Here is a 115,343-nt window from a genome sequence, read left to right as displayed (position 1 = left end):
TGCAGGTCTATTCGGACTTCGGTTTCACCGATATCGCCATGAAGCTCTCGACTCGCCCGGCCAAGCGCGTGGGTTCCGACGAGTTGTGGGATCGTGCCGAGGGGGCGCTGGCTGAGGCGCTGAATGAATCAGGCCTGGCCTGGGAATATCAGCCGGGCGAGGGCGCCTTCTACGGTCCGAAGATCGAGTTCACCCTGCGCGATTGTCTGGGGCGTAACTGGCAGTGCGGTACGCTGCAGTACGATCCGAACCTGCCTGAGCGTCTGGATGCCAGCTATATAGCCGAAGACAACAACCGCAAGCGTCCGGTCATGTTGCACCGCGCGATCCTTGGTTCCTTCGAGCGTTTCATTGGCATGCTGATCGAGCACTACGCTGGATCTTTCCCGGCTTGGCTTGCTCCAACCCAGGCGGTGATCATGAATATCACCGACAAACAGGCCGATTTTGCCCGTGAAGTCGAGAAAACTCTCAATCAAAGCGGTTTTCGTGCCAAGGTTGACTTGAGAAACGAAAAGATCGGCTTTAAAATCCGCGAGCATACCTTGCTCAAGGTTCCCTATCTCTTGGTTATTGGAGATCGGGAGGTCGAGACTCGATCCGTTGCTGTCCGTACCCGTGAAGGCGTCGATTTGGGCTCTCTGCCCATCGAGCAGTTCGCCGCACAGTTGCAGCAAGCGGTTTCCCGGCGTGGTCGCCAAGATTTGGAGTAATAACTATTAAGCGTGAAATGAGACAGGACAAGCGGGCCGCCCCTAAGGCGCCGATCAACGAGAACATCACCGCTCGTGAAGTACGCCTAATCGGCGCAGATGGCGAGCAGGTTGGTATTGTTTCGATCGATGAGGCATTGCGCGTGGCTGAAGAAGCCAAGCTGGATCTGGTAGAGATCTCTGCTGATGCGCTGCCACCCGTTTGCCGCATCATGGACTACGGCAAGCACCTGTTCGAAAAGAAAAAGCAGGCTGCTATCGCCAAGAAGAATCAGCACCAGCAGCAGATTAAAGAAATCAAGTTTCGTCCAGGGACGGAGGAAGGGGATTACCAGGTAAAACTACGCAACCTGGTACGTTTCCTTGAAGATGGGGACAAGGCCAAGGTATCGCTTCGATTCCGCGGTCGTGAGATGGCTCACCAGGAGCTGGGTATGGAGCTGTTGAAGCGGGTCGAAGCTGACCTCGCCGAACTCGGCACCGTAGAACAGCATCCTAAGCTGGAAGGACGCCAGCTGATGATGGTCATCGCTCCCAAGAAGCGTAAATAACCTCCCGGGCACTGGCAGGCCTGATGGTTATCAGTTGTTAATGAATGCGGAGTACTAAACATGCCAAAAATGAAAACCAAGAGCGGTGCTGCAAAGCGCTTCCTGAAGACTGCTACAGGCTTCAAGCACAAGCACGCTTTCAAGAGCCACATCCTGACCAAAATGTCCACCAAGCGTAAGCGCCAGCTGCGTGGCAGCTCGCTGATCGGCCCGTCGGACAAAGCTAAAGTCGAGCGCATGCTGCGCGTTCGTTAATCGGTCAAGATATTTAGAGGTAATTACTCATGGCTCGTGTTAAGCGTGGCGTTATCGCTCGTGCTCGTCACAAAAAAATCCTGAAGCTCGCCAAGGGCTACTACGGTGCGCGTTCGCGCGTGTTCCGCGTCGCCAAGCAGGCGGTGATCAAGGCAGGCCAATACGCCTACCGTGACCGTCGTCAGCGCAAGCGTCAGTTCCGCGCTCTGTGGATCGCTCGTATCAACGCTGGTGCTCGCGTCAACGGTCTGTCCTACAGCCGTCTGATCGCTGGCCTGAAGAAAGCGTCGATCGAAATCGACCGTAAGGTTCTGGCTGATCTGGCAGTGAACGAAAAAGCGGCGTTTGCTGCGATTGTCGAGAAGGCCAAGGCCGTTCTGGCTTAAGTCCCCCGACAATCACCGGGCTCGCCCGGTGGCAACGTCAAAGATAGGGGAAGAGCCTTAACAGCTCTTCCCCTATTTCGTATCTGGAGTCTGTAAATGGAAAATCTGGATGCATTGGTCTCCCAAGCGCTCGAGGCCGTGCAACAAAGCGAAGATGTCAACGCCCTGGAACAGCTCCGGGTTCAATACCTTGGCAAGAAAGGCGAGCTGACCGCCCTGATGCAGACTCTGGGCAAGCTGTCGGCCGAAGAGCGTCCGCAGGCCGGCGCTCTGATCAATACTGCCAAGAATCAGGTACAAGACGCCCTGAACGCCCGCAAATCTGTGCTTGAGCAGGCTCTGCTCGCCGAGAAGCTGGCCTCCGAGCGTATCGACGTGACCCTGCCAGGCCGTGGCCAGGCCTCTGGTGGCCTGCACCCGGTTACTCGCACGCTGGAGCGTGTCGAGCAATTCTTCACCCATATTGGTTACAGCGTCGCCGAGGGCCCGGAAGTCGAAGACGACTACCACAACTTCGAAGCGCTCAATATCCCCGGCCACCACCCGGCACGGGCGATGCACGATACCTTCTATTTCAACGCGAACATGCTGCTGCGCACCCACACCTCGCCGGTACAGGTGCGCACCATGGAATCGCAGCAGCCGCCGATCCGCATCGTCTGCCCTGGCCGCGTCTATCGCTGCGACTCCGATATCACCCACTCGCCGATGTTCCATCAGGTCGAAGGCCTGCTGATCGACGAGGACATCAGCTTTGCTGACCTCAAGGGCACCATCGAGGAGTTCCTCCGTGTGTTCTTCGAGAAGCCATTGGGGGTGCGTTTCCGTCCTTCCTTCTTCCCATTCACCGAGCCGTCGGCTGAAGTCGACATGCAATGCGTGATGTGCTCTGGCAAGGGGTGCCGCGTGTGCAAGCAGACCGGCTGGTTGGAAGTGATGGGCTGCGGCATGGTTCATCCCAATGTGCTGCGTATGAGCGGCATCGATCCGGAGAAATACTCCGGCTTCGCCTTCGGCATGGGTGTCGAGCGCCTGGCCATGTTGCGTTATGGCGTCAATGACTTGCGCCTGTTCTTCGATAACGACCTGCGGTTCCTGGCGCAATTTCGCTAGCAACTGCCCCCTCGTGATCGAATTCGTTTAAGGAGAACAGACAACATGAAATTCAGTGAACAGTGGTTGCGCAGCTGGGTGAATCCCGACGTATCCCGTGAAGATCTGGTAGCGCGCCTGTCCATGGTCGGCCTCGAGGTTGACGCAGTGCAGCCTGTTGCCGGTGTCTTCAGTGGCGTGGTGGTCGGTGAGATCCTCAGCGCCGAACAACACCCGGACGCCGACAAGCTGCGGGTGTGCCAGGTGAGCAATGGCGCCGAGACCTTCCAGGTCGTCTGCGGTGCACCCAATGCTCGTGCCGGTATCAAAATTCCGTTCGCCATGATCGGTGCCGAGTTGCCGGGCGACTTCAAGATCAAGAAGGCTAAGCTGCGCGGTGTGGAGTCCCAGGGCATGCTGTGCTCGGCTTCCGAACTGCAGATCAGCGACGACAACAGTGGCCTGATGGAGTTGGCGGTCGATGCGCCGGTGGGTAGCGACATTCGCACCTACCTGCAACTGGACGACGCCAGTATCGAGTTGGGCCTGACCCCCAATCGCGGCGACTGCCTATCGCTCGCTGGCCTGGCTCGTGAAGTCGGTGCCATTTACGGCGCTGCGGTTTCGCCAGTGGCCATTGATGCCATCGCGCCTGCGCACGACGAAGTGCGTCCGGTTGAGGTGCTGGCACCCAAGGCCTGCCCGCGTTATCTCGGGCGTGTGGTGCGTAACGTAGACCTGTCTCGTCCGACTCCGCTGTGGATGGTTGAGCGCCTGCGTCGTTCCGACATCCGTAGCATTGATGCGGCAGTGGACATCACCAACTACGTGATGCTCGAACTGGGTCAGCCAATGCATGCCTTCGACCTCGCCGAGATCAATGGCGGCATTCGTGTGCGTATGGCGGAAGAGGGCGAGAAGCTGGTGCTGCTCGACGGTCAGGAAGTCAGCCTACGCGCTGACACACTGGTCATTGCTGATCACGACCGTGCTCTGGCCATCGCGGGTGTGATGGGTGGCGAGCACAGTGGTGTGAGCGAGAAGACTCGCGACCTGTTCCTCGAAAGCGCTTTCTTCGACAACATCGCTGTCGCTGGCAAGGCCCGCTCCTATGGTTTGCACACCGATGCATCGCACCGCTTCGAGCGCGGTGTGGACTCGCAACTGGCGCGCAATGCTATGGAGCGTGCTACTGCGCTGCTGCTGGAGATCGTCGGCGGCGAAGCCGGCCCGATCATCGAGGCGAGCAGTGAGGCTGACCTACCAAGTGTGGCGCCGATCATTTTGCGTGCCGAGCGCATCAGTCAGATGTTGGGTATGGAGATGGATGGCGCCGAAGTCGAGCGTCTGCTTACTGCGTTGGGCCTGAGTGTTGCCGTCCAAGGCGCAGGTCAATGGTTGGTGAAGGTGCCGAGCCATCGCTTCGACATCAGTCTGGAAGTGGATCTGATCGAAGAGCTGGGTCGTCTTTACGGCTACAACCGCCTGCCGGTGCGCTACCCGCAGGCTCGCTTGGCACCGCAGACCAAGGCCGAGGCACGTGCCGAGCTGCCGGCGCTGCGTCGCCTGCTGGTCGCCCGTGGCTACCAGGAGGCGATCACCTACAGTTTCATCGATCCCAAACTGTTCGAGCTGTTCACCCCAGGCGTCGAGCCTCTGCAACTGGCTAACCCTATCTCTGCCGATATGGCAGCCATGCGATCCTCACTGTGGCCGGGCCTGGTCAAGGCGCTGCAGCACAACCTCAACCGTCAGCAGTCGCGCGTACGCCTCTTCGAGAGCGGCCTGCGTTTCGTTGGCCAGCTGGCTGGCTTGCAGCAGGAGGCCATGCTTGCCGGCGTGATCACCGGCAGCCGCCTGCCCGAAGGCTGGGCCAATAGCCGCGAGAATGTCGACTTCTATGATCTCAAGGCTGATGTCGAGGCGCTGCTGGGTTATGCCGGCGCGGCCGATGCATTCAGCTTCGTGCCGGGCGAGCATCCTGCTTTGCACCCGGGCCAGACCGCTCGCATCGAGCGGGAAGGACGTCTGGTCGGCTTCATCGGTGCTCTGCATCCGGAGCTGATCAAGACCCTGGGGCTGGATCAGCCTGTGTTCCTCTTCGAGTTGGTGTTGGCGGAAGTCGCTGCCGGTCGTATGCCCGCTTTCAGCGAGCTATCGCGTTTCCCTGAAGTGCGTCGCGACCTGGCACTGCTGGTCGATCGCGAGCAGACGGCCGAGGTTGTGCTGGCGGCAATCCGTGAAACGGCGGGGGAGTGGCTGACAGACCTCAAGCTATTTGACGTCTATCACGGTAAAGGTATTGATCCGCTTAGAAAAAGCCTTGCCGTCGGCTTGACCTGGCAACATCCATCGCGCACTCTTAATGACGATGAGGTGAGTACTACTACGCAAAATATCCTCACCTGCCTCGAACAAAGGTTCAACGCCACGTTAAGGAAGTAGCGTATGGGGGCTCTGACGAAAGCTGAAATGGCGGAACGTCTGTATGAAGAGCTCGGCCTGAACAAACGAGAAGCCAAGGAACTGGTGGAGCTGTTTTTTGAAGAGATCCGCCAGGCTCTTGAGCTGAACGAACAGGTCAAGCTGTCCGGGTTCGGCAACTTCGACTTGCGCGACAAGCGCCAGCGACCCGGCCGTAACCCGAAAACAGGGGAAGAGATTCCAATCACGGCTCGCCGTGTGGTCACTTTTCGTCCAGGGCAAAAATTGAAAGCCAGGGTCGAGGCATATGCTGGAACCAAGTCATAACGACGAACTACCGGCAATTCCCGGCAAACGCTACTTCACCATTGGTGAGGTAAGCGAACTCTGTGCGGTCAAGCCCCATGTTCTACGTTACTGGGAACAGGAATTCCCGCAGCTGAATCCGGTAAAGCGGCGAGGTAACCGCCGCTACTACCAGCGCCAGGATGTGCTGATGATTCGGCAGATTCGTGCACTGCTGTACGATCAAGGCTTCACCATTGGTGGCGCGCGCCAGCGCCTCTCTGGTGATGAAGCCAAGGATGACACTACCCAGTATCGTCAACTGATCAAGCAGATGATTGCCGAGCTTGAGGATGTCTTGCACGTGCTGAAGAAGTAAGACTAAGAAAAAGTTGCCTTATTTCAAAAGCTTAATGTATAGTTCCTCCCGCTTTCGGTCACACGTAAGCATCGTCGGGGCGTAGCGCAGCCCGGTAGCGCACTTGCATGGGGTGCAAGGGGTCGAGTGTTCGAATCACTCCGTCCCGACCAAAAAACCCTAGAAAATCCAGCCACTTAGCGGTGGCTGGATTTTTTTATGCCTGATGGTTTTTGAGAGCGTCCGATTTTTGCGCCACTTTTTGCCCCACCGACGGCTTCTGTGTAAGGTCACGAGTTATTTGGCGAGCTTTTGCAAAATGTTTGACGCAGCAGGGAGCGGAAATTTTGCAGGATGTTTGTCGCCTGGGTCGCGACAATTAGTCTGATCGAAACCGGGAGCCTCGCATAGCTCTCCGAAGCGGCGTTACGTGGCCCTGTTTACGCAGATATGAGCCAGTAACATGCGACCTTACCAAGCACACCCGTTTAGGTCTGCAATCAGTGCGTCTAGCCTTTCCTTGTCATCATCCTCAAACCCAGCGAGCAGGTAGATTTGGCCAGGCTCTGGGATTAGCTCTGGCTTTGGATGACTCTGCCATGACCAAAAGCGGCTATACAGACCATCGCTATTCCGGCTAATGGCAATTTGTGCAATGGCAAAGGGATATTCGAACTCAGGGCTCGGGTGAGGCTCTCGTTGAGCGATTCCGCAGTGGGGGCAGCACATCCGGTACTTCTTACCAGAACGGAAAGTAATCAGCTTTACCCTGCACATCAGGCTTAGAGCTGAAGTCTTACGGTTGAATGCTGGCAGCATTTCTGGCATTTCTTGGAATAGCGATTCGATGTATTCAGACTCGATCACGCGGATCGTCTTTTCACATTGCCAGCAGGTGTCTTGGAGGACGTCAAAGTACTGGAGTCTGGAGCGATAGGTGTAGTCCATATACCGCAGTCTCCCCGTCAGTGCCCCTCGGATGAATTCAGGAAAGGGTACTTCCTTCATGTTTATCGAAACTACATAGTCACCAGGACTAAGCTGCTTGCATTCGAAGCGCGGCACCGCACGCGTTGGGTTGGTGATGTGCTTTCGGTATTTTTTGGCTGATACGTCGATCCAGATGCCACGGATACCATCGGTTTCATAGACGTTCTGTCTGGCTTCATAATCAACGTCCCGCTGGCTTGAGCGCTGTATCTCAATAGCTACCTTGGTTTTGCCGTTGGGGTGAAAGCACATCACATCTGCTCGATAGAGCTTATCGCCTGGGGCCGAACCTGCTATCTCTGGTTGTGCATCCCATCCGGCTTCCTTTGCGGCTAACAATGCCTGAACTTTCAGGGCAATATGATCTTCGCTCTCCAAACCAGTGGCTCCGTTTGGGCGCTCGCCAGGCTTGTGCGAAAAGAAACGATGCCCCAGTTTTGAAACCTTCGGGACTGCTCGCAGCGTGGTGCCGGGCATGAAGAGGTCACGTTGCTTATCTAGGGCTTCGGCTTTCCACTCATCGTCGCTCAAGTAGATAGATACGACTTTCGTTCCGTTAGCCCTGAAGGCAAGCAGTCCCAAGGCACTCTCCAAATAAATGGTATTGCTCAGGAGCACGGGGCTGCCCGTATGTGAAAGGTGCGGATGGTGGGGGGGGCTCCCGGTCCGGCCGAAGCCGGGAACCCCTCATCGCCATCCATAGCAAGCCGCGCCGTACGGCCGGGGAGTTTTACTGTGTCACATCCGCATACCGACTATATCAAACTATCTATTTGGGTAAAGGTACTGAGAGCAGCGGTCGCATGAGTTCGTAGACCACAGCATCTTGTTGGTTGACCTCCCAATCGTCCTTGCATCCTGAGCTGTTTCCTTTGCGAGCGGTGCCATAGCTCACCCAGCATATGGTGTGCTGGGCAATGGTGCGATGAGAGGATCAACTTGCCACTCATTGGATAGTAGTGCGCAGTTCATTATTCTCAAGGGCTAGGCCCTGATATGACCGATTTGCTCAGCGTATTAAGGAATGCATGTGCTAGATGAACTGACTGACGATCTTGCCTCCAAGGCTTGCTGTGCGTTTTTGGAGGCTCATGGTGCTTGTTCTAGAGGCGGCGGTTGATCTGTTTTAGCTTGTTGTTTGTGGTTGTGCTCATAGTGTAAGCCCCTTCTTCAGGTAGATAAAACAACACCGACTCGGGGCCGGTGTTGTTTTATGCGTGGGCTATGTACTCAGCCTTCCGAAGGTTGCCCTTTCCCGAACTCCTCCTCAAAGGCTTCAGAGATCAGCCTATCCATAGCCTCGCGCTCAGTGACTTCCCAGATTGTTGCCAACTCTTTGAGCTTCGAATGATTTTTGAGAAGGATGTCCAAGTTTTTGGGCTTCCTGCCGTTATCGACATTCTTCTGCTTGGACTGTTTAAGCTGCAAGCTCCGAATGAATTCCTTTTTAGAGATCCCTTCATCTGCAAGCTGGTCAAAGATCTCAAGAATATCTTGGTGAGTTTTAGGTGCATTATTTGCTTTGAACTTACTTCCATATTTTTTACAGAGTTCATACCACGCCAGGTCGCGTCGTTCTTTTGCAAAGGGTTTCTCTTCTAACCAGCGCAGCGCATGGTCAGATTTGATATTGGCCTCCCATCTCTTTCGAAGCTCACTGACAAAGTCCACTTTAAAAGAAGAACGTACGCCCCATTGATCAATGATTGCTTGGATAAGGGGCATTCCGTTAAGGTTGATGAACCGATGTATGTTATCTTGATCAATAGTGATGATCTTTTCTTTGAACCATTTGATAGCCCTAGTGGCGCTAGATATCCAGTTAAGAGTTTCCGTTGGAATGTACTGCCTGCGAAAGTCTTCGCGGATCATGCGCGCAAGGTCTTTTGCTTCCTGAGCGTTGCACTCTTCGTTAAGGAAGTTCCCAATATCAGCAAGGGTGGAGTCTGCAAAGCCAATATTCTCTTCGTCGAAGTTAGCGTGTTCATTGAAGAAGAGGTGGAGCCAGGCAAAGTTGTAGAAGCGTGTATTGATTTTTCTCTCTTTAAACAACTCTTCGACATTACTGCCATGGATGGTGACCATCGGCATGTCGTCCGAATCATTATCCCATGTGAATCCAGGCGTGCATGACTCTTTATTTCTTTCTGGAATATTAAAAAATTTTTTGATTTCGGAAGTGTCTATCTTTGGGTTGCTCATAAATGGTTCCTTGGCTTGATCTGCGTTCGTCCTAGGGATGCTCCTAGGCTGCTTCTAGCGCTTGGCTGGAAGATTTTCTTGACCTGAAGCCCACGTAAAACGCAGGAAAAAGGCCTAACGCAGCGAGTCATTGACCGAATCTGAGAGCTCTTACAGGGCTCTGCCTTCGGAATCGAATCGCACACGGCCAGTGCTGTACTCTTTCAGGAGAGCAATGCCGTGGATTGCCTAAGGTGTGGTGTTGGTCAGCTGGACTTTACTAAGTCACCTATGCAGCTCTGCTTTTGCAGAACTAAGGCTTGGCTGTCAAACCACTCTTTGAATGGAGGTGCCGCACGCTTAGGATCAGATGTGCGACGAGGGAGAATATAAGCCAGCCGGTGACAGCTGTCTAGCTGAGACTCGTGGGCTCGGGTGCCAGTACTTTTTTACAACGCTTGGTAATCCTCTGAACGTAATACAGGAGCTCGTTCATGAGGATCATCCGTCTTAAAGAAGTCACCCATTTGACTGGCCTTGCCCGGTCGACCATCTATAAGTATCTCGCAGAAGGTAGGTTTCCAATGTCGGTATCACTGGGCGATAGGTCAATTGGCTTTCTCGAGAGTGAAGTCCAAGAGTGGATCTTGGATCGTATCAAGGAGCGAGATCAGGCTAGTCAGTGACATAAAGACCACGACCTTAGTGGTCGTGGTCTTTATGTCGAGATGGGCAGTTGTTCTCAAATAACTCCCTTTATGCCTTGAGCGTCATTTCCACCGGCCTTTGGGAAATATTTCTTCTGGTTTTCTTGGCAGGTCGATACCGTGTTGAGCGACAGAATGCTTGTTCTAGTTATATATCTCATCAATCATACCCATACACCATGACCCGTAGTCATCAGCACTAGCTGCATACGGGAATAAGACGATGCTGTTGCTGGCCACACAGCAACAGCACCAGCAGGCTTCCAGCAGTAAAAAAATACAGACCTTGCACCTGATATGTACTCACAACCCAGGTGCAACACCATGAACCATCGTCACACATCCAAAACCCTCTCTCAGTCCGATATCGCACTCCAGATCGAGGATCTGGTTGAAGCGATAGAACACAGCGAAGGAGCCGTGCAGTCGGTGACTGCCAGCGGCACGGTCAAGCGTACCAAGCTCTCCCGGTACTTCGAAAACCTCGCTCAGATGCTGGAGTTGGTCAGCCATAACGATGACTACCACTACGGGCCGCATCTGCGACTGTTCCAACAGGCGTGCTACGACGTTGGTGTGGAATACAGTTCACTGGCAGGGATCATTTCTTTCGATGAAGAGACGTCCCAGTACCGTGACTGCAGCGACACGCTCAACCGCCTGGCTGAGCGTATCCGCCAACTGACTCGTGAGCGCAGCTACCGTCGTCGTAGGGATGACGCGGCGTATCAATGGCGTCAGCAGTCCCGTGAAGTGGCTGAATATGTTGACCGGGTGCTGGATCGCTACGCCACGACCCTGGTGGTCAGGGTCGATCTGTATTACCGCACTGCTGCTCAGGCGAGACTGCGGGTTGAGCATGTGTTTGCGGATCTGCAGCGACTGATCCGGTCACGTGAACGCAATCCGATCTTCGAGCATGAGACTGGCTACATCTTCCGTGTTGAGCAGGGAGAACGTCGCGGCTATCACATCCATGCGGCCTTCTTCTTCAATGGCGCGATGGTGCGGGGTGACATCTACATGGCGCAGCAGATCGGTGCTCTTTGGGAAGAGATCACCCGTGGCAGGGGTAGCTACAACAACTGCAACCAAGACAAAGATCAGTACGGTGATGAATGCGGTATTGGGATGATCTACCGTCGTGACGAGTTGGCTCGCGACAATGTGCATAGTGCGATGAGCTATCTGGTCAAGCGATCTCAGCGACTGAGCCTGCGTCCGAAGGGGGCTAAGTGCCTGCGTAAGGGGCAAGTAAAGACCGATTTTCAGGCTTGCTAAAGCGCTATCTGCAATGCGTTCAAGTTCATGCGATTTCACACTGTTTAGCCGGGATGATTTTTTAATCGTGGGCTGTTAAGTACTGAGAGACGCGGCTTGATCGCACGTATGGAAGAAGCTTGGTGTGGTGCTCTGGGGTTATCAATCGATCAGGTCGGTTGGGTGGTGTACATGCCTGGAAACGCCGAGTACAGGATAGGCCGACATGCATCCTCGGGCTGGCTTGATCTGCTTCCAGAGCTTGTCTTCAGAGCAAGTTACCTTTGCAACTGTTACACCAAATCACCCGGAGCTTCGGCTCAAGCAGATTATGAGTCGTAGCTCATTTGAGGTGGCAAAGCGCCACTTTTGTATGGACGGCATAATATTTTGCCGACAGACTGCTCAGCAGAACGCTGGCAGTCAGTGAAGGAGATGAGGTTTATGGATACCTATCACATCCCATTGGGTAGTCACCTCTACTCGCCTAGGTTTGGTTATGACCATCATGGAATCTACGTTGGGCTCGGGAAAGTAATTCATCACTCGGGTTGGAGTGAAGCATTCAAAAAAGGCCCTATTGAGTGCACGAGCATTGAAGATTTTTGTGCTGGGAATGGCTTCAAGATCAAGCTTTACGACTCAATAGTCTACTCACCACCTGAGATCGTCATGCGTGCACGCCGCAGGCTCAGAGCTGGTAATACCAAATACAATTTACTTTTTAGCAACTGTGAGCATTTCGCAACGTGGTGCGTGACAGGTATGGAATCTAGTGAGCAGGTGCAGGAAGCCGCCAAAAAAACTATTTCTGCTGGAGTAGCGACCTTTGCTGCGCGCAAGGCTACTCAGAAAACAACTGAGCATGTCATCGCACGGGCTGTTGGTAGGGCTGCCGTAGGTGGTTATGCCGGAGCCAAGGTGGGCACCCTGGCAGGAGGGGCTACTGTCGCTCTCACAGGCGCTGCAGGTGTGGCCATTGCACCAGCTTTGCCACTCGTCATAGCTGGTGCGGCGTTCGGTTCCTTACTTGGTTTTATCTTGGATGACTGAGTGCGCGAGCAATCCCTTCTACAAATATCGGCCGATACAGCTTTCAGTTTCTGAATCGCCTCGGATTTCCTGGGCACTCCAGGCTTTGGATATGGCGCTTTTCATGCTCCATTGGCGACCTATGAGGACGATACTGGCGAGGTGGACTTGATCTGCCATCTGGATGGCATTGAGCTGCTTTTGGAGATCAAATCAGCGTATATCCGTTTGACCAGTCCTGGCTCCATCGTGCGCAACACGTTGCGCAAGGTGGCCTGGCAGTTACAGCGCGGGTAATAGAAATTGATGAATGTGGAAGATGAAATGACGCGGCGTTTGATCCTGGTGGACTACGAGAACATCGGTAAAGTCGACCTGTCGCTGCTTGATAACTCTTATCGGGCCATTATCTTTGTGGGGGCCAAGCAGAACACGCCCAAAGCCTCGCGTAAGCCGTCTACTGTGCATCGCTTTTCACGGGTGGACTTCCAGAAAATTGAGGGGGTGGGTAAGAACGCGCTGGATTTTCATATCGCCTTTCAGTTAGGACGCACCTTTGAGACCGCGCCGGAAACGCAATGCATCGTCCTTTCCAAGGATAAAGGCTTCGACCCGCTGCTGGCCTACCTGAACAAGAAAGGTTTGGTGTGTCAGCGTATTGCTGCGCTTGAGGAGTTGCTGCTGGAGGAGCTACCTGAATCAGAAGCGCAAGCGCTGGAAAACGCCTGCAAGAGCTGCGGCAAGCTAAGCTGCGTGGAGCACCTGGGTGGTCAGTGGTGTAGCTACTGCGGCAATTTCTCCAGCCCGCCTGATCCACAACAGATGCCATCGCGCCAAGCGAAGTATCGCGAAAAGAAGAAGGACAGTTACGGCTATGAGCCGCTGATGGGTACGTGTGCCTGGTGTCACCAGCGTACCGACATGAGCGGCGGCATCTACGACGACGGTGAGTGGATGTGCTCGGGCTGTATCAGCGGATACGCTAGATAATTTGGATTTCGACCTTCGATTTTACGCAGTAAGGGATTAGCCGTCGATGAAGCTCACTACCAACTGGTTGAAACCACCCTATGCAAGTGGCGGTATTGATCACCTCGGTACTCAGGCGCCTTGCGTAATGATCTATGGGCAGCTACTGCCTGGCATTACCAATGTCACTGATCGGGCGCGATACTACTCGTTCTATCCCTGGTTGGTCTGGTCATATGACCAGCGTTATGCGAAGGATGATTATAACCACTTCGTGGAGCGGTTTCGGCGGGCAGACTGTCTGTTCACTCTGATTGCCGAGCGGCATGCGCAGGTGACAGACCACAGCAGCGAGCGACACGGCGTCGCGATGGTCGGTCGTACCAAGCTCGTTCCCTCACTTGCCAATCTGAAGGTCGGCAAACAATTACGGCTATCGCTCTACGCGACGACTGAGGAAACGCCCCAGCGCTACTTCATGAATCGGCTTGGGGGCCTTTCTCAGTACTACGCGGGTACTCTGGCCGAGCTACAACTGATGGAGGCTTCCGGTCGATCCTGGAGTTTCTATAGCAGCCAGTATGGGGCACCGCTTGCGCAGAGCGTTGAGTCGTCGGTGCCGAGTGAGCGGCTCTGGCAGATTGTCGAGAACGACTCGGTGACGCTAGATGATCTAGACGATCTGAGCGCCTTCTGTGCCTGCAATATCTCCGAAAGCTTGGGCGAGCATCGGCAGCTCATTGATATTTTTTTCGATACTAGCAACCGCTATTCAGAGGAAGGTACCCAGCGACGTCAAAGCCTGGGGCTGATACTGCAAATGGTGGAAGCCCTGAAGGGGCTGAGTCCGACCGAGGAGGCGTTCCGAGGTTGCGTCTATAGTGCCGCTCTGCCAAATGGCAAGGCGTGGGAAATTCCTGATGCCTTGCAGCTTACTCGTGCGCACTGGGCTGTCTATGTGCGCAATGACCTAATGTCGGTGGCTTTCCAGACGATCCTAGCGATCAGTCTGCAGGAACTGCAACCGCAATCGGCAGCGCAGCGGCGAGTATTTCACAGCGTCGAAGCGTTCGCTGACTGGTTTGGCGGTTCGGCAGCGGTTGCCGGAGTTCTGAGTGATCTGGGAGCAGATAGTTTCGGCGATCTGGTCGCTAGTAGCAGGGCGAATGGCCCAGCACTGACTAGCTGGACAAACGGTGCGCATGAGATCCAGCTGGCGCGGCAGTTAATTGATGGCTGGCATCCGGGCGTGGAAGTTGCCAGGCTGCTTTCAGGTAGTTTGAGCCTGCTGGCAATGCTTGTTGCTCGAGATGATCTTGGGCAACAGCCGTATTTAGGGTTGGCGATCACTCTTGAGGGACTCAGGGACTACCCGATCAACCTAGTCAGCTTCCGTAGCCGAAGTACCGACTGGCAGACGATGCCTCTCAAGCATGTAGTTGTCGATCTGGTCGTTTGGTGTCTAGACAGCCATCTTCGAGTGGCGTTGCGTAAGCTCCGGCAGTCCAACCGCTCGACTTTTCATTTGCGGCCATCCGAGAGAGGACTTGAGGTGGTGGGTGATCAGGTTCCACCACCATCCCAGACTACACCTCGTTTCCGTCAGGCATTGCAGATCTTGCGCGACCTTGGAATGCTTGCGCGTGATGACAACCACATGACCAGACTGACTGATTCTGGTCGGATGCAGATGGAGGCCGCCAGTGTCTGACGGCATTTCCCTTCTTGAAGTGATCAAACGGGGTGGTTACGAGGCCTCGCTGATCACCACCTTCAATGCGACGTTGCCTTTCTACGAAGAGGTTCTGCTGCGCAAGCTGGTCGCAGCCGGATGCCGTCATAACGTGGTGCTGATGGATCGGGGCCAATGTGCAGCTTCATGGGAAAGCCAGGTGGCCCGGCCTCGTTTGGCTGGTCATGCCTACACGCTGTTGCCGATTGGCGTGAGCGGTGCGTTTCATCCGAAGGTCTGTCTGTTGCTTGGGGCAAAGAAGGCATCGATTCTGATCGGCAGTCACAATCTCACGCTGTCGGGGCTCGGTTTCAACCGCGAAATCACCAACTGGATCGAAATTGGTGGTGCCAAGGATGGTGAGGGTACCGCCGTTCTCAAGGCGGTCTGGTTGATGCTCCGTGACTGGATCGAGCTGGAGCGCGGCAAGGCGCCTGAGCCTCTATTGGCGTCAGCGCTGGTAATAGGCCGCTTCATCAGCCCTTTGATTGCCTCAGCCGGAGACATGGGGTTGCCTGCTGTGCTGGCGCAAGATCCGAGAGGGCCGGCGCTAATTGATCAGCTTGCTGAGCGGATTACAGCCCCGGTCGCGAGAGTTGCGGTACTGGGGGCGTTCTTCGATCGGGAGCTGGCTCTGCTCAAGGAACTGAAGGCCCGCTGGCCCAGCGCAGATATCGTGGTGGGCATTGATCCCGACTCGGTCCATCATCCCGGCAGCTATGACGACGAAATCGTTCGGTATGTGGATGCGCGAGTGATTGCCGAGCGGGCCGGTTATCTGCATGCCAAGGTGCTCTATTTTGAAACACATGGTGCTAAGGCTGATGTGTTTGTCAGTGGTAGTGCAAACCCCAGTCGTCCTGCCTGGATGGACGCTGCGAATGGAAATGTTGAGGCCATAATACTTCAGGTAGGCAGTGCCGCCCGACGTGCTGCTGAGGCCACTTCGATGCTAAGCCTATTCGAGTTGCCTGAGTTGCCGCCGGAGGCGTTCGCCACTATCCAGGTGCGCAGTGAAGCTATCGAGATTGAACAGCCAGCATCGTTGCCACTGCTTTCGGGCTATTCAGATGCGGATCGCGGCCTGATACGTATCTGCTATCGGAGCAAGCAGATGTCAGTGACTGCAGCCGAACTGCTTGGGCCGAACCAGGAGATGCTGGAGACGCTTGCACCACTGGAACTAAATGAAGACGAGATTGTGTTCAGGACCAAGGTTGAGGCGACAGACATCCGCTCCTGCCTGTTGGTGCAGGGCGACAGGCCGATTGCTAGGGCAATGATCCTACATCCATCTGTCATTGAGTCGAACTCCCGATCTTCCAGGCAGTACCAGATTCGTTTGGCGCTAAGTGAGCTGGGCTCGACTGAGGCAGATATATCGAGGGTCATCGCCAGCGTTGAGCGTGTGATTTTCGCGGAGCAGTCCGATCACGAAATTCAGATGGCGATCCGTGAATGCCGGAATAAAAAGAATGGGCTTCCAGTTGAGGACGGGCCGACATCGCTGGTGATCAGCGTGAGCGACATGGCTTGGATGAAGCGCAAGCAGCGTGTATTGAAATCCGGTGATCTGGCGTACCTGATCGATGTGCTCATGCGACGCCTCAACGATGCTATCGAGGTGCGGAGTGTCGAGGTAGATCGGGCAGGGCGGAGCGAAGAGGAACAGGTTGGCCAGGAGGACGATGGTGGCGAAGAGACAAGCGATACTGTCGAGAAGCCCCAGTTCACCGACGCTGAAATTGCCCAGGCCGTTGCCAGGAAGGCGAGGGCGTTGAGTAGAAAAATGGTTGAGCAATTGAAGCTGGCCAGTCAAGACGAGACAAGGAAAGTCAGTGCGTCGATCCAGCTGATTGCGGTGCTGGCTTTGATTCGTGAGCTGCGCCATCTCGATAAGCAGAAGCGCTGGCGAGCAACCGGGCAGGATCTGGTGGAAGAGGGGGATCGTCGCTATCTGTTTGATGAAAGCATCAGGTATTTGCTCGGTTCGGAGTCGCGTCTGCTCGAAGTGATCGACAATACGATTGACGACGATGCTGATGAGACGATGCAGCTTCGTACCTTACTGGTGTGGCTCGCTTGGGATCTGGGTGATGAGTTGACGGCTAAGGTTAGCTTAATGTGGGATGCCGACGAAAAACGCCAAAGATTGCAGACGAATGCGGTGTTCCTGAGGCTGATGCCGTCGATTGCGGCAGACCAGGATGCCAGTGCAGAGCTGCGCGATAGCATTCGGCGAACTCTCAAGCCAACTCCGAAAGCCTCAGTTCAGGCTGAGCATTGGCTAGGCTTGCATCTGGCCTATGGTTCCTCTTGGTTGCAGAGGCAGGAGGAGGCCAGCGAGTTTGAGCTTGGTGGATACTGCAATATTCCTGGCTTGGATGATGAGCCTAGGGTCATCGTAGAACTTGATCAGAATTATGTTGGCTTTTGGGATTTTGATGACGTACGGAAGTTTAAGCGTGACAGGGTTGTCGCGCTGATGCCGGCACAGTCAACAAGTTACGCCCTGAATTGAGGAGGGCTCCCGTTGGTTTGCGACGATACAAGTATTGGGCTGAAAGTCCGTCTCCAAAAAGCCTAGATACCGCGCTGACTCGGCTGGCTAGGATGCGACTTCCTAACCACCCCGCAGGAGACAGTCATGTCCAAGCAACCCAGCTCCACCAATCAGCAGCGCCAGCAGCAGAACCACAGATCGGATGCACTGAACAATAATCGTGGCACGTCGGGCACCAATCCGACTAATGCCCACGTTCATGGCAATCGCGGCAAACAGCTCAACCCTAACCAGCGCTAGGAGTGCGCTCCCCCGGTCGTCACTGGCCGGGGGTATCAAGGATTTCAGATGAGTAGAGATACTTGCTTTGCCGCCCAGGGCGAGCTGGTCAAGCTGGCCTACGATGCATTCGGAGTGCTTCCCCGCAAGGAAGCCAGCCATGACGACATCGATGAGACGCAGAAGAAGACTATTCAAAAGCAATTGGCGAGACTAGCCAAAGAAGAAGGCGGGCTGCTGTCGAATTTCGGACAGGTGATTCAAACGCTCAGTAGCATCCTGACTGCGTACTTGCCCAGCATCCAGGTCATGAGTGCCATAGGCGATCCGCTTGATGATCTGCTTGATGTCTACAGCCGGCTGGTTCGCGAAGAGGGTACCTACCTGAGCAAGGCAGAAACTCTACGGTACTTCATCTCGATCAGGGCAATCCCTTTGCTTGTCGTGTCGTTGAATCGGAGCCTGCTCGAACACAGACTTGCAGACCTGGCGCTCGAAACGCCGGAGGACGCATTCTGGTACCTGCCGACAGTCGCTGAAGATGGCTGCCTGGTAATGCCTCTGGAAAAGGTCATGCGCTGGGTATATGCGCGCTGTGATCTCTCGCAGACACAGTTCCACTACCCAGGCAAGAATCCGCGTAGCGACAACAATATGCTTCAGCAGAACCTCGATAACGCCATCAAGTGGACGCGAGGCGCAAGACTTCCGGCTTTACCTGCCCTTTTTAAAAATTTCGAAGAATCCTTCGCCGCGCTGGCGCAAAGTGGGCGAGAGATGCCCAAAGATCTTCAGGCCAGCACCCTCGTGGCATTGATGGTTGCCCGGGTTTCGAGCTATCTCGCGAGGGAAATTACTGACGCCTACGATCATGAGTATCTTGCCGAAGTCTGTAACCAATTCCGTGATTACGCCCTGTGGATCAACGATGACGTAAACGAGTTCAAGGCCGAGATGGCTCCGGTGATGCAGCGTCAAAAATCATTAGAGTCGGCCCCGTTTGTGTGGCTTAACGCCTGCAGTGATTACTGGGCATTCTTCGATAGCAAATTGGCTGCTGTCACAGACACTGTGCAGCGGCTCAAGGACGCTCGCCCGGGAGTGCCACTTCGAGACGATGTGCTCGCTGCGCTCAAGAGTAAGTACGGCCTTTTTGCCGTGTGCTCTCTTTTAGATCTCACTCAGCGGCAGTCAGCATTTCTTCCGCCCCACGGTTTTGTCGAGCTGCTGTATCAGGGTTTTGAGCTCAAGAGTGACCCGGCAACCCAGGTGGGCCACATTGACGCGTATGCCGATCAGGTAGCTGCTTACGGCCTGGAGGAGCAACTGTGCTGGATGGTGCCCTGGTTGCGTGGGGTCTATCACTATCGTAAAGAGGAGTTCAAGACCGCCATGCCACACTTTCAGGCGGCCTTTGAAAATGCCAAGTACCGGGCAGGAAAAAACCAATACAAACTGGTGAACCAGTACGTCGAGGTTGCGGCAAAAAATGATGATCGCCGTGGCTTCAAGAAGGGCATTGAGTGGGCGCAGTACCTGGACATTAAGATCCGCTGGCTGCGTGATGATGAGCCGACCGAAGAAAAGCTGGACTACGTCTGCTACATGCTGAAAATCTCCCGGTACGACCACCAAATGTAGCTAGGGTAGACGCGTTGCCTCCTCTCTGCTTAGCCGTTTCTCGTACGGCAGGGGCGGCGAGCAGACGGAGGTGTCTTCAGGGAATCGAACCTGTCTTCGACTCCCTCCAGCAGTCAAGGCCTGTTTATGGTTCATTCCCAGTTATTCTGCGTCTGGCAAGATCTTGCTGATCTTCATTTATACGCCCTGCAGAGCGCTTTATAAGCGCTCAGGGAGGGTGTTGGTTGTGTCTAGATAGGGCTCGCTGCTGAGTAGTTTGTCGTGCCAGCTGGGGAGATCACCATCATCTACGTCCAGACGTTTGAGCCACTGATCTGCCGACCAGCCCACCAATCGAAGTTCACCATCATGTGAGCCCCCATGTAGTGAACCAACGCTTTCGTAACGGATACTTTTGAGCGCATGGTTCAGTAGGACATAAGCCGCTGGTTTCGGATCCTCGCCGTCCCCGCCTGATGGGTGAGCCCCGGACTGAATCACCACGCCGGCACCATAGTCGTAGAAAGCAAAATGGCTGGACGGCAGTTTCGTGCGCAGCGCGTCTGGCCCGCCCACTTGCTCCAGGCGCTCATGATCGAGCAATGTCAGCCAACTAACCGTCTTGATCTTGGTAGGCTTGAATTGTGGGCGATATGCCAGCAAAGCCGCAGTGCCGACATCGAGGCCTGGCATACGACCAGCCATAAAGGCCTCAGTGGGTTCGTTGCTGCTTCGACTGGTCGGCGATAGGTTGAAGGCGTGTCCTGCATAGCCTTGCTCCGGGGCTAGTCGGCGCGCAAAGTCGAGGAACAAGTGCAGGAAGCGCAGTGGATTTTGTTCTTGGAAAAGCAGTGGTACGGAGAACTCCAGAACGCTAAGGTCATCCCCCATCTTCGCTTCCCAGCCACGAGAGCCAAATACATCAAAGAGCCAAGCGCTGGCGTCACGTGCTTGCTTGCCGCTGGTGTAGCAAAAGCTGAGATTGTCGTCCTCATCCATTGCCGCAATCATCTCGCGAAGTGGCTTGGCCTCTCCGTATGCGGTTAATGGCTTGCCCTGTGGTGGCTCTTCACGCCATAGCCAGGTTAGATGAGGTTCTGCTTCTTGCTTGAATGCATCGAAGCATTGGCAGATCGCCTCGCGAACCAAGGGTGTATGCGCACCCTTGAAATACAGCGTGCCTCGTATACAGAGTACCGCACCTATGTAGTCTTCCGGGCCTCCCTTCATCAGCAGATTACCCGGCATCTCTAGGAGGTGTGGCTGCTTGCTCAGTTCCTCGGCCAGATCGAATGGTTGTGCCATGGTTCTTCCTCGAAATCAGTAAGCAGGTGCTGGTAACGGCGGACGTGGGGATTTGCCACGTGTCAGGAGATACATTAGAGCGCTTGCTGCGGCGGCAGCCCAGCCCATCTGCTCGACAGGTACCTTGGACTGCTGATTTTCCTGACTACAGTCACAGTCAGTCGATTGCATCTCGACCACTTTGTTTTCATCGCCTGCAATCTTTCCGTAGGCTTTTGCCTGGTTCTCATTGCGTTGATCTGGTGGGAACTTCATTTCCACCACCTGCTTGATATTGTCCTGGGTCGGCGGCTTGTTCGGATCTTTGACGATCACTACGTCAGGTCGGCGAATCATCCCTTTGCCCGGTTTGAAGGGCGGATGTTCAGGGTCATCATTCCAGTACTTGCTGATCCACCCCGGTATCCAGCCGTGAGCGCTGCTGCCCGTCTGGCTGTCGAGAATGGGCTGCGGCGGGTTCTTGGTCATGTCGTAGCTGACTTCCGGCCGGTAGGGGCTGCGCCCTTGAAGTACCTCATTGAGCTCATCGAGTCGTTGGGCGACACAGGACTGTTTGAGATTTTTGCCGTCCTGGCTGACGTTGGGTGTGCTGCTGCAGTAACAGATTGCTGAGCACAGCACGTTCTTGTCTTGCGGACCGAGCTTGGGCTCCAGCACACCGACTGGATTGACCTTGCCAGTGGGGCTCATACCGCCTCGTGACAGGCCGGGTTGATCACTCATTGCCCATCTCCCTGAACTAGGTCGATATGCAGGCTTTCAGAAGCGTCGTGCTTGACCCAAGAGGTCATGCCATCTGCGTCTGTGGTCTCCAGGGTGCTCCATCCGCCACTCGACCAGACCTTGACCTTGCGGCCGGCTGCGGGCTTGCCCGTTTCTTGGTCGATCAATTGGAAACGTCCGGAGAAGGGGGATGCAATATTGTTCAGTGGCACCGGTGGCGTAAAAGCTGCCACGACCGAGGCATCGCCGATCAACACAGTTCCTGAGCCGCCGATGATCACATTGCCGTGATCACCAACGCTGCCCAGCGTGGCTGCTGGCAAGCCATTGATGAATACAGTGGAGGCTACTGCAGAAGCGATTGGGCTCCCGCAGGCGGAGATATCGCTTTGCCTAGCTGCAGGCAAACCGTCGAACAGGACGTTGGGCGAGCCGGCAGCGAGGGGTTGGTGCCATGGCCTGGCAGTGGGCAGACCGTTGGGTCAGTAACGCGAGCTGCTGGTTTTCCACTCATTTTGCAGATCCTTGCATGAGCGTGGGGCTGGGCTACGGAGAGCTTTAAGCTCCGAGGGTGTGGCCGTCAGTCAGATTTCGCGCGGGACAATAGCAAGAAAGAATTGCGCAATTTTTTGCGCGAATGCTCGCTAGCCTTTGCCCTGTTTGACGTTGCAGTGATTGTGACTATTTGTTTCGTGCGGCAGGTGTGCCGAGTATGCTGAGGCTTTAGGGGGGGTCATGCAGTGCATGCGGTACGGACTTTTCCTACGGAATAGCCTCGGCAACCTAGTGATGTGAACATGATTTGATAAAGTCGCTCCTTTCACAGAAGGAGTGCTTTACATGGGATTTTTTATCGACTGCATTCGTGGGGCTGAGATTTCGCATGACGGGATTAAGTCAAAGATCAGCCAGACTGAGATTCAACAGCTCCCAGATGAAACGGAGATGGTTTCCAGTCCTAGTTTCAAGGGGGATGATGAAGAATGGAGAGCTTCGTTTACCGCGCAAACCGAGCAAGGTTCGCTCACTTGGCATGTTCTGTTTACCATGGGGGACGCGGATCCTAGCTTGGGGGAGGTCTCTCTTGCCAGTGCGCCGGCAGGCGTAATTGTGGAATCGGATCCTGAGTTCGCTATCACGTACGCGGATCACTGACTCCTCCAGATATTTCACAAAAAATAAAGAATGTCCCTCACCGCCAGATGCGGGACATTCGTTGCTACGGAAGTCGGTCACCGTGTCGGCAGGCGCTCTCGCTGATCATGACGCTTGATCTCTGCCATCAGCAGAATGCGCTCAGTTGGGGCGTTGGCCTCTGGAGGCGCTGTGCAGCAGAAGCTTGCGGATATTGTGTTGGGCTAAGGGCGTAACCCTTAGGGGACTGAATTTTACAGAAATGCCTGTGACTGGATACAGTACCGTAGGTAAATGTGCCATTTACGCACACATGAACTGTTCAAGGATTTTTTCGTGGCCGCACCCAGCAAAAGCGATCTACTTTCTCGCCTGGATACACTTACAGCACAAGAATTGAAACGCTACCTCGTTCAAGAGTTGACCCGCAAAAAGCTCGGCCTGGTGTGGGAGGCAGACTTGATCGAGCGCGATTCGGCGCTGAACGCCAACATGGTGCTCCCACAGGTTGACGAGAGCCTTTCACTGTTCACCGATGGCAGCACCAGCAGCGGCAACCTGATCATCGAAGGCGATAACTTCGACTCGCTGCGCCTACTCAAAGCCACTCACGCTGGCAAGATTCGCGTCATCCTGATAGACCCGCCCTACAACACCGGCAACAAGGATTGGGTCTACAACGACGATTACGTCAACAAGGACGATCGTTGGCGCCATTCCAAGTGGCTTGAATTCATGTGCCAGCGCATGACGCTAGCGCGTGATCTGCTCACCCCTGATGGTGTGATCCTGATCTGCATAAACGATGAAAACCGCTCGCGGCTTGAGTTGATGATGGACGAGGTGATGCCAGGGCGTAGATTGGGCTCTATCGTGTGGCGCACTCGTCAGGGGTCAAACGCTGATCAGCAGTGCTTCATGTCGGTGGATCATGAACATATTCTTGTCTATGGAAATGATGCGTTTTCCTTTAATGGCTTCGAAAAAAGCTATGACATGTATGGAAATCCAGATGGCGACTCACGCGGTGATTGGCGTGCAAGCGACTTGACTCTTGGCTTTTCTTACAAAGATCGCCCCAATCTTTATTACCCGCTCATGGATCCTGAAACAGGGATCTACTACCCCGCTAACCCTGATCGCGTCTGGGTGTATGCCAGCGAGGCACGCTTAAAACCTGGGCAAACTCTGCAAGCAAAAAGCATGGACGAGTTTATTAGGCTTCGCCAAATAATATTTCCGCAAGAGCAGAGGGTTGTCGTCTGGGAAACTCTCGATGACCTACTTGATGCCATTGATAAGGGGGATGTGCCGAAGAGTAATAAAACCCCAATTCTAAGGCGTGAATTACCTGATATTGAAAGCTGGGTAGGTATACCTGTCGGCTTTGGGAGGCCTCAATTCAAGAGATTTAAGTCCGACTTGCGTAACCCAACACAGCCTTTATCAAGCTGGATTGTCCCTACCTTTGAAGAGGGGACTTACGAAGCAGAGAGCTGTCTGGTTTCCGCAACTAACAAAGAAGGTGCTAGCCTGCTTGCGCAAATTTTTGGCAGTCGGATTTTCAACTACGCCAAACCAGCATCTCTTATACAAGGGCTTCTGGCGCAGGCATCTTCACCGGGTGACACCATTCTGGATTTCTTCGCCGGCTCAGGCACCACAGGCCATGCCGTGCTGGCACTGAACGCAGAGGATGGTGGCAACCGCAAATTTATTCTGTGCTCCAGCACAGAGGCAACTCCAAAAGAGCCGGCCAAAAACCTGTGCCGTGACGTATGCTCAGAGCGCATTCGCCGCGTAATGACCGGCTATGGCAAAGCCGAAGGCCTGGGGGGTGACTTCGTCTACCTCACGCTGGCAAAGGTCGAAGAAGCCGACCTGATGTTTGATGCCACGGCAGAGCACGCCTACAACCTGCTCTGCTTGCGTGAAACGGGCCATGCCCGTCTACCGGGAGACTCAGCTGCCTGGATCGTCAGCACCAGCGACAACGCAGCCACCGTGGTATGCCCGAGCGGCAACCAAGATGCGGTGGCGGCGATCAAGGCCATGGGGGTTGACCGAGTTGTGGTTTACACCGACCGCCCAGACACCATGAGCCAGCTGCTTGATGACGCAGGGATCAGTGCGGAAACTCACTCGCTGAATTCAGCGCTGCGCTTTGGCCAGCTGGCACGCAGCTTTAGCTCTGTCATCAAGGAGGATGTGTAATGGCAACGCTGCCTTTGGATGTATCGACGCCACAAGGGCATTGCCTGGTACCAGAAGCCTTCCAGGCTGACCTGACCTGCAACATCACGTGCAAGCTACTGCAGACCAATCCACCGCCTTGCCTGCTGCGAGCCCCTACGGGCTCAGGCAAGACCTATGTGATCTGCCGGGTACTGGCCAACGTGAGCGCTGAGCGCCCTGTCGTCTGGTTCTGGTTTGTACCATTTGTGAACCTGGTAAACCAGACGCTTGATGCGCTGATCACTAACGCAGGTGACCTGTCGCCGGTTCTGTTCAATGACGGTATCAATCAGGAACCCCGCGCCGGCCAGGTACTCATATCGACCACGCAGGGCGTATCGCGGGCAGCATGGCGCAAGCTCAACTATGACGCAGGGGGTGGCGAGCTGGCCCGCACGCCGGCTGAATTCGTCGCATTGGCAAAGGCCACCGGGCTTGAGGTGGGCGTCATTGTGGACGAGGCGCACATCGCCCTGGATCAGGCCACAGAATTTGGCCATTTCGTTAAATGGTTGGAGCCGGCCTACCTGTGCATGGCAACGGCAACGCCCAAGAACGACCGTATCAACCAGTTCCTGACCAGCGCTGATATGGGCAGCTATGAATCGTTCAACGTTAGCCGGGATGATGTGGTACGTGCTCGCCTGAACAAGGCCTTCGTGGAGGCGGTGATCTACCAGCTCAGGGAAACGACCGCGACGGTGGCCGACCTCAAGCGAACCGTGCTCAAGCAGGCCTGGTTGCGCAATCAGGCGCTGAAAGCCCTGCTGCGAGAAGCCGGGATAGACCTGATGCCTTTGCTGCTGGTGCAGGTGGAGAACGGTAAGACCTCCATTGATGAAGCTGAGCGGGACCTGATCGAGCTATGCCGCGTGCCGCCGCAGGCTATCGGCAAGCACTCATCTGACACCCCAGACCCCGCATTGATGGATGCCATCGCCAATGACACCAGCAAAGAAGTGCTGATCTTCAAGCAATCGGCAGGTACTGGCTTTGATGCACCACGGGCATTCGTGCTCGCGTCCACCAAGGCCGTGAATGACGCTGACTTTGCAATGCAGTTCATTGGCAGGGTCATGCGTGTGGCCAGGCAGATACGCGCTGCCTACGCGAGCTTTGATGCTATACCCGATGACTTCAATACCGCATTCATTTACCTGGCCAATGCTGAAGCCCAACAGGGATTCCAGCAGGCGATTCAAACCACTGATGCTGTTCAGTCTCAACTCGAAGGGCAGGTTGAGAAAATGGCGCGACGGATGACTCGTTCTGGTGCAGCTGTAATTACCAACCGAACAACTCGGCAGCCAATGTTGTGTCATCATTTCCCAGTTCCGCAGAGCTCGGATCTGCAGCAAACCGAAGGTTTTAATGAAGCGTCTTCAATGGCGCTTAAAGATGCAGCTCGGATTGAGAACGGATCAAATGTCATTCAAGAAGGGCAATCATCACTTTTCGATCTTGATGAGTTGGATGAGCTTGTCCCAAGCACGTTGCCATCCAAGCCATCGCCGCAGGCGGCCAGGTCGAAAGCAGATTGGATCGAAGCGCTAAAAGCACACGGCATCACTGCTTATCCGCTGCGCCGCAACCTTCGCTCAGTACCGCCTTGTTTCAAGCGAGAGTCGCGCCCTGACTCGCTGAATATGGCGGAGATAGTAAGGCGTGCGGCTACTCGCTTGCAGTTGCAAGATAGACACGTTCGTGATGCTCTCTTGGCTGTGCGCGGTAGATTGCAAGAAATCGAAAGGCATACGGAACTTACGAAGCGTGCAGTCACTGATAACAAAGTGGCCATCGTGATTGATCGTAACCGCATTGCATCTGAGGCGAAGGCTGCTATGAATCGTCTTCCTCAAATCGAGGAGGCTGATCAGCGCATTCTGATCGAAGTGCTGGCCAATCGTGTTACGCCGCGCCTGCAGGAGGCTCTAGATGATGCCGGAACGTTGGCAACGCCTGAGGATATTAGGCGGATGGCACGCACCGCAGCTTGCTGGTTGATCCGCGTGCATGTTACCGAAGTCGAAGAGGCGTTATATGAAGAGATCGCTGCGCAGGCGGTGACAGAAGATGCGGGTCCTATTCCAGACGCTATGCTTTTCGCCACAAGTATTGCTCTACCCACGTCTAGTAAAAATCTTTATGGCATCCTTCCGCCTAGCCGTGACGAGCTTGTGGCGCTGGATCAGAGCATGATGTGTGAAGACCGCAATGTGATGCAGGACAAGGCTTGGCAGTTCCCTGGTGAGCAGGGGCCATTCATCACAGGGCGTTTCGATAGCACATTTTCGCTGAACACCGACGAAAAGCGCTTTGCAGATGCTCTTGATCGCGCGCCCTTTGTGGCTTGGTGGTTCCGTAACCCTGATAAGAAACCCTACTCTGTTCGGATCGTGCGTGGCGAGCACCGCAATTTCTTCTATCCGGACTTTGTGGTCTGCCTTTCACATGTCGATGGTAGTGACCCGCTTCCTAGGCTCATAGAGACTAAGCATGACCTGAAAGATGCCCGGCGCAAGTCAAAGCATGTGCCTGAGCACTACGGCAAGGTTTTGTTCTTGACCAAGGACGGTGATCGTTTTTTTGTTGTGACGGATGACGGTGGTGTAGGTGAACCACTAGATCTAGGGGATCTGGAGACACTCAGGGAAACGCTGCAGCGCTCTGCGCCCTGAAATACGCTTTCAGCATATTCATAGCGTCAGGGACGCACCTGGCGCCCGCTACAGATGACGTTAGAAGCTGGAAAACAGCTGTCCCACATGCCAGGACAGCCTGCTGAGACTAGTCAAAAAATAAAGAGATCCTGCACCTAGGCAGGATCTCTGACTAGCGGTCTACGCTTCATTCCTCCAAAGGCAAACCACACTCGGCCCGCATCTCATTCATCATGTCGAAGCTGATCGGGAAATTTGGATTTTCCTCTTGGATTTCCGCGATCATGGCATCAAAGCAAGCCTCGGTGCCATAGCCTGAAGCATGGTTGGAACTGCTCTTTGTGTAGAGAGCATGACCTTGCTGAGGGCCTACATCGCTGCGGTAAGCCGTGGTTTTTCCGCTACTGTCGAAATCCAGGTACCAACCTGAATCCATTAGGTACCTTCCGTAGACGCCTTGCCCGACCAGCGTCCCTTGCTTGAAGCCATCCCAGTTGTTGATGACAGCGCAGCCATACTGCCCACAATTCACAGGGAAGTAGGCATGGACTGTTTTCAGGAAGCGTTCACCGGTTTCATTGTCAATAAACGGTAACTGTTTGAACCGTGGGGTGCGTTCGCCAGCCACGCGGCAGTCGAAGAAGCGATTCTTGTCGAGTACCGTCGGGCAGACATAGACGTTTTCTCCTTCTACATAGGGGCTTTGGCCGTCTTGGGCCATAGCAAAGTAGCCAACAGCAACGGTAGTAGAAAGCGCAGCGGCAGCGCCGAGATACAGGGCGGTCTTTCCGGTCATGATCATGATCGAAGTCCTTTCGTGTGGTAGGAGTTGCCCTGGTATGGGCATGAGTTGATTTGCCGTACTGGCGTTACTTCTTCTTTTTCTTGTAGCGAACGACGATCCGGTTGTAGGTCGGATACTTCTCGATCACGTAGTCGGGACTGAGTGTCAGCAGGTTGTGCATGGCAATGCCGGTGGCCGTGAGCAATCCCAAGGCACCCGTAACACCCCCTGCGAAACTACCTGCTGCCAGGCCAATTCGACCGGCTGTATAAACGCGGCAGGTCAGCCCGGTGACCTCAATCTTGCTTTCGACCAGGCGAACGGCTTCGAGGAACTTGCCGCCGAGGCCTACGACCTCGAAGGACTCCTTGCTGCTGATGAGTTGAGGAAGTTTGGCGGTGGCCAGGTCGTCGAACGTCAGCTTTGTCATTGCTTCGATACTCTGCATGCGTGTGGCTGCTGAAGTAGGAACCACTTTATTGGATGGATTTCTACCTTTAAGGGTGAATGACAACCTTTGAAGACCTTCATGTCAAGAGGATGGCACTCGACCATTCAGGTTGACCTGGAGGATTCATGCCCATATCTGAACAAACGAACCTGACTCAACTGGTGGGTAAGGCGATTGCCAAGCAGCGAGTACGTGCTGGGCTGAGCCAGGAGCAAGTCGCTGAGCAGTTGGGGATTGGTAGCGAGGCGGTGTCACGCATCGAACGTGGTGTGGTGATGCCCAATATCGAGCGACTGATGCAGTTCGCGGAGATTTTTGGCTGTGAAGCAGCGGACTTGCTGACGCAGTCCAGCCCGCGCTCCGAAGATCAGGCCGTGCGTATCAGTCAGATGCTCAATCAGCTGAGTGCTGATGATCGCCAGCTCGTCCTTGAACTGGTCGAGCGGTTGAGCCAGCGGCTCGGCAAGGGCTGAGCGCGCTGGTTTCAGGCCTCGGCGTTTTCATCGAACAGTGCACCGCAACGGAGGCACAAGCAGTCGTACTGCATGAACTGAAAGTGTTGCACGTCCTTCAGAAAGGACTGGTTTTCAGTCCATTTCTGTTCCGATGCTTTCACGCCATTGGCGAGCAGGGTGAGTACGTTTTCCATGCTGGTTGCATCGCCTGAAGAGACATCTGCAGGTTGAAGTTGGCGTGCGGCTCGCAGAAAACCGTGCAGCGTGCTGATGAGCAAGACAACTGCCTTGACCGCATCAGCCGACACGACGGCGGACGAATCACAGATCAAGCAACGTGTGGACATAGGTCGCTCCTGAGACGGCAAGCCGTCCCGTTATCAGGATGGGATAGGGTGAGAAGGGCGCAGTGGTGCGTCGCTACAGATGGCCTAGCTCTGCGAGCGAAGTGATTCCCTCGTGGCCGACGATGAAATGATCCAGCGTTGTGGTGCCGACCATGGCCAAGGCGTTCTTCAGTGTCTGCGTTAGACGCAGATCTGCCTGACTGGGAGAGGGATCACCGGAAGGGTGGTTGTGCACCAAGATCACCGCTGCGGCGTTGTGAGCGAGCACGCTCTTGACCACTTCGCGCGGATACACGCTGGCCGCATCAAGGGTGCCGCGAAACAGCTCCTCGAAACTGATCACGCGGTGTTTGCTGTCGAGCAACAACACCGCAAAGACTTCATGCGGCAGATCTTGCAGCAGTACCTGCAGGTGCTCCCTGACCTTGTGTGGATCAGTTAGCGTCCGTCCCCTACTCAGTCGATGGGTGGCCAACTGCTGAGCCATGCGCAAGATGTCGGTTTCGGTAACTGGTGAATCAACCAGGAAACTGCCGGCGACTTCACCGGCCTTGAGCTTGTGAAATTTCATGGTGTGTCTCCGGTGGGCGAGCCGAGCCGGCCCGCCAGTGGTTAGGTAGAGGGTTCGAGCTGTTTGGATTGGGCTTCTAGTTTCTCGGCGAGTGACTGCGTGTGAACGGTGCTGTCGGGCCTCGACGTGGCAGGTTGACCGTCTGGGAAGAACTCTTCAGCAATGGCGCTGCTGTCCTCGCCGTCGTCCTCGAAGATGCCGTTGCCCAGACCGACACGCGCAGTGGCATCCAGCGCGGCTTGATCAAACCCAGCCGCCTGACGTGTCTCATCCAGCTCCCGCGCAGTGAGTAATGCTTGCTCCACGGTCATGCCGCCGCGCAGCGTCAGGTCGACGTAGAAAATCGGCGTGCCATGGCTCTGCCGGGTGGATTTGCCGCGTAGACGCAGCTCCAGCGGCAGGCAGGCCAGACGATCACCTGAGATAGCTCGGAAGTACTGCAATCGGGCAATCAGCGTGCGGATGCTGTTGAAGCCCGTGGTGCGAAATACAAAGCTGCCCAGGGCATCCTCATCGCCGATCACCACATTCATTCGTCCGTAGGGCTTGCAGGCATTGCCCTTGGCCAGGGGGCAGGCATCGGGCGACGGGCAGGGCAGCGATTGAACGCCGTCCTTTCCGATACGCTTGCAGGTTTCACCGTTGCCGACACAAACCGGTCGCCCGGTTTGCCGATCAAACAGGGTGTAATCAGCGCGGAAGTTCAGCTCAGGTTCGTTGAACAGCAAGCGCACCGGGATGCTGCGCAGCTTGTCGTCCTTGCCCTGACGCAACTCATCATTGAGTGGATGCAGTAACCAGCCGTCCTTGCCCTGCACCTGAGATGTGATGGTGAATTGGTCGTCTTTCTCCGGCAGGCGCTTGCCGTTCTTCTCGACGACCTTGCCGATGGAGATGCGCCCGAGTACGGGTGGGGTAATTGCCAGACCTTTGAGCATGATGGCGCTCCTTGAAAGCAAAAAAGGCCAGCCACACAGCGCGAACTGCATGGACTGGCCAAGGGGAGGGATTGAGTGGAAGAGGGTGATCAACCGATCAGAAAGCGCCGGCTGCCTTCCTTGAGCTTCGGGTAGCGGGCCTGCAGGTAGGGCTTTTCCTGAAGCATGCGCTCAACATCGAGCACGGTGCTGTCCTTGGCTTTACGCCAGCTCACGTAGCCGCTGGAGAACTCGGCGCGGGTGGATTCACCCATGGCCTGCTGCAGCATTTGCTTGAGCTCGGCCTCGCGTTTCTCCTTCTCGGAGATCGACTGACGCACAGCCTTCAGCTCCAGAAAGGCAGCCGCCAGACCGGCATTGCCGCTGAAGTCGACGACCTGGCCATTGTCCTGCGGATACAGGCAACGCAGCGCCAGCTCAGCCGAGGCACTGCCATCGGCAGGTGGTGGTGTATCCGTTTCAACGTACTGCCAGAAACGGCGCTCCAGCTCGATCAGGCGAGCGATCATCTGCTCGTCCCGCTCGATGCGATGGATCTCCAGTGTCTGACCACCGAGTAACACAGCGACATCTGCCGCCTGCTTGCCGGTGACGGCGAGCTGGTGCATCACCTGCAATTGCACATATTCGGGAACGCCTTCTTTCCAGAGGCGTGCCCCGTTTATGCCGGCTGTCTTGCATTCGAGGATCTGCACCTCGTCCGTGCCGATCACCTCGCGATCGATGTTGGCCAGCATCCAGGGCAACTCCGGATTGGGATGCTGCAGCACGGCGTTGATGCGGCGTACCTTGTGCTTCGTGCGCTTGCTGTAATGCCAGGCCACGATGGGCTCCAGCACGTTGCCCCAGTAAGCCGGGCTTTCTTCATCGTGCGGGTCGGTCTTCGGCAGGTTGCTGTCTCGACCAGTTTTCTCCAGCCACAGCTCCAGTTGGGACTTGTAGGGATTGAGTCCAACCGCTGCTGCGGCATCCGAACTGCCGATGCCTTGTTTGCGGATCTGCAACCAGTCCTCGCGCGGCAGCTCCTTGGTGCTGACCAGGCGCAGTGCAGGGCGTTTCTTGCTGGTGCTGCCATTCAATGACGTTGCTTTCATGGTGTTCACCTCGCGGACACAAAAACGCCCGATCAGCGCTGAGCTGACCGGGCGTCATGGGTGGATGAAATGGAGAAAGGGGAGGATCAGGCGACCATTTGCAGAGCTGCGTCCAGTGCACGTTGCTTGACCTGTGCACCCTGGCCAAACCAGGCCGAGTCGAGGCGGTACTCAGTGCTGCGAGCACGACGCTCATGGTCAACGTACTCGGTCACCGCGTTGAGCAAGCCCCAGGCAGTGCCGCGAGCCGACTCCAGATCCGAGCCGCGCCCGCGCCCTTCGTACAGCTCCTGCACACGGCGCAGGGCGCGCTCGTTGGGTAACTGTCCAGGCAATTGTCCGGTCGGGCTGACCTCGCACAGCACGTTCATAAAGAAGCCCAAGGCTTCATGCCACTGCACCTTGCGTTCAGCCAGCGCGCGCATGCGGTACATGAAGTCGTCCCATTGCGAAATGGCGATGCCGAGCTGATTCTTCACCACCTTCGGATCGAAGCGGGTGTTGTGCGGCACCTTGATCGCATGGCTGGTGCCGTCCAGGGCCACCGCCAGGGTGTTGTTGCACACCACGCGCACGGTGGTCGGTGTTGCCGTAGTGGCCAGGGTGCCGTCACAGGAGGTGGCCAACAGCAGGTAGCCGTTGACCTGATCGTTGCCCTTGATCGACGCGCCTTGCCCGGTACGCGCCAGCGCCCAGAACTTGCGACCGCCCTTGAGCACGCCTGCCGTTTCCAACTCATAACCGGATACTTCGGTCAGATCGCGATAGAACTCCAGAACCTCTCGTGGCTGCACAGTGTGATAGCGGTTGGAAACTACCGACAGCGGAGCCTTGGTATCTGAGCGGAAGAGCACCTTCTGCTCCGGGAAGGAATGGATGCTGCCCAGATGGCTGATGAACTCTGATTTGAAATAGACAGGACTTTCCTGGATCTGCCAGTCCATGCCGGCCTCACGTTGCCAGACTTCGATGGACTGTTTGCGAGGCAGGTTGTTGCCCAGTCCATGCCAGGGAGTCGCGCCGACGTAGGCCATTTGTTCGACTTGATGAGCCATGATGAATTTCCTTTGAGCAATAGCCGGCATAAAGCGCTGCGCATGGCGCAGCACCGGCATTTAGAGATGAATGAAAGAGAAGGGAGGCCGGATCAGACCGGTTGATTGAAGCGGTGACCGCAGCTCAGGCAGCGGTTGTGGGCCAGCACATGACGGTCGAGTTTTTCACCAAGCTGAGCCCCCATCGCACAGCCGCCAGCGGCGCCAACCAGGCCGCTGAGAATGGCTGATGACAGGGCGTTGAGGTTGACGTTGGGAGGCTTGGCGAGATCGCTACTGGTAACAGCTGGGCCAGTGAGCAGGATGGTGCCGGCACCTCGAAGCGCACCACCCAGCATGCCGATGAACGCGGCAATCCGCATGGCGGTGAGGTGCGTGGAGACCTGAGTAGAGCGGCAGCTCGGGCAGTGCAATGACATGGTTGAATACTCCATGGTGGGGATGTCATTGCAGTGATGTGTGACTGAGATTTTTTCGAATCGAATGGTCGCGAGTGATAGATGGCGACTCAAATGAGCGTCGCGGCAGGATTTACGCGCTAGCTGAATGCGGTGACCACAATGTGCTACATAGTGCGGTTATATCTCTCCAACTACGATCAGCAGGGAAATGAGCCGGTACCAACCACCGTTGACGTTGACACCACGCATGCTGGCGCTGACTGCCGAGATTGGCGAGCGTGTCGGACATTTGTCCGCTCTGCATGAAGGGGCGCTGACGCCGCAACTGCGTCGGGGTAACCGCATCCGTACTATCCAGGCATCACTCGCTATTGAGAACAACACGCTAAGCGTCGAGCAGGTCACTGCTGTGTTGGATGGCAAGCGCGTGCTTGGTTTGCCGCGTGAAATTCAGGAAGTGCGCAATGCCTTTTCAGCCTACGAGGCGATGCCTGAGTGGCAACCGAGTTTGCGTGATGATTTGTTGGCAGCCCACGCGCTGCTGATGCATGGGCTGATCGATGATGTCGGTAGCTATCGGCGTGGTGGTGTAGGTATCTATCGAGGGGAGCGTTTGCTGCATATGGCGCCCCCAGCCAACCGGGTTCCGCAGTTGATGGATGATTTGCTGGCATGGCTGAGCCGTTGCGAGCTGCATCCACTGATCGCCAGTTGCGTGTTCCATTACGAGTTCGAGTTCATCCACCCCTTCGCAGATGGTAATGGGCGAATGGGGCGCCTATGGCAAACCTTGATACTCAGCCAATGGCGAGCGGTTCTTGCGTATTTGCCAGTAGAGAGTGTGATTCGCGAGCAACAGGATGCTTATTACGAAGCATTGGCCATTTCTGACAAGGCAGCAGAGGCGACGCCTTTCGTTGAATTCATGCTGGCAGCTTTGCGGCAGGCGCTACTTGAAGGCATTGCAGGCGATCAAGTAAGCGATCAAGTAAGCGATCAAGTAGCACGCTTACTGCAAGCGCTAGCGCCAGGTGAGGCTCTCAAAGCCAGCGAATTGATGCAGCGTTTGGGGCTGGCGCATCGTCCGACATTCAGCAACAACTACCTCAAGCCTGCCCTGGCAGCTGGTTTGATCGAGATGACCGACTCTGCGTCGCCGCGTAGCCCCGCGCAGAAGTACCGGAGAGCTGGGCTTTCCGGGTAGCGCAGCTTCCTAGCTTGTGGTGCAAGGACTACTACCAGACGCAGTTCGCAGGGTATGCGCGCCACCTAGCATCACTGCCCTAGTACGAGTAGCGAAAGGACTGGACGCCCTTGGCCTGGTGGATTCACTACAACCTGCCATACGCCAGCTAGTTCTGGTTTCCCGTGCTGGCGGCATTCAACCTGCGTTGGAGCGCAAACCCGAATACGCTACCGAGCATCGGCACCTACGTTACCAACCCACATACGGGGGACAGGAAGGCATTGGTACAAGACGGGGTGACCACACTCAGTCTGGATGAGCGCAAGTTGATCGTTCGCCCATGGTTGGCGAGCCTGGTATGAGCTGTGACTCCAGTAAGCTGAAACATGGTGGATGCGGCGTGCCATCTCGCCGAAACGGAACCTCACTTGAAGGAACAGCCTGCAGATGTGATCTGCAGGAGCATTCCCCGTCAGGGGGCCTGCGCGACAGATTGCATTAGGGGAACTGAGCATTTCAGCTGCTGCTGATGTGAGTCAGCTCAGTGGTTGGCATGTTGCTCTTAATCTTTACCTGGTAGTGGCAGATGGATATTGTGACGAGCATCGCACCAGGGCAGGCCGAAGTACCTCAGGGAAGGCCATTTATAGCGTTCACATACGTTTTGGAACGTCCTCCGACGCCTATTACTGCCATCTGGTTCGATCACCTGATGCTCATGACCTGAGCATGCGCATTGGTTTCGTTTAAGGCCGGAGCATGGACAAGAAATCGCTTTCAGAGCGTGATATCTGCAGCAAATTCATTTCCCCTGATGGACCTCTGCGACCAACTCAAAGCCCGCCTTAACCAGGCCCGGCAAGTGCACGAGCATCTGGCCAGTGCGCTGGTCGAGCAGGCCGTGGCCTGATTTAACAAGAGCACTGATAAGGACATCCTATGCGTCCCGACAAGAAAGCCGTCATCGACCTATTTACCGAGCGCGCGCAGTACCTGATCCCCTTGTTCCAGCGCGGTTACGTGTGGACGCTGAACGAGCAGGTGCAGCCGCTCTGGGAAGACCTCGTTGACCGCCTGGAGGCTATTGTCCAGCATCAGGCCGATACAACCATGGTCGGGGCTGGCCGGCTTAGGCCGCTACGCCGGCACTTCCTCGGCACCGTGGTGATCGGCAGCCTCAAGGGCGGCAGCAGTGATGCCGTGGGCAACCGCGATGTGATCGACGGCCAGCAGCGCATCACCACCCTGCAGATCCTGCTGCTGGCGTTTCGCGACCTGGCGGCGCCGCTGGATGACGAGGCGCTGAGCTACGACCTCAAGCCGCTGACGCAGAATATCGGTAAGTACCGTCAGAGCAGCGATTCGCTCAAGGTGCTGCCGACCAATGTCGGCCGCGATGTGATGCAAGCGCTGGCCGAGCTGGGCAGCGCGGAGAAGGTTTGCGAGCGTTTCCCGGCCAAGGTTGGTCGGCAGTATCAGGAACGCCCGGCGATGGTGCGTGCCTACCTGTTCTTCCATGCCATGCTGGCCTGCCACCTGCGTGGCCTGCGCTACGATGACCTGTTGCCGGGCGCCGCGGCGGATGCAGAGCGCGCCGTGGCCCATGCGGTGATTCGCTCCATCGACGCGGACAACCAGCTGAAACTGCCGGGCGCCGACCTGCCGCTGCAGGTGGAGCGCGCCCATGCGCTGCTGGCGACGCTACGCGAGGGCTTCCAGATCATGTCGCTGGAGCTGGAGGACGAGGACGACCCGCAGATCATCTTCGAAACCCTCAATGCCCGGGGCGCACCGCTGCTGCCGAGCGACCTCATCCGCAACTTCATCTTCCTCCACGCCACACGTAACGGCGAAGACGTGGATGAGCTGTATCGCCAGGGCTGGCAGCACTTCGACGAGGCGGTGGACACCAGCACCGGCAAGGGCGCCAAGTTCTGGAAGCAGCAGGAGCGGCAGGGCCGCCTGAAGAACTCGCGCCTGGATCTGCTGCTGTACCACTACGTGGGTATGCGCAAGTGCGAGGATCTGAAGGTCGCCCACGTGTTCAACGAGTTCAAGGGCTGGTGGCAGGACGAGCCGCGCGACACCCAGCGCGAGTTGGCTCGTATCACGCACCTGGCGGATTATTTCCAGACCTTTATCTTGCCGGGGCAGGGGAGCCGCTTCGATCTGTTCTGCCGACGCCTGAAGCTGCTGGATGTGTCCACGGTGACGCCGCTGGTGCTGTACCTGCTGGAGCACGATAAGCCGGATTCCGCCGAGTTTCTGCAGGCCATCGGCGACCTGGAGTCTTACCTGGTGCGCCGCTTTATCTGTGGCTACACCACCAAGAGCTACAACCGTATCTTCCTCAACCGCCTGCTGGCGGAGATGGTGCGCGAGCAGAAGACCGATGCCGCGACCCTTCGCAGCAAGCTGCTGTCCCTGCAGGGCGACAGCCAGTGCTGGCCGGATGACGAGACCTTTGCCCGCAACTGGTGCCATCGTGGCCTCTACCAGGGCCGTAATACCGGCAAGGTGCGCGCGGTTCTCGAAGCACTGGAGCTGTCCATGCGCGGCAGCAAGCAGGAGAGCCTGGTGCTCCCCGACGGCCTGACCGTGGAGCATGTGCTGCCGCAGAAGTGGCAAACGAACTGGCCGCTGGCAGAGGACACCCCGGAGAACCAAGAAAAGCGCAGCCGCCTGCTGCACAGCATCGGTAACCTCACGCTAGTGACCCAGGCCTTCAACTCCTCTCTGAGCAACGAGCCCTTTGCTGTCAAACGGCAGGAGATCGTGACAACCAGCCTGCTGATGCTCAACACCCACTTCCAGCGCTATGGCGACAATGATGCTTGGGATGAGGACGAGATCGTGGCGCGGGCGGACAGCCTGTTTGCATCCGCGCTGAAGATTTGGCCGATGCCGAAGTGATGCTCAACCACTGATTATCAAATAATGATTTGAGTTCCCAGACATGATGGACCTGCTGCAACACCTTATCCCTGACTTCGCCCACATGTTCAGTGCCAATCCCAACGGCATCAGTGCGTGGTTTTGGTCTGCGACGGCACTGATTTTCGGCTTGTCGCTTTATTTTCTGTTCGTGCACTTTCGCCGTTTTCGTACCCGGCTGCGTGCCCTGCGTTCTTTGCTTGAAGGGCAAAGCAAGGAAACCCTGGCGCTTAGCCGGCGCGAAACCATGCAAAAGGCGCAGGGTTTGGATGCGCCCAATGTCGGCATGCTGTGGCGTGAATTCGACGAAAGCCTGGTGCTGTCGTCCGATCAGAAGCATCTGTTCAATACGCTGGATGCCGAGCATTTCTTCAATGCCCGAACCTTGGCTCCCGGCCTGACAGCCAGCCGCTTGCTGGCTGCTGCACCGAGCTTCCTGGTGGCCATCGGTGTGCTTGGCACATTCGTTGGCCTGACGGTGGGGCTGGAAGGATTGGTCGGCACCTCGGATGAGATCGAGGCACTCAAGGGTGGCATCAACAAGCTGATTTCCGGTGCTGCCGTAGCCTTCATGACGTCGGTATGGGGTGTGTTCTTCAGCCTATTGCTGAACTTTGTCGAAAAGATGTTCGAGCGTTCAGCGCTGGGCCAGATCCAGCAGCTGCAGCACGATATCGACTTTCTCTACCCACGCATTCCCGCAGAGCAGTCGCTGGTGCATATCGCCGAGTACGGCAAGGAGAGCAAGGAAGCGCTACAGGAGCTGCACGAGCGTATTGGCGATCGTCTACAGGAAACGCTCAATGGCATGAGCGAAGCGATGCAGACGGCGCTGACCGATGCCTTGAACAACATCATGGCGCCAGCCATCCAGACTCTGGTCAGCACCACCAGCCAGCAGTCCACGCAGGTGCTGGAAAAGCTGGTGGGTAATTTCATGGACGGCATGACCTCTGTGGGCCGTGAGCAGGGCTTGCAGATGCAGCAGGCGGCGGCTGACGTGAACGCTGCCGTCAGTGGCATGAGTGAGCGCTTGAACCAACTGTTCAGCAGCCTGAATGAACAGCAGGGTCGACAGATGGAGGTGGCTCAGCAACAGAGTGCGGCCTTCGAGACGCAGTTGCAGCGCATCAGTGGTTCTGCCGAAGAGCGCCAGGCACAGATGGAGCAACGCTTTGCTGAGTTGATGTCGGGGCTGACGAACCAGTTGCAAGCCCAGTTGGGTACTGCCCAGCAGCGCGACGAGGAGCGCCAGGTGCTGTTCGAGCGCCTGCTTGGCCAGGCTAGCAGCAGCCAGACGGCGATGTTGGAGCAATTTTCCAGCTCAACCCGCAAGCAGATGCAAGCGATGGCTGAGGCGGGCAACGAGCGCCACAGCAATCTGGAGAAGGTGTTCTCTCGTTTGATGATGAATCTCAACACCCAGCTCGATTCGCAAATGGGCGCGGCAGAGCAGCGTGAGCAGGCACGCCAACAACGCTTCCAGGAGCAGCTTGATCATGTGTCGATCCATCAACAGGAACTGCTCTCAGGTCTGGCCAGCGCTGTACAGGCGACCCAGCAGCAAAGCCGCCTAATGGCGGATCAGCATCAACAGTTGCTGGGCCAGCTTAAGCAGGTATCGGAAGCGACTGCACAAAGCAGCAAACATCTGGACAGCAGTGCGAATCAGCTTGGGCTTCTATCCGCGAATCTGCGCCAGGCCGCCGATACCTTGGGGCAGCGACTGGAGGCCGTTACTCATGGTGTCGAGAAAGCCGGCCAGCAGAACGCCGAATTGGCAGCTCAGTTGCAAAGCCAGGCCGCTACCTTGGCGCAGCTTCAGGCCACGTTGCTGGAGGGGGCGCAGCGCTTTGAGCAGGCAGCCGGCGAGGCGCGTAACGGCTTTGGCGAGATGAAATCCGCTCAGCAGGAGTTTCTCTCTGGTGTGCGCCATGAATTCACCGCACTGGGTGAAAAACTGCGTGAGCAGGTCGAGGCAGTAGAGAAGCAAGCCGAGGAATGGCTGCGCAGCTATGCCGGCGAAGTCCGGACGCAAATCGATGACCGCATGAACAAGTGGAACGAGGTGTCGCTCAGCTACGCCGACCAGATGCATCGAACGGTGCAAGCCATGAGCAGCATTCTGGATGAGCTGGAGGCACGCTGATGCGCCTGGGTAAATCCAAGGAAGTGAGCGTCGACGAAGAGAACCCTTATTGGATGTCCTTCTCGGACATCATGTCGGCGTTGCTGGTGATCTTCATTCTGGCCTCTGTAATTCTGATCCTGCAGTTGATGGAAATTCAGAAGGAGCTGCAAGAGCGCCAGGTGCAGTTCGAGCAGGAACTGGTCGAACTGAAAAAAGCAGAGCAGGTGCGCCGCACCATTCTTGATGAGGCCGTGGAGGCTCTGCGCGAGCGCGGCATCAAGGTCGAGGTGAGCGAGAACCATACGGTCCTGAGTATTCCCAACGATCTGCTGGGTTTCGACACCGGTGCCTACGACATTCATGCCGCCTATCAGGCGCGTGCTCTAGAGATTGGTAAGGTCATCAATGAGGTGATCTCGCGAGAGGATCGAGTTGAGTTCCTCGATACGATCTTCATCGAGGGGCATACGGACAATCGTCCGCTCCAGGGCTTTATGGGCAAAGGCAACTGGGGGCTCTCAACCTTCCGTGCCATTTCTCTCTGGCAGTTCTGGGGGAGCGCGCTGTCCCCCGATGAGCAATTGGCAAGGTTGAAGAACAAGGATGGCAAGCCACTGTTCTCGGTCAGCGGTTACGGCGAAACCCGCCCCGTGTTGGTTGACCAGCAGACCGAGGATGACTTCAAGCGCAATCGACGCATCGATATCCGCTTCACCATTCGTCGTCCCGACAGCGCTCAGTACGAGCAGGTGCGTGATCGTCTGGAGGAGGTCAAGCCGTGAAGCTGCCTCCTGTTCACATGCCGGTCGCTGAATGGGCGCCCGTGGTGCGGGAGCGATGGACGGTGCTGGTCGAAAAGGTCACTCGAATGAAGGCCGCAAGTGGCAAGAGCGACGCCTTTGACGCCATGTTGGCACGATTGCGTGACATGGCGAGTACGGGGCGTTTTGACGGCCTGCCTGAGCTGCTAAAACGTCGTCTTACTGCGCGTGCGTTGACCTGGTTGTGGCTCAACGACGAGGCTATGGGTAGGCGTTTGCTTAGTTCGCGTCTGCTTTCGGTGCTTGTCGATGCTCAGCAGCCGAGGCTGACACGTATCACCTTGCAGCAGTTGGCTCAGTTTTACTTTCGTCGCTTCGACAAGCTGGATGAGCACGATGGGCTGCGTAAGCAGCTTGAGCAGATTTTGCTCCAGCAACTGCATTTACTCCCCGAGCCCAAAGTAAGTGGCCCCCAGGCTGATCCGCTGGTAACGCTCAAGCGTGATGGACATTGGTTGTTGCCGCCTGACGGGCCAGTCCAGCTGGTTGAGCGGGTACGCGACAGTGGCCATGAGCTGGGCGAGACCTTTGAGGTCATGGGATTGCAGGGCTTTGATGACGGGCGTTATGGCGATATCTGCCGGGCCCACTTCTACCTGGAAACCTTACGAGGGCTTTCGCCCGGTGAATACGATCCGGTGCTGGATGAGCTGCAGAAGCCCGCTGTGTCCAAGGCTCCGTACGAGGGCGAGCGTCGTATCGGTCATATTGCGCTGGAGATTCTGATCGATCGCGCCGGACAGGAGCCTGGTGAGATCTGGCAGAACTTTATTCTCAATCTGGCGGGGGATCCGCGGATCGCAAGTACCGCAGCCAACTACCGTGAGTGGTGGCAACCACTTGGTGAGGCGCGTATTCAGAAGGTGCGTGGTTGGTTGTCTAAGGAAGACCTTCGGTTGTTCCTGCAGGCGGTTGAGCAATATGGCTTGGAGTCGGGAAAGGAAGATCTCAAGCGTATGTTCCCGGCGCGCAAACTGTTCTTGGAGGGATTGTTCGCGCTCGGCTTGATCCGACATACGAGGTTGATGCTTGGCCGCAATGCCAAGCAGTCGGTGAAGCGTATTCTCGGAAGTGAGGTAAAAACCAGCTTCGCAGGCATGGATTCAGCCATGAGCGACAAGGCGGTGATCTATCTCGATTGTGGCCACTTCCATCTGGTCGAGGGCTCCCATAGTTTCAAAATATGGGTTTACCTCGGCCAGCCAGGGCATTGGGTCAAGTCGTATGAGCGAAATCAGTTCTCGCACTTCGATCTGACAACGTCGTTGCCTAATCAATACAAGGCAGCCTACCCAAGCCTTCCCTACGAGGCAGTGACCCATAACGGTTCCTGGCAGCGTAAGGTGTTCGATTTCCTGGCGGATAACGGTATTGCGCTGGATATCGAAAAATTGCTTAGCCGGTCGGAGTACAAGGCATATTTGAGCAAATACGGCCTACCCGTCGTGAGGGGCAAGAAAGCGCGCGTTGAGCCACTGCTTCAGCAAAGCGCGAAGTCTGATTCGGCCCCAGTTTCTCAGGGTGGAGCAACCGGCTCTGTGTCCGCGCATCGTATGGCTGAACCGCGTCCTCCTGTTGTAGGTGCTTTTGCATCAGAAGCTCCAAGAGCCTCCGGCACGGCACTGACCGACACGCAATTATCGATTCTGGCCTACCTGTCCAAGCACCCGGAAAGCTTGATGGGAGATATTCGTCGAGCCCTAGAAGGCGATGAAGCACTCTTTTACGAGATCCAGGACGCTCTTCGAGGCAGTATTTCAAGCTACGTCCAACAGAACGAAGTCTTCCAATGGTCCTTATCCAGCAAGGGAGAGGCATTGTTGCGTAAAGCGGATTTAGATCCTGCACCCAACACCTCTGATGCAGACAAGCTACCTTTAATGGCTACTTTGCAGCATTTGGGGACGTTTGACTTGCAGGTGTTGTGGTACTTCAAAAATAACCCAGGCGACAAGGTGCGCCACGCAGCAAACGTTTTCGGCGTCGAGGCGCGGGTGATTAACCAGGTGCTTTACGGTTCATTGAAGGGCATGTGTGTGCAGGACAAGCAGTTCGGCTGGTCCGTTAATGAAACGACTCGCCTCTCACTTGAAGCGTTGGATAAACAGGACAGGGCTGAATAAATGAGCTTGATGGATATTTTTCGTTCGCTGATTGGTGAGCGAGACGGGGCGCTCAGTACTCAGCAAGGCTTTCAGTCTCAGCCTGATTCCAATGGCTTGAATTTCTACCTGCCCTTGCCGACCTTCAAGGCGCTGCAAACCGGGCAGGGCAGTGCTTTAGAAAAGATTCAGCTGATCGTGCTCAACATGCTGGTTGAGCAAGGGATTGCCGAAAACACGGCCAACGGTTTTCACATCGGTGCAGAAGATATTGCCGGGATGGATTTGGAGCAGGCCGAGATCCTGCGCTTGCCAAGACGTCTGCCCGGACGCTTTCTCACTTCGATTAGCGGGCGCACGGGCAACAGTGGTTTTCGTGTGGCGATCACGCTGGAAATGCCAGACGGCCCTGCCAGCTTCAGTCGCAAAGGCCCCTATCTGTACCTGACCAGCAGTGAGTGCTATTGGCTGACGCCGGCTGAAATGATGGGGTTGCAGGCTTGGGAACTGCATGAGTCTTTAGGCCCAGAGCAGCGAGGAGAGGCGGCAAATCTACGCCTGATGGCCGAGCTGCAGACCGCCGCGCGCAGCGGGATGCGTATTGATCTTAGCCACTTTGAGCGGCTGGATGTGGTGGTGCCTCAGAACATCAGGGTTATCGCTACGCGTTTACCAGACGGCAGCCTCCAACTCTGCCCGAGCCTTGGGGATGGCTCCAGTGCTGACCAGCTGGAAAAACGCTGGTCGCAGTTGGATATGACCGCCGATGGTGGTGTGCTGCGCATCGACAATCGTGTGTTGCTGCTGGATCAGGCGCGGATGGATGGCATCCGCAATGTGCTGGCTAACAAACGTATCCCGGCTGATCAGGTCAACGAGTTTATTGCCACGCCAACGGCGTTTCTCGATGCTGCGCTGGTCAATCTTGAGGTGGGCTTTTCTGCCCGGGTTGCGGGTATTGGCAAGCTTCAGCACATGGATTTCGGTGTGCTGGATGCAACCAAGAATGACTGGTTTGCGCTGGATAAGCGCCCGGCACCTGCAGCGATCCTGAGCAAGCTGATTCAGTCCCCCGAGGACTTGCAGCGCTTCGAGGAGGTACTGCAGGCGGCTAATGAACAGGGCGCGACGACTCTGTCGTTTGCTGGCGAGGTGATCGATATCTCTGACGCGCCGACTGTTCAGCAAGAGCTGGCCAGGGCTCGCCAGAACATGGCTCATGTGAGCGATAGCGAACCGCACAGCGAGGAGGGTGTTCTCAGTGGGGAGGACAAGGAGAAAGTCGGGGTCATTCTCAAGGATGCCGACGAGATCAATTCTGCACTGTTGCGTAAGGCTGCTGCTGCGAGGCCGCTGGTGGTGCCAGATTGGTCGACCTATGTCCGTGAGCCGTTCCCTCATCAGCGTGAGGGGGTCGAGTGGATGCTGAAGCTTATGGGCGCAGCGTTGCAGGATGAAACTGATGATCTCTATCGCCTGCAGGGTGGTCTGCTTGCAGATGACATGGGCCTCGGCAAGACATACATGTCGCTGGTCGCAGTCGGCGAGTATCTGGCCAGTCAGCGCGCGGCTGACAAGCCGCAGAAGCCGGTTCTGGTGGTGGCGCCACTGAGTCTGTTGGAAAACTGGGAGGATGAAGTCGGTAAGACCTTCGCCAGCATTCCGTTCCGCGATGTGGTGGTGCTGCAGTCGGGGCGGAGTCTGCGTGACTATCGTGTCAAAGGTGCTGAGCGTGAATCGGTGCAGTTGGCGTCGATGATTGATGACAGCAGCGGCATGATGGATGAGCAGAGCATTCGCTATGCACTGCATGTGGGGCCGGAAGCAGGCGTGCATCGTCTGGACATGGACCGTCGCTTAGTGCTCACGACCTATCAGACCCTGCGTGATTATCAGTTCTCCCTGTGCCGAATCGACTGGGGCATGGTCATCTTCGACGAGGCGCAGAACATCAAGAACCCCAATGCGCTGCAGACTATTGCCGCTAAAGGGCTCAAGGCGGATTTCAAACTGTTGGCGACTGGCACGCCGGTGGAAAATAGCCTGGGCGATTTCTGGTGCCTGATGCATACGGTGCAGCCTGGCTTACTTGGTGGCTGGGAAAGCTTCCGCGATACCTGGATCAAGCCAATTCTGGCTGCAAGCGATGAAGAGCGTGATGAGGTACGGGCGCGTTTGGGCGAGCAGCTGCGGCGTGCTGTAGGCATATTCATGTTGCGGCGGGTTAAAGAAGATCAGCTCAAAGGCCTACCAGCCAAGACTATTCTCAGTGGTGTCGAGCAAGCCGATCATGGCCTGCAACGGTATGCGGCGCAGTTGGGTGTGGTGATGAAAGGCATCCAGTTGCAGGCCTACGACGAAGTCCTCGACAGCTATCGGGCTCGTCGTGCAAGCGCTGAGGATATGCGTGGTACCGCACTGGCGGCTTTGACTCAGCTTCGCTCCATTTCCCTGCACCCACGGCTGGAGAATGAGTCGGCGCTGTACAGCGAGGATGGCAAGCAGGCGCGACAACTGATGATGGAGTCCGGCAAGCTGGCGGTGCTGCTGCAGTTACTCGATGAGATCCGCAGCAAGGGTGAAAAGGTCATCCTATTCATGATGACCAAGCGCTTGCAACGAGTCCTCAAGCTCTGGCTGGATCAGATCTATGACCTGAATGTGGCGGTGATCAATGGTGACACCCAGGCTGTGGCGACTCGGGCTGAGGACATGACGCGCAAGAAGCTAATTGCCGAGTTTGAAGCGAAAAGTGGCTTCAACATCCTGATCATGTCGCCAGTAGCCGCTGGTGTCGGTTTGACGGTGATTGGGGCCAACCATGTGGTGCATTTAGAGCGTCATTGGAACCCGGCTAAAGAAGCGCAAGCGTCTGACCGGGTTTACCGGATCGGCCAAACCAAGTCAGTGTTCATCCATCTGCCTGCCGTCACTCACCCCCAGTACGACTCGTTTGACGTGCACTTGGATCGACTTCTGCGGGGAAAGCTGATGTTGAAAGATGCCGTTGTCACTCCAGAGGCAGTTGCTGAGAGCGAGATGATCCAATCAATGGGCCTTTGACCTCAGAAACTATCATCAAGAGTTGTGATGATAGTCCCTATTTCTGTGCCTAATTTTCAGCAAGGAATGCAGTTTGATGTTACCAACTCCCCTGCTAGAAAGTGTGATCTTTGATCTTGAAGTGGTTCCATCCGATAAAGGAAGACCAGCAAAGATCACGATGGTCGGCGCTTTGCGACCAGGGAGTGATGATGCTCTGGAGTTGCGGGTATCCAGCAACCCGCTGCCTGCGCTGCAATCTCTAGATGAGTTGAGTGTTAATGCAGAGTATTTGATCGGGCACAACATCATTGAGCACGACTTACCGATCATTCAAGCGTTAGCTCCGCAGCTCTCGCTGCATGAACGGCCCGTAATCGATACGTTACGCCTTTCTCCTCTGGCCTTCCCACAGAACCCGTATCATCGACTGGTTAAAGACTACAAGCTCATTCGAGATAGCCTTAACTCGCCACTCTCTGATTGCCGCTCAACATTAGTCTTGGTTGAGGATCAGTTCCGGTCTTTCAGTCAGCTAAATGATCTCAATCCGCAGGAACTCTTGTGCTATCAAGCGCTGTTGGCACCGGGCATAAAGAGCGATCTGGGCGTTTTCTTCGCGTCGATAACTGGGCAGGCCCCGGTGGCCATATCCGAGCTCAAAACGCTGGTTTCGCAATTGCTGCAAGAGACGGATCCAGCCCTTCAGCGTGACTTGAAGGTATGCCGAGCACGGCTTGAGCAACTACTTGAGGAGGATTTACAGCGGGGGGACCTGCATTGGCCGTTGGCCTACGCACTGGCCTGGCTTCGTGTATCTGGCGGCAACTCGGTACTGGCGCCCTGGGTGCGACATCAGTTTCCAGAGGCCGGGCGGCTAATCTCCGAGCTGCGCGACGTGCCATGTCAGCGAGAGGATTGCCAGTACTGTCAGACGACTCATGACCCACGCCACGAGCTCAAACGCTACTTCGGCTTCCCTGATTTTCGCTATGAGCAGCCAGGGAAAAGTCTTCAGCACGATATCGTTTTGGCTGGCATGCGTGGACAGCACGTACTGGCTATCCTGGCGACCGGCGGGGGCAAGTCGCTGTGCTACCAGTTACCTGCGTTGAATCGCTTCCATCGTAACGGCAGCCTTACCGTCATCGTTTCGCCGTTGCAGTCGCTGATGAAGGATCAGGTCGACGGGCTGCTGGAGCGCAACGTCCAGTGCGCCGCAGCTCTGAATGGCCTGCTGACCATGCCGGAGCGCGCCGAGGTGCTGGAGAAGATTCAGATGGGCGACGTCGGCATATTGCTGGTGTCCCCCGAGCAGTTCCGCAACAAGGCTTTCCGGAGAGCGATTCGCCAGCGTCAGGTCGGTGCCTGGATTTTTGATGAGGCGCACTGCCTATCGAAATGGGGCAGCGACTTTCGGCCAGACTACCTTTATGTGTCCCGCTTCATCCGGGAGTACACCGCTGACCAACCGCTGGCGCAGATTGGTTGTTTTACCGCGACAGCCAAGCCCGATGTGCTCGCGGATATCCAGAGCCATTTCAGGGAAAGCCTGGGCATTGAATTCAAGGTGTTCCCCGGAGGGCACGAGCGAACCAATCTGCATTTTGATGTGCTGCCCTGCACCAAGGCAGAGAAGTGGTCGCGTACTGATGGATTATTGCGAGAGCACCTGGACGCTCAGGAGGGCGGTGCAGTCGTCTTCGTTTCCAGTCGCAAGAGTGCCGAGGAGCTGTCCGATTTTCTGATTGGCCAAGGGTGGCCTTGCAAGCACTTTCATGCCGGTCTTGAGCCCAACACCAAAACGGATATTCAGGACGATTTCAAGGCTGGGCAACTGAGAATCATCGTAGCTACCAACGCCTTCGGAATGGGCGTGGACAAGGCTGATATCCGTCTCGTCGTGCATGCCGACATACCAGGTTCGCTGGAGAACTACCTGCAGGAGGCGGGCAGGGCTGGGCGTGATCAGGGTGATGCACGCTGTGTGCTGTTGTACGACCCGCAGGACATCGAAACCCAGTTCGGCATGAGCGAGCGCTCGAAGCTCAGCATCCGCGACATCCAGCAGATCCTGCGCAAGTTGCGTAACGAGAGCAATCGGCGAAAGGGTGGCAAGCTGGTCATCACAGCGGGTGAAATCCTCTTGGACGATGACGTTGAAACCACCTTCTCCGCAGATGAGCGTGATGCTGAAACCAAGGTCGTTACGGCGGTTGCCTGGCTGGAGCGTGGTGATTACCTCAAGCGTGAGGAAAACCATACACAGATTTTCCCGGCACGGCTGGATGTGAGCGAGGAAGAGGCCGAGAAACGTTTGCTGAAGGCCGAGTTGCCGCAACGTCGATTGGAGGAGTTCAGGGCTATTCTGCGCTTTCTCTACGGGGCCGATACTGATGAACGGGTGAACACCGACCAGTTGATGCAGTTGACCAGTCTGGAATCGGAAGAGGTTGCCAGCGCACTCAAGCAATTAGAGGAGATGGGGCTGCTGGTCAACGACTCGCAGATAACCCTGTATGTGCGCCATGGTGTGACGGGGGCTTCCAGTCAGCGCCTGCAAAACACCCTGGAGCTGGAAAAGGCACTGCTGCAGTGCTTGCCAGAGCAGGCGCCGGATGCCGAGCAGGGTGGTTGGCAGGATCTGAATCTGCCGGCACTAACCGCTGAACTTAAGGCAACGACAGGGCTGGAGGAGCTGCTCCCGCTGCATGTGCTGCGGCTGTTGCGCAGCTTGGCCCAGGATCATGATGCCGATGATCAGCAACGCAGTAGCTTTGAACTCAGGCAACTCAATCGTGACTACCTCAAACTGCGCATCAAGGGTGGTCATTCCTGGGCGAAGATCGTTGGCTTTGGTGACGTGCGGCGTGTATTGGCTAGCAAGTTCCTGGAACTGTTGGTCGGTAAGCTACCGGCAGGATTGCGTGGCGCGGATCTGCTGGTCGAAACGAGTTTTGGCGAATTGCTCCAGGTTATCGAAAGTGACCTCGAGCTGCCGCATCTGATTCCGCCGAACAGGCGCCGTAAGGTGATTGAGCATGTCCTGCTCTATTTGCATCGGCAGGACATTTTGACCCTCAACCACGGCATGACGGTCATGCGACGAGCCATGACTATCGAGGTCAAGAAGGAAGACAAGCGCAAGACCTTCCTCAAGGAGGACTACTTGCGACTCGATGAGCACTACCGCGAGAAGCGCATCCAGGTTCATGTGATGCGTGAATACGCGGAAGTGGCGCTGAAGGAGATGGCTGAGGCGTTGCGCCTAGTGCTGGATTACTTCACCGACTCCAAGCAGGCGTTTATCAAGCGGCATTTTAATGGTCGGGAGGACGTGCTCAAGCTGGCGACCAGCGAGGAGTCATGGAAGTCGATTATCGAGTCGCTGAGCACTACTCAGAAACTGATAGTCGCCGACGATGACGACATCAACCGGCTGGTGCTGGCTGGGCCGGGCTCCGGCAAGACACGTGTGATCGTGCATCGCATCGCTTACCTGCTTCGGGTTCGGCGAGTGCCTGCGACCAGCATCGTGGCGCTGACCTTCAACCGCCATGCGGCGAACGAGATCCGCAAACGGCTGCTGGCCTTGGTCGGGGCCGATGCCTACGGTGTCAGCGTCCTGACCTATCACGGCATGGCCATGCGCTTGACCGGCACCCGTTTCGAGCGAGGCGCGACGGTCGACGAGCGAGCCCTCAAGCAGGTATTGAGCGATGCTGTCGAGTTGTTGGAGGGTAAGCGCAATATTGAGGGCGAGGACGACCTGCGCGAGCAGCTACTGCGCGGATACCGTTACATGCTGGTCGACGAATACCAGGACATCGACGACCTGCAATACCGTCTGGTCAGTGCTCTGGCTGGGCGGCACGCGGAGGAAGATGGCCGGTTGTGCATCATGGCGGTAGGCGATGATGACCAGAACATCTATGCCTGGCGTGATACCAACAATCGTTATATCGAGCGCTTCCGCGAGGACTATGAGGCGTCGACCAGCTTCCTGGTCGATAACTACCGTTCTTCCCTGCGCATCATTGAGGCGGCCAACCAACTCATTGGCCAGAATTCGGCTCGACTGAAAGAGGCCAATCCCATCCGGATCGACAGGGCTCGGCAGGAGCTGCCTGCCGGCGCGCTATGGGAAGAGCAGGATGAGCAGCGCAAAGGCCGGGTACTGAGATTGCTGATCGACCCGGGCGACCGTGAGCGCGGCAACCTGCAGGCACAGGCGGCCATGGTGGAGTTGGGACGGTTACTCGCGCTCGAACAGGGGAGCTGGAACGGCTGTGCGGTTCTGGCTCGGACGCACCGCTATCTGTGGCCGATCCAGGCCTGGTGCGAGCAGCACGATATTCGTTATTTCCTGGCAGCAGACAAGGAAACGGCGTTGCCCCTTACTCGGCAGCGCCGTTTCGTAGCTGCAATCGACTCTCTGCGAGAAATCGAAGGCACATTGTGCTCGGCTGACGCATGGCAGCGTTTGTCGGCTAGCAATCAACTGGTGGAAGCCGAGTGGAAGAGTTTTTTCCAGACGGCCTTTGAGCAAATGCGAGGAGAGTTGGGCGACTGCCAACTTGGCAGTGGTGCCTTGATCGACTGGCTGTACGACTACGCCCGTGAATTGCGCCAACAGCCGAAGGAAGGCCTCTATCTTGGCACCGTGCATTCGGCCAAAGGGCTGGAGTTCCGCCATGTCGTCCTGCTGGATGGCGGTTGGAGCGCTCAGGTCGATACCCTGGCCGATGAGCGACGTTTGTACTACGTGGGGATGACGCGAGCCGAGCAGACCCTGACGTTGTGCGAGTTCGCTGACGGCAACCCATTCAGCCGCAGCCTGATGAGGGATGTTCATCAGCATGAGTTTCAGGGACAACCTCTTCCTGAGTTGGAGGTTCGCTTTCAGCAACTCACGCTGAAGGAGATCGACATTGGTTTTGCCGGCCGTCAATCACCGCATGCCCGGATACACAAGGCGGTTGAGGCGCTTCGCGAGGGTGATCCGCTGACGCTGAAGGAAGAGGCTGGCCGCTATCAACTGCTCGACAGGCAAGGCAACCTGGTAGGGCGAACCGCCAAGTCATTCCAGCCACAGATCGGCTTCGATCAATGCGAAGTCGCGGCCGTCATGGTTCGGTTTGCCGAGGATGGTGAGGAGCAGTATAGGGATTTGAATAAGTGTGAACGGTGGGAGGTGGTTGTGCCGAGAGGGAGAGGGTAGGTGCTACGCTGGACAGGTAGCATGCGGATATTTTGGGAGTTGGCTGTGAGGACGAAATCTTTAATACTGGCGATCGGCCTGCATTGAGTAGAGAGTGGATTGGAAATGGCAAGGAAGCGCAGAGGTAGAGGGAAGCCCAATTTATCTGGCGGATTGATCCTCGGGGCTATCGTGCTGGGCCTTCTCGCTTCTATTCCTAAGCAGGCTTGGATGGTTTTGATCGGCGTAGCGATTATCGGCTTTGGCGTATGGTTGATAGTGAGGTTCTCCGATAAACCGTCAGCCGTAGCTTCCCCTCCTAGCAAGCGACCCTCCTCTTCGAAGGCAACACGGTCAGACAATGCAGCTCTGTCCCATGGTTTGACATTTTCTCTAGATGAAATCGTTCCCTTAGAGGCAAATACGCTCACTCCTACTCAGAAAACGGCTTCGGCTCAGGCCCCAGCGTCATCGTCTGAGAGGACAGATAGCGCCGGGCTATTTACCGTGACGCTTGAGGTATCGGAGCGGCCGTCCCATCGAATCCCAAGTGCGCCTGCTGATTTGGCTGTTTCTAAAGCGCGTTGGTTACCTCAGGACGAGTTCATCGAGATTGCCGGAGAGAAGATTTCAGGCGGGATGATTTATGTCGGCGAGGATCGGAACAACCGTTATGGCTCCTCGGAGCCCAGCCTGATCAACCCCAAGCTTAAGGTCGCGCGAGGTATTGTAGATATCGCCGAGCGCCTTACTTCCTACTGGTCGAGCTACGACGGCATCTCCCCCGAAGCACGACGTGCTTACCTGCAATGGCTATCCAGCGGTCGGAAAGCCCCGCATGCCAACATCGGCTACGTCTTCCTGTTCTTCTATGGTCTGGAACGCAGGGTGTTTGTCGATGCGAAGACGGATCGAGCAGCGGCCGCCGAGACTCCCAGTATCATTGCCGAAGTCGAGAGATTGCTCTCAATTTATGGTGGGAATCATTCCTTCAACAACTATGCAAGCCGCTTCGTGGACTTCCTTCGTCAGGGCGCGATGCCTACTCGACGCTATCTGGAAACACCACCAACACCATTGCCTTACGGCTACGAAATGCCTATCGAGTTGCGTATAGGCTTGGGGCAGTTGGCCGTCGATAAGCATCCGCTACCAGCCAACTGGGCATTGGCCTGGGTGCTATCCGATCACAGCATCGGAAAACGGACACCCGTAACTCGCTGTGAAGATGCATTTGCCCGCTTGTTTCATATGCGCTACGAAGAGCGGTATGGCGCAGGGATAGTCCTCCCACAGAACAAAACTCGGTTGAAATTTCAGTACAACACCGCCTCTGCGGGGTTACCTTCCCAGGAATTGGATGGCCTATCCGAAATTCCCGATGTAACTGCCACCTCTGCAGCGCGGAAAAAGCTGCAGCAACTGGTCGACGAATGTACGGTGCAATTGGAGCCATACAGCCGTTATCTCGGCCGCAATCCTGGCGTACCAGATGCACTGGAAGGGCTCCTACAATTACCTGTTAGCCTCTGGCCTGCGGGCGCTCGGGTAGAGCTTGATGAGTTGAAGCAACGCATCGGCGACGGCATGGTGGTCATGAGCTTTGGTGAGCTGGCGGGGCGGCTGCAGAGTGCAGGAGCCTTGTCGCGAGACAAAGTCCTCACATTGGCCAGGGCTTTGGAATCATTGCATATTGGTATCGAGCCGGATGTACTGGCTGGCAGCAGAACGCCCAAGCCTGAGGATCGCGTGGCGCTCTTCGCGACCCAGGCTGAAGATGGTGATCTACGCGCTTCACCGGCCTACAGCGCCGCTTCTGTTACTTTGGATCTCGCCTGCGCTGTGGCGGCTGCCGATGGCGACACCTCGCCGAAGGAAATCATGCTGCTATCTCAGCATGTCGATTCTTGGAGTCACCTAAGTGGTGCGCATCGGAAGCGTCTGAAGGCCCATTTGCGTCTGCAGCTCAACCAGCCACCAACTTTGCAGAGTCTGAAGAAGAAGCTGGAGCCGCTGGCCGACTCGGCGAGGAGCGCAGTGGCGGCATTCCTTGCCCACCTGGCGCAAGTAGATGGTGAAGTTAGCCCAGCAGAGGTGAAGCTGCTTGAGCGTGTCTACAAGGCCCTACAATTAGATTCGCAATCGTTGTACAGCGACCTTCATGTCGCAGCCAGTGGCAATCCTACTGGCTCATTGCAGGCCACGCATGCTGCTCCTGGGGCAACTCAGTCCAAGACCACTGGCGGCTTTGCTTTGGATCACGATCGCATTGCTCAACTGCAGCGTGAGACCGAACAAGTGTCAGCGCTGTTGGCTCAGGTCTTTATCGACGAGCAGCCTGTTGAGCCGGAGGAGGTCTCCATTGAAGAGGCCGGTGAGGATACCTCTGGCGTCTGCGGATTGGATGCCGATATCTCTGCCTTTCTACGTGTGCTTGTATCCCGTAATGAGTGGGCGCGAGACGAGTTGGAGGCGGTGGCAAGCGATATGGAGCTCATGCTCGATGGGGCATTGGAGCAGATCAATGACATGGCCTTCGAGCATTTCGATATGCCCGTCACTGAGGGTGAAGATCCCTTCGAAATCAATCCAGACATCATGGAAAAACTACCGCTATGAGCAGCATCAGAGCCAAGGATCGCGATGCGGTCATTCAATCCCTGAGAGCCGGCGTTGTTCCGCGGGCAGGCCAACACCTGATTCAGGTCGGACGTGCCGGTGAACTTGAAGCGCTCATTCGTGACGTTGAGCGCTTGGCCGAGAGCGGCGCCGCATTCCGGGTGGTGATTGGGGAATATGGCGCGGGCAAGACATTCTTCCTCAATCTGGTGCGTTCCATTGCAATGGAACGCAAGCTCGTCACCATGCATGCGGACTTGAATCCGGATCGCCGTCTACACGCTACTGGTGGGCAAGCACGTTCGCTGTATGCCGAGCTAGCGAAGAACATGGCTACCCGTACTAAGCCAGATGGCGGTGCCTTGCAGGGAATCGTCGAGAAGTTCATCTCTCAGGCTAAGACCGAGGCCAAGGCATCCGGCAAAGGCAGTGAGGTAGTGATTCGTGAGCATCTCGCTCAATTGACCGAGATGGTCAATGGCTACGATTTTGCCGAGGTGATCGCTGCTTACTGTAAAGGTTTTGAAGAAGGCAAGGAGCAGCTCAAAGCCGATGCGATTCGTTGGTTGCGTGGCGAGTTCACTACAAGAACTGATGCGAGATCTGCTCTGGGTGTGCGAACCATTGTTGACGATGCGTCCGTCTACGATCAGCTCAAGCTGCTTGCTCGATTTGTCCGGCTGGCGGGCTTCAATGGTCTCATGGTGTGCCTGGATGAACTGGTCAATTTGTACAAGCTCTCCAATACACAGGCTCGCAACGCTAACTACGAGCAGATCCTGCGTATCCTCAACGACTCTCTGCAGGGGGCAGCAGAGGGGCTTGGTTTCGTGCTGGGGGGTACCCCCGAGTTCCTGATGGATACTCGCCGCGGCCTTTACAGCTATCCGGCCCTGCAGTCGCGTCTAGCGGAAAATAGTTTCGCCAAGTCCGGGCTGGTGGATCTCTCCGGGCCTGTTATCCGGCTCGTCAGCCTGACGCCTGAGGATTTCTACGTGCTGCTCCAGAAACTACGCCATGTCTATGCTGCGGGCGATAGCCAGCGGTACTTGCTGCCTGATGAGGCATTGCCGCTGTTCATGGGGCACTGCAATCAGCGGCTGGGAGAGGCCTACTTCCGTACCCCGAGGACTACCATCACCGCATTCATTAACCTTTTGGCGGTGTTGGAGCAGAACCCTGGAGCTGACTGGCGAAGCCTGCTGGGAGCTGTAGAAATTGCGCCGGATAGAGGTGGCGAGACCGATACTCAAGTAGATGCTGACGATGAGCTTGCCACCTTCCAGCTCTGAGTCGACTGGGTTCACACTACTCGAGCCAAGAATTCAGCGCTGGATCTGGGCCGAGGGCTGGACGTCTCTGCGGGACGCTCAGGAGCGCGCTATTCCAGCCCTCCTGGGGGCGGATCAGGATGTCATCATCGCGGCCGCGACAGCGGCGGGGAAAACCGAAGCTGCTTTCCTGCCCATTCTCACCAACCTTCTGCAGGAGGGCTTGCCTGGAGCCGTGCTGTATATCAGTCCGCTGAAGGCGCTGATCAACGACCAATGGGATCGCCTGAGCAGGCTTTGTGATGAGTTAGAGCTGCCTGTTATCGCCTGGCATGGAGATATCTCCGCAAGCCGCAAGCACCGTTTTCTAAAGTCCCCGCAAGGTATTCTGCTAATCACGCCGGAGTCGCTTGAGGCGCTATTCGTGAACAGGGGAACAAGCCTCGCTGGGCTGTTTGCAAATCTGCGCTACCTGGTAGTGGATGAGCTGCATGCCTTCATCGGCAGCGAGCGGGGCAAGCAACTGCAGTCCCTCATGCATCGTGTGGAGTTGGTCATTGATCGACCTCTACCCAGAGTAGGGCTTTCTGCGACGCTCGGAGACATGATGCTGGCTGCAGCTTTCCTGCGTCCCAGCGCTCCCCAGCATGTATCGGTGATTGAGTCGAAGGGGGCTAGCCAGGTACTGAAGGTTCAAATCAGGGGATATGAGGAGACTCGACAGAACCTATCGGCGATATCTGAGGGTGAAGAGGTCTTCTCTGCTGATCATGCCATTGCAGAACATCTCTTTCAGGTGTTGAGGGGTAGCAATAACCTGATCTTTCCCAATAGCCGATCCCAGGTGGAGTGGTTCGCCGATAATCTGCGGCGACGTTGCGAGCAGGATGGCGTGCCGAACGAGTTCTGGCCACATCACGGGAGTTTGGCGAAGGATATTCGCGAGGAAACCGAGAAAGCTCTGAAAGCTGGTGATCGACCTGCCACTGCAGTTTGCACCACAACACTAGAACTCGGGGTGGACATTGGCAGCATCAAGACGGTAGCGCAGATCGGGCCTCCACCATCAGTTGCCAGCCTCCGCCAGCGCTTGGGGCGATCCGGTCGCCGTCCAGGTGAGGCAGCCACTCTCCGAAGCTACTGTAAGGAGCGGCAGTTGGATGATGGCTCTCCATTGTCGGATCGGCTTCGCCAAGGCCTGGTGCAGAGCATCGCTATGATCAGGTTGCTAATGCAAGGATGGTTTGAACCGCCTCGTGTTCAGGGCCTGCATTTGTCGACGTTAGTACAGCAGTGCCTTTCGGTGATCGCCCAGCGAGGCGGGGCAACGGCAGCAGAGCTGTGGAGCACTCTGATTCGAAGTGGCCCGTTCGCCGGAGTCGAGCAGGGCAGTTTCCTTAGCTTGCTTCGTACCCTTGGTGAGCGCGATTTGATCACTCAGGAAGCATCGGGCCTCCTACTGCCCGGAGTGCTGGGTGAGCGCATGATCAATCATTACGACTTCTACAGTGCATTCGTCAGCAACGAGGAGTTCCGTCTGGTATGCGATGGCAAACCGCTTGGAGCATTGCCGGTATCCAGACCGCTGACCGTCGATCAATGCGTCATCTTCGCTGGGCGCCGCTGGCGGGTCACCAATGTGGATACCGAGGCCAAGGTCATCGTAGTGAGGCCCGACCCTGGTGGTGCGCCTCCGTCTTTCGACGGGCTTGGGGCTCGTGTACATGACCGTGTCAGGCAAGAGATGAGGGCGGTCTTACTTGAAACGGACACCTATCTCTATCTTGATACTGCCGCTCAGACACTCTTGACCGAGGCTCGTAGCGCCTTCTCGGATCTTGGGTTGGCGCACTCGAGCATGATCGAAAGTGGGGGCAAGACTTACCTCTTCACCTGGCAAGGCGATTGGACGAACGATGCTCTGGCCATCTTGTTAACTCATACCGGACTACTCAGCGAAAACATCGGCTTGGTCATTGAGGTAGAGGCGGATAGGGTTTCGCTTGAGAGCAAGCTGCAAGAGATAGCTGGTTGGGGTGGTATCGATGAGCCTACCGTCTTGTGCGACGTACAGAACATGGTTCAAGAAAAATGGGATTGGACGCTTCCTCCAGCGTTACTCATGCGGTCGTATGCCACGATGCATCTGGAGTTTGAGGGAGCAAAAGGGCTGGTAAACGGATTGTTGGGCGCTGTCGATGCAGGCGTAAAAAAGAGTTGAGCGACCCTCTAAAGCAGCCAGTGGCCTTTACCATCCAGGTACGGAATGGAATGAGTGCGGCTGACGAGCCGCGAGTGAGAGAGACCTAGCGAATATTCAATCTCGATGTTAGGGCAGCTGATAGAAGACGAGTTGAACCTTGCCTGTCTCTTCCCTTTGCGACTGCCACTCACCACACGCTAGAGAGGAGAAGAGAGTAGCTTGCTTTGCCCTCCTAGAAAGTAAAAGAGCTGCTGCGGGTGATGTAGGTGCTCTATAACTTAAGGGACAGACCTGTGAGCGGAACCTTCCACTTTACAAGGGATTGCCCGCATTCAAGAATCAACCAGGCAACTCCATCGTATACCTCACGAAACTTATTGAACCCTTCCTGGGCGCCAGGGTTTGTTTTGCCATAAATGGTGTACTGTGGGAATTCGATTCTAATCTCGCGATAGTCTCTGTGGCTCTGAATTAAACCCGTTACGGAAATTGGACTATTGTCTATTATGTTTTCTGAGATTGCTTTGGTAGCAATGATGAAGGCATCTGGGTTGTCATAGTGTTTAATAATGATCGGTACTAAGCTTGCATCCCGCTCTTCGGTGACACCTATTCCAATGTAGCTGTTGCCTTCTTTAGGTACATAGAACTCAAGTCCGTCACATTCGATTTGGTAGACTGCATCATCGACATTTCTGATGCCAATCGCCAGTGTTCGCTCCCAGTTTATATCGATCAAGCCCAACGATTTTCCGGGCTTAAGCTCGCGAAGCTCTTCTTTGTAGGCAATTACCAGCATGGCATAGCCCAGTCTGTCGCCTTTATCAATCAAACAGAAAGCCTGGCCGCGCTTGGCGATAGGGTTTTCGGGTGTGAATTTTAGGCAGCGTTCAAACAACTTGAGTGCTGCGTCGTAGTCACCGTAGAAGCGCTTTAATTCGCCTTTGTGCGAAAGCGCTTGTGGCTGGCCTGGGTTCAAGATAAGAGCATGCTCAATATGCTCGAGTGCTAGGCTGAAACTTCCTAGATTGTAAAGGCAGACAGAAAGATTCAGGTGTGCATCACTAAGGTTGGGATTGATCTGGATAGCTTTTTCGAAGAACTCAGTTGCCTTTTCAAGGTTCTTCAGCTGCATATGAGCGACACCGACGTTGTAGAGAATAAACGGGTCAGCCGGCTTATGCGTATTAGCAGCACATAGTAGTTCGAGCGCAAGGTCAAGGTCGCCTAGGTCTGCCTGCAGCGTGCCCTTAATAGCCAGCGCATCGCCGCAACGTGGGGTGATTTTTAGTGCTTTTTCGCAGTACAGCAAAGCTTCGTTGTGCTTGCCCATTACCTGGAGCAATGCAGCGCAATTGACTAACAACTGCTCTGATTCGAAAGCATTGGCTAGAGTCAGGTAAATGTCTAGGGCCGCATCATATCGCTCGTCTTTCAACGCTCGCTGAGCGATGCTTAGCTTTTCATCCACTGATTGCAAAAGCTGGTGTTGGTCGATGTTCATTCGCCACAAGAAATCGAGTTGGCAGGAGTGGCCTGTGACGGACGCGAACGAGCGACCGTGTTTTTTTAGTAAGTCGAGAACCGAGTGGCCGAGGATATAGCTGCGGTCTTTGCGGGCCGCGGCTACCATGCGGTAGAGCTCGTTCAGGCAATTGTCAGTATCAATACAAAGCTTGTGGGCTGCTCCTTGCACAACCAACTGAGCAGCGACGCGTTGTTCCAGGCCATCTTCTTGAATGATGTTAATTGACCACGAGTGAGGAATGGAGTTGATCCGGCCCTGGTCAAACCCGTGCTTTTTCAGTATGTGATCAAATTCCTTTGATACTTTAATTTTGCTAGTAGATGCTTCAGGCGAGAGTTGCTGATTTCGGAGGTGTTTCAGATATTTCCAGAAATTCCATAGTTCTTTGTTTACGGTTGAGCCAATGAGTAGCTTGTCATCTCCCATCTGATCCTTGGCTAATAGCACTGTCAGAGTTTCATTTTTTACTTGGCAGGCTATCTTTCGCTCTTTGAAAAGTAAGCAAAAATCATCATCGGTTTCTATGCCGATTGCTTGGAAATTTGGATCTGCGAAATGTTGAAGAAGGAGTAGCATTGCACAATGATCTTGGTAGTCAAATCCATTGGAAGCATTGGCGCCGCCAGTTTTATTTTTGCCGAAATAATTATCATTATTCATGTTTGGTGCTCGTTGTGATAGTTGCGTTGGCTGTGCGTTTGAAACGTATCGGTGGATAATCAAGCTTACGGATAAGGAAGCAATAGTTGTGCGAGTTGCATCCCTGCCCAAGGTGGGCTGTGGAATGATGTTGGAGTGAGTTTCGAGCTACTAACTTACTGGTCTTGCCAAGAGAATTATCTCTAAGCTTTCGCCTAGTAGCCGCCAAGCCTCGGTTTTCTCCTTCGCATAATCGTGGTGTAGGTAGTGTCGGCGCACCTTGGATCCGCCCAAGAGGTGATTCTGGCAGCGATCAATGATCTCCAGCGTGACACCCAGTTCCTGCATCATCGTCGCTCCAGTGCGCCGCAAGTCATGCGGTGTCCATTCACCCTTGGTGCCTTTGCTCAGCACCAGTGAGTCGTCATGGTGACGGCCTGTCAGGGGCTTGCTGCGGTTCTTGAATCGGCACTGCCGGTCGCCGATCAGCTTGCTGACCGTCTTGGTGTCGACGTGGCTTTTCTCGTCCTTGCTGGGGAAGCAGAACGGGGTGTGACCGGTTTCATCTTTCAGGCGCTTGAACTGGTTCAATGCGAAAGGCGACAGGAACACGTGGTGATCCTGGCGTTTGCCCTTGTGTCCCTTGGTGGCTTCGGCAGGAATGAACCAGGTGCCTTTTTCCAGATCGACGTGGCGCCATTCGGACTTGAGCAGTTCTCCGATGCGGCAGAGGGTGCTCAGGCAGATCCAGACGGCGCATTGCACGCGTGGGTTGACCGGGCGGATGCCGGAGTATTTCTGGCCGGCGGGGAGGGCGTCGTAGTCGTGCTCCAGGCGGGCGAAGATGTCGCGTAGTTCGCGGATTTCGTCGGGGGAGAGCAGGCGGTCGCGTTGTTCCTGGTAGTCGTGGTCGAGGAGTTTGTTGACGTCTACCAGGTCGGCGGGGTTGCCGTCGGCCATGAGGCCGCGCCAGGGTTTGCGCTTCTCGGCCCAGCGCAGCATCTGGCCGATGTCGTTGTTGCGGATCACGACGGTGCGGTTCAGGCCGCGAATCTTGATCGAGCGCAGAACGGAGAGCAGGTCTTTCTCGCTGAGGTTGCGCAGCGGCTTTTTGCCAATGAGGGGGAGCACGTCCTTGGTGAAGCTGCGGCGGAGCTCGGCGTTGCCGTCTTGGCGGGATACACCGTCTTGCATCCACTCTTCGAAAAGGTCGGCGACCGTCTTGTTCTCCGCGGCCTGGCGCTCGGCCTCGGCAATGGTGGCGGCGATGGCGGCTTGGGCTTCGATCTTGGCGGCTTTGCGGGCAGTGGTGGGATCGATGCCCTTGGTGACGGTCGCCCTGACTTCGTCGCGCTCGGCGCGGATCTGCGCCAGCGACTTCTTGGGCCAACTGCCCAGGCGATGATCACGCTTGGCTCCATCGAGTTTGAACTCGTAGCGAAATAGGACGGTAACCCCGCGTACACCCGCACGCACCTTGGCGACCAGGCCGCCGTCTTCGCGCAACGTTTTGCCGTCATCGGTCGAGGTGAGCGCCTCCAATTGCTTCGCCGTCAGTTTTGCCACTTCCTACCCCTTGCCTGATTCGGTCGTCCTGGAATTTTGCCCCACTTTTGCCCCACCGAATCGCTCGGCTGTCGGTGGATGCTGGTGGATCGTGATGGACGCCAATATAGCCTGTATGCCTCGTATTTAATAGGTTGTAGGCGTTCCGATAGCGTCCGTGGGGTTCCATGGGAATCCAATAAATAAGCGCATGGGGTGCAAGGGGTAGAGTGTTCGAATCACTCCGTCCCGACCAAAAACCCTAAAAATCCAGCCATCTAATGATGGCTGGATTTTTTATGCCTGATAGTTTTCGAGTGCTTCCTAATTTTGCTCCACCGGTGCCTTGATATGGATCATCGTATGAAGGTATTGGTGAGAGAGGCTCTTCGTCTCATTGAGGTGAACTTCAACTAGCCTATAAGCCAAGTAATAGATTCTGACGGGAAGGGCATCAATGGGCTGTCCGCAGGTGTGTAGTGGCGCGACGTTGCAGTGCAGTTTTGGCGCAGCGCCGAGCGTGTTGAACGTGTTGCCACAGAACCGCATGCTCACGTCGGGCATGCCAGCGGCGAACATCATGGATCACATCCCGCTGGTGAACATCCTGCCTTTCGGCATGTGTATGAGCCCGGCCAATCCGATGGTGGCGGCGGCCACTGCGGCGGCGTTGGGGGTGTTGACGCCCATGCCTTGCATACCGGCTACGGCAACGCCCTGGATACCCGGTGCGCCGACCATGCTGCTGGGCAATATGCCTTCGCTGGATTCCAACTGCACGTTGATGTGCAACTGGGCCGGGGTGATCAAGGTGGTGGTGCCTGGTCAGATGCAGATGCTGATTCCTTAGCAGATCGTCTTTCAACAGCCTGCTAGGCCTCGGCCGATTCGTTCCACCTTCTCCACCACCAACGCAGCCGCGACATGGGTTTGCCGTCGGCGTCCAGTGGTCGGCCGTCTTCGGCGAAGCCCTGGCCTTCGTCCAGTGGCTTGCCGTTGAGGTAGCGGCTGCGATGCGCTGTCTGGCCGTTGCCATGAAAACGCTGGTAGAGGCCGTCACGCACGCCATCGCGATACAGCTCCACTTCTGCCAGGGCGCCGTCCGGATAGTAGCTGCTGGCTTCACCGTGCATCAGACCCTGACGATAGCTGACCTTGCGCTGCAGCCAGCCTTCGGCGGCGAAGTACTGGGCCACGCCATGCAGGCGACCGTCGGTGTAGGGCAGTTGCGCCGATACCTGGCCGTTGGGGTGGTAGAGGATGCTGGGGCCGTGCAGCAGGCCGTTGACGTAGCCAAGCTGGGCCTGCGGGCGGCCAGCTTCCTGGATGCGTACCGTGCCATCAAGGGCGCCGTCCTGTAGTTTGCCCTGGAGGCGGCTGTCGCCACGGGTGAGGTCGAGGTTGCCGTTGGCCATGGGTGCCTCAGTTGACCTTCACCAGGCCGCCCTTGATGGTCAGCATGCCGCCGCCATCCACGGTCTGTTCGGCGGCGGCCTTGTTGGTCAGGCTGACGCCGGCGTCGTTGGTCAGTGTGGTGCCGGCCTTGTTGTCCAGGGAGGTGCCAGCCTGGTTGGTGAGCGAGGTGCCGGCCTTGTCGGTGAGCGCCATGCCGGCCTGGGTGGTGAGGTTCTTGTCGCTCTTGGCGGTGAAATCGCCGCCGCTCTGCAAGGTGAGAGTGCCGGTTACCTTGATGGTGAGGTTGCCGTCCACGGTCAGCTCGTAATTGCCACTGACCTTGTGGTTATAGTTGCCGCCGGTGCTGTGGGTCTGGTCGGCGCCGACGCTGACGGTGCGACTGTCTTTCACGTCGAGGCTGTCGCTGCCGGTCTGGATGGTCACCGTGCGCTTGCCCTTCTCCAGGGTGATGCTCTCGTCGCCTTCCTTCACCGTGCGGGTGCGGGCGTTCTGCACCGTGAGGGTTTCATCGTGGCCGATGGTGGCGGTGCTGTCGTTGAGCACGTTGACCTTCATGTCCTTCTGCGCCTGGAGGAAGACTTCCTCGGCGTCCTTCTTGTCCTCGAAGCGCAGTTCGTTGAAGCCGCCCCCGCCCTTGGAGGAATTGGTCTTGATGCCGGATTGGGTCTGATTGTCCGGCAAGGCGTAGGGCAGGGTGTTGTCGCCGTTGTAGACACAGCCGGTGACCAGCGGGCGATCCGGGTCGCCGTCGATGAAGGTGACGATTACCTCCTGGCCTATGCGCGGAATGAACTGCATGCCGAAGCCCTTGCCGCTCCAGGGCAGCACCACGCGTACCCAGCAGGACGAGGTCTCATCGTTCTTACCGTCGCGATCCCAGGGGAACTGGATCTTGATGCGGCCATACTGGTCAGTCCAGATATCTTCACCAGCCTTGCCCACCACCTGCGCGGTCTGGGTGTGCATGTGTGGCTTGGGCGTGAGCCGTGGCGGGCGGTAGGCGGTGGCCTTGGGGATGGCTTCGAAGCGGTTGCGGTAGTGCTCGTGGCTGGCGTCATGGGTGACGGCGGTCACCACCCAGTCGATATTGAGGCTGGCATCGTCATGCCCGGTGAGAGTGAACCAGTGGCCGGGCACCAGCCAGCGGCAGTCGCTTTCGCCGATCAGGCGCTTCTCCTGGCTGCGCAGCCCGTCCACGCGCTGCTTGGTCAAGGCATCGCCCCGCGCCTTGGCAATGTAGCCGCCAGGGTGCTCGTACATCGACAACGGCCCGGCCACCGCCTCGGCCTGGCTGTAGAGCGAGGTGGTGGGGGTGGTGAATGCATAGTCCGTGGCGCAGTACACCCCGCTCACCGCTTGCACGCTGTACTGCGCCGAGCGGATGCCGTGCAGCTCGCGCACGCCGATGCCCTGGCCCAGGTAGGGCACCTTCGGCCCGTTGGGGATCGGCACGAAGGCATCGCTGCTGTCGCCCAGCACCAGCGTGTGCTTGCCGTCCTCGTGGGTGAAGAACCAGAAGATGCCTTCCTCCTCCAGCAACCGCGAGACGAAGGCAAAGTCGGTTTCGCCGTACTGCACACAGTACTCGCGCGGCTCGTAGCTGCCAGTTAGCGACAGCTTGAAATCGGTGAAGCCGTGGGCCTTGAAGATGGTGGTGACGATGTCGCTGGTGGACAGGTTCTGGAAGACTCGGTTGTTGCTGGCGAGCGTTAGCCACCAGAGCCAGGGGCGTAGCACCACTTGGTAGCGGTCGGCGGTGGCATCGGCGGGGAGCTGGCGGATCTCTGCGACCAGGGCATCGAGGGGGTGCTGGTTGGCGTCGTTGTGCAGGATGGCGGTGATATGCGTGGCTACGGCACTGCTCAACGTCAGCGCGATGGCGCTGTCGCCATTGAGCGTCAGGCTGCCCAACTCGTTCAACGCCTCGTCCCCGGAAAGCGTCTGGGGGTAAAGATCCGTCAGGGCGGAGGCACTGAGGGAGAGGCTGGTGGTGGTGTCGGTGGGGCGGGGCATTATAAGCTCGTTTGGGTTGTTGTGCCGTGGGGCGGTCAGTAAATAAGTCAGTCCCCTTTTGCTTCGCTTGGTCCTCTTTTGCTTGCCATTTTTAAAATCACCATGGCGGCGTGCCAAACTCTACACGAGTCAGTAATGGATTTAGCGTAAGAATATCGTTGATGGTAAGACGTTCTACTTGGAGCGCCACTCCCTGTGCTGGAGCATTAGCAGGGCCATTGTGCCCAAGTGAAAGCAATTCATACCCGTTGCCTGTAGCCAATGCCACGTGGGCAATATAATCAATACCTGCGGCTGAAAAAAGCACCAAATCTCCCTTGCTTGGATAACTTCCGAAGGCTCGCAATGGCGCCAGTTTATTAAAGTAGTAACGGTTTAGCGCTCCTCGGATGGAATTGTTGTTGGGTTGATTGTGCTGAGCATTTGCTCGGAATAAATCGTCAATTACGCGCCATATAGTATTGCCGGCAATTCCCGACAGATGTGCAGCCCACAATACAATCTCGTAGCAGGAGATCGGTGTTGTCATGATCTCACCCTGAAACGCCCCTCCTTGAGGTGAAAAGCTTGTGGCGATAGTCATTTGTCCAGGCGCCCACATAAAACCAAAGCCTTCAAGTTGCGCGAGGCGATCACATACGGCTGGTGCAGGCATAACTTGTCTCCAGTTTTAAAGGAATGACTAATACTCGAATAAGATCTTTGCAGGATGTCTTATAAATTGCCAAATCCTGAGAGCTCGTACGTTTAACACATGGCAAAAAATGAAAATCAGTTGGTGTGCTTAGTCCTGGTAATTCACGTAAAAATCAAAATTTTTCTGCTCAGCATCTAATTAGCTGCTTTCGGTTAATTCTTCTCAGGGATTGAATGTGCGATCTTTGTTTGTCAGGCTATTTTTTTGCCAAAGGCATTTTCTTTAAGGTTTTCGGAGAATGAAATGCTTTTCAGCATGTAGTAGAGCTCCTCAGACATTAATAATCTTTCGCTTAATCTGGTGTCTTTTCTGATAGTTTCCATGAATTCAAGAAGTTTCTTTGCGGTTTGCACCTTGCTTTGTATGAGCGTTTCAATTGCTGGTGGATTTTCAAAGTAACTAAGTGCCTCTTCGATTTGTTGGTTTAGTTTTATATTGGAGTCAACTACATAGCTCCTGAATTCAATAAAGGCTTGCTCTTCGTTGGTAAGCACTCGGGCCTCATCGGCTTCGTCGTCTAGAGATACATTTTGGAGATGTAAAGAGGCGAAAAACATTTCATGGGGATGTCCTCTTTTAGTATGCGATCGATGCCCTTTGTCAGGGTTGAGAACATCCCAGCTCTTAATGGCAAAGCCATGGCTGATCAATGCCAGTACACTCAGTCTGTTGGTAAGCGCTCCGGGCTGTCCTCCATAGAGCTGCAGTATTTTCATTCTGATGTTAATTGAGTGCGATTTGATAAATTTTATTAGCTTGCTAGAGCAGGCAACGCAAGGTGACTTTGATATTTTGATTGTGATGTATGCGGCTTCCTTGTTGTAATTTTGGAGATCCAGTATTTCCTTGTAAACGCTGGTGGAGACAAACTCCTCCCATGCTGCCATGAAGTTGTCTTCAGCGTGGTCTCCATTATGGGATTCAGAGTTTATTTTGTAGATTTTTTCTGGCCCAGCATTTATGAAGCTTCCAAAAATAAAGCCACAGAATTTTACAAGTGCAAGGACGCTGTACTCGGATTGTAGTGTGTTCGGATTGGAAGTTCCGCCCTTGGTAATCGGGTCAAACGTAAAGTTTGCATATACGAGTGCGCCCTTGTTGTTTTTGACTGCCTCATCAAGGCTGCTTACAAAGTAAGTTCCGTACTTACCTTTCTCCATGGCGGCTCTCCCTAAGTTACTCCAACACCCATTCCGCCAACTTCCCCGTCACCTGCGCCATCAACACATTCTCAATATCCCGTGCTCCGGCCGAACTGCACTTGGCGAGCACAGCCTTGACGATGGCCGGGTCGAAGTCGAATTGCTTGCCGGTGGCGGCCTTGTAGCGTTCCCGCAGTTTTTCCAGCTTGGCCAGGACGATGCCTTCCAGCGTCGCTTCGTCCAGCGGGCGGTAGGGCACCACGGTCATGCGGGCGAGGAAGGCGGGGCGGAAGGCCTGTAGAAGTACCTTGTGCAGGCGCTCATTGAAGGCGTCGCTGCCAAGCTGGTCGGTGGGGGTGTCCAGCACCAGTTCGGAGCCGACGTTGCTGGTGGCGAGCATTACGGTGTTCTTGAAGTCCACCACCAGGCCGGTGCCATCCTCCATCACGCCTTTGTCGAAGACGTTGTAGAAGGCTTCCAACACATCGGGGTGGGCCTTCTCGATTTCGTCCAGCAGTACCACGGAGTAGGGGCGGCGGCGCACGGCTTCGGTGAGCACGCCGCCGGTGCCGTAGCCGACATACCCGGGCGGAGCGCCCTTGAGTTGGCTGACGGTATGGGCCTCCTGGTACTCGGAGAGGTTGATGCTGATGAGGTTGCGCTCACCGCCGTAGAGCGCGTCGGCCAGGGAGTAGGCAGTCTCGGTCTTGCCGACGCCAGTGGGGCCGACCAGCAGAAATACACCCACCGGCTTGGCCGGGTCGGTGAGGCCGGCGCGGTAGGCCTGGATGCGTTGGGCGATGGTGGCCAGGGCGCTGTCCTGGCCCATGACCCGTTGGCCCAGGCGCAGGCCGAGGGTACGCACGGCATAAGCTTCGTCGGCGAGCATCTTGCCTATGGGAATGCCGGTCCAGCCAGCGATTACGGCAGCGACGATGCGCGAGTCCACCTGTTCGGGTACTAGTGGATCGTCCTGGCGGATAGCCTCAAGTCCCGCCTCCAGTCGCGCCAGTTCTGCGGCTAGATAGTCACTGCGTTCGTCCAGTGCTTCGTCGGGTTGGCTGGTGTCAGTATTTTCGCTGAGGGCGAGCAATTCACGGCGGGCTTCCAACAATTCGCGCACGGCTCCGCGCTCTTCGCTCCAGCGGGTTTCCAACTCTTTGATGGCGCTGCGGTTGCCGGTGGACTCTTGCTCCAGAGCGTTGATTCGCTCGCGATGGTCTAGGCCGGTGGTCTGTTCACGGCGCAGGCGCTGTAGTTCTTCGCTCACTGCCACTTCGCGGTGGCGCAGGCTTTCCAGTGGTGGCGGTACGTCGTGCTGGCCGAGGGAGACGCGGGCGCAGGCGGTGTCGAGCACGCTGATGGCCTTGTCCGGTAACTGGCGGCCGGAGATGTAGCGGTGGGAGAGCTTGACTGCGTCCTGAATGGCGCTGTCGAGCACCTGCACGCCGTGGTGCTGCTCCAGCTTGGCGGCGACACCGCGTAGCATTTCCACGGCGGTGGCCTCGTCAGGCTCCTCCACTTGCACCAGCTGGAAACGGCGGGCCAGGGCGGGATCCTTCTCGAAGTACTTCTTGTATTCCAGCCAGGTAGTGGCGGCCAGAGTGCGCAGTTCGCCCCTGGCCAGGGCCGGTTTGAGCAGGTTGGCGGCGTCGCTGCCGCCTTCGCTGCCACCGGCACCGATCAGGGTGTGGGCTTCGTCGATGAACAGGATGATTGGTTGCTCGCTGTTGCGTACGGCGTCGATCACGCCTTTTAGGCGCTGCTCGAACTCACCCTTGACCCCGGCGCCGGCCTGCAGCAGGCCGAGGTCGAGCACACGCAGGATGACGTTCTGCAAAGGTGGAGGCACGTCGCCGGCGGCGATACGCAGGGCCAGGCCTTCGACCACGGCAGTCTTGCCGACGCCGGGCGCGCCCACCAGGATCGGGTTGTTCTGCCGCCGACGCAGGAGGATGTCGATGCTTTGACGGATCTCGCTGTCGCGCCCAACGATGGGGTCGATGCGCCCGGCATGGGCATCGGCGGTGAGATCCTGGGTGTATTGGTCGAGCACGCTGTCCTGGGGTGGTTCCTGGGGATGGCGAACCTTGCCTGCTGGGTTGGGGCCACCGCTGTATTCTCGGGAGGCTTGAGTCCATTCCAGCAGGTTGGCGCGCAGGGCTTCACGAGGAATGCGCAGCAGCGAGGAGGCGCTGTTGAGTAGCAGGCTGCGGCGTTCGTCGCGATCGAGCAGGGCGAGTAGTAATAGGCCGGAGCGGATGCTCGACTGACCCTGCACACTGGCCTGAACCACCGCGTCTTCCAACAGACCGATGGTCTGGGCGGAAAGCGCAGGGGTACGGGTGCTGCCGGCCTTGAACAGTTCCAGTGCACGGTTGATTTCGGTGGCTACGCTGTCGCGCTCCAGGCCGAAGCGAGGCAGCAACCAGGTGAGGTCACCGCCTTCTATGTCGAGCAACTCCAGTAGCAGGTGCTCGATCTCTACATAGTGGTGGGTGCGTTGCAGGCAGCGCTGGGCAGCACGCTCCAAGGCACGGCGGCTGTCTGCGTTGAGGCGGCCGATCAGCGCGGCGAGTTCCATCAGGGCATCTCCTTGAGCCGCAGGCGGGTGTCAATGCGTTGCAGAGTGCTGCCCGCAGCCAGATGCAGGCCGCCGCTCCAGCACAGGCGCGGCGGTTGCCGGCGGTTCAGGCATAGGGGGGCGCCTGGGCGCACCAGCAGGCGCAGGTGGCAATCCAGGTCGGGGCCGAGGTAGAGGCCGGTGAGGTCGGCAAGCCGCTGGTGCTGCGCACCTCCGGGCAGGTAGGCGTTAGCTTGCTCGGTACTCAGCGGGCCAAGAGTGAGGCGGATGCCTGCGTGCTCGTCCCAGACTCGAGTGCCGGCGATTGCGTCACAACCCAGGCCGAGGTTACGGCCGCCGCGTTGCAGGCGGCTGCGGCTGGCAGGGGGGATAGCGCGCCATGCACCCTGGTAGGCCTCGTAGTCCACTGCCACGTCAAACTGGTGGCGTACCAATATGGCTAAACCGGCTAGAGAGCGGCGCGGGCCGTTGAACAGTGCTGCGCGGGCCGTCACGGCGGCGTCCGGCAGATCCATGCGCTGCTGCAGGCGGCGCGGCAGCAGGCCGGCCAGGGCCAGTAGCGACGGATGCACGGGGGCCTGTTCGGGCGGCAGGAAGCCGAGTGCCAGGCGATGGCGGCCCAGCACCCGATAGAGCTGGGCAAGCAGGCGGTTCTGAAACAGGTCAAGGAATTCCGCAGGGCCGTGGTCTTTGTGGCGCGCGCGCTGCTGCAGCCATTCCTGGTAGGCGTAGGGCAGGGGGCCGTCGGGGCCGCCGAGGCCGAATACAGCAGTGCTGAGGACGGGCGCTTGCCCGGGTTGCTCCTCCAAGCGTTCCACCTGGCTGGCGGAGAAGGTCGGCGTGAGTGGCCCGCGCAAGCGCAGGGCTTCATCGTCCGGGCTGCTACCCTGGCCCAGCGGCGTGGCATCGGGCTGCTCGCGTTCCAGCAGCAGCAGGGCCTGGAGAAATTCGAAGGCCTGGGGCTTCTCGCGTAGACGTTGGCTCAGAGGCTGAGGGGTTTGCCGGCCTGGGGCTGCCATGTCCGAACCTCCTTGTCAGCGTCGACCAGCACCGTGCGCAAGAAGCGGTTGGGTGTGGCATAGAGGGAGAAGAATTGCGCCAGCACGGCGGAGAACAGCACTGCGCTAGCACCGGCGAAATGCTGCGGGTCAAGGTGGATACGCACCTCCAGGCCGTTGCGCCAGCCGCGCCAGGCGTCCTCGCCGACCCGGGCCATCACCCGGAGGCAGGTGAGTTCCTTCAGCCCGTCTACCTGGCGCCGTGGCCCAGCCTCGTCGCGCAGGTTGTGCAGATGCAGCAGCTCGCGCAACGCGTCGAGAGCCTTGGGGCCTTCGACCAGGGACAGGTGGTTGAGGCTCAGTTGGGATACCAGGCGCCAGCGCGAGGGGCCGGAAAGGTGCGGCAGACTCTGCGGCGTGGGCGGTGCCAGCAGGCTAGCCAGGGCAACCGGGCCAGGGCGCTCGAAACTCAGGCGGGTGCCGGATTGCAGGTTCTCGGCCAGGTGTCGGTTGGTGCAGAGCAGTTCGGCGGTGAGGCTGTACTCGGGGGCGTCGTGCCGCGGGTCGAAGGCAGTGTCCACCAGGCTTAGCAACAGGTCGCTGCCGGGGCGTGCAGGGTTCAGTCCCTGGATGCGACGGGCATGCCAGTACAAGCCTTCGCCTGCGTGGTTGTGGCCGTAGTAGGCCGGCACTTGGCGTACCCCTTGTGGGGTTACGGCACGCATGTTGCGAATGCTGTGGATCTCTACGCTGTTCTCACGATGGGCATCGGCCACCAGGCGGTATTCGCTGCGGGTGCCGTCCGGACGCAATGGTTCTGAGGTGCGTGGGAACAGGTTGATGGCCGGGGCACAGCCCAGGCGCAGTTCGCTGGCCTGCAGGTGCGGCCTGCCCACCGGAGCGCGGTCGAAAGCGATCAGCACCTGGCAGTCGCGTCCGCCGTTGGCAGGCGGCAGCAGCGGCAGGTCGAAGAAGGCGAATTTGTCGGGGAAGGCGAAGTACTCCGCCAGCAGGCGCAGGCCAGGGTGCTGGCAGTCCTCGTCGGGCAGTAGCGCCTGGTCGTCGGCGAAGCCCACCGGGGCGACTTCGCCAAGCACCTTTTGCAATGGGCCTGTCGGCGCGCCGCTCCACACCCCGAGACTATGAGCACCGAGCAGGTCGTATAGGTTGGCGTTGGTCATTGGTGAGGCGGCCAGGTGCACTCGCAGGCGGCGCACCGGCAGTTGCGCCCAGTCGAATTCGCCGAGGCATTCCAGGGTCAGGCGCAGGGCCGAGCGCGCGCGCGGGTGACCGGAGAAGGCCACGGCGGCGTCGCCGTCGAGCAAGGTCGCCTCACGGATGCGTAACGGCCAGAGCACCGATTCGGCGGTGGTGCGCAGGTGCACGCTGGCACCGTCGCGAGTGGTGACGAACAAAGGTGTGTCGCGGGGCAGGGCGTAGCCCTCGGCAAGGCTGCCTTGAGTCGGATCCGGCTCGAACTGCACGATGGCGCAGGAAGGCAGGGGGCGCAGGGCTAGCGGATAGAGCTGTTCCAGCAGGGCGTCACTGAATTCAGCGTAATCGTCATCGAGGCGCCGGTGCAGTCTCGCGCTGAGCAGCGCGAAGCCTTCCAGCAGCCTTTCTACGTGGGGATCCGGGCATTCGCCGGGGGCCAGTTCCAGACGCCGCGCCACTTTTGGGTAGCGCTGGGCGAAGCCGCTGCCGGCGTGGCGCAGCCAGGTGAGTTCGCGCTGGTAGTAGTCCAGCAGATCGGCATCAATCGAGTCGCTCATGGTGTACCTCCAGGCCGTCGTTATTGGGGGCGAGGAGGAACAGCGCTGGCCAGGTACGACGACCGCTGCGCAGCTGCCCAGCCAGGCGGATGCCGAGGCGCTGGGGCTGGTCGGGGAGTGACTCGACGTCGATCTCGCTCAGTTGCAGGCGTGGCTCGAAGTGCTGCACGGCAGCACGCAATTCCCGCAGCAACAGGCGGCGGTCATCGACCCGCAGAGCCTGCAGGGCGCTCCAGTCGGCGATACCGTAGTCGAGTATGGTGAGCTGCTGCCCATTGGCGCGTGAGGGACGACGGGTATTGAGCAGACGCGATAACTCCAGGCGGACGGACTCAGCCAACGCATCGCGGTCGAAGTCCGGCGCCTCGTCCGCCTGGGCGGAGAGACGCTCGAACAGGGGGGGCAGCAGCCCGCTGTAAGGCATGGAGCGGTGACGTCCTTACTTGACGAGCTTGTTGGCGGCCAGATCCCAGGTGGAGGCGGCGGTGCCCTCCTTGGTGCCATCGTCCTTCTGTGCGGTGAGTTCCCATTTGATCTTGGTGAAGTTCAGCGACAGGGTTTCCACCGGCTTGCCACCGGCACCACCGCTGACGCTGACGTTGGACAGCACCACATTGTCGAGGGTGTAGACGATGAAGGGCAGCAGCTTGCCATCGCCCTCGGCAGCGTTACGGCCGATGGTGATCGTGGCCGTGGTGATGGGCTTGCCTGCGCAGCAGAACTCGTTGAGTGAGGGAGTCGAGGTATCAACGAACTTGGTTACGGTGAACTCGCCGATATGTGGTTTGCCGGAAGTACGCTCCGAGTTGCTGACGTCGTTGGTGACCTGCATTGCCACGTTGTGGCTGTAGGACATCAATTCGATCTTGTCGGTGTAGCCCTCGAGCAGGCTGTCGCCTTTGATGTCGTCGCCGAGGTCGAGAATGATGGCATCCATCGCGGATAACTCCTGGGTCTGGAAACGGGGTGGATCTTGATGTGGGCGAGCCCCCGCCGGGTGAGTCGGCGGGGGCGTGGGGTCAGGCAGCTACCGGGGGCGGCAGGCTGGCCACCAGGCGGATCGAGGCAGTCAGCTCCTCCAACTGGAAGTGTGGGCGCAGGAACACCGTGGCACGGTAGACGCCTGGCTTACCGGCGACTTCCGAGACGTCTACGCGGGCTTCGCGCAGGGGGTACTGAGCCTTGATCTCCTGAGGTGCGTTGTCGTTGATCAGCACGTAGTCCGCGATCCAGTTGTTGAGGTAGGTCTGCACGTTGTCGCGGGTCATGAAGCTGCCCACCTTGTCGCGCATGATCACCTTCAGGTAGTGGGCGAAGCGCGAGGCCGCCAGCACGTAAGGCAACATGGCCGAGATGCGCGCGTTGGCGTTGGCTTCGTTGGTGTTGTAGACCTTGGCCTTGTTGGTGGTCTGGCCGCCGAAGAACACGGCCATGTCGGTATTCTTCTTGTGGCACAGGGAGATGAAGCCGAGGTCGTTGAGCTCCTTCTCGCGGCGGTCAGTGATCGCCACTTCGGTCGGGCACTTCAGCGACAGGTCGCCGGACAGGGTGCGGAAGGTGTGAGCCGGCAGGCCCTCCACCGCGCCACCACCCTCGGCACCACGGATAGCCGCACACCAGCCGTACTTGGCGAAGGCGCTGGTGATGCGTACGGCCATCAACCAGGCGGCATTACCCCAGAGATACTTGGAGTGGTCGGTACCGTTGACGTCCTCAAGATAGTCCATGCCTTCCACAGGCTTGGTATCCGGGCCGTAGGGCAGGCGTAACAGGAAGTTCGGTAGCACCAGGGAGACGTAGCGCGAATCTTCGCCCTCGCGGAAGCTGCGCCACTTGATCAGCTCCAGGCTCTCGAAGATCTTGCTGAGGTCGCGGGGGACGGCCAGCTCGGTGAAGCTGTTCATGTCGAACAGCTTGGGGTTGGCGGCGGCGATGAAGGGCGCGTGAGCCGCTGCAGCGACGTTGGAAAGCTTCTCCAGCAGGGCCACGTCCTGGGGATGGCGGCCGAAGGCATAGTCGCCCACCAGCAGGCTGAATGGGTGTCCGCCGAAGGTGCCGTATTCCTCTTCGTAGATCTTCTTGAACAGCGCGCTCTGGTCGAATTCGACGGCCTTCTCCAGGTCGTTCTGCAGTTCCTTCTGGGTGACGTTCAGCAGACGCAGTTTCAGGCGGCTACTGGTCTCCGTCTGATCCACCAGCATATGCAGGCCGCGCCACGAGGCTTCCAGTTTCTGCAGCTCAGGGTTGTGCAGCACCTCGTTGAGCTGGTCGCTGATGAGCTTGTCGATCTGACTGATACGGTCGTTGATCATGGCCACGGTGTCCTTGTCGATGGCCATGCCTTCGTCAAGAACTTGAGTGGCGAACTCCGCGAGCATGTCGCGGGCATATCCCTGCTGGCTTTCGTCGTGGGCCATACGGCCCTCGGCAATGATACGGTCGAGCAGGGTCAGGGTCTGTGTCGTGCTCTCGCTGGAAGCACCGGCTTCGGTTGCCATTGCGTTATCTCCGGGAGTTCAGGGGCGGTCAGGCCTGGGGTTCGGTCGGTGCTTCATCATCGCCAACTGAGTTGTCGGCTGGAGACTCGCCTGCAGCTTGGGCTGAAGTTTCGCCTTCGGGGCGTGCGGATTTGATTTCCTGCAGACCTTCGGTATTGCTCACTACGTCCTGCAACAGTTTGTCGAGGTCATCGTTGCCGTCGAGTTTGGTGAGCAAGTCACGCAGGCGCTGGCGCGCTTCGTACAAGCGACGTAGAGGCGTAATTTGCTTGACGATGTTTACAGGGTCGAAATCGTCGAAGTGGCGGAAGCGAAGCTCGACGTTGAGTTTGCTGCCGTCGCCGCTGATGGTGTTTTCCACCTGCAGGGTGCTGCGTGGCTCGATGGAGGCGAGCACCTCGTTGAAGTTATCGCGGTCGATCTCGGTGAAACGTCGATCAATCAGCTTGGGCAGCGGTGCTTCGGGTTTGCCAGAGAGGTCGGCGAGGATGCCGACCACAAGGGGCAGCTCCTTCTTTTCGATCGCATTGCCGATCTCGACATCGTAGGTGATCTGGACTCGGGGCGGGCGGATCCGGTCTAACTTGTGTTGCGTGCTCTCAGCCATGTTGGTTGGGCTCCGGGACAGTACCTGGAGCGCAATGCAGCGGACGGATCCCGTGCTCGCACTCCTTTGCTGGACCGCTACTGCAACGGGTAGCTGAAAACCGAGCCCGTCCTTGGCGATCCATTCACATCCGTCATGAGGACGAACTTTCATAGACGCTAGATCACGTCTATAAATTTGCAAATGTGAATTTCAAGGTGAAGTCTTCATGACACAGGGACGTTTGATTTCCTGCCTTCCTGCAGTGCTGTTAGGTCTGAGTCTTGTACTGACCGGGTGTGGTTTTCGAGGTGAGAGGATCGGTCTGGACAGTCTGACACTAGACGTGGCGGAACGCGCCAACGACGACACACCCATCGCCGTGGACTTCGTTGTTGTACGCGACCCAGACCTGCTCAAGTTGCTATCCGATATCCCCTCCAAGCAGTGGTTCGCCGAGCGAGACCAGTATCGCCGCGACTATCGCCAGCTGTTTTCGGTATGGAGCCTGGAGCTCGTGCCGGGACAATTTCGCGATGTTCACGACTTTCCTTTTGCCGGTGATAAGGCTGCTGGACTTTTGGTGTTCGCCGGCTATAACACTCCAGGCGCACACCGTTTGCGCCTGAATGAATCAGGACGTGTGTGGCTTCGTTTCGATAGCAGGGAGATGCGCTTGCTGACGGATCGGGATCGTTAGCCAAGCGCTGTGCGCGCAGCGTGCATGCCAAACAGCGGATGTAAAAGGGGAGTGGTATGAAGGTGTTGCCGGATGCAGTCTGCTGGCACGAGGGCATGCAACTGTTGCCTCAGCATTTCCAATTGCAGGGCATACGCGCGGAGGTTATCGCTGCGCTCTGCGCCAGAGCCAGCAATCCGTGGTTCTGGGGATTGACCGAGTTGGAAGTTGATCCTGTCGCGCTCAGTACCGGCCTGGTACGTATCCAATCCCTGGAGGCGATTCTGCCGGACGGTTTGCCCGTCAGCGTGCAACCAGGTAGCGGCAAGGTTGTGGAACTCGACGTCGGGCCTCCCGTGGCGGCATCAGCCAACGCTTGTGTAACGGTCTTCCTGGCGGTCAATCCCCTTGGCCGCAGCGGTCAGGTACTGCCGCTTAACGGGCGATTGCAGTCACAGCTTGCCGAGGCGATTCCTGATCTGGCCAGCGGTGAGCACCCGGAGCCGATTCTCGTTTGGCGTCCCAATCTACGGCTGGTTACCGATAGCGATAGGGCTGATTCGATCTGCCTACCCTTGTTGCGGATATCCAAGGAGGGGGGCGGGTTCGTCAGGCAACCCTACGTGCCGCCGATGGGGCTGATACTGCCGGAGTCGGATTTGGGGCAGATGGTCTCTGCGCTGTGCGCAAGGGGGCGGGAAAAATGCTTGTTCCTCGCAGGACGGTTACGTCAGGCCGAGCAGGCGGGAAATCATGACGACGCACAGGAACTCAGGCGACAACTGACAGCGCTTTGGGCGCGCCTTCCCGAAGTTGAAGTCGCCTTGAACAGCCGAGTGGCTACTCCGGCGAACCTGCATGGCTTACTGGCTGGATTGGCAGGTGCCTGGAGTGCATTGGATGCGTTAAGCGGCGTCCCTGCATTCGCTCCTCTTGACTTCCTAGAGCTCAAGCGCGGCTTCGATGAAGTGATCGAGTGGCTTCATCGGAAGCTGGACAGCATCCGCGTCGGATACCGTTGCCTGGTGTTCGAGCAGTCCGAGCAGGGCTTTTCCATTGATTTGCCAGATACCCAGACAGGCCGCCAGCGCCTTGTCGTGGGGCTGCGTATGCCCGCAGGTACCGGACAGGAAGCCGCGCAGGCGTGGTTAGGGCAGGTGGTGATTGCCTCGCGGCAACACGTAGCAACACTCGTACAGCAGCGTATGAGCGGTTTGCTTCACCAGCCCATGAACCGCAACGAACGAGCTGCGTACGGTGTGGGTGAGGAAACGCACCTCTTTCTGATCCAGGCCTCCGGTGACTGGTTCGATCCCGAACAGCCACTGTACTTGGCTGTCACCTCGCAGAGAGCGATTGCAAGCCCTTGGCAGGTTCTTTTATTCACGACCGATAGCCACTGAAATCAGCTTTCCCAAGCCAAGGATGCATAGATGTTGGAAAGGAGCGTTTCTCTTTACCCCCCCGAGTTCGGAGAGGCACCGCTGAGCCTGGCGTTTCGCGAGGCCTGGATCGAATGGCGAGGGGTCTGGGATGGCGTGGGGGGACTCAGCAATCCTGGTAATGAACAGATCGAGCGCATGGCGGAGGCCACGACTCTTGTGGTTCGTCGCCTTTGGCGCAGTGCATTCGCTAGTGTCGGTGCGTCCTCTTCCAGTCAGGTCAAGGCGATGGTCTATGCGTTCGTAGCCCTGGTTGACGAACGTCTTCTGTTCGATGATTGGCCGGGCCGGGCGGCCTGGCAGCCACGACCGCTGGAAACGCGCCTGTATGGTTCGCGCAATGCGGGTGAGCGCTTGCCCCGTGCCATTCACAAGCTGCTCAAGGAGCGTGCACCGGCGTCACGCGATCTGGCCAATGTCTATCTCCAATGCCTGATCCTTGGTTTCTACGGTGGCCTGCGCAGTGCTCGGGGGCGCGCGCTGCATGCGCGTTGGCGGCATGCACTTTTCACCTTTGCCTGGCAACGTGAACCGGCGATGAACGGGGCGATGAACAGCCTGGCGCGGCCGAGCCGTTCTGCGGCGTTACGCCTCCCCATGCGAAGAGTACTGCCGGATGGCATGCGTCTTGGGCTGGCGATCTGCGGTTTGTTGGTGGTTCTGAGTGTGGCTGGGCACTGGATGTGGAGTGACATCCAGTCGGAGCTGACGCCGTTACTGCATCTGGTCAGCCTTGAAGAAAGCGGGAGCCTGGCTGAATGAGTACTCTGGCGATCGTACTCAGCGTGATAGGCGTTCTCCTGCTGTTACTGGCATTGGTTGTACTGGTCTGGTGGTTGCGCACTCAATCCGGTATGGCCATCCGCAGTTTCTACGCCGCGGTGCGCAAGATGGAGCATGAGCAGGGCTTCGAGTCGCGCTATCAGGTTCCCTGGCTGATGCTGCTCGGCGACCCGCGCGAAGGCAGCCAGCTTTGTCTTGATTGGCAGCTCACGCCCGTTGGACGTCCGGCTTGGTTCGGCCGCTGGTGGGCCGACCAGGACGGTGCCGTGCTGGTCGTGCCTCAGGGCGTATTCCTACCCCACGATGGCAGTAACGCTTCCACCTTCGTCTGGCGTCGCCTACTCGGCATGTTGCTGAGGTTACGGGGGCAGCGCCCACTGGATGGCGTGATCTGGAACATCCCTCTTGGTCAGTTGCAGGACGGTGCACAGAGTGTCACCGACGTGATCGTTCTGCGCCGTCGCTTTGCTGAGCTGCTCCAACGCCTTGGCCTGGGACTGCCGGTATATGTCGTTATCACGGGTTTCGAGGATATGCCAGGCTTCCAGGAGCTGGTCGCCGCACTGCCCGAAGAGGGGCGCGAGCGCCTGCTGGGTTGGTCATCGCCCTATGGACTGGATGCCGGCTGGCAGAGTCATTGGCTCGACGATGCGGTGGATGCCGTGGTGCAGAGCATGCAGGCAGCCATCATCGAGGTCGGGGCTCTGAAAGGCGAGCTAGCCGAGGATTTGTATCGCTTGCCTGACCTGTTGCTGGCGCTCAAGGGCAATCTGCGCACCCTGTTGGAGCCGGTTTTCCAGGGCAGCACTCATGGCGAGGCCCCCAGGATTCGAGGCCTTTATCTGGGGGCTTCCCAGGCACGCACAGAATCGAATCCTGCGCAGCTTTACCCCGATGAACTGCCGGCGAGGCAGGGAGTGTTCACGCAGATGCTCTGGCGGCAGCGATTTCTGTCCGAACAGGGGTTGGCACAGGCCCTGCCGCGAGTTCTGCGCCTGCGTCAGCGCTGGCAGAAAACGGTGGGGGGCGTTGCGGTAGTGCTTGGCCTTTGCTGGCTGGTGGGCATGCTGTGGGTATGGCAGGGACGACAGCAGGATGCGCGTGAACTGAGCCGCCTATTGCAGGCGACGCATGCCGGACATGTCAGTCTGCGTGCACCCGAGCGTCGCCAGGAGCAGGCGCGGCTCAACGTTCAGGCCTTCTGGACGTTGTTGCAGCAATCACCTCGCTGGCATTTTTCATCGCTGGTCTATCCCTCGTCCTGGGGTTCTTCGCTAGATACCCAGATGGATCAGTTGTTGCGCAGCATGGCTCGCCGCGAGGCCTTGGTGCCGTTACAGCAACTGCAGGATTACCAATTGAGGACGTTATTGACGATCCGCAATGAGCAACGGCGCCCTGATGTCGAGAGTGCTCAGCCGGATCAATGGCCCACGTACGTGAAGGCTCGCACCCTGGCTGAGGGGGTGGTCAGCCTGGAGCGACACAATCGCCTGCTCAACGATGCCCTTATCGGCCAGGAGGGCGTCATCGAGCCGCTGTCCCAACTGAGCAACGATGCGCTGGGGCTGAGTCTCGACCCCTCCAGCCTGCCCAAGCGAGCCTTTTATGACCAGGCCCTGCGTAACCTGGCTGCACCCGCCCTGCGTCCTGTGGATCTGGAGCCCAATCGCAAGCAGCTATCCGGGCAGTTCCAGGCGCTGATGAAGTTCTGGCTGGCGCAGTACTTTCTGGCGGGTAACTTCGTCACCCCTGCCGGTTATCTCAAGAGACACTTGAACGATCTGGAATACGGTCGGGATACCTCGCTGAACAAGCTTGAGGAAATCAACGGCCTGATCGCTCATCTTGAGGATCTGATCGTCCTCACCAACTCTGCCTGGAGCCATGGCAGTAGTGAGGAGTTGGTGCCGGGTTTTCGCGACCTGATGAATGACGTGAAGCAGAGCCGGCTCCTGGGGCCAAACATAGAGGCTTCCGTCACCCTCGAGGCCGAGCAGTTACGCAGAAGCTTCCATAGCCAATGGATCGAAGGGGCTGCGAGCCGCGATAACCTGCTGCAGCGCCAGGCCGGTGGAACGCTGGTGCTGCAAGAGCACATCAGCAAGCTGTCGAGGAGCATTGGTGATCTGCTCAAGCGCGATTTTGCCGTGAGCGCGATGCGCCGCCCCGATGGCGCCATCGATTCCCGGGCCCTCGGCAACGTGACCGAGCAGCAAATGACTCAGGCGTTGGTCTACCAGCAGAGCTATCAGAGCTTCGTGACACAAGAGCTGGCGCAAATAGCGCCGGATTATCGCGCGGGTATGCTCAAGGCCGCGGAGCAGGCCGCAGCACTGGCGATGTGGTCGGAACTGACCGCCTCCCCAGCAGGTTACAACTACGGCTCTGCACAGAGCAGGTTCAATGTCTCCGTCGAACAGGCCATGCAGGTGATCCAGGCACTCAAGGCCCTTGGTCGTGCCGATCTGGCCAGTACGTTGCAATCCCAACTGACCTTGCGTGCGATGGTCGACGTCGACGCGGTTCTGACGGATATCGACACCTTGCCGCTATTCATCAAGCGCTACCCAATTTCCGAGTGGGACGGTAAGCCCAATCTGGGACTCAGGCTGTTTCGCGCCACTGACGTCCAGGATCTGAAATCATCTCTGGCCCGACAGTTTGTGGAAATCAGTGCCAGCACCGACAAAGTGAGGCCAGAGCTGACGTGGTTGAGGATGCAGGCGGATCTGCCATTGCCCCTGCAGGAGAAAGTATCGAGGCTTGGCTCGATAAGCGATGAGATGCAGAAGTACAAGGCGCAGAACCCGAGCAGCTCACCGGCATTGTTCGAGCAACTAGTGAGCCGAGATCTGGTGGAAATAGATCTTGGCAATTGCCAGCAGGTGCTGTCGACCGCCAGCCTGCCACAGAACGATGGAGATCTTGCCCGTTATACCCGGAGCATTACCGAGCAGGTACGCCAGCGCTGCAACCAATTGCAGATGCAGGACGCCGCAAAAGCCTGGAATGCACTGGTGGACTACTTCAACCAGTACCTGGCGGGGCGCTTCCCATTCTCCTACAGCCTGGAAAGTGGCGATGCTGATCCAGCGCGTGTCAAACACCTGCTGGAATTGATCGATACCCATCTGGATGCGGCCGAGAAGGGACTGGTTTTGGCGCCGCCAGGCAGTCGGCTGGCCGCAGAAGACTTCCTTTCCCGGATGAAACAGGCCAGAACCTGGCTCGGGCCGATGTTCATACGCGACCCGTCAGGAACCATCGGTGTGGAACTCGAAGTCCGCTGGCGAACGGATCGTGAAGAGGAGCGGGGGGCTGATCAGGTGATCGCCTGGACATTGAATGGCGCAGGCCAGCAGATTGCTCACCCTGGTGAGGCCGGTCAGCGTCTGCGCTGGAATGTCGGAGACCCGCTGCAACTCGTGTTGCGCTGGGCCCGCGACAGCAGCCAGCGGCCGTCGATCGATCCCCTGCAACCGAGCATGGCCGTCAATGGCCTGGAGGCGGGCTGGGAATACCGTGGTCCATGGGCGCTGCTGCGTATGATGCGTTCACATGTGGTACCGCAACGTTTGCCGAACATGGACTACACGGACTTTCCTCTGACCTTGCAGGTTCCCGTACGGGGTGCCCTGGATGCCAGTCCGCAGGCTCAGATGTTCATCGGCCTGTCACTGCTCAGCCAGGGCAGCAAGCTGCCTCTATCGATTCAGCCTCTGCCGGTCGTTGCACCCGGTTCGCCATTCACCAATTTCCAGTTGCAGGCGCTGCAAAGTGCGGAGATTACGCCATGACCAGCGTCTCGATCGGACAGTATCTGGAGCCCATCCCAGGCGATGCCATTTGTGGCCCCAGCTTGCGTTATGAAGGCGCGTGGGATCGTCTACGGGAGCTACGCCGCGAGGATGACGCCAGCTTGCCGACCGGCGTCTGGCAAAGCGACCTCAAGCGTGGCGATTGGGCCGCGTTGGAGCAGCTTGCAGGCGATCTGCTGCGCGAGCGCAGCAAGGATCTGATGATTGCCGTTTGGTTGGGCGAAGCCTGGATACGTCGGCACGGACTTGCAGGTGTGCGTTCGGCAATGGAGTTGCTGGTGGGGCTGTGCGAGCGCTTTCCGGATGATCTACATCCGCAACCCGAGGACGATGATCGTTCCTGGCGTGTCTTCCCACTGGAATGGATGATCCGCCAATACCGCTCCACGCTCCTGACGCAGATCCCGCTCTTCGGTATCGATGCTGAAGAGTTTGCGCATGTCACGCTGCACGAATGGTTGCAATTGCAGCAGCGCCAAGTACAGGCGAGCGATAGCAAGCAGGACAAGATCGCCGCCGAGTCAGCCCGACTGGAGTATCGCAAGCTGCATGAAAAACTCAGGCAGATACCTGTAAGCCACTATGTCGCTGCCGACGCTGACCTGAGAGCGGCTCTCGCGGCTCTCGAACGGCTGGACAACTGGAGTGAGGGGTGGCTGGCCGATCTGGCTCCCAGCTTTGGCCCCCTGCGCCAGACATTGACCAGCCTGCGTGTTCAGCTTGAGGAGTTCGTTCCGATGTCAGAGCAGATCCCGTCATCCGAGCCAGAGAGCGATGCTGTCATGGACGAGCCGACAGCCGAACCCTCTTCCACCGCCTTGCCTGCAGTGGGCGCGCCCAGCAGCCGCGAGCAGGCTTACCGACAGCTGGCACAGATCGCCGACTACCTGGCCAGAACCGAGCCGCACAGTCCCGTCCCCTACGTCATTCGCCGGGCCGTGGAGTGGGGCAACCAGCCTCTTGGCGAACTGCTGGACGAGTTGATCAGCGCTGATGCCGAGTCCAGACGTTTATGGAAACTGCTGGGGGTACTTAAGTAAAAACGCCGACGCAATGGGAGGAGCAGCGTTCCCGAATCCTTCGTCCCGATCCAAATACTCTCGCATGAAAGCCTGGTCAGAGATGACCGGGCTTTTTTGTATTGCGGATTTTTCAACCCGAAGTATCAGCGTCAGGCTACGGCTTCCAAGGCCTGATCATCGTTGAGTCTAGGGTCAAGGGTTCGCGGATGGCTGCCTTCCGGGTGTGCATGCCGAGTGCCTCACTTCTCGCTGGCCACAAGACACCTTCAAATGCTCTGGACAGGAGTCGCCGATTGGGGGGAACGGCTGCTCAGCAACGTTCACACGGCTGGAGCTGCGGCGGTGCCAAGTGGCAGGCTCAGGCGGAAACAGATGGGCGTTTCTTCGCCACGACTCTCCAGGCAGATATCGCCACCATGCAGCTCTATGATCCGCTTCGCCAGGTGCAGGCCTAGGCCAGCGCCGGGGCTGTGTTGGGCCTGGCTGCCGCGAAAGTATTTCTGGAATAGCAGCCTGGACTGGTCTTCCGGAATCGCAGGGCCTTCGTTGCTGATCTGGATGTCGAGAAAACCTGGGCGGTCACTCAGTCGCAGTTCGATGGCGCTGCCGGCTGGCGCATGGCGGTCGGCGTTGGCGAGAAGGTTGCGCAGGGCGATCTTGATCAGGCTGTCATCGCAACGGATCGCGTCTTGAGCACTGAGGTTGCGAATGACGATCCGGCCAGTTGGAAGATCCGCACTGCTTCTTTCCATCAGCGGCTGCAGGGCGTGATCCGTATCGCACTGGATGGCGGTGGTACCCTCCATGCGATCGTGGCTCAGGTAGTGATCGACTAGGGTGAGTAGACGCGACGAGGCTTCTCGGATGTTCTTGCAGCGCTTCTCGTTACGCTCGGGCGCAGCGGACAGATTGCGGGAAATCTGCTGGGCCGACGTCGAGATGATGGCTAGTGGGGTTCGGAATTCGTGCGAGACCATGGCCACGAAGTCGCGTTGTTCTTCTCGCGTTCGTTTCTCTTGTTGCAGGGTTTCGCGGAGTTCGCCTTCCAGCAGCGTGCGTCGGCTGATTTCTTCACGCAGTTCCTGAGTGCGTTCGACGATCTGCTGTTCCAGGTTGCTGTTGTGTTCCTGCAGCAACAGTTTGAAGTCGAGTTGAGCGCGGCGTTTGTCCTCTTCGAGCGTGCGGTAGTGATGGATGATGCGCATGCTCATCAGTGCCATATGCAGCAAGGTGCCGATGGCCACGGCATTGTCGGTCATGAAGGTGGTGGGAATCACGCCCAGATTGCGCATGAAACTGATGATGACGCCCGCGTAGTAGATGCCGAACACCAGCAGGAACACGCGCGCGGATTTTTGCCCCTTGAGCAGTAGCCACAGCGCCGTGCTGATGAGCAGTGCGATGTTCAGTAACGAGAACACCTGGGTCAGCGGAGCGCCGATCTGGTAATGGCCGAACAGGATGGTGGTTGCCGCCAGTGCGCTGACGACTAGGCAGATGCCGGTGAGGATACGCCGCAGGCCGGCAAATTCGCTGATCTGCAGCTGGCGCTGGGCGAATATGAAGCCGATCGGCAGGCTGGCCGCCATGATGCAGCCCAGCATGCGGTCGCTCCAGGCTACCGGAAGGCCCGTAGCCTGCTGAATCAGCCCGGTGCTGAAACTCTCGATCAAAAAGCAGCACGAGACATAGATCAGATACCAACCGCTCTCGGGGGCGTTCGTCATGCGCCAGAACACGCTGTGGAACACGATCAGCGCCAGATAGATACCAAAGTACAGGCCGAGGCCCAGGTATTCGTTGCGTGCCTGCTGGTGGAACTGCGATTCCGGCATCAGGCGCGCGCTGACGGACATCGCGTTCTTGGTCTTCAGGCGCAGCAGCAGGGTATGAGGCTCGCCATTCTCGAGGCTGATGGGGAAGGAGGCCGTGCGGTAGTTCACTGGCCACAACGTCCGATCCAGCGTCTCGCCGCTATGCCGTTCTCGGATCGTGCCATCCTGGCTGAGGTCATACAGCGTCACTTCGTCGAGCAGCGCGTTGCTCAATGACAGCATCCAGGCCGTTGGCGCAGCCTGTTCAGCCTGTATCTGCAATTTCAACCAGATGACGTCATAGGTGAAACCGGCGTTCAGGGGGCCTGGCAGTTCGATCCAGTCGCTGGATGCCAGTGCGTTTGCCGCGTCCAGTGCGCCAGTTGGGTCAGTGAGCCGCTCCAGATAACCGTTGGTATTGGTCGCCTGGGCCTTGAGCATCAGCGTGCTGGCCTGGGCGGGCCATGAACATATCAGGCACATCAACAGCAGATAGCGGAGGAACTGGATCATGGGGCGGGTTCTGCAAGGCCTGATGAAGTTGGAATTCTAACCGGTGGTGGCGTTTTATCGATGGAGCACTCAGGTTTGCTCGGTTGGTTATGGCAGAGCAAGGAGTATCATGGCGGGACTTTGCCTGGGGCGCTGCAACGCCCCCGGTTGCTGATGAGAGCGCATAGGTGAAACGAGTTTCACATTCTGAAAACGCTGCCGTGCATGAGTCGTCGCAGTTGAGGCTACTGGTGGTGGAATCCTTGGCAGGCGGGCTTCTGAGCACCTGCCTGCATTTGCACGAGCATGTCTCATACCTTCAGCTCAGCACCGCCGAGGGGGTGTCGGAAATCGACGTGGCGCTGCTCGCGCCTCATATCGTGCTGCTCGAACTCGATGTACAGGCGGGCGCCAAGCTGGATCTGGCTGCACGCATGCATCGTCTTTGGCCTGGTGTTGGGCTCATTCTGGCCTGTGAGCCCGAGCAGATGAACCTGCGTCTGCAGGGGTATGCGCACGGTGCTGATTACTGTCTGGTCAAGCCTCTGGTGGAGGTCGAGCTCGTTTCGGTCATCGACGCGCTGGCTCGGCGCCTGCGTATGCAGGTCGCGCCCGCAGGTGATTGTTGGGTCATCGACTCGCAGCGGCAGATGCTCGGCTTGCCCGATGGTCGCTTCCTGGAGCTGAGTCGCAACGAATACCTGGTGCTTCAGTGCCTGCAACGCGCGCCGGATCAGACGGCCAGTCGGCAGTCGCTTGCCGAGGGCCTTGGGGTCAATTACATGACCTACGACGAGCGGCGCCTGGAGGCCATCGTCAGTCGGCTGCGCCGCAAGATTTCCACATTCGCTGGGCGGGAGGCCCCGATCCGGGCTCTGCGCAACAAAGGGTATTTGTTCACCGGCAACCTGCTGGCGCGTCATCGCGAGCAGGGCAGGGCCTAGGCGCGGATCTGCGTGGGTTCGTAGAAACAGTAGCCGCTGTTGCGCAGCGTTTTCAGGGGCAGCTCGAGCCCGGTGGCCTGTTCCACGTTGCGCCGCAGGCGGAGGATTTGCGTATCCAGGCGGCGCTGGTCGTAGGTCAGGTAGTCCTCGTCGAGTGCTTTGACGATTTCCCGGCGTGAAACGGTGTTGCCGGCGTTGCGCATCAGGCAATACAACACCAGTGAGTCCTGGTGGGAAAGCCGCAGCCCCTGGCGGTTAGGGGCCTTGAGTTCTCGGGGGCCCATGTCCAGCTGCCAGGGCGACGATTCCCGTTGCAGACCGAGCCGGCGGCGCAAGGCATCGAGTACGGCGGCCAGTTCGTCCAGGTCGCAGCCCTTGGACAGGTAGTGGTCGACGCCCTGGCGAAAGCCGGTGACACGGTTATCGGGTGTGCCGCGTGCGGTGAAGGCGATGATGCCTAGCGTACTGCCGCTGCTACGCAGTTGGCGAATCAGATCCAGGCCATCGCCATCCGGAAGGCCCAGGTCGATCACTGCCAAATGATGGCGACGCTCGTCGAAGGCTTCGGTGAAGGCGGCTAGGCTTTCGACGGCGGTCACGCGATAACCGCAGTCCTCGAGAAACTCGGCCAGTTCCTGGGCGAGAACGGGTTCGTCTTCGAGCAGGATGAGGTCAATCATGGGCAGTCGGGCAAGAGAAAATACATCCAGGAACAGGTTCGCCGGCCCTTTTTTGTAGAGGGCGCTTTTGGGAAGTCTAGCCAAGCCTGCCCGGCTATCGAAAGGCGTTAGTGGAAATCACCTGAAAATGTCAGGTTTTGTCAGTTTCGTTAAATGGCACAACGCTAGTATTGGGGCGCCGGTGCGACTCCCGGCATGACGATGACCATGACGGGTGTGCCCCATGCTTTCAAGAATCAAACCTGCCTTCCAGGCTCGGCGAGAACTGCTCGCTGCCTGCGTACTGCTCTGCTCCGCGAATGCTTCGGCCGATCAGGGTTTTGCCGCCAATCTCGATCGTATCCTGCGTGAACACCAATTGGTGCGGATGGTTGACGCCGATGTCGAGACTGCTCGTGAGCAGGTCAATGTCGAAAAGGCCGCGTATTACCCGAAACTGACCGTGAATGCCGGCGCTGGGCGCAGAAACACTCACCGTGAAGAAGGCACCGACGGGCATTACGATCCGGTCGATGCCAGCGTGGGGCTCAATCAGTTGATCACCGACTTCGGTGCCACGTCTTCGCGTGTCCAGGCGGCCAAGGTCGTTCTGGTCAAGGAAGAGGCCGAGCGCGAACTGCAAGTGCAGAACCTGATCCTGGCGGCCATCGAAGCCCAGCTCCAGGTCATCCAGGCCGAGCGTACCCAGTCCTACGCGCGTCAGTCCGAGCAGAACATCAAGCAGCAGACCTCGCTGGAGAACGCGCGCATGGAGGCCGGTCGTGGCTATGCGACCGACGTGCTGCAGGCGAAGTCGCAACTGGCTGGTGCCGAGGCGCGCCGAGTCATGGCTGACAGCCGCATGCGCGAATCCCTGAACCGTTATCGGGTTATCTTCGGCGAATCCGCGATTGCCCCGGACACCCTGGAGGCACTGGCTATTCCCGGCGATCGCCTGCCAGCTTCGGAAGCCGCCATCGTCGAGAGCGTGCGTCAGCAGAACCCCGATCTGCTCGCAGCCATCAAACGTGCCGAGGTCACCCTCGCCGAGCGTGATGCCGCACGCAGCAAGGAACTCATGCCGCGCCTGTCCTTCCGCCTGAGCCAGGAGCACTACGAGGATTACGACGACACGCCGGGGTTCCGCAACGACACCAAGGCCATGGTCAATTTCGATTGGCAGTTCGACCTCGGCATGCGCGCCAACTACGTCACCCGTGCCGCCGATCAGGCTGTCGCCAGCGCCCAGGAGAAAGCCGACTACGTACGCATCCAGGCCATGGAAGAAGCCCGCAACGCCTGGGTTTCCTGGGAAACCTCACGTGAGCGCGCCGACCACCTGCGCAATCAGGTGCGCATCGCCGAAAGCTTCCTCGAGCTGGCCCGCAAGGAACGTGAGATGGGGCGCCGCTCGCTGCTCGACATCCTCAACGGTGAAGTCGGCCTGATCAACGCCCAGAGCGACGCTACCGCCGCCGGTATCGACGAGATCATCGCCGCCTATCGTCTGTTGCGTGCAACGGGGCAACTGAGTCCGGGGATTTTCCGTCAGCCGGGAATCATCGTTCCGGCGGAGCGGGTGCTGCCTGTCGCTTCTCTGACAGCGGGCCAGACCAGTAGCAATTGAGTCCTGAGTCATCGCAATCGCATCGACACGCACGCACCTGTTCCAGGTGCGTTCGCGCTTCCAAAAGACAGGCTGTAAACAGCAGGAGTAGCCTCAATGGCTGAATTGACGAGTGCACAGATCGATACCCTGGTTCGTGCCGTACAGGTGGTCACGGATTTCCTGAACGGGCGTGCACCCGACGGGATCGACTCGCTCGAGCAGGCCCTGGCCGTCATGAGTCAGATGCTCCGCGCTGCCGGTATTCCCGTGCCGTTGGTCGAGAGCCTGCGTCAGTCCATTGCCGAACAGGCACGCGCCACGCAGCCGCAGCCGGAAGCGGCCGAGGCGTTTTCCTGGGTACAGAACTGGCTGGCGAGCGCCGACATCGAGGTTCAGAGACTCGATGAAGGAAGCACGAGCGCGCCCCTCGATGTGCTCACGCCCATGGCGGAACCGGCTCCGTCGATTTCGGCGCCGGCCCCGTTCGACAGCACGCATCGTCCTGAAATCACCGGCCTGCTGGGGCAGGACATCGATCGAAGCGATGTGGCGGCGCAACCCGAGCGTACGCAACTGACTGGTGACCTCAGTGGCAGCGGTGTGCTGCCGCCGGGTGTGCCACCGGAACTGGCCATGCTCAACCTCGACGGCTTCGGTTCTGGTCTGCTCGGTGGCGTCACGTCGGGGATTGGCCCAGGTGGCGCATCGCAGGGTACTGGCGGGGTGGCCGGGGGCGGTCTCGGTGTGTTTCCCAACTTCCGTGACGACAGCGGCATCGGCAGCAGTTTGTCTGCCGGGACGGATCGTGGACTGCCCACCGACACTGGCGGCAACCAGAACACGCCACCGACTGGCAGTAGCCAGCCGGCTTCGGTTCTTTCCGTGCGTGGTGGTGGCGACGTGGTCGAGGGCGACGACGGCGATACCATGGTGCTGGTGTTTACCGTGAGCCGCACCTCCGCAACCGGTGCTGCTCAGGTGCAGTGGACGCTCAATGGTCTGGATCCGGCGCTGTTCGGCGGCTCGATGCCCAGCGGCGCACTGGTTTTCGCCGACGGCCAGACCGAGCAGCAGATTCGCATCGAGGTGCCAGGTGATTATCTGGCGCAGGGTGACCGCACCGCTGTAGTGTCCTTGAGCAGCCCGAGTGCCGGCAGCCAACTCGGCCAGTCCAGCGCCTCGGTGCAGATTCTCGACAACGACGCCACCGTCAGCATCCAGGCCACGCGTTTGCAGGTACTGGAGGGCGATGAGGGCGAGCAGCAGTTGCTGACCTTCGTGGTCACGCGCAGCAATGGTCGTGCCCCGGCGACCCTCGATTGGGCCGCCAGTGGCCTGGACGAGGCGGACATCGGTGGCCCGTTGCCCTCCGGGAGCCTGACCTTCGGCGTTGGCGAGGTGAGCAAGACCATCAGCATCCCGCTGCTCGGCGACCGCGTTGTCGAGCCCAACGAGGTGCTGCAGGTCAGCCTGAGCAACCCCAGCAGCAACCTGACCATCGTCACCGCTGACGCTACCACCACGGTGCTCAACGATGACGGCCTGGTGTCGATTCGTGCCAACCAGTCGCAGGTCGTCGAAGGCGACACCGGCACTACCACGACCATCAGCTTTACCGTCACCCGTACCGATTCGCTGAGCAGTGGTTCGGTGCGCTGGTCGGTCAGCGGCGTCGATGCCGAAGACCTCATCGAGGGCATCGATGGCGGCTTCCTGCATTTCGCGGCCGGCGAAACCAGCCGTGACATCGTGCTCACCGTGCGCGGCGACCGTGAGGTCGAGGACGACAAGACCCTGACTGTCAGCCTGCAGAGCGAGCAGAGCAACCTACGCGTCTCCGGCGGCAGTGCCAGCACCGTGATCCTCAACGATGACACCGGCGTCAGCCTGCGTGGCGTGACCATGGACGTGATGGAAGGTGGCCAGGGCCAGCAAACGGCGATCACCTTCATGGTGACCCGTTCCGAACTGCTAGATCAGAGCCTGACCATCGATTGGCGTTTCGTCCGTGTGGGTACCCATGCCGCCGACGCCAACGACTTCGTCGCCGGGCAGAACCTGCTCAACCTGGCTGATGGCATGCCCAGCGGTGGTGTCACTTTCGCGCCCAACGAGACGCAGAAGTTGGTCACCGTGTGGGTCAAAGGCGACAACCTGGCGGAAATGGACGAGACCTTCGGCATCGTTCTGCACAACCCGCCGGCTGGCGTGCAGATCATCAATGGCGAAGCCTATGGCACCATCCGCACCGACGAGTCGGTGTACAGCATCGAGGCCGTGACCCCGTCGACCGTCGAGGGTAACGGCACGGGCGGTGTGCAGGCCTTCATCGTCACCCGTACCGGCAACATCAGCAGTGCCGGGCAGGTCGGCTACCAGATCGCCGGCTATGGCGAGCTGCCGACAGACGTGAACGATTTTGCCGCCGATCAGCCCATGAGCGGCACCGTGCAGTTCGCTGCCGGAGAGAGCAGCAAGGTCATCTACGTGCGCCTCAACGGTGATACCCAGATCGAGGGTACCGAGAGCTACACCGTGTCGCTGCAGGCCCAGGATGCCAACAGCCAGATCGACGTCGGTGCGGCACTGGCCAGCATCGACTCGGACGACCAGGCGGTGTCCATCGTCGCGCGCAATGCCAACGTGCGCGAAGGCACCACCAGCACCACGCCGCTGGAGTTCGTGGTGACCCGTACCGGTGAGCTGTCGCTGTCCGGTACTGTGCAGTGGCATGTGCAGGGCTTTGGCAACAATCCGGTGGACGCCGCCGACTTCGGCGGCACCTGGCCGTCCGGCACCGTCGAGTTCGCACCGGGTCAAAGCAGTGCGGTGATTCGCTTCAGCGCGACACCGGACAGCCACTACGAGGCCACTGAAGGGTTGCAGGTTGTCATCAGCAGCACCACGCCGGGTATGACCGTTATTCAGGATCGCGCCAATGGCAGCCTGATCAACGATGACGCACGCCTGACTCTCGATGGCACCGGCCTGGTAGCCGCTGAAGGCAACAGTGACACACCACGCTCGCTCAACTTCACCGTGCAACGCCAGGGCGATCTGACCCAGAGCGTCAGTGTCGACTGGCGCCTGGTGTTCGGCAGCGATGCCAACTCCGCCAACGCCGCCGACTTCCTCGCCGGCACCGTTTTCAACGGCACCCTCGAATTCGGTCGCGGTGTACAGAGCCTGGTGGTGACCCTGCCATTGTCGCCAGACAATCTGGTGGAGCTGGACGAAACCTTCCAGGTGGTGCTGAGCAACCCCAGTCCTGGTGCGGAAATCTCCGTCGGTTCGGCCAATGGTCTGATCCGCAACGACGACGTGGTGTTCAACCTGCTGTCCCAGGCCGATAGCCTGGAGGGCAGTGGCGGTAGCCATGAACTGCGCTACGTAGTCGAACGCAGCGGTGACCTCAGTGGCAGCGATACCATTACCTGGAGTCTCGCCCCGGGCGCCGTCAACGGCGTGGATGGCAGTGATTTCGTCGGTGGCGTGCTGCCTAGTGGCACGCTGGTGTTCGCCGCGGGCGTCGATCGCATGGAAATCGTCCTGCACATCGCTACCGACTCGCAGCTGGAGGCCGACGAGAGCTTCGTGCTCAGCCTCGGCACGCCGAATCCTGGCGCTACTGTGGGTAACGGCAGCGTCAATGGTCTGCTGCTCAATGACGACCAGCAGTTCGCCATTCAGGCGCAGACCGCCAGCGTCACCGAAGGCGGTGACGGTCAGACTGCGCAACTGAGTTTCCTGGTCAATCGCACCGGCTATCTGGGTGGTAGCGGCAGTGTGGCCTGGCGTGTGGTCGGCGAGGGCGGCAACCCGGTGGACGGTGCCGATTTCGTCGGCGGCGTGCTACCGTCCGGCACGCTCAACTTCACCAGCGGCCAGACCAGCCAGACCATCACCCTGCAGGTGGCGGGCGACTACCGCCTGGAGGCCAGCGAAGGCCTGCGCGTCGAACTCTACGACCCGTCCACGGGCGCTAGCCTGGGCAATGCCTCGGCCACAGCGACCATTACCAACGATGACACCGGCCTGGCCATCGCCACCACCCGTAGTGGCCTGGTAGAAGGTGACAGTGGCAGCGTCATCCATGAATTCACCGTGACCCGCTCCGGCGTCACTACGGGCACCACCAGTGTCGACTGGAGCCTGTCCGGTGAGGTCGATGCGGCGGACTTCGTTGGCGGCGTGCTGCCGTCCGGTACCGTCACCTTCGCCCCGGGCGAGACCAGCAAGGTGATCCAGATCGCCGTGCGCGGCGACCGCGACGTGGAGGGCGACGAGTCCTTCACCGTGACCCTCGGCAATGCCAGTGGTCATGCCGACATTCTGGTCGGCGAGGCGCAAGGCAGTATCGTTTCCGATGACATCGGCATCAGTATCCAGGCCGAGCAAGCCGCCGTGGATGAAGGCGCGGCCGGCGAAACCCAGGTGCTGCGCTTTACCGTGACGCGTAGCGGTGACCTGTCGGGCCCGGTCAGTGTGACCTGGGCCGCCAGCGGTCTGCAGGCCGATGACTTTGTCCTCGGCACCGCGCTCAACGGTCTGGTGGAATTCGCCGCCGGTGAAACCAGCAAGGTGATCGAGCTGACCCTGGCCGGTGATGCCGTGCTGGAAAACGACGAAACCCTCACCCTGACCCTGGGCAACCCGGTCTCGAACCCGGCCCATGGCCAGACCCAGTTGTTGACCGACAGCGCCAGCACTCTGGTGCGCAACGATGACCTGGCGCTGTCCATCGGCGCCGACCAGACCAGTGCCGCTGAAAGCGATGCCGGTCAGGAGCGCAGCTTCACCTTCACCGTGACCCGCAGTGGCGACCTGCGTGCCACCAGCGTCGACTGGAAGGTGGCGGTCGGGCAGGGCGTCGATGCCGCCAGCCTGGCTGATTTCGTCACCGGCCAGGATGCACTCGGCGGCAATGCCGGCCTGCCATCCGGCACCGTGGCCTTTGCCGAAGGCCAGACCAGCGTGCAGATCACCGTGCGCGTGGCCGGTGATGGCCATATCGAGCTGGATGAAACCTTCAGCGTTGAGCTGCAGGCTCGCGATGGCAACACCGAATTGACGGTGGCCAGTGCCGAGACCCGTATCGACAATGACGACATGGGCTTCTCCATCACCCCACTGGCCGCCGACAAGGCCGAAGGCCACAGCGGCACCACCGCATTCACCTTTACCGTGACCCGCGCCGGTGATCTCGGCTCGGCAGCCCTGGTGGACTGGTCGTTGTCCGGCATCGCCAATGCCGCGGACTTCGCTGCCAGCAGCGGTACCCTGAGCTTCGCCGCCGGCGAGGCGAGCAAGACGCTGACCATCCAGGTCAACGGTGACCAGCAGGTGGAGGCTGACGAAACCTTCACCGTCATCCTGAACAATGCCCGCCTGGAAGATGGCACGCCGCAGGCGGTGGTCGATGGCACGGCCGCTGGGGTGATTCGCAACGACGACCAGGGTTTCTCGGTGAATGCCGAGCAGGCCAGCATCAGCGAAGGCAACAGCGGCAGCAAGACGGTGATCTACACCATCGTACGCAGTGGCGACCTCACCGGGAGCGCTACGGTGGACTACCAGATCACCGGCAGCAACGGCGGCGACGCGGCCGACACCATCGGTGGTCTGCCGACCGGCAGCCTGACGTTCGCTCCTGGCCAGTCCGAGCTGACCGTCAGCTTCACCTTGCGTGGCGATACCCGTGTGGAGGCCGACGAGTCCTTCACCCTGACCCTGAGCAACCCGAGTGCCGGCATCCTGATCAAGGCCAGCGACAGCACGCTGGTCACCAACGATGACACCAACTTCAGCATCAGCGCGCCGGCTGCACAGAACGAAGGCGCCACGGGGGATGTCACCGAATTCATCTTCACCGTCACGCGTAGTGGTGTGACCACTGGCACAGGCTCCGTGCAGTGGCGCCTGGCTCCGGCCGCGGGGGTCAATGCCAGCGATTTCCAGGGCAGCCAGGATGCCCTTGGCAACAACGCTGGGCTGCCCAGTGGCACGGTCAACTTCGCAGCCGGTCAGACCAGCCAGACCATCACCATCCGCGTGCGCGGCGACAATACCGTGGAGAGCAGCGAGTCGCTGCAGGTGTCGCTGTTCAACCCCACCGGCGGCACCATCGAAGCGGGCGAGGGCACGGCCAGCACGCAGATCGTCAATGACGACGCCAGCTTCAGCATCGCCGCCAATGCCACTACCCAGGCCGAAGGCAATAGCGGTGAACGCGACGTGGTCTTCACCGTCACTCGCAGCGGCTCTCTGAGCGGCGCACGCGACATGACCTGGACGCTGTCCGGTGGCCTGAATGCCAGCGATCTCGGGGTGGGTCAGGCGTCCAGCGGGACGCTCAGCTTCGCCGATGGCCAAAGCACCGCCACCGTGGTGATCCGCGTGCGTGGTGACTCCAACGTCGAGGGGGACGAGGATGTCATCGTGACGCTCTCCAATCCTTCGGCGAACGCCAGCATCGGCACCGCCAGCGCTACCACGACGCTGACCAACGACGATGCCTCGCTGAGCATCAGCCCGTTGTCCGCCGACAAGGGCGAGGGCAACAGCGGCTACGTCGAATTCACCTTTACCGTGACCCGCGCCGGCTATACCAGCCAGGTCAGTACGGTTGATTGGCGGGTCGACCCCAGCGTCGCCAACTCGGTGAACGCTGCCGACTTCTTCGCCACCCAGGCTGCGGGTGTGTTGCGCGATGTCGATGGCATCCCCTATGGCACCGTGACCTTCGCGGCTGGCGAAACCAGCAAGACCATCACCCTGCGCGTGGCGGGCGACAGCCAGCTCGAAAGCAACGAAACGCTGCGGGTGCTGCTGGAGAACGCCTCGCCCGGCAACGAGATCGCCACGGCCAGTGCCGATGGCGTGGTGCGCAACGACGATGCCGAATTGAGTATCAGCGGTACCCTGTCGCGTAGCGAAAGCGATGCTGGTCATGGCACCGGCGCCTTCTTCGAATACACCATCACCCGCACTGGCAACCTGAACCAGACCAGCACGGTCGATTGGGCCGTGCAGCATGTCGATACCAACTCCGCCGACTTCACCAATGGCTCGGTGAACCTCAACCCGTTCGGCAGTGTGACCTTCCTGGCGAACGAGACCAGCAAGACCTTCCGCGTCTACGCCTATGGCGACACCGGGGTCGGCAGCGTCGAAGGCAACGAGCGCTTCAACGTGGTGCTGAGCAACCCCAGCGGTGGCACCTCGATCGGCAGCAGCGGCAGCGTGCAGAGCACCATCACCAACGACGATACCCAGGTCACCATCGAGTGGACGCAGGCACGTCAGGCCGAGAAGATCGATGGTGAGACCACCACTTACACCATTACCCTGACCCGCAGTGGCGATACTGCCAAGGCTTCCAGCCTGAGCTGGAGCCTGAGCGGGCAGGATGTCTACGATTACACCAACGGACGCTGGGAGTATTCGGCCGACGGAGCCGACTTCGTGGGTGGTACCCTACCATCGGGCACGGTCAACTTCGCCAATGGCGAGACCAGCAAGACCGTGACCATCAGCGTACGTGGCGACAACGTCGTCGAGGACGACCAGTGGTTCAAGGTGCAGTTCAACAACGTCAGCGGCATCGACGAACTGCGTGCCCCGCAAACCGGTACCCAGAGCATCTACACGGCCGATACGGCACTGCAGAACAACAGCAGTGCGAGCACCGTCTACCTGTTCGGCGAGATCCAGCGTGACGAGGCGGAGTTCTACATTCAGGACACGCCCACCACGGGGCGCAATCGTTTCGAGGGCGATACCGTCGCCGACGGCGGCAATGCTGCCGACGGTTACATCGAACACACCTTCGCCGTGTATCGCACCATCTCCACCGCGGGCCCGGCCTGGGTCGACTGGGCGGTACAGACCAGCGTCGGCAGTTATGCATCGATCAGCGCCGACGACTTCTGGAATGACACCATTCCGTCCGGGCGTCTGGAGTTCGCCGATGGCGAGTCGGTGAAGTACGTCACCATCCGCACCAAGGTGGATGACCTTGGCGAGTACGACGAGGCCTTCCGCCTCTATCTGAACCAGGCCAGCCCGGGGAGCAGCATCCAGGCCGGTTCCACCGCCAGCCCACCCGGCGGCGCCATCAATAACCATGTGGTGTTGCAGAACGACGATACCCGCTTCGATGTTAGTAGCGAGCGCATCACCGAAGGCGACGAGTTGGTCTTCACCATCACCCGCGCCGGCGACCAGCGCGGCAGCGATTCGGTGGATTGGGAAATCGTCCTGGGTGGCTCGGAGACGAGTAACGAGTCCAACAACGTCCGTAACGACTGGTACAAGCTCGATCCGGCCGACCTGGACATGGATGCGATCCTGGCCAACAACCCCGGCCTGTCCTGGAATGCGGCCACGCGCACGTTGAGCGGAAGCTTCACCTTTCTCGATGGCGAGTTGACCAAGACCGTCACCCTCTACACCGTCAACGACACGCTGACCGAGACCTGGCGCGAAGAAGTGAAGATGGTGCTGAGCAACCCGCAGAACCTCGATGGCGACATCGAGACGCCCTCGCTCGGTTACAACCAGGATGGCTGGGTGTTGAACGACGAGCCGGCGGCGCTGCTCGCCGTGACCAGCAGCACCAGCGAGGTGTTCGAAGGCAATACCGGCACCACTAGCGTCACTTTCACCATTACCCGTACCGCGCAGCCCGGTGGCAGCGTGGATTACGCCAGCAGCGTGGCCTGGCAGATCGTCGGCGATAACATCAACTGGGGCGGCAACGGCGGGGCGCAGGTCAGCAACTACGGCGGCAATGCTGCCGCGGTGACTTCGCCATACTCCAACACCACCTATGGTGTGGTGAACTTTGCGGCGGGTGAGACCAGCAAGCAGGTCACGGTGACCTTCCCAGGTGACACCGTGATCGAGTCGGACACCCTGCTGAACTTCTCGCTGATCTCGCCGAACGATGCCTACAACCATCCGTTCATCAGCTCGCAATACCGTGACGAGTACGGCCCGACCGGCCTCGACCCGGCGCAGAGCAGTGCCAGCAGCACGTTGAAGAACGACGATATCCGCTTGTGGGTCGGCTATTTTGGCAACGCCGATCCGGTCGCCAGTGGTTATGAGGGGCAACCACTCAACTTCACTATCGTGCGCAGTGGGCGCATGGATAACGCGCTGACCATCGGTTACACCCTGACCAACGGCAGCACCACCAACGCCGACTTCGTCAGCCTGAGCGGCACCTTCACCTTGCCTGCCGGGACGTCCAGCTACAACGTCTCGCTGCTCGACCTGCTCAAGGCCGATGGCATCATCGAGAACACCGAGGGGTTCACCCTGCGGCTCAACGCGCCGGCCGACAGCACCGGTTCCACCGTGCGTTTCGGCAGCGATGGCTGGAGTGCCAGCAGCGCCACCAGCATGAACGTCACCGGCACCCTGTTGGAAAGCGATACGCGTTACACCGCCACGCCAACCACTGCCAGTCAGAGCGAGGCGGATGCCGGCCAGACCACCACCTATTCGTTGACGGTCAACCGCACCGGCTACACTGGCTTCGGCTCGGTGAAGTGGCGTGTCGAGGGCGTGGGGGCAAACCCGGCCGATGCCGCGGATTTCTCCGGCGGTGTTCTGCCCAGCGGCACACTGACCTTCTCCGATGGCGTGATGACCGGCAACATCAACATCGTCGTGCGCGGCGATGGCCAGGTCGAGAACAACGAAGGCTTCCGCGTGGTGTTCTACGAGGAGACCCTCAACAGCGCCGGTATCGTCAACCGCCCGGTAACCGGGCAGAACAGCCCCGACCTGACCATCGTCAACGATGACACCGGCATCAGCATCGCCGATGCCTCGATCACCGAGACCGATGCCAACCAGACCCTGACCTTCACCGTCACCCGCTCTGGCGTCATCAGCGGCACTTCCAGCATGAACTGGTCGCTGCTGCACGACACTACCAACGCCGCGGACTTTACGGGCGCGACCAGTGGCACCCTGAACTTCGCGGCCAACCAGACCACTGCGCAGATCACCGTGACCGTGGTCGGCGATGTCACCCCGGAGCAGGTGGAGAAGTTCCGCATCGCCCTGAGCAACCTCAGCAGCGACATCAGCGATCAGATCCGCACCACGGCCGAAGGCACCATCCGCAACGACGATGCGAGCTTCTCCATCGCTCCGCTGCAGGGTGCCAGCAACGAAGGTCAGGCGCAGACCTTCGTCATCACCCGCAGCCACAGCACCGAGCAGAACCAGACCATCAACTGGCAGGTACTGTTCAACGGCACGGCCGACAGTGGCGACCTCAGCGGCCCACTGTCCGGTTCGGTGGTTTTCGCACCGGGCGAGCTGACCAAGACCATCAGCGTGCAGTCCAGCCAGGACGCCGTGGCCGAGGCCGACGAGACCTACAGCGTGCAGATCACCCTGGGCACGGGTACCACGGGCGACACCATCACCCAGGCCACCGCCGAGGGCACCATTCTCAATGATGATGCGGCCTTCAACATCGTGGCTGGGCAGACCGATCTGGCCGAAGGGCACAGTGGCACCACGGCATTCACCTTCACCGTGCAGCGCAGCGGCGACACCAGTGGCAGTGCCAGCGTCAACTGGCGCCTGGGTTCGGCGCAGGCTGGCGTGGCCGATTTCGCCACTGCCGACCTGCTCGGTGACAACGCTGGACTGCCGAGCGGCAGCCTGGTGTTCGCCGATGGCGAGTCGAGCAAGACCATCACCGTGCTGGTCAATGGCGACACCCTGGTAGAGGGCGACGAAGCCTTCCAGGTGGTGCTGGGTAACCCGGTCGGCGCGCAGATCCAGACGGGCAGCGCCAGCAGCACCATCGTCAATGACGATGCCAGCATCAGCATTGCTGCCACCGACGCCAGCAAGGCCGAGGGCAACAGCGGCACCACCGCGTTCACCTTCACCATTACTCGCAGCGGTTCTCTGGAGCAGCCGAAGACAGTCGACTGGGCCGTGATCGGCAGTGGCGCGCACCCGGCGGACGGCAGCGACTTCGCCGTGGGCGTGCTACCTTCCGGTTCGCTGGTGCTGCCGGCGGGGCAAGCCAGCGTCACCCTGACCATCAACGTGCGCGGCGATGTGCTGGCCGAGTACGACGAGGGTTTCAGCGTGGTGCTGAGCAACCCGTCCAGTGGTGTGGTGATTGGCCAGGCCAGCGCCGATGGTCTGATCATCGCCGATGACGTGGTGATCGACGTCGCCGCACCGGCCGCCCAGGCCGAAGGCAATGACGGACAGACCACCTGGTTCGACTTCGTGCTCACCCGCAGCGGCAAGCTGTCGGGCACCGAGACCATCAACTGGAGCGTGGCCGGCATTGGCGCCAATCCGGCCTCGGCGGATGACTTCCTGCAGACCAGCGGCAGCGTGACCTTCACCGCCGGCCAGGAGCAGCTGACCATCCGTGTGCCGGTGCGCGGCGACTACAGCGGCGAGGCCAACGAGGACTTCCGCCTGAGCCTGAACAGCACCGATGGCGTGGTGTTCACCCAGGCCACGGCCGATGCCACTATCGTTAACGACGACGTGTCGCTGACCCTGGTGGCCACCGATGCGCGTCACGTCGAGGGCCATGATGGCCTGCAGACCGTCTACACCTTCACTGTCAGCCGCAGTGGCAACCTCGACCTGGCCACCAGCGTGGACTGGAGCCTGCAGGGGCTGGCCGACGCTGCCGACTTCCTTGGTGGCGTGCTGCCCAGCGGCACGTTGAACTTCGCTTCGGGCGAGGCCGGCAGCCAGACCATCAGCATCACCGTCATCGGTGATCGCGCGGTCGAGCCGGACGAAACCTTCCAGGTGGTGCTCGGCAATGCATCGGCTGGCTCCGACATCAAGGTCGGCAGTGCCACCGGTACCATCGTCAGCGATGACGTGCACTGGAATATCGGCGTGGCCGCCACGCCGGTCGAGGGCGACAGTGGCGCCACGGGCTACCAGTTCCTGGTTACCCGTACTGGCAGCGGCCTGGCCACGACCCTGGCCTGGAGCGTGGCTGGCAGCGGTGCCAATCCGGCTTCAGCGGACGATTTCTTCGGCGGCCAGTTGCCGTTCGGCGACCTGACCTTCGCCGAAGGCCAGATGAGCCAGACCATTACCGTCTGGGTCGCCGGTGATAATCAGCTGGAGCCCGACGAAGGCTTCACCGTCAGCCTGCAGGCGCCGAGCGACAGCCTCAGCCATACCTTCGCCAACCAGCAGGTGAGCGCGCTGATTCGCAACGATGACGACGTATTCGCCATCGCCCCGCGCGCCGCCGATGGCGTCGAAGGCACCACGCTGACCTTTACCGTGACCCGTACCGGTAGTACCGAAGGTACGTCTACGGTCAACTGGCGCATCAACCATGGCGATACCGATGTCAGTGATTTCTTCGCCACCAGCGGCACGCTGACCTTCGCCGACGGGCAGAGCGAGATGGTGCTGACCATCCCGGTACGCAGCGACCGCGACGTCGAAATCGACGAGCACTTCAGTGTCGAGCTGTACCAGCCGGGCGCTGGCAGCACCATCGATGCAGGTGCCGGCAGTGCCGCTGGGGTGATCCGCAACGACGACATCGACCTGACCTTGGCCAGTGTCGTCGCGCAGGTTCACGAGGGCGATAACGGCACACCGGGGCGCCTGCATTTCACCGTGACCCGCAGCGGTGATACCAGTGGTCAGACTTCGGTCGATTGGCAGGTGCAAGCCGGCTCGGCCAACGCAGCCGACTTCCCGGGTGGCGTGCTGCCGTCCGGCTCCGTAGTGTTTGCCGCCGGTGAAACCCACAAGGACATCTACATCCATGTGCTCGGCGACGGTTTCGACGAAGGCGACGAGTCGTTCACCCTGCACCTGTCCAACCCGACCGGCAACACCGACATTGTCGGCAACGATCAGGTCGGTACACTCGTCAACGACGACGACAGCCTGGCCCTGAGCGTGGTGACCCGCGAGTTGGTCGAAGGCGACAGCGGCCTGACCCTGTTCACCTTCCGTATCGACCGTACCGGCAGTGCCGTGGGCACCGCCAGCGTCGACTGGCGTGCGGCCGGCATCGGCGCGCATCCGCTGAGCGACGCCGAGTTCGCCGCGCTGAGCGGCACCGTACACTTCGCTGACGGCGAGACCAGCAAGACCTTCACCGTCGCCGTGCGCGGTGACGAGCTGGGCGAGGAAGACGAGAGCTTCGCCGTGCAACTAGAGAACCCCAGTTACGGTTCCACCATCACCACCGGCCCGGTCAGCGCCGTGGTGCTCAACGACGACCCGGTGCTGTGGATCAGCGCTGATGCCGCCACGGTGGTGGAGGGCAGCGACGGTCTGCAGACTCCGGTGACCTTCACCGTTACCCGCGGTGGTGACCTGTCCGGCCCGGCCAGCGTGCTCTGGGAGGTGCTGCCGTCGGGCACCAACCCGGCCAATGCCGAAGATTTCGGCGGCGTCTACGTCAGTGGCGTGGTCGCCTTTGGTGTCGGTGAAACCAGCAAGACCATCACCGTGTGGGTCGATGCCGACACCCTCGGCGAGCAGGACGAGACCTTCTCCGTGGTGCTCAGTGACGCCGAAGGCGCCACCATCCTCACTGGCGAGGCCAGCGTCACCATCCTCAACGATGATCGTGGCCTGAGCATCGCCGCCCTGGGCAGTGACAGCCTGCGCGAGGGCGACACGGGCGAGGTGACCGAGTTCGTCTACCGCGTGGAGCGCGTCGGTGACAGCGCCGGCAGCGTCAGCGTCGACTGGTCGCTGCGCGGCAACGGCACCTATCCGGCCAACGCAGGTAGCTTCGTCGGTGGCGTACTGCCGTCTGGCTCGCTGGTCTTCGCCGATGGTGAAACCTACAAGGACATCGTCATCCGCGTGCAGGGCGATGACGTGCTCGGCCCGGATCAGGGCTTCGAGGTGGTGCTCAGCGACCCGCAGGGCATCGAGCTGATCAATGACCGTGCCAGCGGCACCATCCTCAACGATGACAACCAGTTCGCCATTCGTGTGGTCGACAGCGTGCTGGCCGAGGGCAACGGCGGCGCCACCACGGTGTTCCGCTTCACCGTCACCCGTAGCGGCGACACCTCGTCAGCGGCCAGTATCGACTGGTCGGTGGCCGGCAGTGGCGCGGCTCCGGCGGACGGCGCCGACTTCGTCGGTGGCGTACTACCCACCGGTACCCTGCATTTCGCCGCTGGCGAGACCAGCAAGGTGCTGGAGATTGCCGTCAACGGTGATGACCTCGGTGAGTCCGATGAACAATTCACCGTGCAGTTGTCCAGCAGCGGTGGCGGCAGTAGCGTCAACCCGCTGCAAGGAAGTGCGCGTGCCACCATCCAGAGCGACGACGTCGCCCTGACCGTGCTGGCGCTGGACAACAGTCGCCTGGAGGGGGCCCCGGGCACCACCACGCCGCTGACCTATCGCATCCTGCGCGCAGGGCCGGATGACGTTGCCCTGACCATTCACTACAGCATCGTCGGAGCGGTGGACGCCAATGACTTCACCATTCCGCTGACCGGCACCATCACCCTGGCCGCTGGCGTGTCGGAGCTGATCTTCAACTTGCCGATCCGTGGCGATTCGCTGCGCGAGGGCGACGAGTCGTTCAACCTGACCTTCACGCATCCAGCCATCGCCGGCGGCGCCACCACCCTTGGCGGTACCATCCGCGACGACGACCTGGGCCTGGCCATCAGTGGCCCGGACAGCCTGGTGGAGGGCGACAGCGGCCTGCAGACGGTGACCTACCAAGTGACACGCAACCCCACGGCCAGTGCCGAGACCTTCTACTGGAGCGTCACGCCGGGTGCGGGGCAGGGCGTGGATGGCGACGACTTCGGTGGCACCTTGCCCTCGGGCAGCGTCACCTTCGCCGCCGGCAGTACCACGGCCAGCTTCAGCTTCCAGGTCAGCGGTGATCGTGCCGTGGAGGTCGACGAGCTGATGTCCATCGTGCTGCGCGCCACGGCCAACAGCCCGTACGTGCTGATCAGCAAGGACGTGGTGCTGCGCAACGACGACCAGGCAGGAGCAGGCGATGACTTGCTCACCGGCACGTCGGGCGCCGACAACCTGTCTGGCCTGGGTGGCAACGACCGGCTGTTCGGCGGTGCCGGCAGCGATGTGCTCAATGGTGGAGATGGCGATGACCTGCTGGTCGGGGGCGCGGGGGCCGATGTGCTGATCGGCGGTGCGGGGGCGGATCGCTTCCACTACACCTCGCCGACCGATGGCATGGACGCGATCCTGGATTTCCAGGCCGGCGTCGACCATCTGACTTTCGACCCGACGGCCTTCGGTGGTCTGAATGGCCTGACCTCGGTCTCGCAAGCCTTCACCGGCGACATCATGCAGACCCTGGCGCAACTGGCCGGGCAGGGCAACGCCGACGTCTACCGAGTCAGCTTCGCACCGGGGCAGTTCCAGTTCGGCACTGGTAGCAACGGTCACCTGGACGAGCTGGAGGCGGCGATCTCGGGCAACGGGCAGCACAGTGGTGCGGCTTTCTTCCTGATCTCCAATGGCGACGTCACGCGTTTGTATTACGATGCCGACACGTCCAGCGGTACCGATGGCAGCGGCCTGGTGGCGCTCGCCGAGCTGGCCAACCAGCCCGACGCGCACAGCCTGCCGCAGGACATCATCCAGCCTTACACGGTGTAACCCGTTCCCCTGCGCGGCGACGCGCAGGGGGCCTTTCCGAGTGTCACGATGAACGAGTTTTTCCGCCGAATCGCCCTGCAACCCAGGCTGCGCCTGGAGCTGTGGTTGTCCTCGCTGTTGATCAATCTGCTCGGTCTGGCCAGCTCGTTGTACAGCATCCATGTTCTCAACCGCTACCTGGCACTGGGTGTCGACGCGACCCTGGTGACCCTGACTCTCGGCGCCGTCATGGCGGTGGGCTTCGAGGTGCTGCTGCGCAATGCGCGTCTGCGCGTGGCGCAATGGCTGTGCGCACGGGCCGATACGGAGTTGGGTGAGACGCTGTTCGAAGGCGCCGTGCGTGGCCAGTACGCCCTGGTCGAGCAGTTGCCGCATACGGCGCGGCGGGAAATCCTTTCCGGGCAGAGCACCGTGCAGCAATGCTTCGGTGCGCCCAACCTGGTAACCCTGCTGGACACGCCGTTCGCTTTCGTCTTCGTCGTGGTGCTGGGCATGCTCAGCCCGTTCCTGGCCTCTATGGCCCTGCTGGTGATGGCCGGTGTCACGCTGGTGTCGCTGTTGGCCCAGCGCCGCCTGCGTGAGCCGATGGAGGCGCAGAGCCGTATCGCCATGCAGATGGCCGGTTACCAGCACAACCTCACTGCTGGCGGGGAAATGGTGCGGGCGTTTTCCGCGGCCGATGCGTTGAAGGAAAAGTGGCGCGCCTGTGCCGACGAGCAGGCCGAGCAGCGCGCCCAGCTCAATCGCCTGCAGAACACCATGCAGAACGCCAGCTACGCTGGCACCCTGATCCTCAGCATGGTGATCATGGGCCTGGGGGCGCGCGAGGTGCTGGCCGGTAACCTCGACATTGGTTCGTTGATCGGCTGCAACATTCTCGCCAGCCGGGCCCTGGCGGCACTGACCCGCGCCCTCGGTCTGGGCGAGCAGATCGGTCGTGGTCAGCGTGCACTGGAGCTGGCGCGGCAGTTGTGCGCCATCCCGCGTGAGCGTGCCGAAGGTGTGCGCCTGGGCCAGACCCGCGGCAGCCTGCGCTTCGAGGACATGGCTTTCGGTTATCCGAAGCAGGCCGTACCGGTGTTGGAGCACTTCGATTATTCGTTGGAGGCCGGCAAGGTGCTGGTATTCACCGGCGCCAATGGCAGTGGCAAGACGACTCTGGCGCGCCTGCTGGTCGGGCTGCTGGAGCCCAGCCGTGGCCATCTGTTGGTGGATGGCATGGATCTGCGCCAGGCCGATCCGCAGTGGTGGCGTCGTCAGGTCGCCTACTTGCCACAGGAACCGCAGTTCTTCGATGGCACCCTGCGTGAGAACCTCTGCGTCCTGGCGCCGGAAACCGCTGATGCCAAGGTACTGGAACTGTGCCGGGAGCTGGCGGTAGGCGCCTTCGTCGAAGGTGGTGCGGAAGGATTGGGTCTTGTGGTGCGCAACGGTGGCGGCAGTATTCCCTTGGGTATCCGTCGGCGTCTGGCGCTGGTACGCGCGGTGCTCGGCGGTGGCCAGCTGGTGGTACTGGACGACCCGACCGAGGGCGTCGATGCCGAGGGCTGCAAGGCTATCGCAGCGTTGCTCAGCCGCCTGGTACGCGAAGGGCGCACGCTGGTGATGATGAGCAATGAATCGTTCATCCTCGGCGCCGCCGACACGGTGATCGACCTCAACCACAAGCCGGTACCGCGTGTGCTGCGAGATGGTAAACCGGCACGTGAAGGAGTCCAGCATGGCTGAGCAAGGCATGCCGATGAATGACGCCCCCAGCCGCCTTGGTCGCATCGCTGACCGGATACTGAGCGTCTTCGAGAACCATCCGTTGCTGAGTCGGGTGGCCGGTTTCTTCCTGCCCGGCAAGACCGACCCGGCATTGCCAGGCGACGAACTGCTGGGCAGCCGCCTGACCATCCGCCTGCTGGCGCTGATGCTGGGTGCGATGCTGCTGTGGTCGCTGTTCTTCCCGCTGGACATCGCCAGCCATTCCACCGGTGAGGTGACTTCGCTGGGGCAGACCAAGCTGGTGCAGCACCTGGAGGGCGGTATCGTGCGCCGTATCCTGGTGCGTGAAGGGCAGCGCGTGGCGGCTGGTGAGCCACTGGCGGAAATAGAACGTGTCGCCATGATGTCTGAAGGGCGCGAGACCGAGGCGCTGCTGGCTGCGCTGCGTATCCGCTCCCTGCGTCTGGAAGCGCAACTGGCCGGTGCCGACGACATGGCTGTGCCCGAAGAGCTGGCGCGGGATTTCCCCGAGCAGATCAAGGTCAACCGCGACTTGTTCATCGCGCAGAAGAGTCGCCTGGACAGCCGCTCCGAGGAGCAGCAGCAGAAAATCCAGCAACGCCGCGCTGAGGAAAAGGAACTCAAGGCGCGCATTGGCCACGTCAGTTCCAAGCTCAAGTTGCTGCGCGAGCAGATCGCCATCAGCCAGAAGCTGATGACCGAGGGCCTCGCCAACCGCTACGAGCACCTGGAGCTGCTCAAGGACGAACAACAATTGCGTGGCACCCTGCAGGAAACCGAGGCCTCCCTGGGCCGCGTATACGCAGGTCTGAAGCAGGAGCAGGCAGCCCTCACCAGTCTGGATTCGGGCGGCCACGAGGAACTGCAGAAGGAGCTGGCCGAAGTGCGCCGGCAGATCACCGAACTGCAGGAGCGGTTGACGAAGTTCTCCGACAGCCGCGAGCGCCAGGTAGTGCGTTCGCCCATCGAAGGCGTGGTCATGACCCTGCAGGTGGTCACCGAAGGCGGGGTGATCCAGCCCGGCGGTACCCTGATGACCCTGGTGCCGGCGGACGAACCGCTGATGATCGAGACGCGCCTGCCGGTCGGCGACATCGGTATGGTCACCCCCGGCCAGCAGGCCCGTATCCAGCTGGTATCGTCCATCGCCCGCGGCTTCCAGCCCATCGATGGCGAAGTGGTCGACATCAGCCCGGACTCGGTGCTCGACGAACAGCGCATCCCGTACTTCCGCGTACGTATCCGTCCGGCACAGGACGCCTTCGAGCATTCCGGCGCGCGTTATCCCTTGCTGCCCGGCGTTCCTGTGAGTGTCGCCATCCTCACTGGCGAGCGTTCGCTGTTCAACTACATCGCCGGCCCGCTTACCGACGGTATGAATCGTTCGTTCAGCGAGCCCTGATCGACGGCGGAGAACGGCGAGGAGCTTCTGGAGCAAACCATTGCCGTAAGTCCCGCAAGTGTCTTCAACACGCTGCGTAAGGCCAGTGAACGGTTGAAGGTCGTTTCTGGTCGGGCGGGATGCGGCCTGAGTCAATGGCCAGGTATTGCTCACTAATAGCGGGTTGGTCTGACGCGAGAGTGCTGCGGCGTTGTGATTGATGACGCACCTTGTCGCCAAATGCTGGCAAACTTGCGCTTCGATTTTCGACAGGAGTCAGTCGATGCCCGCCAGCCCGGAGCTGTCCCCCGGCCTTATCGTCATTCACGGCAACCACCTCGAAGAGCTGCGTGCGCTGGCGGTGCAGTGGATGCGGCGCTATCCGCTGCGGCCGCTGGAGAACGAGGTGTTGCTGGTGCAGAGCAATGGCATCGCCCAGTGGCTCAAGCTGGCGCTGGCCGAGCGTGATGGCTGTGGCATCGCTGCGGCGCTGGATGTCGATCTGCCGGCGCGCTTTCTCTGGCAGGCCTACCGCAATGTGTTGGGCAAGGACGCGATTCCGCAGCAGTCGCCGCTGGACAAGGCGCCGCTGACCTGGCGCCTGATGCGGCTGTTGCCGGGCCTGCTGTCCGAGGAGACGTTCGCACCGTTGCGCCGCTTCCTCGCCGATGACCAGGACTTGCGCAAGCGCCACCAACTGGCCGAGCGCCTGGCCGATCTGTTCGACCAATACCAGGTCTATCGTGCCGACTGGCTGGCGGACTGGGCCGCCGGGCATGATCGTTTGCGCACCTCACGCGGTGGCGAGCGGCTGCTAGAGGGCGACTCGCGCTGGCAACCCGCGTTGTGGCGTGCCTTGCTGGCAGATGTTGGTGAGCAGCACCTGGCAGAGAGCCGCGCCGGCGTGCATCCGCGTTTCGTCGCGCGCATGGGCGAGCTGGATGCGCCGCCATCCGGACTGCCTAGGCGCATCACCGTCTTTGGCATTTCCTCGTTGCCGGCCCAGGTGCTGGAGGCGTTGGCGGCCATGGCGCGCTTCAGCCAGGTCATGCTTTACGTGCACAACCCCTGTCAGCACCACTGGGGCGATATCGTCGAAGACAAGGATCTGTTGCGCCACGAATACCGCCGTCAGCAACGCAAGGGCAAACCAGGCGCCCAGATCGGCCTGTTCGAGCAGGAGGACATGCACCAGCACGGGCAGCCGTTGCTCGCCGCCTGGGGCAAGCAGGGGCGTGACTACATCAACCTGCTGGATCAGTACGACGAGCCGCAGCGCTACCGCGAGCAGTTCGAGCGCATCGACCTGTTCAGTCCGGCCGACGAGGACAGCCTGCTCGGCCAGTTGCAGAACGATATCCTCGACCTGCGTCCTCTGTCGGAAACGCGCAGCACCTGGCCTGCGGTCGACCCCGCACGTGATCATTCGCTGCGTTTTCATATCGGCCACAGCGCCCAGCGCGAGGTGGAGGTGCTGCACGACCAACTGCTGGCCAGCTTCAGCGAGGACGCCACGCTAAGGCCGCGCGACGTGATCGTCATGGTGCCGGACGTCAATGCCTATGCACCGCATATTCAGGCCGTATTCGGCCAGTTCGCCAGCGACGACCCGCGTTTCATTCCCTTCACCCTGGCTGACCAGGGGCTGCGCGGCAAGGAACCGATGGTCATCGCGCTGGAGCACCTGCTGCGCCTGCCGGAAAGCCGCTTCAGCGTCAGCGAGATACTCGACCTGCTGGATGTCGCCGCGTTGCGTCAGCGCTTCGCCATCGCCGAGGATCAGTTGCCCACCCTGCGCCGCTGGCTGGAGGGTGCCGGTGTGCGCTGGGGGCTGGACGCGACACAGCGGCAGTCGCTTGGCCTCGGCGAGAACCTGGAGCAGAACACCTGGCGCTTCGGTCTGCGACGCATGCTGCTGGGCTACGCAGTGGGTACGGCCGACGCCTTTGCCGGTATCGAGCCCTATGACGAAATCGGCGGGCTCGATGCTGTGCTGATCGGCCCGGTAACGCGCCTGCTGGAAGCCCTCGACCGGCATCTGCAGCAGATGCGCGAGCCGGCCACGCCGGTGCAGTGGGGCGAACGCCTGCGCAGCGTGCTCGACGACTTCTTCTTGCCGCAGAACGACCGCGAAGACGTGCTCACGACTCAGTTGCTCGATGCGCTGGAGGCCTGGCTGGAGCTGTGCGAGGCGGCGACACTGGACGAAGCGCTGACCCTGCCGGTGGTGCGCGAAGCATGGCTCGGCGGGCTCGATCAAGGGCGTTTGAGCCAGCGTTTTCTCGCCGGTGCGGTGAATTTCTGCACCCTGATGCCGATGCGCGCGATCCCGTTCCGCCAGGTCTGCCTGCTGGGCATGAACGATGGCGACTACCCACGCAGCCAGGCGCCGCTGGACTTCGACCTGATGGCCGGTGATTACCGTCCCGGTGACCGCTCGCGCCGTGAGGATGATCGCTATCTGCTGCTGGAAGCCTTGTTGGCGGCGCGTGATCGCCTCTATGTCAGCTGGGTAGGGCGCAGTATCCGCGACAACAGCGAGCGCCCGCCGTCCGTGCTGGTCGGCCAGCTGCGCGACCATCTGGCGAGTGCCTGGACGCTGGCCGGTGGCGGTGACCTGCTGGATGGACTGACCACCGAGCACCCCTTGCAACCTTTCAGCCGCCGCTACTTCGATGGCCAGGCGCAGCTGTTCAGTTATGCCCACGAGTGGGCCGCCCTGCATGGCCAGGTCTTGGCGGACGAAAGCGTTACCCCCCTGACGGCCTGGGAGGAGGGACAGCAGCTCACGCCCGAACTGTTGCAGTCGTTCCTGCGTGATCCGGTGAAGTGTTTCTTCACCCGTCGGCTCAAGGTGTATCTCGACGAAGAAGAGCAGGCGCAGCTCGACAGTGAGCCATTCGCCCTCGACGGTCTGCAGCGCTACCAGTTGCAGGAGATCTTGCTCAAGGCGGCGGTCGCAGGTGACGGGGACAGCGACGATGCGCTGAAGGCGGCAGCCGATCGCCTGCAACGCAGCGGTGTCCTGCCGCTGGCTGGTTTCGGCGAGCAGTATCGCAATGCCTTGCTGGAGCCCCTGCCTGCGCAGTTACGACGCTACCAGGCGCTCTGCCTGTGCTGGCCAACCCTGATGGAGTCCCCACAGCGCCTGCTCTTCAGCGCAGCCGGTGTTGAGCTCGATGGTTGGCTCGCCGGGCTGCGGCAGAACGTCGATGGTAGCCTGGCGCGCCTGGAGCTGCTGCCGGGCGCACTGCACAAGGACAAGAGCTGGAAGTGGCATCGCCTGCTGCGGCCCTATGCGTTGCATGTCATTGCGGCGGCCTGCGGTGTGCCGCTGACCACCTTGTTGGTCGGCGAGGATCGTAGTCTGGCGTTCGAGCCCGTACCGACCGAGCATGCCGTGCGCGTTCTGACGGTCTGGCTAGAAGCCTGGAATGCCGGTATGCAGGCGCCTCTGCCGGTCGCCCTGAAAACCTCGTTGGCCTGGTTGCAGGACAACAACGAGGACAAGGCTGGCAGCGTCTACGAGGGCGGCTACAACCTCAGGGGTGAAGTCCAGGGTAGCGCCAGTTTGGCGAGGCAGTTCCCGAACTATGCCGCGCTCACCGCCGATGGTCAGTTTCCGGCATGGAGTGAGCGGCTTTACCAGCCGCTGCTCGATAGCCGTCCCCAGGCACTCGAGGAGGACGCCGCATGAACCAACAGCGCCCTCTGGCCCTGACGTTTCCCCTGCACGGCAGCCGTTTGATCGAGGCCAGTGCCGGCACGGGCAAGACCTTCACCATTTCCGCGCTCTACCTGCGGCTGATCCTCGGTCATGGCGGCGAAGCCGCGTTCCGCGAGCCCCTGTTGCCGCCGCAGATTCTGGTGGTGACCTTCACCGATGCCGCCACGCGCGAGTTGCGCGACCGGATTCGCGCGCGCCTGGTCGAGGCCGCGACGGTGTTCCGGGGCGATGCCCAGGGTGATGACCTGCTGCGTGAGTTGCGCGGTGATTTCGCGCAAACGCAGTGGGACGAGTGCGCCCGCCGCCTGGAGCTGGCTGCGCAGTGGATGGACGAAGCCGCCGTGTCCACCATCCACGGCTGGTGTCAGCGCATGCTGCGTGAGCACGCCTTCGACAGCGGCAGTCTGTTCAGCCAGACCCTGGAAACCGACCACAGCGAGTTGTTGGCCGAGGTGGTGCGCGATTACTGGCGGCAGCACGGCTATCCGCTGCAAGGCGCCGCGCTGCAATGGGTGGCAAGCGCCTGGGGCACGCCCGCAGGGCTGGGGGCTAAGCTACGGCCGCTGCTGAGCGAGGAAGGTGAGGCATCTGCGCAGGCTCTGGGTGAGCTGCTTGATCTTGTGCTGGCCGAACGGGATCGACAGTTGAGCATGTTGAAGCGGCCTTGGCCGATCTGGGCTGAGGAGTTGGAGCTATTGCTTGATGGCGCGCGTGACGCCAAGGCTTTCAATGGCAGCAAGCTCAAGCAGCCTGACTACAAGCGTTGGTTCGGCAAGCTCAAAGAGTGGGCGCTGGGTGATGCGGCGAGCCTGGATCTCGGCAAGGGCTTCGAGCGCCTGAGCCCCGATGGCCTGGCCGAAGTCTGGAAGGGCGAGCCGCCAGATCATCCGGCATTGGCTGCCATGGCTTTACTCAAGTCTCAGCTCGATGCGCTGCCTGATCCTGCTGACGGGGCTTTGCGCCACGCGGCGGCCTGGGTTCGCCAGCGCTTCGACTGGGAGAAACGCCAGCGGGCGGAAATGGGCTTCGACGACATGCTGGTGCGCCTGGACGCTGCCCTGCAAGGCAGTAATGGCCCGCGCCTGGCCGAGGTGATCCGCCGGCAGTTTCCGGTGGCGATGATCGATGAATTCCAAGACACCGACCCGCTGCAGTACCGCATCTTCGATACGCTCTACGAGGTCGAAGCCAATCGCGATGACTGCGGTCTGTTCATGATCGGCGACCCCAAACAGGCCATCTATTCTTTCCGTGGCGCCGACATTCATACCTACCTGCGCGCGCGCCGAGCCACATTCGGTCGGCACTACAACCTGGAAAAGAACTTCCGCTCCAGCCAGACCATGGTCGATGCCGTCAATGGCGTTTTCCTCCGGGCTGAACAGCGTGAGGGCGGCGAGGGGGCGTTCCTGCTGCGCGATGATCTGCCGTTTATCGAGGTGGGCGCGCAGGGTCGAGGTGAAGTCTGGAGTGTCGACGGCCAGGCGCAGCCAGCGCTGACCGTGTGGCAATTGGCGAGCGACGAGCCGGTTGCCAAGGGTGCCTATCTGGCTGCCATGGCAGCCGGTGCGGCGAGCGAGATCGTGCGCCTGCTGGATCTGGGGCAGCGCGGGCAGGCTGGTTTTAGCAAAGAGAATGCTCTGACGCCCCTGCGGCCCAGCGATGTCGCCGTGCTGGTACGTGATTTCAATGAAGCACAGGCCATTCGCGGCGAGCTGGCTGCGCGCGGCGTGCGCAGTGTCTACCTCTCCGACAAGGATTCGGTGTTCGCTGCCCAGGAGGCACGTGACCTGCTGCTGTGGCTGCGCGCCTGTGCCGAGCCGGATCAGGATCGCCCGCTGCGCGCAGCGCTGGCCAGCGCGACGCTGGGGCTGGCATTGAGCGAGCTGGAGCAGCTCAACCTCGACGAGCGTACCTGGGAGCGTCGGGTCATGCAGTTCCGTGATTACCGTCAGCGCTGGCAGCGCCAGGGTGTGCTGCCGATGCTACGCCAGTTGCTGCAGGACTTCGAGCTGCCGCAGCGGCTGATGGGCCGTGACGATGGCGAGCGGGTATTGACCAACCTGTTGCACCTGGCCGAACTGCTGCAGCAGGCCGCCGCCGAACTGGACGGCGAACTGGCGCTGATTCGTCATCTGGGCGAGCTGCTGGCCGGCGAAGGCCAGGCGGCCGACGAGCAGGTGTTGCGCCTGGAGAGCGACGAGGCATTGGTACGCGTGGTGACCATCCACAAATCCAAGGGCCTGGAGTACCCCCTGGTGTTCCTGCCGTTCATCTGTGCATTCCGCCCGGTGGATGACAAGAAGCCGCTGCAGATCCACGACGGTGAGCGTCGCCAGCTGGTGCTCAAGCCCGATGAAGGCAGCCTGGAGCGTGCTGAACGTGAGCGCCTGGGTGAGGATTTGCGCCTGCTTTATGTGGCGCTGACCCGTGCCCGTCATGCCTGCTGGTTGGGCGTGGCGGATCTGAAGATCGGTAACGGCAAGAAGTCGCGCCTGCATGAATCGGCATTGGGGTATCTGCTCGGGGGCGGCGTATCGCTGGCCACCAGTGGAGAGTTCACCAACTGGCTCGCGCCTTTTGCCGCTGGGCAGGAAAGCACCGTTGAGCCGGTGCCTGCCGCCAGCGAGCAGCGCTATCGCGTGATCGAAGATGAGCGGTTCGAGCCGTCCTGGCGCACGCCGGTACGCCGCGCCGCCGAACACTGGTGGATCGCTTCCTACAGTGCGCTGCGTCTGGACGAGAACGCGCTCAGCCAGGTCAGCCGTCACGAGGATGCTGCGCCCGACAGCCCGGCGATGCAGAACGCCATCGACGATGAGGATCCGTTGCTGGCCCTAACGCCGCTGCCAGCATCTGCTCAGGGGCTGCATCGCTTCCCGCGCGGGCCGAACCCCGGCACTTTCCTCCATGGCTTGCTGGAAATGGCGGCGCAGGAAGGCTTCGCCAGCCTGGCGCAGGATCCGCCGAGGCTGCGCGAGGCACTGGCCAGGCGCTGCCAGCGTCGCGGCCTGGAAAGCTGGATCGACCCGTTGCAGGACTGGCTGCTGGCACTACTGACCCAGCCGCTCCTTCTGGATGGCGCGGATAGCGTGGTGCTGGCGCAACTGACGCAGTATCAGCCCGAGCTGGAGTTCTGGTTCGAAGCGCGTGGGGTGGACGTCAGGCTGCTGGATCAGTGGGTACAGCAGTGCGAACTGCCGGGTATCGCCAGGCAGCCGCTGCGTGCCGACACCCTCAACGGTATGTTCAAGGGATTCATCGATCTGGTATTCGAACATCAGGGGCGTTACTACGTGGCGGATTACAAATCCAACTGGCTCGGCAGCGATGACAGCGCCTACACCCGCGAGGCGATGGAAACGGCCATCGCCAGCCACCGGTATGACCTGCAGTACGTGCTCTACGTGCTGGCGCTGCACCGGCAACTGCGTTTGCGCCTGCCGGATTACGACTACGACCAGCATGTCGGTGGCGCGCTCTACCTGTTCCTGCGCGCACCGCAGCAGGGTGCCTACCTGGCGCGGCCGCCACGTGAACTGATCGAGCGTCTGGATGCGCTGTTCATGGGCGACGTAGAGGAGGGCGCAGCATGACTACGACGCTTGCGCCGGCGCTGCGTGATCGCGCCGAACTCTTTGTCCTGCTTTCTAACTGGAGCGAGCGTGGCTGGCTGCGCGAGCTGGATCGGGCGCTGGCACAGCTGTTCGCCGAGCTGGATCCGCATGCTTCGCCGCTGCTCCTGCTCGGCGCCGCGCTGGCCAGTCACCAACTGGGCCAGGGGCATGTCTGCCTGGATTTGGCCGCTACCTTGGCCAGCCCGGACTTCACCCTGTCTTTGCCGCCGGAAGGCGAGGATGCGCAAGAAGCGATGATCCTGCCGTCGCAGGTACTGGCCGGGCTCAGCTTGGAGTCCTGGCTGGCGGCCTGTGCGGGCAGTTCGCTGCTGGAGTCAGAGGGGGCGCCGTTGGTGCTCAGCGGCGCCTGTCTATATATGAAGCGTTACTGGAACTACGAGCGTCAGGTGGCAGGCGATATCGCGCAGCGTCTGCAGGCGAGCGCTGCAGCACCGGCCGATCTGGCTACGCGGCTGGCCTCACTCTTTCCCGAACCGCTGATGGTGGACGGCCAGCGCCTGACCGACTGGCAGAAGCTGGCCTGCGCCATGGCCGCTCAGGGGCGCTTCACACTGATCACCGGGGGGCCAGGCACCGGCAAGACAACTACGGTGGTACGCCTGCTCGCGCTGTTGCAGGAAGCCGCCATGGCCAACGGTGAACCGCTGCGCCTGAGCCTGGCGGCGCCTACCGGCAAGGCGGCCGCGCGGCTGACCGAGTCCATCGGCGCGCAAGTGCAGTCGCTGGCGTTGGACGAGCGGGTGCGTGAGCAGATTCCGACGCTGGTAACGACGCTGCACCGCTTGTTGGGGAGTCGTCCCGGCAGCCGTCACTTTCGTCACGATGCCGCCAACCCCTTGCCGTTGGACGTGCTGGTAGTCGACGAAGCATCGATGATCGATCTGGAGATGATGGCCAGCCTGCTGGACGCACTACCGGCGCATGCCCGCCTGATTCTGCTGGGCGACAAGGATCAGCTCGCGTCGGTTGAGGCCGGTGCGGTATTGGGCGATCTGTGCCAAGAGGCGGAAAGCGGTGGCTACAGCGAGGCGACGTGCACCTGGCTGGAAAGCCAGACGGGAGAGCGACTGGAGGATCCCGTGCTGCTCATGGGTGACAAGGCGCTGGCACAGCATATCGTCATGCTGCGTCACTCCCGCCGCTTCGGCAGTGGCTCGGGTATTGGGCGTCTAGCGCGGGCAGTTAACCAGGGTGATGCGCAGGCAGCCCGTGAGACCCTCGCTGTTGGTGCGGGCGACTTGCATGTACTGCGTCTGTCGGGTGAGCTGGATCGTGCACTGGAGCGACTACTAATAGACGGGCAGGGCAGTGGCGAGTCACGCCCGCAGGGATATGCTCATTACCTGCAAGTGATGCAGGCGCAGCGTCCAGCGCTTGATGCGAGTGTGCAAGCCTGGGACGAATGGGCTGGCAGGGTTCTGGCGGCATTCGATCAGTTCCAGTTGCTCTGCGCCGTTCGCAAGGGCGTCTGGGGTGTGGAGGCGCTCAATGAACGTATTGCTCAGGCGCTGGTGCGGCGCGGTCTGC

The 115,343-nt window shown here is 59.1% G+C and carries 73 protein-coding genes, 1 tRNA gene and 2 pseudogenes (2 of these 76 running past the window's edge); 47 read left to right on the top strand and 29 right to left on the bottom strand.

Annotated elements, in window-relative coordinates:
* The 9 genes from thrS to C7A17_RS26280 form a co-directional block, all read left to right on the top strand.
* Positions 1-713: the 3' portion of a threonine--tRNA ligase gene (gene thrS / locus C7A17_RS26320; protein ID WP_106742469.1), read on the top strand. Its footprint begins 1,210 nt before the window's first position; the window shows 713 of its 1,923 coding nt (coding positions 1,211-1,923); its start codon lies off the left edge, out of view; it ends in the stop codon at positions 711-713.
* Entirely contained in the window at positions 713-1,264 is a 552-nt protein-coding gene (gene infC, locus C7A17_RS26315) for a translation initiation factor IF-3 (RefSeq protein WP_170965280.1), read from the top strand. The genes thrS and infC overlap by 1 nt, the downstream gene beginning before the upstream one ends.
* A gap of 60 nt (positions 1,265-1,324) precedes the next feature.
* Positions 1,325-1,519: a 50S ribosomal protein L35 gene (gene rpmI / locus C7A17_RS26310; RefSeq protein ID WP_003461222.1), complete on the top strand. Its 195-nt coding sequence runs from the start codon at positions 1,325-1,327 to the stop codon at positions 1,517-1,519.
* 29 nt (positions 1,520-1,548) lie between these two features.
* The gene (gene rplT, locus C7A17_RS26305) at positions 1,549-1,905 is read left to right on the top strand and encodes a 50S ribosomal protein L20 (RefSeq protein WP_003243409.1); all 357 of its coding nucleotides are present in this window, start codon (positions 1,549-1,551) and stop codon (positions 1,903-1,905) included.
* A gap of 96 nt (positions 1,906-2,001) precedes the next feature.
* Positions 2,002-3,018, top strand: a complete 1,017-nt coding sequence (pheS, locus tag C7A17_RS26300) for a phenylalanine--tRNA ligase subunit alpha (RefSeq protein ID WP_106742464.1) — start codon at positions 2,002-2,004, stop codon at positions 3,016-3,018.
* 45 nt (positions 3,019-3,063) lie between these two features.
* Positions 3,064-5,442, top strand: coding sequence for a phenylalanine--tRNA ligase subunit beta (pheT, locus tag C7A17_RS26295; RefSeq protein WP_106742462.1), 2,379 nt, complete (start codon positions 3,064-3,066; stop codon positions 5,440-5,442).
* A 3-nt stretch (positions 5,443-5,445) separates the two neighbouring features.
* Positions 5,446-5,748, top strand: coding sequence for an integration host factor subunit alpha (ihfA, locus tag C7A17_RS26290; protein WP_003243414.1), 303 nt, complete (start codon positions 5,446-5,448; stop codon positions 5,746-5,748).
* Positions 5,729-6,085, top strand: coding sequence for a MerR family transcriptional regulator (locus C7A17_RS26285; protein WP_013716019.1), 357 nt, complete (start codon positions 5,729-5,731; stop codon positions 6,083-6,085). The genes ihfA and C7A17_RS26285 overlap by 20 nt, the downstream gene beginning before the upstream one ends.
* Positions 6,086-6,160: 75 nt before the next feature.
* A tRNA-Pro gene (locus C7A17_RS26280) sits at positions 6,161-6,237 on the top strand.
* Positions 6,238-6,535: 298 nt separating this feature from the next.
* On the opposite strand, the gene C7A17_RS26275 is transcribed toward C7A17_RS26280, so the two are convergent.
* Positions 6,536-7,636: a competence protein CoiA family protein gene (locus C7A17_RS26275; RefSeq protein WP_106742459.1), complete on the bottom strand. Its 1,101-nt coding sequence runs from the start codon at positions 7,634-7,636 to the stop codon at positions 6,536-6,538.
* Between the two features lie 648 nt (positions 7,637-8,284).
* A complete protein-coding gene (locus C7A17_RS26270) occupies positions 8,285-9,256 on the bottom strand; it encodes a hypothetical protein (RefSeq protein ID WP_106742457.1) in 972 nt (323 codons plus the stop codon).
* Positions 9,257-9,729: 473 nt separating this feature from the next.
* Here C7A17_RS26270 and C7A17_RS26265 point away from each other — a divergent pair, with 473 nt between their 5' ends.
* The 9 genes from C7A17_RS26265 to C7A17_RS26225 all read left to right on the top strand — a co-directional run bounded on the left by C7A17_RS26265 (position 9,730) and on the right by C7A17_RS26225 (position 19,358).
* Complete coding sequence (locus C7A17_RS26265; RefSeq protein ID WP_106742454.1) at positions 9,730-9,921, top strand: helix-turn-helix transcriptional regulator; 192 nt, start codon at positions 9,730-9,732, stop codon at positions 9,919-9,921.
* Positions 9,922-10,266: 345 nt separating this feature from the next.
* Positions 10,267-11,223 (top strand): YagK/YfjJ domain-containing protein, encoded by a 957-nt coding sequence (locus C7A17_RS26260; protein WP_106742452.1) that lies wholly within the window; start codon positions 10,267-10,269, stop codon positions 11,221-11,223.
* Between the two features lie 72 nt (positions 11,224-11,295).
* Complete coding sequence (locus C7A17_RS27370) at positions 11,296-11,544, top strand: YagK/YfjJ domain-containing protein (protein WP_394337075.1); 249 nt, start codon at positions 11,296-11,298, stop codon at positions 11,542-11,544.
* 102 nt (positions 11,545-11,646) lie between these two features.
* Positions 11,647-12,255, top strand: coding sequence for a lecithin retinol acyltransferase family protein (locus tag C7A17_RS26250; protein ID WP_158704716.1), 609 nt, complete (start codon positions 11,647-11,649; stop codon positions 12,253-12,255).
* Between the two features lie 285 nt (positions 12,256-12,540).
* Positions 12,541-13,224 carry a PIN domain-containing protein gene (locus C7A17_RS26245; protein WP_158704715.1) on the top strand — a complete coding sequence of 228 codons (684 nt, stop codon included), beginning with the start codon at positions 12,541-12,543 and terminating at the stop codon, positions 13,222-13,224.
* Between the two features lie 46 nt (positions 13,225-13,270).
* Entirely contained in the window at positions 13,271-14,914 is a 1,644-nt protein-coding gene (locus tag C7A17_RS26240; protein ID WP_158704714.1) for a hypothetical protein, read from the top strand.
* Positions 14,907-17,456 (top strand): phospholipase D-like domain-containing protein, encoded by a 2,550-nt coding sequence (locus C7A17_RS26235; protein WP_106742438.1) that lies wholly within the window; start codon positions 14,907-14,909, stop codon positions 17,454-17,456. The genes C7A17_RS26240 and C7A17_RS26235 overlap by 8 nt, the downstream gene beginning before the upstream one ends.
* Before the next feature lie 126 nt (positions 17,457-17,582).
* Entirely contained in the window at positions 17,583-17,738 is a 156-nt protein-coding gene (locus C7A17_RS26230) for a hypothetical protein (protein WP_106742436.1), read from the top strand.
* Between the two features lie 48 nt (positions 17,739-17,786).
* The gene (locus C7A17_RS26225) at positions 17,787-19,358 is read left to right on the top strand and encodes a hypothetical protein (protein ID WP_106742434.1); all 1,572 of its coding nucleotides are present in this window, start codon (positions 17,787-17,789) and stop codon (positions 19,356-19,358) included.
* Between the two features lie 198 nt (positions 19,359-19,556).
* Here the strand turns inward: C7A17_RS26225 and C7A17_RS26220 are convergent, their stop codons facing one another.
* The 3 genes and pseudogenes from C7A17_RS26220 to C7A17_RS26210 all read right to left on the bottom strand — a co-directional run bounded on the left by C7A17_RS26220 (position 19,557) and on the right by C7A17_RS26210 (position 21,879).
* On the bottom strand, positions 19,557-20,642 hold the full coding sequence (locus C7A17_RS26220; RefSeq protein ID WP_106742431.1) for a DUF3396 domain-containing protein: 1,086 nt from the start codon (positions 20,640-20,642) through the stop codon (positions 19,557-19,559).
* A 15-nt stretch (positions 20,643-20,657) separates the two neighbouring features.
* A complete protein-coding gene (locus C7A17_RS26215) occupies positions 20,658-21,365 on the bottom strand; it encodes a VRR-NUC domain-containing protein (RefSeq protein ID WP_106742428.1) in 708 nt (235 codons plus the stop codon).
* Positions 21,362-21,879: pseudogene (locus tag C7A17_RS26210) on the bottom strand (PAAR domain-containing protein). The gene C7A17_RS26215 and the pseudogene C7A17_RS26210 overlap by 4 nt, the downstream one beginning before the upstream one ends.
* A gap of 326 nt (positions 21,880-22,205) precedes the next feature.
* Between C7A17_RS26210 and C7A17_RS26205 the strand changes: the two are divergent.
* From C7A17_RS26205 to C7A17_RS26195, 3 genes are all read left to right on the top strand, one after another.
* Entirely contained in the window at positions 22,206-22,520 is a 315-nt protein-coding gene (locus C7A17_RS26205; RefSeq protein ID WP_106742425.1) for a hypothetical protein, read from the top strand.
* Between the two features lie 315 nt (positions 22,521-22,835).
* Positions 22,836-24,713: a site-specific DNA-methyltransferase gene (locus C7A17_RS26200; RefSeq protein WP_199796377.1), complete on the top strand. Its 1,878-nt coding sequence runs from the start codon at positions 22,836-22,838 to the stop codon at positions 24,711-24,713.
* Entirely contained in the window at positions 24,713-27,412 is a 2,700-nt protein-coding gene (locus C7A17_RS26195; RefSeq protein WP_106742420.1) for a DEAD/DEAH box helicase, read from the top strand. Before C7A17_RS26200 ends, C7A17_RS26195 begins: the two co-directional genes overlap by 1 nt.
* A 169-nt stretch (positions 27,413-27,581) precedes the next feature.
* Here the strand turns inward: C7A17_RS26195 and C7A17_RS26190 are convergent, their stop codons facing one another.
* Both C7A17_RS26190 and C7A17_RS26185 read right to left on the bottom strand, forming a co-directional pair.
* Positions 27,582-28,196: a hypothetical protein gene (locus tag C7A17_RS26190; protein ID WP_106742418.1), complete on the bottom strand. Its 615-nt coding sequence runs from the start codon at positions 28,194-28,196 to the stop codon at positions 27,582-27,584.
* 67 nt (positions 28,197-28,263) lie between these two features.
* The gene (locus tag C7A17_RS26185; protein ID WP_234035862.1) at positions 28,264-28,626 is read right to left on the bottom strand and encodes a hypothetical protein; all 363 of its coding nucleotides are present in this window, start codon (positions 28,624-28,626) and stop codon (positions 28,264-28,266) included.
* Positions 28,627-28,754: 128 nt separating this feature from the next.
* Between C7A17_RS26185 and C7A17_RS26180 the strand changes: the two genes are divergently transcribed.
* The gene (locus C7A17_RS26180) at positions 28,755-29,102 is read left to right on the top strand and encodes a helix-turn-helix domain-containing protein (RefSeq protein WP_106742415.1); all 348 of its coding nucleotides are present in this window, start codon (positions 28,755-28,757) and stop codon (positions 29,100-29,102) included.
* Between the two features lie 11 nt (positions 29,103-29,113).
* On the opposite strand, the gene C7A17_RS26175 is transcribed toward C7A17_RS26180, so the two are convergent.
* The 6 genes from C7A17_RS26175 to C7A17_RS26150 all read right to left on the bottom strand — a co-directional run bounded on the left by C7A17_RS26175 (position 29,114) and on the right by C7A17_RS26150 (position 33,508).
* A complete protein-coding gene (locus tag C7A17_RS26175) occupies positions 29,114-29,431 on the bottom strand; it encodes a hypothetical protein (protein ID WP_106742413.1) in 318 nt (105 codons plus the stop codon).
* A gap of 73 nt (positions 29,432-29,504) precedes the next feature.
* Positions 29,505-30,002, bottom strand: a complete 498-nt coding sequence (gene radC / locus C7A17_RS26170; protein ID WP_106742410.1) for a RadC family protein — start codon at positions 30,000-30,002, stop codon at positions 29,505-29,507.
* 41 nt (positions 30,003-30,043) lie between these two features.
* Positions 30,044-30,940 (bottom strand): recombination directionality factor, encoded by an 897-nt coding sequence (locus C7A17_RS26165; protein ID WP_106742408.1) that lies wholly within the window; start codon positions 30,938-30,940, stop codon positions 30,044-30,046.
* Between the two features lie 89 nt (positions 30,941-31,029).
* Positions 31,030-32,034: a YqaJ viral recombinase family nuclease gene (locus C7A17_RS26160; RefSeq protein WP_106742406.1), complete on the bottom strand. Its 1,005-nt coding sequence runs from the start codon at positions 32,032-32,034 to the stop codon at positions 31,030-31,032.
* 86 nt (positions 32,035-32,120) lie between these two features.
* Positions 32,121-33,089 carry a DUF932 domain-containing protein gene (locus C7A17_RS26155; RefSeq protein WP_106742403.1) on the bottom strand — a complete coding sequence of 323 codons (969 nt, stop codon included), beginning with the start codon at positions 33,087-33,089 and terminating at the stop codon, positions 32,121-32,123.
* Between the two features lie 92 nt (positions 33,090-33,181).
* Positions 33,182-33,508, bottom strand: a complete 327-nt coding sequence (locus C7A17_RS26150; protein ID WP_106742400.1) for a hypothetical protein — start codon at positions 33,506-33,508, stop codon at positions 33,182-33,184.
* A gap of 190 nt (positions 33,509-33,698) precedes the next feature.
* Between C7A17_RS26150 and C7A17_RS26145 the strand changes: the two genes are divergently transcribed.
* From C7A17_RS26145 to C7A17_RS26095, 11 genes and pseudogenes are all read left to right on the top strand, one after another.
* A complete protein-coding gene (locus tag C7A17_RS26145; RefSeq protein WP_106742397.1) occupies positions 33,699-34,694 on the top strand; it encodes a Fic family protein in 996 nt (331 codons plus the stop codon).
* A gap of 92 nt (positions 34,695-34,786) precedes the next feature.
* Positions 34,787-35,038: pseudogene (locus C7A17_RS27365) on the top strand (peptidase M15); the annotation flags it as partial.
* 577 nt (positions 35,039-35,615) lie between these two features.
* A complete protein-coding gene (locus C7A17_RS26135; RefSeq protein WP_106742395.1) occupies positions 35,616-37,589 on the top strand; it encodes a DUF262 domain-containing protein in 1,974 nt (657 codons plus the stop codon).
* 43 nt (positions 37,590-37,632) lie between these two features.
* A complete protein-coding gene (gene zorA, locus C7A17_RS26130) occupies positions 37,633-39,759 on the top strand; it encodes an anti-phage ZorAB system protein ZorA (protein ID WP_106742392.1) in 2,127 nt (708 codons plus the stop codon).
* Positions 39,759-40,523, top strand: coding sequence for an OmpA/MotB family protein (locus C7A17_RS26125; RefSeq protein WP_106742390.1), 765 nt, complete (start codon positions 39,759-39,761; stop codon positions 40,521-40,523). The genes zorA and C7A17_RS26125 overlap by 1 nt, the downstream gene beginning before the upstream one ends.
* Positions 40,520-42,685 carry an EH signature domain-containing protein gene (locus C7A17_RS26120; RefSeq protein ID WP_106742387.1) on the top strand — a complete coding sequence of 722 codons (2,166 nt, stop codon included), beginning with the start codon at positions 40,520-40,522 and terminating at the stop codon, positions 42,683-42,685. The genes C7A17_RS26125 and C7A17_RS26120 overlap by 4 nt, the downstream gene beginning before the upstream one ends.
* A complete protein-coding gene (locus tag C7A17_RS26115; protein WP_106742385.1) occupies positions 42,686-45,727 on the top strand; it encodes a DEAD/DEAH box helicase in 3,042 nt (1,013 codons plus the stop codon). It begins immediately after the preceding gene.
* A gap of 76 nt (positions 45,728-45,803) precedes the next feature.
* A complete protein-coding gene (locus C7A17_RS26110; protein WP_106742382.1) occupies positions 45,804-50,927 on the top strand; it encodes a RecQ family ATP-dependent DNA helicase in 5,124 nt (1,707 codons plus the stop codon).
* A 105-nt stretch (positions 50,928-51,032) separates the two neighbouring features.
* A complete protein-coding gene (locus tag C7A17_RS26105) occupies positions 51,033-53,525 on the top strand; it encodes a tellurite resistance TerB family protein (protein WP_106742379.1) in 2,493 nt (830 codons plus the stop codon).
* Positions 53,522-54,817, top strand: a complete 1,296-nt coding sequence (locus C7A17_RS26100) for an ATP-binding protein (RefSeq protein ID WP_106742377.1) — start codon at positions 53,522-53,524, stop codon at positions 54,815-54,817. The genes C7A17_RS26105 and C7A17_RS26100 overlap by 4 nt, the downstream gene beginning before the upstream one ends.
* Positions 54,792-57,017 carry a DEAD/DEAH box helicase gene (locus C7A17_RS26095; protein WP_106743195.1) on the top strand — a complete coding sequence of 742 codons (2,226 nt, stop codon included), beginning with the start codon at positions 54,792-54,794 and terminating at the stop codon, positions 57,015-57,017. Before C7A17_RS26100 ends, C7A17_RS26095 begins: the two co-directional genes overlap by 26 nt.
* A gap of 253 nt (positions 57,018-57,270) precedes the next feature.
* Here the strand turns inward: C7A17_RS26095 and C7A17_RS26090 are convergent, their stop codons facing one another.
* The 3 genes from C7A17_RS26090 to C7A17_RS27170 all read right to left on the bottom strand — a co-directional run bounded on the left by C7A17_RS26090 (position 57,271) and on the right by C7A17_RS27170 (position 61,293).
* A complete protein-coding gene (locus tag C7A17_RS26090) occupies positions 57,271-59,187 on the bottom strand; it encodes a tetratricopeptide repeat protein (RefSeq protein WP_106742374.1) in 1,917 nt (638 codons plus the stop codon).
* Positions 59,188-59,337: 150 nt separating this feature from the next.
* Positions 59,338-60,732 carry a tyrosine-type recombinase/integrase gene (locus tag C7A17_RS26085; protein WP_106742372.1) on the bottom strand — a complete coding sequence of 465 codons (1,395 nt, stop codon included), beginning with the start codon at positions 60,730-60,732 and terminating at the stop codon, positions 59,338-59,340.
* Between the two features lie 303 nt (positions 60,733-61,035).
* On the bottom strand, positions 61,036-61,293 hold the full coding sequence (locus C7A17_RS27170) for a hypothetical protein (protein WP_234035980.1): 258 nt from the start codon (positions 61,291-61,293) through the stop codon (positions 61,036-61,038).
* On the opposite strand from C7A17_RS27170, the gene C7A17_RS26080 reads away from it, so the two are divergent.
* A complete protein-coding gene (locus C7A17_RS26080) occupies positions 61,184-61,561 on the top strand; it encodes a DUF4280 domain-containing protein (RefSeq protein ID WP_234035975.1) in 378 nt (125 codons plus the stop codon). The two genes, C7A17_RS27170 and C7A17_RS26080, sit on opposite strands and share 110 nt — an antisense overlap.
* 22 nt (positions 61,562-61,583) lie before the next feature.
* Here the strand turns inward: C7A17_RS26080 and C7A17_RS26075 are convergent, their stop codons facing one another.
* The 11 genes from C7A17_RS26075 to tssB all read right to left on the bottom strand — a co-directional run bounded on the left by C7A17_RS26075 (position 61,584) and on the right by tssB (position 74,438).
* Complete coding sequence (locus C7A17_RS26075) at positions 61,584-62,126, bottom strand: toxin-antitoxin system YwqK family antitoxin (protein ID WP_106742367.1); 543 nt, start codon at positions 62,124-62,126, stop codon at positions 61,584-61,586.
* A gap of 7 nt (positions 62,127-62,133) precedes the next feature.
* The gene (locus C7A17_RS26070) at positions 62,134-64,140 is read right to left on the bottom strand and encodes a type VI secretion system Vgr family protein (protein ID WP_106742365.1); all 2,007 of its coding nucleotides are present in this window, start codon (positions 64,138-64,140) and stop codon (positions 62,134-62,136) included.
* A gap of 97 nt (positions 64,141-64,237) precedes the next feature.
* Positions 64,238-64,795: a hypothetical protein gene (locus C7A17_RS26875; RefSeq protein ID WP_158704712.1), complete on the bottom strand. Its 558-nt coding sequence runs from the start codon at positions 64,793-64,795 to the stop codon at positions 64,238-64,240.
* A 233-nt stretch (positions 64,796-65,028) separates the two neighbouring features.
* Positions 65,029-65,997, bottom strand: coding sequence for a hypothetical protein (locus tag C7A17_RS26065; RefSeq protein WP_106742363.1), 969 nt, complete (start codon positions 65,995-65,997; stop codon positions 65,029-65,031).
* 16 nt (positions 65,998-66,013) lie between these two features.
* Entirely contained in the window at positions 66,014-68,563 is a 2,550-nt protein-coding gene (gene tssH / locus C7A17_RS26060) for a type VI secretion system ATPase TssH (protein WP_106742360.1), read from the bottom strand.
* Positions 68,563-69,582 (bottom strand): type VI secretion system baseplate subunit TssG, encoded by a 1,020-nt coding sequence (gene tssG, locus C7A17_RS26055; protein ID WP_106742357.1) that lies wholly within the window; start codon positions 69,580-69,582, stop codon positions 68,563-68,565. Before tssG ends, tssH begins: the two co-directional genes overlap by 1 nt.
* A complete protein-coding gene (gene tssF / locus C7A17_RS26050) occupies positions 69,546-71,333 on the bottom strand; it encodes a type VI secretion system baseplate subunit TssF (RefSeq protein ID WP_106742354.1) in 1,788 nt (595 codons plus the stop codon). The genes tssG and tssF overlap by 37 nt, the downstream gene beginning before the upstream one ends.
* Entirely contained in the window at positions 71,317-71,757 is a 441-nt protein-coding gene (gene tssE, locus C7A17_RS26045) for a type VI secretion system baseplate subunit TssE (protein ID WP_106742352.1), read from the bottom strand. Before tssE ends, tssF begins: the two co-directional genes overlap by 17 nt.
* A gap of 15 nt (positions 71,758-71,772) precedes the next feature.
* Positions 71,773-72,270, bottom strand: a complete 498-nt coding sequence (locus tag C7A17_RS26040; protein WP_037002048.1) for an Hcp family type VI secretion system effector — start codon at positions 72,268-72,270, stop codon at positions 71,773-71,775.
* An 82-nt stretch (positions 72,271-72,352) separates the two neighbouring features.
* Positions 72,353-73,831 (bottom strand): type VI secretion system contractile sheath large subunit, encoded by a 1,479-nt coding sequence (gene tssC / locus C7A17_RS26035; RefSeq protein WP_106742349.1) that lies wholly within the window; start codon positions 73,829-73,831, stop codon positions 72,353-72,355.
* Positions 73,832-73,859: 28 nt separating this feature from the next.
* On the bottom strand, positions 73,860-74,438 hold the full coding sequence (tssB, locus tag C7A17_RS26030) for a type VI secretion system contractile sheath small subunit (RefSeq protein WP_106742347.1): 579 nt from the start codon (positions 74,436-74,438) through the stop codon (positions 73,860-73,862).
* 208 nt (positions 74,439-74,646) lie between these two features.
* Here tssB and C7A17_RS26025 point away from each other — a divergent pair, with 208 nt between their 5' ends.
* Genes C7A17_RS26025 through tssA form a run of 5 tightly spaced genes read left to right on the top strand, consistent with a single transcriptional unit; the run spans position 74,647 to position 82,182 of the window.
* Positions 74,647-75,117: a type VI secretion protein gene (locus C7A17_RS26025; RefSeq protein ID WP_106742345.1), complete on the top strand. Its 471-nt coding sequence runs from the start codon at positions 74,647-74,649 to the stop codon at positions 75,115-75,117.
* A 56-nt stretch (positions 75,118-75,173) separates the two neighbouring features.
* Positions 75,174-76,499, top strand: a complete 1,326-nt coding sequence (gene tssK / locus C7A17_RS26020) for a type VI secretion system baseplate subunit TssK (protein WP_106742343.1) — start codon at positions 75,174-75,176, stop codon at positions 76,497-76,499.
* 30 nt (positions 76,500-76,529) lie between these two features.
* Complete coding sequence (locus tag C7A17_RS26015) at positions 76,530-77,300, top strand: DotU family type IV/VI secretion system protein (protein ID WP_106742340.1); 771 nt, start codon at positions 76,530-76,532, stop codon at positions 77,298-77,300.
* Entirely contained in the window at positions 77,297-81,121 is a 3,825-nt protein-coding gene (locus tag C7A17_RS26010; RefSeq protein WP_106742337.1) for a type VI secretion system protein, read from the top strand. Before C7A17_RS26015 ends, C7A17_RS26010 begins: the two co-directional genes overlap by 4 nt.
* Complete coding sequence (tssA, locus tag C7A17_RS26005; RefSeq protein ID WP_106742335.1) at positions 81,118-82,182, top strand: type VI secretion system protein TssA; 1,065 nt, start codon at positions 81,118-81,120, stop codon at positions 82,180-82,182. Before C7A17_RS26010 ends, tssA begins: the two co-directional genes overlap by 4 nt.
* 302 nt (positions 82,183-82,484) lie before the next feature.
* On the opposite strand, the gene C7A17_RS26000 is transcribed toward tssA, so the two are convergent.
* Positions 82,485-84,491 carry a sensor histidine kinase gene (locus C7A17_RS26000; protein ID WP_106742332.1) on the bottom strand — a complete coding sequence of 669 codons (2,007 nt, stop codon included), beginning with the start codon at positions 84,489-84,491 and terminating at the stop codon, positions 82,485-82,487.
* A 242-nt stretch (positions 84,492-84,733) separates the two neighbouring features.
* Here C7A17_RS26000 and C7A17_RS25995 point away from each other — a divergent pair, with 242 nt between their 5' ends.
* Positions 84,734-85,414 (top strand): response regulator transcription factor, encoded by a 681-nt coding sequence (locus C7A17_RS25995; RefSeq protein WP_158704711.1) that lies wholly within the window; start codon positions 84,734-84,736, stop codon positions 85,412-85,414.
* Here the strand turns inward: C7A17_RS25995 and C7A17_RS25990 are convergent.
* A complete protein-coding gene (locus tag C7A17_RS25990; RefSeq protein ID WP_106742328.1) occupies positions 85,411-86,094 on the bottom strand; it encodes a response regulator transcription factor in 684 nt (227 codons plus the stop codon). The two genes, C7A17_RS25995 and C7A17_RS25990, sit on opposite strands and share 4 nt — an antisense overlap.
* A gap of 223 nt (positions 86,095-86,317) precedes the next feature.
* Here C7A17_RS25990 and C7A17_RS25985 point away from each other — a divergent pair, with 223 nt between their 5' ends.
* From C7A17_RS25985 to recD, 7 genes are all read left to right on the top strand, one after another.
* On the top strand, positions 86,318-87,700 hold the full coding sequence (locus C7A17_RS25985) for a TolC family protein (protein WP_106742326.1): 1,383 nt from the start codon (positions 86,318-86,320) through the stop codon (positions 87,698-87,700).
* Between the two features lie 96 nt (positions 87,701-87,796).
* A complete protein-coding gene (locus C7A17_RS25980) occupies positions 87,797-103,339 on the top strand; it encodes a Calx-beta domain-containing protein (protein ID WP_106742324.1) in 15,543 nt (5,180 codons plus the stop codon).
* A gap of 48 nt (positions 103,340-103,387) precedes the next feature.
* Positions 103,388-105,067 carry an ATP-binding cassette domain-containing protein gene (locus C7A17_RS25975; protein WP_106742322.1) on the top strand — a complete coding sequence of 560 codons (1,680 nt, stop codon included), beginning with the start codon at positions 103,388-103,390 and terminating at the stop codon, positions 105,065-105,067.
* A complete protein-coding gene (locus tag C7A17_RS25970; RefSeq protein WP_158704710.1) occupies positions 105,060-106,472 on the top strand; it encodes an HlyD family type I secretion periplasmic adaptor subunit in 1,413 nt (470 codons plus the stop codon). The genes C7A17_RS25975 and C7A17_RS25970 overlap by 8 nt, the downstream gene beginning before the upstream one ends.
* Positions 106,473-106,734: 262 nt before the next feature.
* A complete protein-coding gene (gene recC, locus C7A17_RS25965; protein ID WP_106742317.1) occupies positions 106,735-110,148 on the top strand; it encodes an exodeoxyribonuclease V subunit gamma in 3,414 nt (1,137 codons plus the stop codon).
* Positions 110,145-113,774 carry an exodeoxyribonuclease V subunit beta gene (gene recB, locus C7A17_RS25960; RefSeq protein WP_106742314.1) on the top strand — a complete coding sequence of 1,210 codons (3,630 nt, stop codon included), beginning with the start codon at positions 110,145-110,147 and terminating at the stop codon, positions 113,772-113,774. The genes recC and recB overlap by 4 nt, the downstream gene beginning before the upstream one ends.
* Positions 113,771-115,343, top strand: partial view of an exodeoxyribonuclease V subunit alpha gene (gene recD, locus C7A17_RS25955; protein ID WP_106742312.1) — the 5' portion only. 458 nt of this gene lie beyond the right edge of the window; 1,573 of the gene's 2,031 nt are visible here — the first part of the coding sequence; it begins with the start codon at positions 113,771-113,773; the stop codon falls past the right edge of the window. The genes recB and recD overlap by 4 nt, the downstream gene beginning before the upstream one ends.

It is taken from the genome of Pseudomonas mendocina (genome assembly GCF_003008615.1).
Classification (GTDB): domain Bacteria; phylum Pseudomonadota; class Gammaproteobacteria; order Pseudomonadales; family Pseudomonadaceae; genus Aquipseudomonas; species Aquipseudomonas mendocina_C.
This window is presented reverse-complemented; position numbering and strand designations above follow the sequence as displayed.

Bases quoted from the DNA above. Each gene is read 5' to 3' on its own strand.
- C7A17_RS26230 (WP_106742436.1), top strand. From the start codon at position 17,583: ATGTCCAAGCAACCCAGCTCCACCAATCAGCAGCGCCAGCAGCAGAAC.
- C7A17_RS26875 (WP_158704712.1), bottom strand. From the start codon at position 64,795: ATGCCTGCACCAGCCGTATGTGATCGCCTCGCGCAACTTGAAGGCTTT.
- C7A17_RS27170 (WP_234035980.1), bottom strand. From the start codon at position 61,293: ATGATGTTCGCCGCTGGCATGCCCGACGTGAGCATGCGGTTCTGTGGC.
- C7A17_RS26025 (WP_106742345.1), top strand. From the start codon at position 74,647: ATGACACAGGGACGTTTGATTTCCTGCCTTCCTGCAGTGCTGTTAGGT.
- C7A17_RS26245 (WP_158704715.1), top strand. From the start codon at position 12,541: ATGAATGTGGAAGATGAAATGACGCGGCGTTTGATCCTGGTGGACTAC.
- C7A17_RS26265 (WP_106742454.1), top strand. From the start codon at position 9,730: ATGAGGATCATCCGTCTTAAAGAAGTCACCCATTTGACTGGCCTTGCC.
- C7A17_RS26175 (WP_106742413.1), bottom strand. From the start codon at position 29,431: ATGTCCACACGTTGCTTGATCTGTGATTCGTCCGCCGTCGTGTCGGCT.
- C7A17_RS25970 (WP_158704710.1), top strand. From the start codon at position 105,060: ATGGCTGAGCAAGGCATGCCGATGAATGACGCCCCCAGCCGCCTTGGT.
- rplT (WP_003243409.1), top strand. From the start codon at position 1,549: ATGGCTCGTGTTAAGCGTGGCGTTATCGCTCGTGCTCGTCACAAAAAA.
- C7A17_RS26015 (WP_106742340.1), top strand. From the start codon at position 76,530: ATGTTGGAAAGGAGCGTTTCTCTTTACCCCCCCGAGTTCGGAGAGGCA.
- C7A17_RS26125 (WP_106742390.1), top strand. From the start codon at position 39,759: ATGCGCCTGGGTAAATCCAAGGAAGTGAGCGTCGACGAAGAGAACCCT.
- C7A17_RS26105 (WP_106742379.1), top strand. From the start codon at position 51,033: ATGGCAAGGAAGCGCAGAGGTAGAGGGAAGCCCAATTTATCTGGCGGA.
- C7A17_RS26155 (WP_106742403.1), bottom strand. From the start codon at position 33,089: ATGGCTCATCAAGTCGAACAAATGGCCTACGTCGGCGCGACTCCCTGG.
- C7A17_RS26250 (WP_158704716.1), top strand. From the start codon at position 11,647: ATGGATACCTATCACATCCCATTGGGTAGTCACCTCTACTCGCCTAGG.
- C7A17_RS26000 (WP_106742332.1), bottom strand. From the start codon at position 84,491: ATGATCCAGTTCCTCCGCTATCTGCTGTTGATGTGCCTGATATGTTCA.
- C7A17_RS26110 (WP_106742382.1), top strand. From the start codon at position 45,804: ATGTTACCAACTCCCCTGCTAGAAAGTGTGATCTTTGATCTTGAAGTG.
- C7A17_RS26040 (WP_037002048.1), bottom strand. From the start codon at position 72,270: ATGGATGCCATCATTCTCGACCTCGGCGACGACATCAAAGGCGACAGC.
- C7A17_RS26180 (WP_106742415.1), top strand. From the start codon at position 28,755: ATGCCCATATCTGAACAAACGAACCTGACTCAACTGGTGGGTAAGGCG.
- C7A17_RS26195 (WP_106742420.1), top strand. From the start codon at position 24,713: ATGGCAACGCTGCCTTTGGATGTATCGACGCCACAAGGGCATTGCCTG.
- C7A17_RS25975 (WP_106742322.1), top strand. From the start codon at position 103,388: ATGAACGAGTTTTTCCGCCGAATCGCCCTGCAACCCAGGCTGCGCCTG.
- C7A17_RS26090 (WP_106742374.1), bottom strand. From the start codon at position 59,187: ATGAATAATGATAATTATTTCGGCAAAAATAAAACTGGCGGCGCCAAT.
- C7A17_RS26100 (WP_106742377.1), top strand. From the start codon at position 53,522: ATGAGCAGCATCAGAGCCAAGGATCGCGATGCGGTCATTCAATCCCTG.
- C7A17_RS26165 (WP_106742408.1), bottom strand. From the start codon at position 30,940: ATGCTCAAAGGTCTGGCAATTACCCCACCCGTACTCGGGCGCATCTCC.
- C7A17_RS26240 (WP_158704714.1), top strand. From the start codon at position 13,271: ATGAAGCTCACTACCAACTGGTTGAAACCACCCTATGCAAGTGGCGGT.
- tssB (WP_106742347.1), bottom strand. From the start codon at position 74,438: ATGGCTGAGAGCACGCAACACAAGTTAGACCGGATCCGCCCGCCCCGA.
- C7A17_RS26135 (WP_106742395.1), top strand. From the start codon at position 35,616: ATGCGTCCCGACAAGAAAGCCGTCATCGACCTATTTACCGAGCGCGCG.
- tssE (WP_106742352.1), bottom strand. From the start codon at position 71,757: ATGCCTTACAGCGGGCTGCTGCCCCCCCTGTTCGAGCGTCTCTCCGCC.
- C7A17_RS26150 (WP_106742400.1), bottom strand. From the start codon at position 33,508: ATGTCATTGCACTGCCCGAGCTGCCGCTCTACTCAGGTCTCCACGCAC.
- C7A17_RS26070 (WP_106742365.1), bottom strand. From the start codon at position 64,140: ATGCCCCGCCCCACCGACACCACCACCAGCCTCTCCCTCAGTGCCTCC.
- C7A17_RS26185 (WP_234035862.1), bottom strand. From the start codon at position 28,626: ATGCAGAGTATCGAAGCAATGACAAAGCTGACGTTCGACGACCTGGCC.
- C7A17_RS26285 (WP_013716019.1), top strand. From the start codon at position 5,729: ATGCTGGAACCAAGTCATAACGACGAACTACCGGCAATTCCCGGCAAA.
- pheS (WP_106742464.1), top strand. From the start codon at position 2,002: ATGGAAAATCTGGATGCATTGGTCTCCCAAGCGCTCGAGGCCGTGCAA.
- C7A17_RS25985 (WP_106742326.1), top strand. From the start codon at position 86,318: ATGCTTTCAAGAATCAAACCTGCCTTCCAGGCTCGGCGAGAACTGCTC.
- C7A17_RS26115 (WP_106742385.1), top strand. From the start codon at position 42,686: ATGAGCTTGATGGATATTTTTCGTTCGCTGATTGGTGAGCGAGACGGG.
- C7A17_RS26095 (WP_106743195.1), top strand. From the start codon at position 54,792: ATGAGCTTGCCACCTTCCAGCTCTGAGTCGACTGGGTTCACACTACTC.
- C7A17_RS26220 (WP_106742431.1), bottom strand. From the start codon at position 20,642: ATGGCACAACCATTCGATCTGGCCGAGGAACTGAGCAAGCAGCCACAC.
- C7A17_RS26215 (WP_106742428.1), bottom strand. From the start codon at position 21,365: ATGAGTGATCAACCCGGCCTGTCACGAGGCGGTATGAGCCCCACTGGC.
- ihfA (WP_003243414.1), top strand. From the start codon at position 5,446: ATGGGGGCTCTGACGAAAGCTGAAATGGCGGAACGTCTGTATGAAGAG.
- tssH (WP_106742360.1), bottom strand. From the start codon at position 68,563: ATGGAACTCGCCGCGCTGATCGGCCGCCTCAACGCAGACAGCCGCCGT.
- C7A17_RS25980 (WP_106742324.1), top strand. From the start codon at position 87,797: ATGGCTGAATTGACGAGTGCACAGATCGATACCCTGGTTCGTGCCGTA.
- zorA (WP_106742392.1), top strand. From the start codon at position 37,633: ATGATGGACCTGCTGCAACACCTTATCCCTGACTTCGCCCACATGTTC.
- C7A17_RS25990 (WP_106742328.1), bottom strand. From the start codon at position 86,094: ATGATTGACCTCATCCTGCTCGAAGACGAACCCGTTCTCGCCCAGGAA.
- C7A17_RS26010 (WP_106742337.1), top strand. From the start codon at position 77,297: ATGAGTACTCTGGCGATCGTACTCAGCGTGATAGGCGTTCTCCTGCTG.
- pheT (WP_106742462.1), top strand. From the start codon at position 3,064: ATGAAATTCAGTGAACAGTGGTTGCGCAGCTGGGTGAATCCCGACGTA.
- tssK (WP_106742343.1), top strand. From the start codon at position 75,174: ATGAAGGTGTTGCCGGATGCAGTCTGCTGGCACGAGGGCATGCAACTG.
- radC (WP_106742410.1), bottom strand. From the start codon at position 30,002: ATGAAATTTCACAAGCTCAAGGCCGGTGAAGTCGCCGGCAGTTTCCTG.
- C7A17_RS26225 (WP_106742434.1), top strand. From the start codon at position 17,787: ATGAGTAGAGATACTTGCTTTGCCGCCCAGGGCGAGCTGGTCAAGCTG.
- C7A17_RS26075 (WP_106742367.1), bottom strand. From the start codon at position 62,126: ATGGCCAACGGCAACCTCGACCTCACCCGTGGCGACAGCCGCCTCCAG.
- tssG (WP_106742357.1), bottom strand. From the start codon at position 69,582: ATGGCAGCCCCAGGCCGGCAAACCCCTCAGCCTCTGAGCCAACGTCTA.
- C7A17_RS26065 (WP_106742363.1), bottom strand. From the start codon at position 65,997: ATGGAGAAAGGTAAGTACGGAACTTACTTTGTAAGCAGCCTTGATGAG.
- C7A17_RS26160 (WP_106742406.1), bottom strand. From the start codon at position 32,034: ATGAAAGCAACGTCATTGAATGGCAGCACCAGCAAGAAACGCCCTGCA.
- recC (WP_106742317.1), top strand. From the start codon at position 106,735: ATGCCCGCCAGCCCGGAGCTGTCCCCCGGCCTTATCGTCATTCACGGC.
- tssA (WP_106742335.1), top strand. From the start codon at position 81,118: ATGACCAGCGTCTCGATCGGACAGTATCTGGAGCCCATCCCAGGCGAT.
- C7A17_RS26190 (WP_106742418.1), bottom strand. From the start codon at position 28,196: ATGATCATGACCGGAAAGACCGCCCTGTATCTCGGCGCTGCCGCTGCG.
- tssF (WP_106742354.1), bottom strand. From the start codon at position 71,333: ATGAGCGACTCGATTGATGCCGATCTGCTGGACTACTACCAGCGCGAA.
- C7A17_RS26260 (WP_106742452.1), top strand. From the start codon at position 10,267: ATGAACCATCGTCACACATCCAAAACCCTCTCTCAGTCCGATATCGCA.
- C7A17_RS26270 (WP_106742457.1), bottom strand. From the start codon at position 9,256: ATGAGCAACCCAAAGATAGACACTTCCGAAATCAAAAAATTTTTTAAT.
- C7A17_RS26205 (WP_106742425.1), top strand. From the start codon at position 22,206: ATGGGATTTTTTATCGACTGCATTCGTGGGGCTGAGATTTCGCATGAC.
- C7A17_RS26145 (WP_106742397.1), top strand. From the start codon at position 33,699: ATGAGCCGGTACCAACCACCGTTGACGTTGACACCACGCATGCTGGCG.
- recB (WP_106742314.1), top strand. From the start codon at position 110,145: ATGAACCAACAGCGCCCTCTGGCCCTGACGTTTCCCCTGCACGGCAGC.
- tssC (WP_106742349.1), bottom strand. From the start codon at position 73,831: ATGGCAACCGAAGCCGGTGCTTCCAGCGAGAGCACGACACAGACCCTG.
- rpmI (WP_003461222.1), top strand. From the start codon at position 1,325: ATGCCAAAAATGAAAACCAAGAGCGGTGCTGCAAAGCGCTTCCTGAAG.